Source organism: Thioclava pacifica DSM 10166, assembly GCF_000714535.1.
Classification (GTDB): domain Bacteria; phylum Pseudomonadota; class Alphaproteobacteria; order Rhodobacterales; family Rhodobacteraceae; genus Thioclava; species Thioclava pacifica.
The window spans coordinates 505,497-620,839 of sequence record NZ_AUND01000001.1; the positions used below are offsets into that span (position 1 = coordinate 505,497).

The window sequence follows — 115,343 nt, forward strand, 5'->3', positions numbered from 1 at the left end:
GGGCAGGGCGATCGCGGCCTCGGGGGAAAAGCCCAGCTCGGTCAGGCTGGCCGGGTCGCGGCGCTGCCCGTCATTGGGAAGCTGTGCGGCCATCGGCGTGCCGTCGCTGGCCTTCATGTGCAGCGTGACGAAGGCACCTTCGAGGTCGCGCCGGTCGAAGCTGACCGCGAGCCGGTTATCATTGGGCAGCGGGTCGAGCCGCATCGCCTCGGGGCGCACGAAGAGATAGGTCGCATCGCCCACCTTCAGCCCGCGCGGGTTGCGCGCGGTGAAGGTGCCAAGCGCGCTTTCGACCAGCGCCATGTCGGGGATCACGGATTTGATCGTGCCGGGGATCATGTTCACCTCGCCCACGAAAGAGGCCGCAAAGGCGGTGAGCGGGTCGGAATAGACCTCGTCGCAGCTGCCGACCTGTTCGATCTTGCCCTTGTTCATCACCGCGATCCGGTCCGACATGGCGAGCGCCTCGGACTGGTCATGGGTGATGTAGAGGAAGGTCACGCCGGTCTTCTTCTGGATCGCGCGCAGTTCCGCACGCATGTGCTGGCGCAGTTTCAGATCGAGCGCGGAGAGCGGCTCGTCAAGGAGCAGCACGGCAGGCTCCACGGCGAGCGCGCGCGCGATCGCCACGCGCTGACGCTGGCCGCCCGAGAGCTCGGTCGGTTTCTTCTCGGCCTGATCGCCAAGCGCCACGAGTTCGAGCAATTCCTGCGCCCGGGCGCGGCGCTCGCGCTTCGACACGCCCCGCGCCTCCAGCCCGAACGCCACGTTGTCGCGCACGCTCATCAGCGGGAACAGCGCGAGGTTCTGGAAGATCAGGGCGGTCGGGCGCTGGTCGGGGGCACGGCCCGCCATATCCTCGCCGCCAATCAGAACGCGACCCTCGGAGGGCTCCACGAAGCCCGAGATCGTGCGCAGGATCGTCGTCTTGCCGCAGCCCGAGGGGCCGAGGATGGAGAAGAACTCGCCCGCGCGGATCTCCAGATCGGTCGGTTCGACCGCGCGAAAGCCATTGGGGTAGGTGATGCCGACAGCCTCGAGGCGGATGTCCTTGCCATGCATGCGAGACGCTCCTGAAAGTCATAGCAGAAGCGGCGCGCCGGAGCGCACCGCGAAGGGGCAGGGCGCGTGGCCCCGCCCGCGAACCTGAGCGGATCAGGCGTTGGTGATGATCTCGGTATACTTGTTGCGCACCGAGGCGAAGTAGGGCGTATCGGCCTGCCACCACCACATGTTGCCAAGCACTTCCGGGGTGTAGACCTCGTTGAACTGCTTCTTGAACTCCTCGTTGGCGTGGTCGGCCGCGCCCTGAACAGCAGAGTTGTAGCCGGTGTTGTTGGCCACCATGCCGCCGACTTCGGGCTGGAGCATGAAGTTCATGAAAGCGATCGCCTGCTCTTTGTTCTCCGATTCGCGCATCATGCCGAAGCTGTCGAGCCAGGTGATGATGCCCTCTTTCGGTGCGCGATAGACGTAATCGCCGTTCTCGCGGTTCAGCAGCAGGCCGGTGGTGTCCCAGGTCTGGCCGACAACGCAGCCCGCATCCTTGAACGCGCCGGTCGCTTCGGTGCCGTTGTTCCAGAACGCGCCGAAGTTTTCCTTGTGCTTGAGGATCCATTCGGTGACGGCCGACCAGACACGGTTGGCGTCTTCTTCCGACTTGTAGACATCGAGCATGCGGTTCGAGGGCACCTCGCCGGTGGCGTCGAGATAGAGGCCCGTGCCCATCAGCACCGACTTCTGACGGAACGCGGCAGCGCCCTTCGCTTCGGGCAGCCAGAGCGAGCCATAGGAGATATCGGCATCCGCGATGTTGAGCTTCGAGCGGTTGAGGGTCACGCCCTCGGTGCCCCAGTCGAAAGGCAGCACGACCTGGTTGCCATCCTGAACGCCGCCCAGCGTGGCCGAGTCGCGCAGGAAGGACGGGATGATCGCACCGGAGTTCACTTCGGCCGGGATCGGCGCGAAATAGGTCTTGCCGTCGGGGTCCTGATAGTTGCCGGCATTGGTGATCGACGGGAACACCACGTCGAAGCCTTTGCCGCCATTGGCCTTGATCGTCGATTCGGCTTCATCGTTCGAGCCGAAGGTGGTCAGCTCCAGTTTGATGCCGGTGTCCTTCTCGAACTTCTCGGCGATATTGGGCTGAATGTAATCCTGCCAGGCGAAAACCTTCACGGTGCCCGACGAGGCAAGCGCATCTGACGCGCGCAGAATCATCGGCGCAGCCAGCGCGGCGGAGCCGAGTTTGAGTGCATTACGACGCGAAATGGACATGGTGTCTCCCTGAGTTGAGGGGCCTTTTTAAGGCCGGCCCCTGCGCTGTTAATGCGCGAATGTTACAGATTTTTGACCGAACGGGTAAATGAAATTTTCGTTTCATGTTCGCGTTTGCGCGTTCGCGCCCAAGCCTGCGCGATTGGCCTGTCTCACGCCGCCCAAAAAACGCGCATCTGCGCGGATCGGTGGCGTTCCTGACCGGTTTTTGACGAATTGCGGGTTTCGCCCGCCGAATGGCAGCGTAATCTGGGGGGGTACGGAGCAGACGCGGGAGCCGAGCATATGGCAATTCATGCCAGCATTTATCACCTGACCCATTACACCTATGACCGGCCGGTGACGCTCGGCCCGCAGATCATCCGGCTGCGGCCCGCGCCTCATTCGCGCACCCGCGTGATTTCGCATTCGCTCAAGGTTTCGCCCGGCGGGCATTTCGTGAATCACCAGCAGGACCCTTACGGCAACTGGCTGGCGCGTTTCGTCTTTCCCGAGCCGGTGACCGAGCTGAAGATCGAAGTGGATCTGACGGCGGACATGACCGTCTATAACCCGTTCGACTTCTTCACCGAGGAATATGCCGAAAAATGGCCGTTCGAGTATCCCGAGGAGCTGCGCGAGGATCTCTCGATCTACCGCACGCCCGAGCCCGAGGGCCCGTTGCTCGCGCAGTTCATCGGCAATATCGATTACTCGATCAAGGGCTCGGTCGATTTCCTCGTCTCGCTCAATGCGAAAATCTCGAATGTTGTGGATTACACGATCCGCATGGACCCCGGCGTGCAAACGCCCGAGGAGACGCTGGGCAAGAAATCGGGTTCGTGCCGGGACAGCTCGTGGCTGCTGGTGCAGGTGCTGCGCCATCTGGGCTTCGCGGCGCGGTTCGTGTCGGGTTACCTGATCCAGCTGAAACCCGATCTCGAGGCGCTGGATGGTCCTTCGGGCACAGATCACGACTTCACCGACCTGCACGCCTGGTGCGAAGTGTTCATTCCCGGCGCGGGTTGGATCGGGCTCGATCCGACCTCGGGGCTGCTGACCGGCGAAAGCCATATCCCGCTCGCCGCGACGCCCCATTTCCGCAATGCCGCGCCGATTTCGGGGGGCTTCTCCTCGGTCGGCAATCCGGAGGTGAATTTCGCCTTCGACATGACGGTGGATCGCGTTGCCGAGCATCCGCGCATCACCAAGCCGTTTTCCGACGAGGCATGGCAACGGCTCAACGCGCTGGGGCACAAGGTCGATGAAAGCCTCAAGGCGGGCGATGTGCGCCTGACGATGGGGGGCGAGCCGACCTTCGTCTCGATCGACGATTTCGAAAGCGACGAATGGAACACTGCCGCTGTCGGCCCGCAAAAGCGTGCGCTGGCCGATGAGCTGATCCGCCGTCTGCGCGACCGTTTCGCGCCGGGGGGCTTCCTGCATTACGGGCAGGGCAAGTGGTATCCGGGCGAGAGCCTGCCGCGCTGGACCTTCTCGCTTTACTGGCGGCGCGACGGCAAGCCGATCTGGCGCGACGAGGCGCTGATCGCCAAGGAGGGCGCGAAGACCGGGGCAGGGCCGGAGGAGGCGGGCAAGCTCGCCGAAGGGATCGCCCAGCATCTTGGCCTCGGTTCGGGTTTTGCCCAGCCGGTCTTCGAGGATCCGGCCGAATGGATGATGAAAGAGGGCAACCTGCCGCCCAATGTCACGCCCGAGGACAGCAAACTGAAGAACCCCGAGGATCGCGCGCGCTTCGCCCGTGTCTTCTCGCGCGGGCTCGACAAGCCCACGGGTTATGTGCTGCCGATCCAGCGTTGGCAGTCCAAGGCGCAGCCCGGCCATCGCTGGCGCTCGGAGAAGTGGAAGACCCGCCGTGGCAAGCTGTTCCTGATCCCGGGCGACAGCCCCGCGGGCTTCCGCCTGCCGCTCGGTGCGCTGCCTTACGTGCCGCCCGCGCAATATCCCTATCACTACGTCACCGACACCTCGCTGCCGAAAGAGGAGCTGCCGGACTTTCACGAGCTGCTCAAGGCGCTGGAAGACGAAGGACTGATCGCGAAGCCCACGAAGGAGCACACGCAGCCCGTCTCCGAGGCGCAATCGGCCGAGCCGGGCCAGACCATCGTCGAGCAGGAGCTTGATACGGTGGGGGGCGTCGTGCGCACCGCGCTCTCGATCGAGCCGCGCGACGGGCGGCTGTGCATCTTCATGCCGCCGACCGAGGCGCTGGAGGATTATCTCGAACTGATCGCGGCGGCCGAGCAAAGCGCCAAGGCGCTCGGGATGCCGATCCATATCGAGGGCTACGCGCCGCCCCATGACCCGCGCCTCAACGTGATCCGGGTCGCGCCCGATCCGGGCGTGATCGAGGTCAACATCCACCCCGCCCATAGCTGGGACGAATGCGTGGCCACGACCGAGGCGATCTATGAAGAGGCCCGCCAGTCGCGACTGGGCGCCGACAAGTTCATGATCGACGGGCGCCATACCGGCACGGGCGGCGGCAACCATGTCGTCGTGGGCGGCGAGACATTGCTCGACAGCCCCTTCCTGCGCCGCCCCGACCTGTTGAAATCGCTGATCCTGATCTGGCAGCGCCACCCCAGCCTCAGCTACCTGTTCTCGGGCCTCTTCATCGGTCCGACCAGCCAGGCCCCGCGCATTGACGAGGCCCGCCACGACACGCTCTACGAGCTCGAAATCGCGCTAAGCCAGATCAACCCGCCCGAGGCCGGCAACGTCCCGCCGCCGTGGCTGGTCGATCGTCTGCTGCGCAACATGCTGACGGATGTGACCGGCAACACCCACCGGGCCGAGATCTGCATCGACAAGATGTTCTCGCCCGATGGCCCGACCGGCCGGCTTGGTCTGGTCGAGTTCCGCGGCTTCGAGATGCCGCCGGACCCGCGCATGTCGCTGGCCCAGCAGCTCCTGCTGCGCGCCATCATCGCGCGCTGCTGGAACAGCCCCGTCGAGGGCCGCCCCGTCCGCTGGGGCACGGTGCTGCACGACCGTTTCATGCTGCCGCATTACCTCTGGGAGGATTTCACCGATCTTCTCGCCGATCTGCGCCGCCACGGTTTCGATCTCGATCCGCAATGGTTCGAGGCGCAATCCGAATTCCGCTTCCCCTTCTGCGGCCAGATCGAGGCCGAGGGCGTGCATCTCGAGGTCCGTCAGGCGCTCGAGCCCTGGCATGTGCTGGGCGAGACCGGCGCGATCGGGGGCACGGTGCGCTACACCGACAGCTCGGTCGAACGGCTGCAGGTGAAGATGACCACGCTGCATCAGGACCGTTACAAGGTGATGTGCAACCGCCGCCCCGTGCCGCTGGCGCGCACGCAAACCTCCGGCGTCTCGGTCGCGGGCGTGCGTTACAAGGCGTGGCAGCCCGCCGAGGCGCTGCACCCGACGCTTCCGGTCAATGCGCCGCTGACCTTCGACATCTATGACGACTGGACGGGCAGGGCGATCGCGGGCTGTGTCTATCACGTCGCCCATCCGGGCGGGCGCAATTACGACACCTTCCCGGTCAACGGAAACGAGGCCGAGGCGCGGCGTCTGGCAAGGTTCGAAGGTCACGGCTACACGCCGGGATCCTATCGCCCGGAACCCGAGCGCACGCATCCTGAGTTTCCGCTCACGCTTGACCTGCGCCGTCCAGTAGGGCTGAGTTGATCCGAGCCTGATCTCCGGAGACCCGATGCAAAGCCCTGTTAGCCCACTTGAGCAGCACCCGCTTCTGGCGGGTTACGCGCCTTCGCCGGGCGTGGCCGATGAGCTGTTTGACGGCAACGGGGTGATGCGCCCGGTCTGGCGGCCTTTCGTCGAGAAATTCCTCAGGCTCGATCCGGCCGAGATTCCACAGCGGTTCGAGCGTGGCGACCAGTATCTGCGCGATGCGGGCGTCTATTATCGCCAATATACCAATGATGTTCTCGCCGAGCGCGAATGGCCGCTCAGCCATATCCCGGTGATCTTGCACGAGAACGAATGGGCTGGCATCTGCGCGGGGTTGAGCCAGCGCGCGGATCTGCTCGAGGCGGTGATGGCCGATCTCTACGGGCCGGGGCGGCTCGTCTCGGACGGGCATCTGCCGCCCGAGCTGATCGCGGGCAACCGCCATTGGCTGCGCCCGATGGTAGGCGTCGCACCCCGGGGCGGGCATTACCTGCACCTGCTCGCCTTCGAGATAGGACGCTCGCCGGACGGGTCGTGGTTCGTTCTGGGCGACCGCACGCAGGCGCCCTCCGGGGCGGGGTTTGCGCTGGAAAACCGGATGGCGACGGGGCGGATTTTCCCCGAGAGCTTCCCGCGCGATCACATCCACAAGCTCGCGGTGTTCTTCAACGAGTTCCGACGCGCGCTCGAAAATCTTGCCGGCCGCACGATGGAGGGCGCGCGCCGCGCTGCGATCCTGACGCCGGGGCCGGCCAATGACGGCTATTACGAACACACCTATATCGCGCGCTATCTGGGCCTGTCGCTGCTCGAAGGCGAAGATCTGCTGGTGCAGAACGGCGAGGCGATGGTGCGCACGATCGAGGGGCCGCAGCCTCTCGGGGCGCTGTGGCGGCGGATGGATGCGGGCTTTGTCGATCCGCTGGAACTCGATCCGGCGAGCCAGATCGGCACCCCGGGGCTGATGGAAGCGGTGCGGCTGGGCAATCTCGCGATGGTCAACGCGCTGGGCGCGGGCGTTCTGGAGACGCGGGCGCTGATGGCTTTCCTGCCGCAGATCTCGAAAGTGCTGACCGGCGCGCCGCTTGCGATGCCAAATATCGCGACCTGGTGGTGTGGCGGTGCGGCCGAGCGCGCCCATGTGCGCGCCAATGCCGAGCAGATGATGATCGGCCCCGCAATGGCGGTGAACCTGCCTTTCGATATCGACGCCGCCACCGCATTGGGCGGGCAGTTCCGCTCGGGCGCGCAGGCCTCGATCTCGGACTGGCTGGAGTCCGAGGGTGGGGCGCTTGTCGGGCAGGAGGCTGTAACGCTTTCGACCACGCCCGCCTGGCGCGCCGATGGCGAGGCCGGTGGCTCGGTGCGGCCCTGTCCGATGACGGTGCGGGTCTTCGCCTTGCGCACGGCGCAGGGCTGGCGCTTCATGAAGGGCGGTTACGCGCGGATCGGCCAGGAGGGCGACGCGACCGCGCTGGCGATGCAGCGAGGCGGCGCGGTGGCCGATGTCTGGATCGTCTCGGACAAGCCGGTGCCACCCGCAAGCCTCGCACCGCGCCCCGATGGCGGCTTCCGGCGGACCATTCCCGGCACCTTGCCCGCGCGGGCCGCCGACAACCTCTACTGGCTGGGCCGCTATGTCGAGCGTTGCGAAGACGCGATCCGGTTGATCCGTGCCTATCACCTGCGCCTTGCCGCGACGGGAACGCCCGAAGATGAACGTCTCGAACGGCTGGCGGCCTTCCTCGAGGCGAATGGCGTCGATATTGACCAACCCGTTCCCGATGCGCTGCTTGCACGGCTCGATGCGGCACGGGCCTGCGCCTCGAAAGTGCGCGACCGGTTCTCGACCGATGGCTGGCTGGCGCTGAAGGATCTGGCCAAGACCGCCCATCAGATGACCGCGACCGCGCGTTCGGGCGATGATGCGGCGCGTGCGATGGGGGTGCTGTTGCGCAAGATCACTGGCTTCTCGGGGCTGGTGCACGAGAACATGTACCGCTTCGAGGGCTGGCGTTTCCTGTCGGTCGGCCGCGCGCTGGAGCGCGCCGATGCATTGGCCGCGCTCTTGATCAAGTTCACCGACGAGGCGGCGCCCGAGGGCTCGCTTGATATCGCGGTAGAAGTGGCCGACAGCGTGATAACCCATCAGCGGCGCTACCGGGTGCAGACCAATCGCGACACGGTGCTCGACCTGCTTGTGCTCGATGCCGACAACCCGCGCGCGGTCCTGTTCCTGCTCAACAGTCTCAAGCACCTGCTCGAGGCGCTGCCGCGCGCCGAGGTCGCGGGCCGTCCGGGCGAGATCCTGCGCGCACTTCTGCCTTTGCGCACGAAGCTCTCGGTGATCGACCCCGAAGCGGTGACGCCCGAGCTGCTGCGCGAGATCCGGTCCGATCTCTATGCGCTGTCCGATCTCATCTCGCAGCATTATCTGAGGTAAACCGATGCGTTACGAGGTGAAGCTGAAGCTGACCTACAGCTACGATGCGCCCACCGATCACGCGCGCAACCTGCTGCGCGTGCTGCCTTCGGATATTCTCGGCGTGCAACGGGTCACCTCGCGGCTGCTGAATTTCGATCCGCCCCCGAGCGAGCGGCGCGATGCGGTGGACTTCTTCGGCAATGCGATGACCTCGGTGGTCTGGCACGAACCGCTGGCCGAGATCGGGCTCGAGCTGGTGGCGCAGGTCGATCGCACCAGTGCGCAGCCGGGACTGGACCTGTCCTCGCCGCTGGGCGAACTGCCCGCCGAGATCGCGCAGATGCGCAGCCTCGGGCCCGACGCGCCCCATCACTATCTCGCTGCCTCGCGCCGGGCGGGGCCGACGCCCGAAATGACCGCCTTCGCGCAAGCCGTGTTGCAGCCGGGCGTGACCGCGCGCGCCGCGATCGAGGCCGTCGGTCGCGCCTTGCATCGCGAGATGAAATTCGACGCCGAGGCGACCGATGTGGATACGCCCGCCGCCGAGGCCTTCGCCAATCGCCACGGGGTGTGTCAGGATTTCAGTCATATCATGATCTCCTGCCTGCGCGGGGTGGGGATTCCGGCGGCCTATGTCTCGGGCTTCCTGCGTACTTACCCGCCACCCGGTCAGCCGCGGCTCGAAGGGGCCGATGCGATGCATGCCTGGGTGCGCGCCTGGGCGGGCGCCGAGACCGGCTGGGTCGAGTTCGACCCGACCAATGACCAGTTCGCGGGCGATGACTATATCACCGTCGGCTATGGGCGCGATTATGACGACGTGCCCCCGCTGCGGGGCGCGATGCGCGGGGCCGGCGGGCAGGAGAGCGCTCAGGCGGTGGATGTGATCCCGCTGGACTGAGGCGGGCCGAGCGAGCCGGATTGCCTGAGCCGGATTGCGCCGACCCTTTCCGGCCTCGTCTCGTCTCTGCGCACGACGGTCACACCCGCGCAGGTTTCAAGATCCCTCCCGCCTTCGTGACCCGCGACGTCGCGGCATTCATTGACCATCCGATCAATTGCGTTTTTACTCCCTCACCAGTTTGTGTCCGAACCCGATCCCGCCAAGGGCATCATTTCACGTCCAGAGGGCCGGGCGGCACAATCGCCGACCAACCAACAGGAAGGAAAGACCATGACCATTCGCTCGATGCTTCTGGCGGGGGCTGCCGCGGTTCTGATGACCGCAGGCGGTGCCGGCGCCAAGACGCTCGTCTATTGCTCGGAAGCCTCGCCCGAGGGGTTCGACCCGGCGCCCTACACGTCGGGCACCACCTTCGACGCCTCGTCGCATCCGGTCTATGATCAGCTCGTGGAATTCAAGCCGGGCACGACCGAGATCGAGCCGGGCCTCGCCGAGAGCTGGGATGTTTCCGAAGATGGCCTGAGCTACACGTTCCACCTGCGTAAGGGCGTGAAGTTCCATTCGGTCGACGGTTTCACGCCGACGCGTGATTTCAATGCCGATGACGTGGTCTTCTCGTTCGATCGTCAGGGCAACAAGGACAACCCCTATTACGAATACGCGCCGGGTGTGTCCTATGAATACTATGCCGGCATGGATATGCCGACGATCATCAAGTCGATCGACAAGATCGACGATTACACGGTGAAGTTCACCCTCTCCGAGCCCAACGCCCCGTTCCTCGCGGATATGGCGATGGATTTCGCTTCGATCATCTCGAAGGAATATGCCGACAAGCTCGCGGCCGAAGATCGCAAGGCCGATATCAACAACGTGCCCGTCGGCACCGGCCCCTTCGAGTTCGTCGCCTATCAGAAAGACGCGGTGATCCGCTACAAGGCGAACCCGGATTACTTCAAGGGCAAGGCGCCGATCGACGACCTGATCTTCGCGATCACCCCCGATCCGGCGGTGCGCATGCAGAAGCTGCAAGCGGGCGAATGCCAGATCATGCCCTATCCGGCCCCGGCGGATCTCGATGCGCTGAAATCGGACCCGAATATCAAGGTGGACGAGCAGCCCGGTCTGAACGTCGCCTATCTCGCCTACAACACAACGCAAAAGCCCTTCGACGATCCCAAGGTTCGCAAGGCGCTCAACATGTCGATCAACAAGCAGGCGATCATCGACGCGGTGTTCCAGGGTGCGGGCCAGGTTGCCAAGAACCCGATCCCGCCGACCATGTGGTCCTATAACAACGCGATCCAGGACGATGCCTACGATCCGGAAGCGGCGAAGAAGATGCTCGACGAAGCGGGCGTCAAGGATCTCGAGATGAACATCTGGGCGATGCCCGTGCAGCGGCCCTACATGCCCAACGCACGCCGCACCGCCGAGCTGATGCAGTCCGACCTCGCGAAAGTGGGCGTGAAGGCGAACATCGTCTCCTATGAATGGGGCGAGTATCTCTCGAAGTCGAAAGACCCGAACCGCGACGGCGCGGTCATTCTGGGCTGGACCGGCGACAATGGTGATCCGGACAACTTCCTCGCCGTTCTGCTGGGCTGCTCGGCGGCGGAAAGCGGTGCGAACCGTGCCTTCTGGTGCAACAAGGATTTCGACGATCTGATCACCAAGGCCCGCCAGACCAACGACATGGCCGAGCGCACCAAGCTCTACGAGCAGGCGCAGGTCGTGTTCAAGGAACAGGCTCCCTGGGACACCATCGCCCATTCGACCGTCTTCATGCCGATGTCGAACAAGGTGACCGGCTACGTCATGAGCCCGCTGGGCGGGCATGACTTCTACGGGGTGGACATCTCCGAGTGATCGGGTAACCCCTAACGCAATTGGGGCGTCCGGGCGACCGGGCGCCCCGGCTTTAAAGGCGGGCTGACATGATCCGATTTTTCCTGGGCAAGATCCTCTGGCTCATCCCGACCCTGATCGGGATCACAATCGTTGCGTTCGGCTTCGTCCGGGTGCTTCCCGGCGACCCGGTGCTGCTGATGGCGGGTGAACGCGGGCTGACCCCCGAGCGCCATGCCGAGCTGACCCATCAGCTGGGCTTCGACCGCCCGATCTGGGTGCAGTATTCCGATTTCCTCTGGAAGGTCCTGCATGGGGATCTCGGGGATTCACTCGTCACGCACAAACCGGTGCTGCACGAGTTCCTGACGCTCTTCCCCGCGACGGTGGAGCTTGGGCTGTTCGCAATGGTTCTGGCCGTGGTGATCGGCGTGCCGGTGGGTGTCCTGGCCGCGATCAAGCGCGGCTCCTGGTTCGATCAGATCTCGATGGGCACCGCGCTGGTGGGCTATTCGATGCCGATCTTCTGGTGGGGGCTTTTGCTGATCATCCTGTTCTCGGGCATCCTGAAATGGACGCCCGTCTCGGGGCGGATCTCACTGATCTATTACTTTCCGAACGGCACTGGCTTCATGCTCTGGGACGCGCTGATGTCGGGGCAGAAGGGCGCGCTGACCTCGGCGCTGAGCCACCTGATCCTGCCCTCGATCGTGCTGGCGACGATCCCGCTCGCGGTGATCGCGCGCCAGACCCGCTCGGCCATGCTCGAAGTTCTGGGCGAGGATTACGTGCGCACCGCCCGCGCCAAGGGGATGCCGCCGCGCCGGGTCGTGGGGGTGCACGCGCTGCGCAATGCGATGATCCCGGTGATCACCACGATCGGCCTTCAGGTCGGCATGCTGATGGCGGGCGCCATCCTGACCGAGACGATCTTTTCCTGGCCGGGCATCGGCAAGTGGATGGTCGATTCGATCTCGCGCCGCGACTACCCGTCAGTGCAGGGCGGCCTTCTGATGATCGCGGTGATCGTCATGGTCGTGAACCTGATCGTGGACCTGCTCTACGGTCTGATCAATCCGCGTATCCGGCATAGGTGAGTGACATGTCCGAAGTGACCGAAACCGATATCCCCGCCGGGACCCGCCGCGCGCAATTTGCCGAGTTCTGGTTCTACTACAAGGAAAACCGCGGCGCGGTGATCGCCTTGGTGGTCTTCGCGCTGATCCTTCTGGCGGCGATCTTCGCGCCGCTTCTGTCGTCGCATGGCCCGGACACCCAGTTCCGCGATGCGCTGCTGGCGCCGCCGCTGAGCGCGGGCGCGGATGGGCATTTCTGGCTCGGAACCGATGCGGTGGGCCGCGACATCCTCGCGCGGCTCCTGTTCGGGGCACGCTATTCGCTGTTCGTGGGCGTGGTCGTCGTGCTGCTGGCGCTGTCGGTGGGCGTCATTCTCGGCCTTTTCGCGGGCTGGTTCGGCGGCTGGGTCGATACCGTGATCATGCGGGTGATGGATATCATCCTTGCCTTCCCGTCGCTGCTGCTGGCGCTTGTCTTCGTGGCGGTGCTGGGGCCGGGGCTGGTCAATGCGATGATCGCCATCGCCATCGTGTATCAGCCGCATTTCGCGCGCCTGACCCGTGCCGCGGTCCTGTCCGAGAAGAACCGCGATTACGTCATGGCCGCGCAGGTCGCGGGCGCGGGCAACATGCGGCTGATGTTCCGCACCGTGCTGCCCAATTGCCTCGCGCCGCTGATCGTTCAGGCGACGCTGAGCTTCTCGAACGCGATCCTCGACGTGGCAGCGCTTGGCTTCCTCGGGATGGGGGCGCAACCGCCGACCCCGGAATGGGGCACGATGCTGTCGGAGGCGCGCGAATTCATCCTGCGCGCCTGGTGGGTCGTGACCTTCCCCGGCCTCGCGATCCTGATCACGGTGCTCGCGATCAACCTGATGGGCGATGGTCTGCGCGACGCGCTCGATCCGAAACTGAAGCGGAGCTGATGCCATGAGCTTGCTGAAAATCCGCAACCTGACCGTCGAGTTCGACACCGCTCAGGGGCCATTCCGCGCGGTGGACGGGATCGATGTCGAGGTGTCCGAGCGCGAGGTTCTGGCCATCGTGGGCGAGAGCGGCTCGGGCAAATCGGTCTCGATGCTCGCGGTGATGGGGCTCTTGCCGCCCACCGCGAAGATCACCGCCGATGAGATCACCTATGCCGGGCGCGACATGCTCAAGATGAGCGGGGCCGAGCGGCGCAAGATCATCGGCAAGGAAATCTCGATGATCTTCCAGGAGCCGATTTCCTCGCTCAACCCCTCCTTCACCTGCGGCTTCCAGATCGAGGAAGTTCTTCATCGCCACCTTGGCCTGAAGGGCCGCGCCGCGAAGGCGCGGGCGCTGGAGCTGTTCGAGGCGGTCGGCATCCCCGACCCCGAGCGGCGGCTGAAAAGCTATCCGCACCAGCTCTCGGGCGGGCAGTGCCAGCGCGTGATGATCGCGATGGCGATCGCCTGCAAGCCACGCCTGCTGATCGCGGACGAGCCGACGACAGCGCTCGACGTGACGATCCAGAAACAGATCCTCGACCTGCTGATGGGGTTGCAGGAGGAATACGGGATGGGGCTGATCATGATCACCCATGACATGGGCGTGGTGGCCGAGACCGCCGACCGCGTCTCGGTGCAGTTCAAGGGCCGGAAGATGGAGGAGGCTGATGTGCTCTCGCTCTTCGAGGCCCCGCAGCACCCCTATACGCGCGCGCTCCTGGCCGCGTTGCCCGAGAACGCGACCGGGGACCGCCTGCTGACGGTCGCCGACGGCTGGGAGGGCGTGCAATGAGCGTGATCCTCGAAGGGCGCGACATCACGCGCGACTACATCGTCTCGGGCGGCTTCATGCGCGGCGCAAAGACCGTGCGGGCGCTGCATGGCATCTCGTTCTCGCTCGAACAGGGCAAGACGCTCGCGATCGTGGGCGAGTCCGGTTGTGGCAAGTCCACACTGGCGCGGATCCTGACCCTGATCGACCCGGCCAATTCGGGCGATCTGATCATCGAAGGCGAGAAGATCGACATCGCCACGCGCAAGGTCACGTCCGATCTGCGCGCCAAGGTGCAGATCGTGTTCCAGAACCCTTACAGTTCGCTCAATCCGCGCCAGAAGGTTGGCGAGGTTCTGACCGAGCCCCTGATCATCAACACTGACGTGCCCGCAGCCGAGCGTCGCAAGCGCGCCGAGGAGATGCTGGTGAAGGTCGGCCTCGAGCGGCAACACTACAACCGCTACCCGCATATGTTCTCGGGCGGCCAGCGCCAGCGGATCGCGATTGCGCGCGCGCTGATGCTCAACCCGCAGATCCTCGTGCTCGACGAGCCGGTCTCGGCGCTCGATCTGTCGGTGCAGGCACAGGTTCTGAACCTGCTCAAGGATCTTCAGGACGAGTTCAATCTTACCTATGTCTTCATCTCGCATGACCTTTCGGTGGTGCGCTACTTCGCCGATGAGGTGATGGTGATGAATTCGGGTGAGGTGGTGGAATACGCCTCGCGCGACGAGATCTTCACCAATCCGCAGCACGACTATACCAAGACGCTGCTGGCAGCGACGCCAGTGGCAGATGTCGACAAGATCCGCGAGCGCGTGGCCCGTCGCAAGGCTCTGTTCGAAGGCGCGTGAGGGCAGGGGCCTCGGCCCTCTCCCTTGTCTCAGAACTGGCGCGGGGCGCTCCAGGCCCCGCGCGTCACTGGTCTCCCGGTGCTATTTTGCCGACCATTCCGGCGCGCGTTTCTCAAGAAACGCCTTCGCGCCCTCAGCCGCATCCGCGCTCTCCATGATCGCCTTGAGGGTGCGCGCGTTCTCCGACCAGAGCGGATCGACCGCGCGGCGCTCGATCTCGCGCGACAGGCGCAGGGTTTCGCGCAAGGCGAGCGGTGCGTTCCTGGCGATCTCCTCGGCCAGGGCCAGCGCGGCCTCGGTCGCCTGACCGGCTTCCGCGCGGCGTGCGATCAGCCCCAGCTCCCAGGCCTCGGCGGTATCGAAGAGCCGCCCGGTCAGCAGGATCTCGCGGGCGCGGGCGGGCGGGATCAGCGAGGCCAGCCGCAGCGCGCCGCCGGCCCCCGCCACCAGCCCGCGCAGCACTTCGGGCAGGCCGAAACGGCAGCCTTCCTCGGCCACGATCATGTCGCAACCGAGCGCCAACTCGAACCCGCCCGCAAGCGCCGCCCCATGACAGGCGGCGATGATCGGCTTTGTCCGGTGCGATTCCGTCAGCCCGCCGAAGCCGCCCTCGGAGAACAGCAGTTCCTCGACCTTGCCCTCGGAAAAGGCGGCGAGGTCCATGCCCGCGCAGAACACCGCGCCTTCGCCGCGCAGGATGCCGATCTGCAGCGCGTCATCCGCCTCCAGCCGCGCGATCGCCTCGGCCAGCGCGTGGCCCGCTTCGGCATTGATCGCGTTGCGCCGCTCGGGGCGGTAGAGGGTGATGATCGCGACCTTGCCGCGGGTTTCAAAAAGAACGGGGCTCATCAAACGGTCTCCTCGGGCAGGCGGGCGCGCAGCGCGTTGCGGATGATCTTGCCGGTGGTGGTCACGGGCATGTCGTCGATCACGTAGATCGCGCGGGGGTATTCGTATTTCGCGAGCCGCGCACGGACGTGCTGGGCGAGGTCTTCACGAAGCGTCGCGGTCTCGGAATAGCCCGGGCAGAGCGTGACGAAGGCGGCGACGATCTCGCCGCGCAGCGGGTCGGGCTGACCCACTACGCCCGCCATCTGCACCGCCGGGTGCGAGATCAGGCAATCCTCGATCTCCGCCGGGCCGACCCGGTAGCCGCCGGTCGAGATGATGTCGTCGTCGCGCCCCTTGAAGCGTAGCCGCCCGCCCGAGCCGCTCACGCCGCGGTCGCCGGTCAGCAGCCAGCGCCCCTCGGGGCCGGTGACGAATTTGGTCTCGGTCGCCTCTGGCAGGTTCCAATAGCCCAGAAACATCACCGGATCGGGCGCGCGCACCGCGATCGCACCTTCCGCGCCCTCGGGCAGTCGCTCGCCGGTCAGGCTGTCCACGATCGCGACCTCATGGCCCGGCACCGGCCAGCCCATCGCGCCCGGCTCCGGGGCGTCGAGGCTGGAGGCCGAGGACACGACCATGTTGCATTCGGTCTGGCCGTAAAATTCGTTGATGGTCACGCCAAGCGCCTTTCGGCCCCAATCGAGAAGCTGCGCGCCCAAGGGCTCGCCCCCCGAGGCGACCGAGCGCATCTGCAGCTCCCATGACAGGCTTTCGGGATCGGCCTTCATCATTTTCAGCGCGGTCGGCGGCAGGAAGGCGTTGCGCACCTTTAGCCGCCGGATCAGATCGGCCGCGGCCTGGGCCGAGAACTTGCGGAAGCGGCAGGCCACGACCGGCACGCCGTGATGGAGCGCGGGCAACAGCACATCGAGGAGCCCCCCGATCCAGGCCCAGTCGGCGGGCGTCCAGATCCGGTCGCCCTCCTGCGGCAGGAAATCATGGCTCATCTCGACGCCGGGCAGATGGCCCAGAAGCACCCGATGCGCATGAAGCGCGCCCTTTGGGTTGCCCGTGGTGCCCGAGGTGTAGATCAGCACGCCGGGCGTCTCGGCGCGGGTCGCGACCGGGGTGAACTCGGGCGCGGCACCGGCGAGCGCCGCGTCGAAATCCTCCGCCCCGTCCACGCCGCCATCGGTGACGAAGATGGTCTGCAAATCGGGCAGATCGGCGCGCAGCCCCGCGATCACCTCGTAGCTCGCCGGGTCCGTGACCAGCACCCGCGCGCCGCTGTCGCGCAGCCGGTGCAACAGCGCCTCGGGGCCGAAGAGCGTGAAGAGCGGCAGCGAGACACAGCCCGCCTTGAACGCCGCGATATGGGCGATGGCGGTCTCGCGCCGTTGCGGCAGCAGGATCGCGACCCGGTCGCCCGCGTCTTTCCCGTTGCCGCCCACGCCCATCGCGGTCAGCACATTGGCGAAACGGTTCGAGGCCGCGCGCAGTTCGGTGAAGGAGGTCTCGCGGATCGCGCCGTAGCCGTCCTCGTCGACCTCGATCAGGGCGAGGCGTTCAGGCTCGGCTGCGGCCCATTTGTCGCACACATCGACGCCGATATTGTAAGCCTCGGGTATGTCCCAGCGAAACGCCGCGCGCGTGCCGGCGTAATCCTTGCCGCGTGATAGCACCGGCTCTCCTCCCTTTTGCGAACGACCCTCGGGCCGTTCCTCCTCCGCGCGCAAGAAAAGCGCGGGAGCAGGGGAATGTCCATCGCCACTCACGCGCTCGTGAGCGAAGGCTCCGGGCTCAGACGACCGGCCATCAACGCGCTGAGGCCCACCATGACCGTCGCGGTAAGCATCATCGCCGCCAATCCGCCCAGCTGATAGCTCAGCCCCGACAGCAGCGTGCCCAGAAGCCGCCCGCCCGCATTGGCCATATAGTAGAAGCCCACATCCATCGTGACCCGCTCGGAGCGGGTGAAGGCGAGGATGAGATAGGAATGGAGCGAGGAGTTCACCGCGAAGATCGCCCCGAAGATCAGAAGCCCCGCGACGAGGGTGAGGGTCAGCCAGAGCGACGGCGCCTCGGAGATCAGCGTGGCGATGGAGAGGATCGCGGGCACGATCAGCAGCGCCACGGCCCAGTGGCGGGCGGCGTGGATCAGCTCGCCTTCGGGGCGGGTCTGCGCCTTGAGGATGCGCGGGGCCGCGGCCTGCACCGCTCCGTAAAGGATGATCCAGAGGGCCATGAACGTGCCGATCAGGAAGAAGGCGGCGCGGTCGCCCTCGGGGCTGCCATCCGAGAAGACCGCGTAGAAATAGATCGGGATGCCGACGACGAACCACACGTCGCGCGCGCCGAACAGGAAGACGCGGGCCGCCGAGAGCCAGTTCACATTGGCCGATTTCGAGAAGACCTCCGAGAATTTCGCCCCCTTGCGTCCGCGCGGCAGGCCCGGCGGCATGGCGACGACGATGGCAGCGAGGATCAGCGCCAGCACGGTGGCCATCGCGATCACCGCCCAGTCGAAACCCAGCCCCGCCAGCAGCGCCGCGCCCAGCAGGAAGCCCACGCCCTTCACCGCGTTCTTCGAGCCCGTCAGCACCGCGACCCAGCGGAACAGCCCGCCATTGCCCTCGGGCGCGAGCAGCTTCACCGCCGATTTTGAGGACATCTTGGCAAGGTCCTTCGCGACCCCGCTCAGCCCCTGCACGACCATCACATAGGCCACCGAAGCGCCAATCGCCCAGTTCGGATCCAGCTGCCCCAGCGCCAAGAGCGCCACGACCTGCAGCCCGAGCCCCGCATAAAGCGTCGAGACCAGCCCGAACCGCGCGGCGATCCAGCCAGCCGAGAGGTTCGTGACCATCCCGGCGACCTCGTAGAGGATGAACAGGTAAGCCAGCTGCACCGGAGAAAACCCCAGCGTATGGAAATGCAGCAGCACCAGCATCCGCAGCGCGCCATCGGTGAGCATGAAGGCCCAATAGGCCGCCGTCACCGCGATATAGGCGGAGAGTCCCTCGGGCCGGTGAGGGGTGTTCGGGGCAGGGGCCTCGCTCACAGGCTCGCCCCCACCATCAGCGCGACATCGACGAGCCGGTGCGCATAGCCCATCTCGTTGTCATACCAGGCGTAGATCTTCACCTGCGTGCCGTTGACGACCATCGTGGAGGGCGCATCGACGATCGAGGAACGAATGTCATTGGTGTAATCGGCCGAGACGAGCGGGCGGGTCTCGTAGCCGAGGATGCCCTTCAGCGCCCCTTCCGAGGCGGCTTTGAACAGGGCGTTGACCTCTTCGGGCGTCGTTTCGCGCTCCACCTCGAAGACGCAATCGGTCAGCGAAGCATTGAGCAGCGGCACCCGAACCGCATGGCCGTTCAGCCGGCCTTTCAGCTCGGGGTAAATCAGCGTGATCGCGGTGGCCGAGCCGGTCGTGGTCGGGATCAGCGAGCTCAGCGCCGAGCGTGCGCGGCGCAGGTCCTTCGCGGGGCGGTCCACGATGGTCTGGGTGTTGGTCACGTCATGGATCGTGGTGATCGAGCCATGTTTGATCCCGAGGTTTTCGTGGATCACCTTCACCACCGGGGCAAGGCAGTTCGTGGTGCAACTGGCCGCGGTGACGATCTGGTGCACCGCGGGGTCGTAGCTGTCATTGTTCACGCCATAGACAATATTCGCGGTCGGCCCGTCCTTCACCGGGGCCGAGACGACCACCTTCTTTACCCCCGCCGCGAAATAGGGGGCAAGCTTGGCCTCGGATTTGAAGACCCCGGTGCAGTCGATCACCACATCGACGCCGTCGAGCGGCAGCTCCTCGATCTTCCTCGTGCCGATGAAGGGCAGGCGGGTGCCGTCGATGGTGACGCTGTCGGCGTCATGCGAAAACGCCGCTTCCCAGCGGCCATGCACGCTATCGAACTCCAGCAGATGCGCCTGCATCTCCGGATCGCCCACCGCGTCATTGATCCAGGCGATTTTCGCGCCGCTCTCCAGAAGCGGTTTCAGCGCGAGTTTCCCCATCCGGCCGAGGCCATTGAGTGCGTAGGTCGTCATGGTCAGTCCTCAGTTGCGGCCGATATCGTCGACGGCGGATTGCAGGGAGATACGGTCGAGCGATGCGATAGGCAGCGCCGTGAACGCCTCGATCCGGCGGCGCAGCGCGCCATAGGTCTGTTGGAAGGCCAGCGCGCGCTCGGCCTCGGTGCCTTGCGCCTTCACCGGGTCGGGCATGCCCCAATGGCCGCTGATCGGCTGTCCCGGCCAGGGCGGGCAGTCCTCATTGGCGGCAAGGTCGCAAACGGTGAAGACAAAATCGAGATGCGGCGCGTCCTCGCCCTGAAACTCGTCAATGTTCTTCGCGCGCAGCGGTGCGATGTCATGCTCCTTGTCGCGCAGCACCTGCAACGCGACGGGGTTGAGCACGGAATAGGGCTTCGTTCCGGCCGAATAGGCGATGAACCTGTCGCCCGCGAGATCACGCAGGATCGTCTCGGCGAGGATCGAGCGGGCCGAATTGCCGGTGCAGATGAAGAGCACGGTGAATTTGCGGTCGGTCATGCCGGTGTCTCCGTTCGGGGAAGGGGCGGCGGTGCAGATATCGGGCCGTCCGCGACAGCAATCGTTGAAGAGCACGTCGAAGGTCTCGCGCACCTCTTCCATCGCGACCGTGTAGAGCAGCGAAGTGCCCGCGCGGGTGTGGGTGATCAGCCCGACTTGGGAGAGCGCCGAGAGATAGGCCGAGAGCGTCGAGGGTTTGAGCCCCAACACCGCGCCGATCTCGCCCGCGGGCAAGCGGTCGGGATAGCGGCGCATCAGCAATCGAAACAGCGCAAGGCGTTGCGGGTGGCCGAGCATGGATAGCCTATGGGGAATCGCGTCATTCATATTTCGAGATTTCGCGAAATAATATCGAATCGCCAAGTGAAACTTTGATGACAACCTTAGGAAAGTTCGCCTCAAGAATGCCCAGAAATGGTCAGGGAATGATCAATCCTGTGAAATGGTCGTGGCATGTTACGATTCTCAACAAAATTGTGATTTAGCGATTTGCAATAAATATCGCGTATCGAAAAATACAAAATTGTTAACAAAACAAAGGAATTGCGGAGTTAAGTTGCAAATGTACTGAAAGAGCGCACAACCAAAAGTGGCAAAATGTGCCAACCTTTCGCCTCAATTCTGTCACAGATGCGGATGAACCGTAAATATACAAAAGTTCTAGTTGACAGGTTATGGCCAATGTCCACCGACATCTCCGATCTGAAAAATATCTCGGGATTTATCGGCGCGTGTCTCGTAGATTCCGAGACCGGTCTGATGCTCGCGAGCGAAAACGGCACCGGTAAATTCGACCTTGAGGCGGCCGGCGCGGTGAACACGGAGGTCGTGCGCGCAGAGAGAGCTGCCCTCGAGGCACTCGGTCTTGATGACACCGTGGAAGACATCCTGATCACCCTAGGCGAGCAGATTCATCTGATCCGCCCGCTCGGAGCCAATCCCGGCGTCTTCGTCTATGTCGCGCTTAACAAGAAAGCGTCCAACCTCGGCATGGCCCGTCTGGTGGTCAAGAAGGTCGAGGGGCAGCTTCGGATCTGATCTGCGTAATTCGGCGGTGCCCGGAGCGATCCGGGCCCGTCAGTCTCGAAGTCCCGACCGGTATTTGGGCGTACCATGTCCATCCCCAACCGTCGTCTAACCAGCGGCAAGGAGACCTCCCGTGTACGAAGCGAATTCGATCTTCCAATGGCATCGCGAAGGATACGAGGACCTCAACGCCTATTGGGACACGCTCGACCAGCTCGAAACGGCGGTGCGTGACTTCTCCGATGCCGGTCTCGGCTTCGTGGAAGATCAACTCGACGACGTGCTCGCGAAGATCGACGCCTTTGAGCCTACGGTGAGTGTGATCGGCCAGGTGAAGGCCGGAAAAAGTACGCTTCTCAATGCTTTGATCGGGCAGAGCGACCTTCTGCCCTCCGATGTGAACCCCTGGACCTCGGTGATTACCGCGCTCCACATGAATTCGCGCCATCGTCCGCATGACACCCGTGCGCTGTTTCGCTTTTTCGACCGCGAGGAATGGGACCGTCTGGTCGCGACCGGCGGGCGTCTGGGCGAGATGGCAAACCGCGCGGGCTTCGAGAGCGAGGCCGAAGAGGTGCGCACGCAGGTTACCGCGATGCGTGCCGCGACCGAAGCGCGTCTGGGCGACGAGTTCGACCAGCTCCTTGGCGGCAGCCGCGCATATCCCGCGCTCGAGAAATCCATCATCGACCGCTACATCTGCTATGGCGATCCCGACGAGATGGCCGAGGGCTCGGACGAGGGCGTCTATGCCGACCTGACGAAATCGGCCGATCTCTATATCGACCTGCCGCATTTGCCGCGCGGGCTTTGCCTGCGGGACACGCCCGGCGTCAACGACACCTTCATGATGCGCGAGCAGATCACGCTCAACGCGATCGGCGACAGCCGCGCCTGTATCGTCGTGCTCTCGGCCCATCAGGCGCTGACCACGATGGATCTGGCGCTCCTGCGTATCATCTGCGCGATCGACGCGCGCGAAGTTCTGATCTTCGTCAACCGCATCGACGAGCTCGAAGATCCGGTCGGGGCCCAGACCGCAATCGGCGCGTCGATCCGCAAGACGTTGGGCCGGATGGGGCTTGGCGAGGAAATCGAGATCCTCTTCGGCTCGGGCTACTGGGCGCAATGTGCTCTGGGCGATGTGACCCGCATGGCCCCGGCGAGCCGCAAGGCACTGGCCAAGCTCAATGGCGGTAAGGATGCCAATGATCTCAATGAGTTGCGTCAGCGCGCGATGGCGGCTTCCGGGCTGCAACCGCTGCTGAAGGCGGTGGTGAAACGCATCGTCGAGGGGCCGGGTCAGGCCATGCTCAACGATGTTCATGCCGAGCTGAACACGATCATCTCGATGGCCGAGACGGTCGAGACCGTGGCGCGCGCTTCCGATAGCGGCCCCGTTCTGAGCGAGGGTGAGCTGCGCCTGCGGCTGGCCGAGCTTGAGGAAGACGTGCTCAAGGGCTTTGACAGCCGAGCCGCCGAGCAGCGCGCCGAGCTGCGCGCCCGGCTCGAACGCGCGCAGGGCAGTTTCGTCGCCTCGGCGCTCGAGGCACTGCAATCGCATATCGACACCTTCGGTGAGATCGGTGCCTGGACGCATGACCCGACCGCGTTGCGCATGGCGATGAAGACTGCCTTCACCTCCGCGACCACGAAATTGCGCCGGCATGGCGAGACCGCCTTTGACGAGATGGCCGAAGGGATCGATGCGCTGCTGGCTGCCGAGTTCGGCGTTGCGCGCGAACCCGGTACCGTCGCCTTTCCCGAACAGCCCGTGCACCGCGCCCCCACTGTGCTCGCACGGATGATCTCGCTCGACATGCAGGGCGCGTGGTGGCGCAAATACTGGCGTTTCAATCGCAAGAAAGCGGCCGAGACGCGCTATCGCGAGGTGATCATGGCCGAGACGACCCCGCTCATCGACGACTTGATCATCGGCTTCTTCGATCCCGCGATCGCGCGCAGCCGCGAGATCATCGAGGGCTTCGCGCTCGATCAGGGCAAGTTCTGCGACGCGGTACGCGCGCGTTGCCTGCGCGGCTCCGATGAGGCGCATGAAGAAAGGCTTTCGGCATGAGTACGCTGCGAAAACATCAACGTCCGGCGCGCGCGCAGGCTGCGGATCCGGCCGCCGCCCCGCGCAGTTCCAACCAGCCCGAAGCCCCCGCACGCAAGTTGCGTGTTCTGGTCGCAGGCGAGTTCAGCGCCGGTAAGACGCGCCTGATCAATGGCTTGCTGGGCGAAGCTGTTTTGCCCTCGAATGTGACCGCCACCGCGCTGCCGCCGATCTGGCTGGTGAGTGGGGCCGAACACAGCTTGCGCGGGGTCGATCATGAGGACGTGCCCCATCCGATCGAGTCGCTCGACAAGGTCGAACTCGCGAAGACCCGTTATTGCGTGATCAGCCATCCCGCGCCGATTCTCGATACGATCGAGATCATCGACACGCCCGGTTCGTCCGATCCCAATATGCCCGCCGAGACCTGGCGGCAGATGATCGACTATGCCGATCTCGTGATCTGGTGCACCAATGCGACCCAGGCCTGGCGACAGAGCGAGAAATCCATCTGGGCGGAGATGCCCGAGGAATTGCGCGCCCATGCGCTGCTGGTGATCACTCATGGCGACCGGCTGACCGACGAACGCTCCGCGATGCGGGTGATGCGCCGGGTCAAGCGCGAAGCGGGCAGCTATTTCAATGCGATCATGCTCGCCTCGATGGTCAACCCCGCCGATATCACGCGGGTCTCGAACCGGATCGCGCAGATCCTGCCCGAGATCACCGAGCCGCCTGGCGCACCCAACGCGATCGTAGAGAGCTTCGTGCGCGAGCGCAGCGTCATCGCCTTCCCGAAACCTCGGGCCGAGATACGTCCGCGCCGCGTGCTGCATGCGCGACTGGTGAAGGCGGCCACCGAGGCGGAGATCACGCCGTCCGAAGAGGTAAGCGATCCCGAGGTGCACGAGAGCGACAGCCTGACGCTCTGGGAACCGGTCGTGGCGCCTGAGCCCGACGAGGTTTCGGAGCCTGTTGAGCTGTCCGACATGGCTACGTCCGACATATCGGATGATGTCTCTGACATCGAGGACATCTCGGCACCCGAAGAGTTTGTGGAGCCCGAGGCCGATCTTGTCTTCGACCCGCTCCTGCTGAGCAATCCCGAGCCTACGTCTGATGCGGCCTTCGGTCCTGAAGACGCCAGCGACGATGATGCCAGCGACGACGATGGCGCGCTGCTTGCAACGCTCGCGGCGCTGGAAAACGACGACACCGCGCCTGAGACGCCGCGCGCCCTCTGGGCCGCGCTCAGCGCCGAGATCGACCTGAGTTCGGCCCCTGCCGTGCTCGATTGCGTCGAGCGCCTCCTCGAGACGCTCGAAACCCGGGGCGATGCCCGCCCGACCCGAACTGACGGCCCGTCCGCGCCGGAAAGGAGACTGCCGTGAAAATCGCCCCCATGCTCCGAGCGGAGCTCGACTTCATCGAAGAAATGCTCGACCGGGCCGAGGCCTCCGTCGAACGATCCAGCCGCGGCAATTTCCGGGATCTGCGGGCACGTCTGCATAATTGGGCGGCGCGCATTGCGGTCATCGGGCAGGTGAAAGCGGGCAAGTCGACCTTCCTCAACGCCTTCCTGCATCAGCACGATTTTCTGCCCTCGGATGTGAATCCCTGGACCTCGGTCGTCACCAATATGCGTATCAACCTGCCCGAAGATCCGATCACCGGCGCGAAATTCGAGTTCTTCTCGGAAGGCGACTGGGACGAGATCGTCAATGGCGGTTCGCGCATCCGCGACCTGACCGAGCAGCTCCTGCCGGGCTTCGATACCGATCTGCTGCGCCAGCAATCCGAGCAGATGCGCAGCCGCGCCCAGAAGCGCCTCGGCAAGCATTATCACGCGCTGCTCGGCAGCAGCCACGAATACGACTTCCTCGCGCCCGACCTGCTCAAGCGTTATGTCTGCGCGGGACCGGGCTCGGATGATGGGCTCGAACGCGAGGCGCTGGGCCGCTATGCCGCGCTGACCAAAAGCGCCGACATTTACATGCGCCTGCCCGAATTCCAGGTGCCCACGATCATCACCGACACTCCGGGCGTGAATGACCCGTTCCTGGTGCGGGACGAATTCACCTGTCGTTCGCTGGATCGGTCTGACGTGTTCGTCATGGTGCTGTCGGCGCACCAGCCGCTGACCGATGTCGATATCGCGCTGATCCGTATTCTCGCGCGTCAGGACAACAAGGATGTGCTGATCTTCCTCAACCGGATCGACGAGCTCGACGATTACGCGACCGAGGTGCCGCGGGTGATGGCCGATGTGACGCGCCGTCTGCGTCAGGCGATCCCCGATATCGACTTCCGCATCGTTGCGGGCAGCGCCTACCTCGCCGATCTCACCCAGCGCGGTGATGCCGAGGCCGCGCAGGCACGCGCCGAACTCGACAGTGCCGAGCTGGCGCAATATCTGCGCGCGCGCTTCAGTCATGTCCCCGAGGATCCGATCGACCGGCTTCTGCTGGCCTCGGGGCTCGAAGAGGTCAAGCATGTGCTCTCGGAAGTGATCGACGGGGGCGTCGGCCGCCAGCAGCTCGCCCGCATCCGCGGCGATCTGCGCGCCGAGATCTCGGGCGTGCAATTCATCACCCGCCGCGAGCGCGACTCTCTCCAGATGCAGATCGAGAGCATCCGCTCGGATGTGGCCGAAGCCGCAGTCGAAGAGATGAGCGCCGAGATCAAGGCGACCTCCGCGTTGCGCACCTCCCTCGAGAAGCTCGTCGAGAGCGCAGATGGCAAGATCGAAACGGTGCTCAACAAGTCCTGGGCGAGCCTCGAGACACGGCTCAACGGCTGCATCGAGGAATTTGTCGAGAGCCAGAAGGCGGCCTTTGCCGAGTTCCTGCGCAATTCGAAGATCCGCTCGGGCACGGTGCCGCGCAGTTTCGAGACCGATACCACGATGCTTCAGGCCGCGCTCGAACGCGAGGTGACCAAGGGGTATGACAAATCCCGCGCCGCGATCGACGTGCTGCTCGACAATTGCATCCATGCCTGCCGCAGCACGATCCAGGACCGGTTTGACGATCCGAGCTCCGAAATCACGCTGGCCGACATGCCGCATGAAACCTTCACCTCGACGCTGACGCTTGCCAAGCGCGCGCTGCGCATCGATTTCGTGATGGAGCGGGGCTGGGCCTTCTGGCGCACGCCCGAGGTCAATGTCGAAAAGACCATCGAGGCGCTGCGCATTCTCGCCGCCGAGGAGTTGCGCCCCGCCGTCGACAAGATCCTCAAAGCCTATGGTGAGACCCAGGTCGAGCGCGCCTCGGCGGGTATCTCGCGGGTGCGGGTTATGGTGCGAATGATGGAGATGACAGTGCGCGAACGCACGGTGCAGCTCAAGCAGGAGAGGGCCGAACTGGAACGGATCGCGCGCGACCCGGCCCAGCAGAGCCGGATGGCGAACCGCATCCAGAGCAAGATGGAAGTGCTTGAACGCCGTCTGCTGAACCTCGCCGCGCTCGAAAGCGCGCTGAGCGGGCTCACTTCGGCCAAGCCGAAGACGCAGGCTGCGTGAGGGAGCGGGGGCAGGTAAGATAATGCATAAGGTAAAAGGTGAGCCCACCGCTGTTCAGCCCGAGCGCAAGCCGGTCCGCGTGGTGATCTGCGGCGAGGTAAGTTCGGGAAAGTCGACCGTGCTCAACGCGCTTCTGCGCGAACGGCTGGTCGAGGATAATCTGGGTCGCGATCAGCGTCCCGTCGTCTATGCGAACTGGCGCGCGACGCCGGGTCGGGAACTGCGCGACGCCGATGGGCAGGCGGTGGCCGATGCCGATCCCGAGAAATGCGCCGAGGCGACCGAGCTGCATCTGTGGTCGTCCGCACTGCATCTGCGCGGGCTCGAGCTGATCGAGGTGCCGCTGACGCGGGCCGAGGATATCACTGACGAACAGATCGCGTTGATCGGCTCGGCCGACCTGATGATCTGGGTAACCATCGCGTCGCAGGCGTGGCGGCTGACCGAGAAATCTCTGATCGAGGCTCTGGGCTCGGCGCGGCCCGAGAATGCCATCCTCGCGATCTCTCGCGCCGACAAGCTGCGCTCGGATGCCGATCGCACGCGCCTGATGGCGCGGGTCGAGCGTGAGAGCGCGGATTGGTTCGATCGCTGTCTATTCGTGAGCGGGGCGCGCGCGCGTCTCGGTCAGGCGCTGGGATCCGATGAGGCTTTCGCGCGGACCGGGGGGGCGGCGCTGCTCGAGGCGCTGCGTGAATTGGGACAGGTTTCCGACCCGGCAGCCGAGAATGCAGCCGACCCGGACGCGCCCGAGGCGTCCGTTGCGCCCCGGCCCACGCCCGCTCAGCCGGGTCCCGGCGGCGAGGTCTTGCGCTTTCCCGGGGGCGAGCGGGCGCGTGACGTGCCGCCGCTCGCCTTCGACCCCGAGACCGATCCCGAACCCGAGATAACCGATGCGCCCGGGCAGGGGCTCGGCCTGCCCAGCGATTGCACCGCGCCATTGGCCCATGACGGGCTCGATGCAGGTGTGCTGGCCGCGGGCCGGATTGCCTTCCAGGCGCAACAGATCGACCCGCTGCACGGCGCGCCCGAGCAGATCCTGCGCGTCGGGCTCGCCAGCGCCGATCTGATCGCTGCGCTGCGCCATACCTACGGCACGCGGTTCGGCGATGACGCCCTGTCGGCGTTGAACTTCACGATGGGAAAGGGACGGCTTCTGGCGCGCGTCCTGCCGCAGGGCGATCTGATCTTCGCGCTGTGCGATCCCAAGCGGCTGAGCGAGGGGGCGGCGATGCAAGTGATGGGCCGGTTGTCCAAGGGCGTAGCCTGAGCCACGCCTCTGCGCCCGCGCATTCACTGTTTCCGCCCCGGCACCACTTTGTCCCCGCGCCATTGGTTGATCGTCGCGCTGCGCGGTCTCTATCCTTTACCCTTGGGGCTGTTGCAACGATCTGGGGGAAAGAGATGCCGGCACAATCAACCAAGAAGGGTGGCGAAGACTGGGGACCTTGGGTCCGCCATAACGGCAAGGGCTGCCCGGTGCGCGTGGGCACCATCGTCGAGGTCGTCTGCGAGGATCGTTTCGGTTTCACCATGCGCCAGGTCGCCTGCGTCGAGGGGGGAAGCTATTCGAGCTGGGACTGGACCCATTTCCCCGAGCTCAAGAAGATCATCCGCTACCGCGAGAAAAAGCCGAAAGGTCTGAGTATTCTTGAAGCGCGCATGAACGAGCTTGACCTGCCCGCGCGAAACGACCTCATCAAGACGCTCTGATCGCCGCCACCGATCACGGGCGTCTTCGCGCTTGCCGCTTTTGGCGGCGCTCGGCCCTGCGCACGCGCTTGTTAACGCAAGGGAGCCTCAGAAGAGGTTTGCGCCACCTTCCGAGATGGCTAATCATGGCCCCGCGGCCCGCGTCGCGCCATTTCGTCTGCGCGGGTGGAAGAATTCATAACCAATCGCAGGGAGACAGAAATGTCCGATTTCAAGCGCCGTCTCACCGCCCTGATGCTGGGGGCCGCGACGACCGGCCTCATCGCCAGCGCGCCGGTGCAGGCCGAGACCGTGAAGCTCACCATTCTCGGTGTCGGCGATATCTATAATTTCGACGGAGACGGCGAGCGCGGCGGTTTCGCGCGGCTCAACGCGGTGGCCAAGGCCGAGCGCGCCAACAATCCCAACACGCTTTATGTCTTCGATGGCGACATGCTTTCGCCCTCGCTGCTCTCGGGCATCGACGAAGGCCAAAACACGATCGACCTGACGAATCTCGTGCCTTTCGACATCGCCGTGCCGGGCAACCACGAATTCGATTTCGGCCCGGAGAACTTCGAGCAGAAGATGGCGGAGTCCAAGTATCCCTGGGCTGCGATCAACATCACGCAAGCGGACGGCTCGCCCATCCAGGGGCTTGGCGGCGTGATGATGAAAGAGATCGGCGGGCTCAAGGTCGCGCTGATCCCGGTCGCGCAGGACACCACCCCCGAAGTCGCGAATTCGGGCGATCTGAAATTCCAGCCCACCGTCGAGACCGCCATCGCCGCGGCCAAACAGGCGCGCGAGGATGGGGCGGATCTGGTGATCGGCGTCGTGCAGACCGATATGTCGAACGACCGCGAACTGATCGCGAGCCATGATTTCGACGTCATCATGTCGGGTGACGACCACCTCAACGCGATGTTTTACGATGGCATCACCGCTTACGTGGAGACCTCGATCGACGCGCGCTACCTGCAGCCGCTCGATCTGACGGTCGACATCTCCGAGAAGGACGGCAAGCGCAAGATCAGCTGGGAGCCGAATTTCCGCTGGATCGACACCGCGACCGTCACCCCCGACCCGGAATCGATGGAGCTGGTGAACGGCTTCAAGAAGCAGCTCGACGACAATCTTGGACAGGTCATCGGCACTTCCGAGACCGCGCTCGACTCGCGCCGCAACGTGGTGCGCTCGGAAGAAAGCACGATGGGCGACCTGATCGCCGATGCGCTGCGCGAGGCGACCAAGGCTGATGTGACGCTGATCAATGGCGGCGGTATCCGCGGCGACACCACCTATGATGCGGGCCACAAGCTGACCCGCAAGGACGTTCTGACCGAGCTGCCCTTCGGCAACAAGACCGTCGTGACCGAGCTGCCCGGCTCGCAGCTTCTGGCGGCGCTGGAGAACGGTTTCAGCCAGGTCGAGAAGGGCGCGGGCCGCTTCCCGCAGATCTCGGGCATGGATGTGGTCTATGACGCCTCGGCGCCGGCCGGTTCGCGCGTGGTCTCGGTCACCGTGGGTGGCGCGCCGCTCGACATCAACAAGGTCTACAAGGTCGCGACCAACGATTACATGCTCTCGGGTGGCGACGGCTACACCGCGCTTGGCGGCGGCAAGGTCATCGTGAACGCGGGCAACGGCAACCTGATGGCCAATGACGTGATCACCTATATCGAGGCGAAGGGCACGGTTGCGCCCAAGCTCGATGGCCGGATCAAGAAACAGGGCGAGTGATCGCACCTTGATCGGAGTGAGGGGCGGCGGGGAGACCCGCCGCCTTTTTTCTTTGGCGGGGCTGGTCGCCCGTGCCAAGGCGGCCGTTTGGAAATCTCCGGAGCCATGCCCGGATCAGCCGCGCAGCGGCCCGGGCAGCGCCCGACCGCCCCCTCGGGCGGGCGCTTGGGTGACGCAGGCGCGCGGATCGAGGTCGCCCGGATCTGGCTGGGATAAAGCGCGGACCACGAGAGGAAGGACGCCCACCCGGCGATCGGGCGCGGCCCTCTGGCTCACTCCAGCGGCGGGGCGCTCGCCTCCACCACCGCTTCCATCGCGACATAGCTCGAGGAGGAATGCACATGGGGCAGGGTGGAGAGTTCTTCGGCCATGATGCGCCGGTAATCGGCCATGTCGCGGGCGCGGATCTTCACGAGGTAATCGAAGCCCCCCGCGATCATGTAGCATTCCTCGACCTCGGGGATCGCCCGCACCGCCGCGTTAAAGGCCTTGAGCGCGCTCTCGCGCGTGTCGCTCAGCCGCAGCTCGATATAGGTGACATGGCTCAGCCCCAGTTTCATCGGAGAGATCATCGCGCGGTAGCCTTTGATCAGCCCGCTCTCTTCCATCTGCTTGATCCGGGCGGCGACGGGCGTCTTCGACAGCCCCACGCGGCGGGCGAGTTCGGCCACGGGGAGACGTGCATCGGCGACCAGCTCATTGAGGATTCGCCTGTCTATCGCATCGAGATCTTGGCTCATCGGCTTTCAAATCCAAAATAATAGTTCTTATCGCCTGCACTGTATAAGATATTTGTGCAAAACGCCTATTCGAAATCCCGTATTCTCGGACAATCAACCTGTCAGGGAGGTTTTGAGATGCGCGTTTCCTTCGATCAGTTCACCCACGAGGCCAAGTTTGCCGATGAGGCAGAGCTTCTGAGCCGCCTTCAGGCGCAGGCTGACCTTTCGGCTGCCACCCGCGCTCAGATCTCGGCTCGCGCCGCGACCCTCGTGCGCCGCATCCGCACCGAGGCCAAACCGACGCTGATGGAGCATTTTCTTGCCGAATATGGCCTCTCCACGCAGGAGGGCGTGGCGCTGATGTGTCTGGCCGAAGCGATGCTGCGCGTACCCGATGCGGAGACGATCGACGCGCTGATCGAGGACAAGATCGCGCCCTCGGACTGGGGCAAGCATATGGGCACGGCCTCGTCCTCGATGGTCAACGCCTCGACCTGGGCGCTGATGCTGACGGGGCGCGTGCTGGAGGACGAAAAGCCCGGCATGGAGGGCGTGCTGCGCGGCGCGATCCGCCGCTTGGGCGAACCGGTGATCCGTGCCGCTGTCAGCCGCGCGATGAAGGAGATGGGCCGTCAGTTCGTCCTCGGCGAGACCATCGAGAATGCGCTGTCCCGCGCGAAAAAGCTCGAGGACCGCGGCTATACCTACAGCTACGACATGCTGGGCGAGGCGGCGCGCACGGCCGCAGACGCCAAGCGCTACGCCAAGGATTACGCCAATGCCATCGCGGCGATCGCGAAGGTCTGCAAGGACCGCCCCGTGGCCGAAAACCCCGGCATCTCGGTGAAGCTCTCGGCGCTGCATCCGCGCTACGAGGTCGCCAAGGAAGCCCGCGTGATGGCCGAGATCGTGCCGGTGATGCGCGATCTCGCCCGCGCCGCGAAGGCGGGCAACATGGGCCTCAATATCGACGCTGAAGAGCAGGATCGTCTGGTCCTTTCGCTCAAGATCATCGAGGAAGTGCTGTCGGACCCGGAACTGGCCGGCTGGGACGGGTTCGGCGTCGTCGTGCAGGCCTATGGCAAGCGCGCGAGCCTCGTGATCGACTGGCTGGGCGCGCTGGCGGAAAAGCTCGACCGCAAGATCATGGTGCGTCTGGTGAAGGGCGCCTATTGGGACACCGAGATGAAGCTCGCGCAGGTCGAGGGCCTGCCGGACTTCCCGCTGTTTACCACCAAAGCGGCGACGGATGTCAGCTATCTCGCGAATGCGCGCAAGCTCTTCAGCTATACCGACCGCATCTATCCGCAATTCGCCACCCATAACGCCCATTCGGTCGCGGCGATCCTCGAGATGGCCGAGGGCCGTCCGTTCGAATTCCAGCGCCTGCACGGGATGGGCGAGCGTCTGCACGAGATTGTCCACCGCGAAGAGGGCACCCGCTGTCGCATCTACGCCCCCGTCGGCGCCCATCGCGACCTGCTGGCCTATCTGGTGCGCCGCCTGCTGGAAAACGGCGCGAATTCCTCCTTCGTTCACCAGATCGTCGACGAGGACGTGGCGCCCGAGACGATCGCGGAAGACCCGTTCGTGCAGCTGGCGAAGGCGGAACGCTCGGTGATGCTGCACCACCCGTCGCGGATTTTCGGCGCGGGGCGCATCAACTCGGCCGGGTTCGACCTGACCGATGAAGAGACGCTCGCCCGGATCGAGGCCGCGCGCGACGTGGCAATCCCGGATGCCGGGCCGCTGGTCGCGGGCGAAGCGTCGGGTCAGACGGTCGCGGTGCGCAACCCGGCAACGGGTGAAGACCTGGCGAAGGTCACCGAGGCCGACGCGGCCTGCGTGGCCTCCGCCATTGATGCCGCCCGCGCCTGGCAGGCGCCGGTCTCGGAGCGCGCGGCGATCCTGCGCCGGGTGGCCGATCTCTATGAAGAGAATTTCGGGCCGTTCTTTGCCGTGCTGGCCAAGGAAGCGGGCAAGAGTCAGCTCGATGCCGTGGGTGAGCTGCGCGAAGCCGTTGATTTCCTGCGCTATTACGCGGCGCAGGCCGAGGAACAAGACCCCATCCCGCGCGGTATCTTCGCCGCGATCAGCCCGTGGAACTTCCCGCTGGCGATCTTCACCGGGCAGATCTCGGCGGCGCTGGCCGCGGGCAATGGCGTGATCGCGAAACCGGCCGAGCAGACCCCGCTCGTGGCCGCCATCGCCGTGCGTCTGATGCATGAGGCGGGCGTGCCGCGCGACGTGCTGCAGCTTCTGCCGGGGCAGGGCGAGACGGTCGGCGCGGCGCTGACCTCCAACCCGAAAATTGCGGGCGTGGCCTTCACCGGCTCGACCGAGACCGCGAAAATGATCCGCCGCGCGATGGCCGAAAACCTCGACCCGCACGCGCCGCTGATCGCGGAAACCGGCGGGTTGAACGCGATGATCGTGGACTCGACCGCGCTGCCCGAACAGGCGACGCGCGACATCATCGCCTCGGCTTTCCAATCTGCGGGTCAGCGCTGTTCGGCGCTGCGCTGTCTTTACGTGCAGGAGGACGTGGCGGACGGGCTGATCGCGATGATCAAGGGCGCGATGGACGAGCTGTCGCTTGGCGATCCGTGGGTCCTCTCGACCGATGTGGGCCCGGTGATCGACGCCGAGGCGCAGGCCGATATCGCGGAGTATATCGCGAAGGCCGAGGCGGAGGGCCGCGTGCTGCACAAGCTCGACGCCCCCGCGCAGGGCCATTTCATCGCGCCGACGCTGATAAAGGTTTCGGGCATCGCCGATCTGGAGCGCGAAGTGTTCGGCCCGGTCCTGCATGTCGCGACCTATCGCGCCGAGGATATCGAGAAGGTCTACGCCGCGATCAACGCGACCGGCTACGGGCTGACCGCAGGCCTTCACAGCCGGATCGACAGTCGCGTGCAGGAGGTGTCCGACGCGCTGCATGTCGGCAATCTCTACGTCAACCGCAACCAGATCGGCGCGGTCGTGGGCTCGCAACCTTTCGGTGGCGAGGGGCTCTCTGGCACCGGTCCGAAAGCGGGCGGGCCGCTCTATCTGACGCGCTTTGCTCGGGCGCCGGACGCGCCCTCGAAGGAGGGCGAATGGGGTCACAAGGCCGACCTCGACACGCTGCGCAAACGCCTTGCGAAAGCGGCGGCGAAGGCCGAGGCTGCGGGGCCGCTCGATACGCTGGAACTGCCCGGCCCGACGGGCGAGGCCAACACGCTGCGCCGCTTTGCGCGCGGGCCGATCCTGTGCCTTGGGCCGGGCGAAGCCGCGCAGGTCGCGCAGATCAAGGCGGTCGAGAAACTGGGCGGGATTGCGGTTGGCTCCGATGGTAAGATCGCCCCGGAAGTGATTGAAACGCTTGGGGATATCGCGGGCGTGATCTGGTGGGGCGGCGAGCCGCGTGCCTATGTCCAGGCGCTGGCAAAACGCGACGGTCCGATCCTGTCGCTCATCACGGGCGCGGTGCAGAAGACCGATGTCGTGCACGAGCGGCATCTCTGCGTCGACACCACGGCGGCGGGCGGCAATGCGGCGCTGCTGGCGGGTTAACCGACATCCTCCGAGGCCACCGACATCGCCTTGATGATCGCGTGGCAGGCCATTCCCTCGGTCAGGCCGAGGGCCGCGACCGAGCGGGTGGTGAGCCGCGCGAGCAGGTGGTCGTCGCCGAGCGCGAGCCGCAGGTAGACGCTCGGGCCCTCGGCGGGGCGGATCTGCTCGATCACCACGGGCAGGATGTTGAGCGCGGAGAGCCCCTCGGGGCGGTCCACGGCGAGGGTCACGTCGCCCGCATGGATGCGTAGGCGCAAGGGCTGGCCCGGCTGGCCCGAGGGGTAGGGCAGCAGCACCGCGCCGCCCGCCGTCTCGATCCGGGCGAGTCCGTCGGCTTCCTGCGCCACCACACGGCCCGAGATCACCGCGCCCGCCTCGCGCATTCCCAGCGCCGGGGCGAGGCTCGGGTCCGACAGGATTTCGCGCGCGGGGCCGATGCCGCGCAACTGGCCGCCCTCGATCAGTGCGACCGTGGTGGCGAGGCGTGCGACCTCGGCCGGGGCGTGGCTGACATAGAGGATCGGCAGTTTAACTTCGTCGCGTAACCGTTCGAAATACGGAAGGATTTCGGATTTTCGTGCGGCATCCAGGGCGGCCAGCGGTTCATCCATCAGCAGCATGCGCGGGTTGGACAGGATCGCGCGCCCGAGCGCCACGCGGCTCTTCTCGCCGCCCGAAAGCGAGGCGGGGCGACGGTCTAGTAGCGCGCCGAGGCCGAGCATCTCGACGATGCGGGTCACGTCCTGATCCGAGCCGGATTTCGAGAAGCGCCGCCCGTAAAGCAGGTTCGATTTCACGCTCAGATGCGGGAACAGCCGCGCGTCCTGAAAGACATAGCCGACGCGGCGCTTGTGCGGCGGCAGGAAGATCCCGGCCTCGGTGTCGAGCAGCACCTCGCCATTCACGGCGATCCGGCCGCGCTCGGGGCGCAGCAGGCCCGCAACCGCGTTCACCACGGTCGTCTTGCCCGCGCCCGAGGGGCCGAAAAGCGCCGTGACCCCGGCCGGCGCCTTGAGGTCGATATCGAGCGTGAAGCCCGTGTGGCGATGGTGCAGGGCGATTTCCAGCATCAGCCGCGCCCTCCCGCGATGCGTGCCGCGATGCGCCGCGCGAGCCATTCCGAGACCAGAAGGGCCCCGAGCGCCAGCGTCACCGAGACCGCCGCCAGCCGCGCCGCGCTCGCCTCGCCACCGGGCACCTGAAGCTGCGAGTAGATCGCGAGCGGCAGGGTCTGGGTCTGGCCGGGGATGTTGGACACAAACGTAATCGTCGCGCCAAACTCACCCATCGCCTTGGCAAACGCGGTGATCGCGCCGGCAAGGATGCCGGGCACGATCAGGGGTAGGGTGATGGTGCCGAAGACCCACAGCCGCGAGGCGCCAAGCGTGGAGGCTGCCTGTTCCAGTTTCGGATCGACCGCCTCGATCGCGAGCCGGATCGCGCGCACCATCAGCGGGAAGGCCATGACGGCCGCCGCCAGCGCCGCACCGCGCCAGGTGAAGGCCAGCGTGATCCCGAGCTTTGCCAGCGCCGCCCCGATCACCCCGTTCGGCGCGAAGCCGATCAGCAGCAGGTAGCCGGTGACGACGGGCGGCAGGATCAGCGGCAGATGCACCAGCCCGTTGACGACCGCGCGGCCCGGAAACTGCCAGCGCGCGAGCGCATAGGCGATGAACACCCCCGGTGGCAGCGACAGCGCCGTGGCCCAGCCCGCGACTTTCAGCGAGAGCAGAACGGCCTGCCAGTCGGAGGGGGAGAGCCAGCTCATTTCAATACGTCGAACCCTTGCGCGGTAAAGATGTCCTTGGCCTCGGGCGTGCTTAGCGCGGCATAGAAGCTGCGCGCCTCGGCACTGTCGGAGAGCCGCGCCGCGGGATAGCGGATCGGCGGGTGGCTGTCATCGGGAAACTGGGCGACGACATGCACGCGCGGCTCGGCCACCGCGTCGCTTGCATAGGTGATCCCGTAGGGGGCCGCACCAAGCGCCACCATGGCGAGCGTGGCGCGCACATTGTCGCCCTGCGCGACCTCCGGTTCGATGCCAGCCCAGAGCCCGTAATGCTCCAAAGCCGCTTTGCCGTATTGTCCCGCAGGCACCGCGTTCACCAGCGCCATCGCGAGCTTGCCGCCTCCCAGCAGCCCCTTGAGATCGAGACCGGGACCGATCTCGACCGGTTTCGCCTCCGGGTCATGTGCGATCAGCACAAGATGATTGGCCAGAAGATCTTCGCGCTCGGCAATGCGCCCGGTCTCGGCCACCGCGTCCATCCATTCGGAATTGGCCGAGATGAAGAGATCCGCCGGCGCGCCCGCCGCGATCTGGCGGGCCAGCGCGCCCGAACCCGCAAAGGAGATATGGGCCGTATTGCCGGTCGCTTGCTGCCAGTCCTGTGCGATCTGATCGAGCGCGGTCTTCATCGAGGCGGCCGCGAAGATCGTCACCTCGCCTGCGCGGGCGGGCAGCGCAAGGCTGGTCAGCGTCAGGGCGGCGGCGATCAGGCGGGGCAGGGACATGGGGTCTCCTTTCGATATGTTTGATGAAACATATTGCAGGGAGGGCGACGGGAGGCAAGCAGGGAATTAAGCAGAGGACTGAACGCCTGGCGGGGCTCTGCCTGCAAACCGCGCAAGGAAAAACCGGCGCATCGCTGCGCCGGTTCGGGTGTCACACGAGAGGGGAGCCGCTCAGCCGCCCGAGCTGTCGCCAGCCGCAGCCGGCGCCGCGGCCTGATTTTCCGCCGGGAAGCCGGTACCCAGAAGCACCCCGTCGATGGTCTGGCCATAGAACCCATCATGGCTGTGGTGCCATTTCTTCAACGCATCCTCGACAGTGATACCGCCCACCTGACGCGGATCGTTCGGGCGCGGGTGGCTATCGATGAAGGCCGCCACGTCCCAGGCTTCCTGCGTGCTCAGCTTGCCCGGCTGCGAGAGCGGCATGTTGTGCTGGATGAAGGCGGCGGCGGCATCGACCTTGTGCATGCCCGCGCCCCAGTTGTAGCTGTGCGGCCCCCAGAGCGGCGGGAAGACCTGCTTGCCGTTGCGATCCTTCTGGCCCAGCCCGTCCGCGCCGTGACAGACCGCGCAATTGGCCGCGAAGACCTCCTTGCCGCGCTCGCGCGAGGGCTCTTGAGCGGGCTTGTCGATCTTGCCGAACCCCGCACCCTCTTGCTTCTTGCCGATGGGCAGGCCCTGCGACATCCAGAAGAAATAGGCCTGCAGGTCGCGATAGACATCCGAGCCATAGGGCGGCGGCCCACCCGACGGCGAACCCTGAGCGTTCATCGAATAGGTGAAGCAGCCCTTGATCCGGTCCTCCATCGTATTCACCATTTTGTTCTTGGAGCGATATTTCGGATAGACCGGATAGGCGGCCCACATCGGCGCGGAATAGGCCTGACGGCCCGCGTCGAGGTGGCAGTTCGAACAGCTCAGGTCGTTGCCCACGAAATCATGCGCATTGGTGCCGGTATCGTTGAAGATCGCCATGCCGCGCCGCACCGACTGGCCGAATTGGTCATCGGGGATGGTGCTTTCGTCGGGTGGCGTGAAAAGGCCCGACCCATCCTCGGCGGCGGCTGTCGCGACGGGTTTCTGTCCGGTCAGCCAGCTCGGCGCGAGCCCGTAATCCACCGCGAGCGAGCCCAGCACTACGAGGGTCAGACCACCGCCCACGGCGAGGATCGCGCGGATCGTCGTCTGCCCGCGTGAGGGCTTGGGCGTATGCGACGGTGGCAGGTCGGTCGGATGTTTACTGGTCATTGGAACTCTCCTTTGCGGCGGACGCGGAGGTCGTCATCGCCACCATGTCGGCGGGTTTCGATCCGGGCACGGGCGGCAGCGAGGCGAGATAATCGGCCACCGAGCGGCGATCCGCATCGCTCAACGCCTTGCTGATCCCGGCCATCAGGCCCAGCGGCGAGTTATGCCGTGCACCGCCGGCCCACATCGCGAGCTGATGCGCCACATAGCTGGGCTGCTGTGCGGCGATGCCGGGGAATTCCGGCGCCACGCCGATGCCCGAAGGCCCGTGACAGGTGAAACAGGCCGGAACGCCGATCGACCAGTCGCCTTCCTTGGCAAGCTGCGCGCCGCGCTTGAGATCGCCCTGAAGCGAGGGCGTGGCCCCCGAGGGGCTGCTCATGCCCGCGTAGTAATTGGCCAGATCGATGATCTCGCGATCGCTCAGCCCCTTGGCGACATAGGCCATCGAGTCGTTGAAGCGCGCGCCTTTCTGGAAGTCGTGCAGCTGCTTGACCAGATAGGCCGCCGGCAGCCCGGCCAGACGCGGCACGGTTTCCAGCCCCTCGCCTTTCTCGCCGTGACAGCTCGCGCAGGACCAGACCGTATCGGTGCCCTCGTTGACGAGCTGCGCGACCAGCTTCGCGTCAGGCCCTTTCGCGGCGGGGGTCTTGGCGTCGGGCTGCGCGGGCAGGCCGTTGATCAGACCCGCCAGCTCGGCGCCGCCATTCCACGGATCCATATCGCCGCTGACCTTGCGGATATCGGCAACCTCGGAGGCGCTGATGGTCTTGGTGCCGTCATTGAGCCCGGTCGCAACGTAGGAGGCGATCTCGGAGATCTCCTTGTCGCTCAGAACCGAACCGAAGGCGGGCATCTCGCCGTCATAGCTCTCGCCATTGACGTTGAGCGGGCCACCGATGCCGCGCATCACGATCTCGGTCACCGCCTGCGCACCGCCCAGTTTCACCACATCCGAGCCATGCAGCGGAGGGAAGGCACCGGCCACGCCCTCGCCCGCATCGCCGTGACAGGTCGCGCAATTGTCGGAAAACAGCGCCTTTCCAGCCGCTGGATCGGGCGCGCTGACCTGCGCGGTCTTGGTTTGCTCCTGCTTGTCGAGCTGGGCTCGCGCCTTGTCGGCGACCTGCGTGGAATGGCTCGTCTCGACCAGCATGAACACGCCCCAGATCGCCAGCGCGATCGCGATCCAGTAGACCGGCAGGGGGATGCGCCGGGTTTCCTCGAACGGCTCGAAGGTCTCGTCGGGAAGCCGGGGGTCTTTCTTCATCTTGTCACTCATCATCCTCTCCCTCGGCTCAATTCGACGCCTTGGCGGCATCGGTTTGCTTTTGCTGCTCGGCGGCGATCAGCGCATAGCCGTCGTCGCGCAGACCATCGGCGGGCGGGGCGTATTGGCGCTTCATGCCTTGCAGGTAGGTCACCAGATCCAGCGCATCCTGCTTGGCCACGATCACGCCGGTCTTGGGCGCATAGGCGGGCGGCAGTTTCACCACCACGTCGCCCGGATCGGCCTTGTCCTTGTGCTCGAACAGGTACGGATAGGCGGGCATGATCGACCAGCTCGAGATCGCGCGCGGCTGGTAGAGGTGGGTGAGCTGCCAGCCCTGCGAGGGCAGGCGATCGCCGATATCCATCAGGTCCGGCCCGGTGCGCATCGTGCCGAGCTGATGCGGGTTGTCATAGGCATAATCGCCCGCCACCGAGGCCCGGCCCCAGCCACGCTCGGCATCGGGCGCCTGCGCGATCGAGCGCGGCTGCTGGCTGTGGCAGTACAGGCAGCCCATCGAGACATAGACGTCACGCCCGCGCGCCTCTGCCTCGGTGTAGGGGTTGAGCCCCGGGGAGGGCCCTTGCGCGCCGATCTGCATACCCGGTGCGATCACGAGAAACAGGGTGGCCATCGCGAGGATCGCGAGCGCGGTGATTGCGAGAGGAAGATAGCGGTTCATTCTGCGGCCACCATGTTGTCGGTTTCGGTCTCACGGGTCTTCTTGGCGAAGCCGAGCGCGATGAGGTTGATCGCCAGCAGCACATGGCCGAGCGTCATCAGCCCGCCGCCCAGCGAGCGGCCCTCGAGATAGGGTTTGAGCAGGATCACGCTGTCGGCGAACGGCTTGGTCGCATCGAGCTGTGCAAGTCCTTGCAGCACGCCGCCGATGGTCAGCGACAGGAAATAGACCGCAAAGCCGATCACGTTGAGCCAGAAATGCCAGGCGATGAGACGCGGGAAGGGGAAGTATTTCCCGGTCGCGCGCGGCACGATCTGGTAGATCGCGCCCATCAGCACCAGCGACACGAAGGCATAGGCGCCAAGGTGGGCGTGGCCCACCGTGTAATGGGTGAAGTGCGTGATCGTATTGACCGAGCGAAGCGCCTCGATCGAGCCTTGGAAAGAGGCTGCGGTATAGCTCAGCGCGCCGAACCAGATGAAACGCAGCGGCATCGATTCCTTCAGCGCCCAGAGGTTGCGCGCCACCGTCACATGCTGGTTGATCGCCACCGCGATGACCGGAACGAACATCATCACCGAATGCACGACCGACAGCGTCACGAGCCAGGTCGGGACCGGGCCGCCGATCAGGTGGTGGATGCCGACTTGCGAATAAAACAGCGCGAGCGCCCAGAAACCCACCAGCGAGACCGCGTAGGAATAGATCGGTTTGCCGATGATTTTCGGGATGAAGTAATAGGCGGTGCCCACGCCGAGCGGCGTCAGCCACAGGCCCAGCACGTTATGCGCATACCACCAGTTCATCGTGGCCTGCTCGACCCCGTGATGGACGCCGGGAATGTTGGCGATGATGAACAGGACCGGGAACCACAGAACAGCGGCGAGGAAATACCAACCCGAGACGTAGATGTGATGCACTTCGCGATGCTTGGTGGTCGAGATCAGCGGCGCCACGAAACAGGCCGCGCCAAGCGCCAGAACGATGTCGATCTGCCACGGGATCTCCAGCCATTCGAGCCCGTCCGTCCAGCCATTCGCAATCGCCATGACGCCTGCGGCCACACCGATATTCCACAGCACGATCCCGAGCTTGACCATCCCGACCATGCGCAGCTTGGTGTGGAAGATGCGCGGGATGATCCAGAATACCGCAGCAAGCCCTGCCTGCGAGGCCCAGCCATAGGCGACCGAATTCAGGTGCACCGTGCGCATCCGTCCGAAGGTCATTTGCGCCGCGCCCGACATCAGGTCGGGCAGGTGCAGCTCCAGCGAGGCCGCAAGCCCGTGGAGCGAGCCGTAGATCAGCCAGAACACCGCCGCCGCGATCAGCCACATCACGGGGCTGGCCGAGACCTGGTCGATCCCGCTCCGCTCGGTGTCGAAATGGTGGGGTTTGTCCGGCGTGTCGATCTCCGCGCCCTCGCCGGGGGTGAAGATCGAGCGCGCGTCATCGGCGTCGGGAGTGTGAACCTGCTTGTTCGCAATCGCCCAGATCAGGATCGTCAGCGCCAGAAGCGAGATGATGAAGCTCAGGGCGAGCAACAGGCCAAGCGTTTCGGTGATTTGCATGGGCTGGCTCCGGTTTCAGACGAAACCCGGGCGCGGCCGGTTTTGAACGATCGAACTCGTCACGGTCCCTTTTCTCCCTTGCCCGGTTCTACGGTTTCTTTTCACGAGCAACGAACGGTGGCGTGAACTGTTCCGACATATTCATATTTTTGCAGATTTCGGGGGCTTCCCCTCCTGCACAGCCGGTCGATCACGCCACCGCGGCATCGCTGCGCGGCTCTGGCCAATAAGGGTGGCGCAGTCACGCGCCTGCGACCACTCCACCTCACGCGAACATGACCATGGGTGAGCGTCGGCGTGACGCCCGTCTGTGCGCCAACGGGGTAAGTTCTGTGCGGGCCCAGTCTTTTCTGGCGCAGCGCGCTCCTCACCGCTTGTCAAAAGACATGACAAAGGTTTCACTCGCCCCACGAGCGCGTGAGGAGGCGCTCACAATTGATGTGAAAACACTTAAAAGCGTAGGTGCGCTCGCCTTGCAGGCGCGCCCTGCGGAGCGCGCGTCGCGGGTACGAGGGATGCGGGAGGGCAATTTTGCGCTGGTCCGCGAGGCTGATTCTAAGCCGTGGCGGTGCGCCTGAGCGGTGCGACGGGGGGAGCGAGCAGAGCTGCGGTTTCCTCGCTCTCGATCACCATCGCAGGAGCGCGGGCGCGCAGATATTGTAACCACCGCGGCGAACCCCCATCGATGAGGGGTGCGCGGATCGCGGCACATGTATTTGACGAGGAGGCCCGGATGCCGCGCGTATCCGGGGGCGAGTGACGAGATGACCAAGACGCAAGAGCCCCGTCCGGGCAAGCCTGCCGAGGCCGCGCAATCCCCGACTGAGACCTCGCCTGCGCCGCCTGACAGCCTCGGCGCGCGGCTCCACCGCTGGGCCGAGCACCCGGCGGTGAAGCTTGGCCTGCCGCTTCTGGTGCTGGCGATCGCGGTGCTGGTCCTGCACAAGCTTGCCGGTGATGTGAGCCCCGCGAAGGTCGTTGCCGATATCGGTGGGGCCAGTCCGGCGGCGCTTCTTCTGGCACTTGCGGCGACCACGGCCAGCTATCTCGCCATCGCCTTCTACGACGTGATTTCACTGGCCGCGGTGGCGCCCGGGATCGTGCGCGCGCGCACCGCCTACCTGATCGGAGGGGCGGGCTATGCCATTTCAAACCTTCTCGGGGTCTCTTACCTGACAGGCGGCGCGGTGCGGTTGCGTACCTATGTCGCCGCGGGCGTACCCTTCCACCGCGCGGCGCTCGCCCTCGGCACCTCGTGGAGCGGCTTCTGGACGGGGCTTGCCGCGCTGCTCGGCCTGCTGATGCTGTTTCACCCGCAAGGGCTTTCGGGCGTGTTGCCGATCGCGCCGGGGCTCGAAAGCCTGACCGGGATCGCGTTGCTGGTTGCGCTGGGTGTTCTGATGGCCGTGCTCGGGCGCAAGGGCCGCCACCTGAGCTGGCGCGGGATCGAGGCCGATCTGCCGCGCGCCACCACCGCAAGCCTCCTGATGCTCGCGGGCATGGCCGATCTGCTTTTCGCCTCGCTCACGCTCTGGGTGCTGCTGCCCCCCGATCTGGGCGGCAATTTCGCCTATTTCTTCGTGATCTTCATGGCCGCGATCGGGCTGGGCATCGCGAGCCATTCGCCGGGTGGGCTGGGCGTCTTCGAGGCAACCGTGATCGCGGGGCTCGGCGCGGGCGCGCGCTCGGATCTGCTCGCGGCGCTGGTGCTTTATCGCGTGGTCTACACGCTCTACCCGTTTCTCGTCGCGACGCTGGGGCTGGCGGTGGGGTGGCTCTGGGCGCAGCGCCATCGGTTTGACGGGGCGGCCGATCTCGCGCTTGCGGTGATGGGGCCACTGATCCCGCCGCTCGCCGCGGGCGTGTCGCTTGTTGCGGGCGTGGTGCTGCTGCTGTCGGGCTCGGTTCCGGCGGAAGGCTCCCGGCTGGATCTGCTGCGCGACGTGCTGCCGCTGCCGCTGGTGGAGTTCTCGCACCTGACCGCCTCGGTCACCGGCGTCTTGCTGATCGTGCTCGCCCGGGGCCTTTTCCAACGCCTCACCCGCGCCTGGATCATGGCGCTGATCCTGCTTGCGATCGGGATCGTGACATCGCTGGTGAAGGGGCTCGAATGGGAGCAGGCGGCGACGATGGTGATCGCGGGCGCGCTGCTGATCCTGTTCCGGCAGGCCTTCTACCGGGTGCAGGACGCGTCGATCTTCCGGCTCGACCTGCGCTGGTTCGTCTCTGTCACCGCGCTGGTCGTGGCGATCACCTGGATCGGCTTCTTCGCCTATAAGCACGTCGAATATCGCGATGCGCTCTGGTGGCAATTCGCCTGGAAGGGCGATGCCTCGCGTTTCCTGCGCGGCACGGTCGGGGCGTCGGTGGCGCTCGCGATCATCGCGCTCGGCTCGATCCTTGGCAGCCGCAAGCGCCTGCGCCCGCGTCAGGAAATCCCGCAGGCGGTGCGCGACATCCTCGCGGGATCCGACGATGCCGAGGCGCAGCTGACCTTGATGGGCGACAAGGAGGTGCTGCTCGACCCCGAAGGCCGTGCCTTCATCGCTTATGCCGATACCGGCCGCGCCCTGATCGCGCGTGCCGATCCCGTGGGCGAGGAGGAGGCCGCGATCGATCTGATCTGGGCCCTGCGCGAGAAAGCCGACCGGATGGGGCGGCTATGTGCCTTCTACGGCGTCTCGCCGCGCTACCTGCCGGTCTTTCTCGATATGGGCCTGTCGATCGTGAAGATCGGCGAGACCGCCCGGATCGACCTGACGACCTTCACCCTCGACGGACCGAAGAAGAAGAATTTCCGCTACGCCCTCTCCAAGGGGCAGCGCGACGGCTACCGCTTCGAGATTCTGCCCGCGGCCGAGGTGCCCGCCCATCTGCCCGAGCTGCGCGCGATCTCCGATGCCTGGCTCGCGCAGAAACAGGGCGAGGAGAAAAGCTTCGCGCTCGGCGCCTTCACCGAGGATTACATCGTCAATTTCGACATCGCCGTGCTGCGTGACCCCGACGGCGCGATCATCGCCTTCGCGAACCTTCTGAACGGCGCGGGGGTCGAGATTTGCATCGATCTGATGCGCTATGACGGCCGCTGTCCGGGCTGGGGAATGAGCCAGCTCTTCACCGAGATGATCCTCTGGGCGCAGGCACAGGGGTTCCGCTGGTTCCGGCTCGGCAATGCGCCCTTCTCGGGGATCGAGCGCCACCGCCTCGCGTCGATCTGGCACCGGCTGGGCGGGTTTCTCTATGAACACGGTGAGCGGATCTACAGCTTCGAGGGGCTCCGCAGTTTCAAGGAGAAATGGGATCCGGTCTGGTCGCCCCATTACCTCGCCTCGCCGGGCGGGCTTGGCGTTCCGCGGGTGCTCTACGAGGTGAACGTTCTGATCTCGGGGGGCGTGCGCGGGCTGGTGCGCCGCGACAGCAAGGAACGCAGCGGATGATCCCCAACTTCAAGGACCATGCCGCCAATGAGCGCACCTTCCTTGCCTGGCTGCGCACCGCCATCGCCATCGTCGGCGTCGGGCTGACGGCGGCGAAGCTGACGGGCGCGCATATGCCGGTCTGGTCGGATGTGGCGATGATCGGATCGGGGGGCGTGGTCGTGCTGCTGGCCTTCATCCGCATGCAGCTCCTGCGCAAGCGCATCGACGCCGAAGTCTCGCTCGACGCCTCGGGTACGAACTGGCCCGATGTGGTCCTGGCCGCGCTGGTGATCGCGCTGATCGTGCTCACGGGGATATTCATCCTGCATGTCACCTGATCCCCTTGCATCTGCCCGCCGGGCCTGACTTGATGCGGCCCAAATGCAGGAGGGAGAGGCGATGAAGCTGTTTCGTCACGGGCTCATGGGAGCCGAGAAACCGGGGATGCTCGACGATCAGGGCGTGATGCGCGACCTGTCGGGGAAGGTGAGCGATATCGGTGGTGCGGTGCTGGGCGAGGCCGGTCTGGCCGAGCTGGCCGCGATCGATCCTGCGAGCCTGCCAGTCGTGCCCGAGGGCAGCCGCCTGGGCGCGCCGGTCGCGGGCATCGGCAAGATGATCTGCATCGGGCTCAACTACGCTGACCACGCCGCCGAATCCGGTGCCGAGGTGCCGCCCGAGCCGCTGATCTTCATGAAGGCCACGTCCGCGATCCAGGGGCCGAACGACCCGATCGTGATCCCGCGAGGATCGGAAAAGACCGATTGGGAGATCGAGCTGGGCATCGTCATCGGCACGCCCGCGAAATATGTCTCGGAAGAGGACGCGCTCGATTACGTTGCGGGCTATGTTCTGGCCAATGATGTCTCCGAGCGCAGCTTCCAGACCGAGCGCACGGGTCAATGGACGAAGGGCAAGAGCTGCGACAGCTTCGGCCCGCTCGGACCCTATCTCGTGACGCGCGACGCGGTGGCCGATCCGCAGAACCTCGCGATGACGCTCAGCGTCAATGGCGAGGTGATGCAGAACGGTTCGACCGCGACGATGGTCTTCGGCGTCGCGAAGCTCGTGAGCTACCTGTCGCAATTCATGACGCTGCATCCGGGCGACGTGATCTCGACCGGCACGCCGCCGGGCGTCGCGATGGGGATGGAAACCCCGCGCTACCTGCGTCCGGGCGATGTGGTCGAACTGGAGATCGAAGGCCTCGGTCGCCAGCGCGCCGAGCTTGTCGCCGATACCTGAAAAGAGGGCAGGGCGCGCGGGTCTCGCGCGCCCGTTTCCTTACAGCCGGATCGGCTCGTCCTTCGCAATCCGGTCGAACTCCATCAGCACCTGCACCAGCTTCGGCATTTCCTTGAGCGGGATCATGTTCGGCCCATCCGAGGGGGCGTTATCGGGCGCCTCATGGGTTTCGATGAACACGCCCGCGATCCCCAGAGAAACTGCCGCGCGCGCCATCACCGGCGCGAATTCGCGCTGACCGCCCGAGGAGCCGCCCTGACCGCCGGGCTGTTGCACCGAATGGGTCGCGTCCATGATCACCGGGTAGCCGGTCTTCATCATCTCGGGCAGCCCGCGCATATCCGCGACCAGCGTGTTGTAGCCAAAGGAGGTGCCGCGCTCGGTCAGCAGGATCTTCTCGTTGCCGGTCGAGGCGACCTTCTCGGCCACGTTGGGCATGTCCCAGGGCGCGAGGAACTGGCCCTTCTTGATATTGACCACGCAGCCGGTCTCGCCCGCGGCCAGCAGCAGATCGGTCTGGCGGCACAGGAAGGCGGGGATCTGAATCACGTCGACCACCTCGGCGGCGATCTTCGCCTGCTCGGCATCATGGATATCGGTCAGCACGGGGCAGCCCAGCTCGGCGCGCACATCGTCGAGGATCTTCAGCCCCGCTTCGATCCCGAGCCCGCGCTTACCCTTGAGACTGGTACGGTTGGCCTTGTCATAGCTGGCCTTGAAGATGAATTGCGCGCCCGCCTGATCGCAGGCTTTCGCCATCTCGCTCGCGATCATCAGCGCATGGTCGCGGCTTTCCAGCTGGCAGGGGCCCGCGATCACCGTCAGGGGGCGGTCGTTCGAGACGGTCAGCCCGCCGATTTTCACGTCTTTCATGTCTTTCTCCGCAGCGATGTGCCGCGTCGCCGGGATCAGCTCGAGACCTGCTCGCGCAGGATCGAAGCGGTCAGCGACAGCATCAGATAGATGCCCGAGAAGATCAGGAAAGCCAACAGCGTGTTCTCGAAAGCGCGCGGATAGGTCGGCTCGTCGGGCGCCACCGGGCGCACGCCCATCTCGAGATAACGCACCTGTTTGTTGGCTTCGATCCGCGCCGTCTCCATCTGCTGGGCGGCGGCGGAGAGCAGCATCTGGCGGGTCTGCAACTCGCCCTGCGCGATCTGGAGCTGGCCGGTCACGGCGGCAAGCGACTCGGTATTGCCCTTGTCGGTCGTGAGCTGGCTGCGCAGCTTTGCGATCGCTTCCTCAAGCCGTTTGATATCGCCCTGAACGCCCGCGACCCGCGCCTGGTTGGGTCGCTCGTTGTCGAGCAACTGACCCAGTTCGAGCCGCTTTTGTTGAAGCTGCGTCTCGAACCCCGAGATCTGCCCCATCACCAGCGAGTTCTCCGAGATCGGGTCGAGAATCCCGACCTTCTCCTGCAATTGCTGCACCTTGGCCTGCGCGGCGAAGACCTTGTTCTCGGCGTCCTGATAGCTCTCGAGCGCGCCCTTCATCTGGTCGCCCCGCAGACGCGCGGTCAACTGGTCCACCTGCTCTTCGGCATAGGAGATCAGCGCTTGCGAAAATTCCTGCGATTCCTTGGGATTGGGCGCGATCACCTCCATCTTCACGATCCCTTCCGAGGGGTCGTAGCCGATCTGCACCATCTTCTGATAGAGCCGGTAGGCCTGTTCGTCGGTGGCATTTTCCGGCAGGCGCTGGAGCGGGTCGATCGTCGGGTCCTCGAACACCGTCTTGAAGCCTTTGTCACGGTCGAGCCGGAGCATCGCGTCGCGCGATTGCAGGTAGGATTGCACCGTCACCGAATCCTGGTTCGTCGCAAGCTGCGTTCCCGAGAAGAGCGAACCAAGGCCCGAATTGCCCATCCCGTCGGCCTTCTGGATCACGAAGGCGGATTTCGTGGCATACATCGGCGTCGCCATCGCGAAATAGTAATAGGCGGCAATCAGCGTCGGCAGGAAGACGAAGAAGGACAGCCGCGCGGCCAGCAGCGCCAGTTTGCGGCGGCGGCGACGCGCGATGTCGCGCTGGATCTTCAGGATCTCGGCGGCGCGTCGATCCTCGTTCATCACCTCGGTCGCGGGAAGCTGGCCCGGCTTGATCGTCTGGGGCAGCTGCACACGGGTGTCGGCACCCGGCCCGTCGGTGCGCGCCAGCGCCCGCGAGGTGGCGTCATCGGCCCCCGAGTTCTTCACCAGCGCCACGATGTTCGAGCGGTCGAACGGGTCCACGCCCTTGCGGCGCAGCAAAAGCACGGCCTCGAAATCCGAACTTGCCTCGATCCCGTGTTTCTGCGCCATGCGCCGCGCGAGCCGCAACTGGCGCCCGGTCAGCCCCTCGGAGCGGATTGCGGCGATTTCTTCCTCGGGCGTTTTCTGGCCCGCGGCCAACACCTCGGTGCCGCCTGCGGTCGGGAATTTCTGATCGCCGAACCCGTCATCTTGCGGCTCGAACAGCGTCGCGGGATCGGTTTGCGCGTTTTCCACCGCCGGGGTGTTGCGAGCCGGGGCGGCGGCAGCGGGTGCGGCCGGTTGCGCGGTGCCATCCGAGAGGACTGGCCCGTCGCGGCGGATGCGGTATTTCGAAACCTTAGGATTGGTAGTCATACATCCGCTTCGCTTCTTCCAGAGTGTCGAACTGATACAGTTGCCCGTCACGCAGCACCGCCGCCGAGCGGCAGAATTTTTCGATCGTCGCGGGCTGGTGCGAGACCACGACCACGGTGGAATCGCGCAGCCGGTCGCGCAGGATCGAGCCCGCCTTGCGATTGAACTCGACATCGGTGGTCGAGGGCATGCCCTCGTCGATCAGGTAGATGTCAAACTCCAGCGCGAGCAGCAAGGAGAAGGTGAACCGCGCCCGCATCCCCGAGCTGTAGGTGCCGACGGGCTGGTCGAAATATTCCTCGATCCCGGTGAGCCAGCGGCAGAAGGCCTCCACGTAATCGGGATCGAGCCCGTAGAGCCGTGCAATGAAGCGCGCGTTCTCCCGTGCCGAGTGCTTGGAGACGACCCCGCCCATGAAGCCCAGCGGGAACGAGACCCGACAGCCCCGGCGCACCTCACCCTCGTCGGGTTTTTCCAGCCCCGCCATCATGTTGATGATCGTCGTCTTGCCGGTGCCGTTGGGCGCGAGAATGCCCAGGCTGTTGCCCAGTTCCACGCGGAAATTGGCGCGATCAAGGATCACCTTGCGCTGCTTGCCCGTCCAGAAGGACTTGGAGACATTTTCGAATTCGATCATCGTGATCCGGTTTGCCGCCCCTGCCACTAGAAGACCATGCGCGGGGCTTGTTAATAAAGTCACCTATGCGTCGATTTGGGCATCATTATGTCGAATTCCGAGAGGGTTATGCAATGGAGAACGCGTTGTTGCGCGGATCGGAACGATGACGGGCGAGGTGCAGGCGGAAATCGCGGCTTGCCGGCTCTGCGCGGCGCGGTTCGCCGCGACCGCGACCGCCCACATGCCGCGGCCCGTGGTCTGGTTCGGCGCGGGCGCGCGGATCCTGATCGTGGGGCAGGCGCCGGGGATCCGGGTGCATGAGACCGGGCTGCCTTTCAACGACCGTTCGGGCGATCGGCTGCGCGATTGGATGGGGGTCGACCGCGAAACCTTCTACGACCGCACGCGCATCGCGATCGCGCCGATGGCGTTTTGCTTTCCCGGCTATGATGCGAAAGGCGCGGATCTGCCGCCGCCGCCGCTCTGCGCGGTGACATGGCGCGAGAAGGTCATGGCTGAAATCGGTCCCGTCGATCTGACGCTGCTGGTGGGCGGGGCGGCGCAGCGCTGGCATCTCGGGCCGGGCCCCGTCACCCAGACCGTCGCGGGCTGGCGAGACCACGCGCCGCGGCTCTTCCCCTTGCCTCATCCGTCCTGGCGCAATACGGGATGGCTGAAGAAAAACCCGTGGTTCGAGACCGACCTGCTGCCGGTTCTGCGTGCCCGGGTGAAGGAGCTGACATGACCCCTTACGACCGCGCCCATGCCGCGATGGAAGCCGAGCCCGAGAACGAGGCCAAGCGCCTTGCCGTCTACGATCGGCTGGCCGATGCCGAGCTGTTCCTGCTTCTCGAGAAAGAGCCCGAGGACGAGAATATCCGCCCGCAGGTGTTCTCGACCGAAGAGGGCGATTTCGTTCTGGTCTTCGATACCGAGGAGCGTCTGGGTGAATTCTCCGACGAACCGCATCCCTATGCGGCGCTGCCGGGGCGCGTGATCGCGCAGCATCTGGTGGGCGAGAATATCGGGCTGGGGATCAATCTCGGCGTGGCGGAGTCGGCGATGCTTCTGCCGCCCGAGGCGCTCGACTGGCTGACCGAGACGCTGTCCCATTCGCCCTCCGAGGCGCAGGGCCGTCCGGTCGCGTTCACCGCGCCGGGGCTGTCTCCCGCGATGCTGGGGCTGTTGCTGCCCGCGTTCGAGGCGAAGCTGGATCAGCTTGCCGGGATCGCACAGGCCGCAGTGCTGGGCGGCGTGACCTATGAGGACGGCCATCGCGGCCATGTGCTCGCGGTGATCGGCGCACATGAGCATTTCATGCCCGGCATCGCAAAGGCGATGGGCGAGGCGCTGACCTTCTCCGGTCTCGATGCGGGCGAGCTTGACGTGACCTTCCTTGCGGCCGAGGACCCGGCGGCACAGTTGCTGCTCGAAAAGGGTTTGGTGCTGCATGTGCCCGAGCCGGTCGAGGAGGAGGTGCAGGAGATCGTTCCCGGCGCCGCCCCCGGCATGGACCCGACCAAACCGCCGAAACTGCGCTAAGATAAGGCCAGCTTATGCCGCGCGGTTGCGGATAAGTTTTGCTTATCTGACAAATCCCGATTTGATCGTGGGCTTGGTCAGGGGCAATCGGCCCCGGGTCGCAGCCGTCTTCGCCCCTGTCAAACCTCGCTGGCATAAACCTTGTCGATCATCGCCTGCGTGCCGCGCGCATCTTCGAGCGTCCAGGGATAATCCGCGCCTTCGGTGACGTGGCGCACAAAGTTCTCCACCTGCAAGACATATTGGGTCACGCCCGGAAAACGCTGGACCTGATCGGGCTCGCCCTTGCGGCAAAGCGTGACTTCGGCCTGATCGAAGACATTGGCGTTGAACGGGCAGGTGAGCCGGATCAGCCCCTCCGACCCCTGAAACACGACCTGCTGACGCGGATGCAGGCGGGTCGATGTCATCGCGGCATAGCTGAAGCGTCCCTGCGCGCCGATCATCTCGCCGGTGACCTGAGCGAACACATCGACGCCGTTCTCGCGCTCGATCACGGCGCGCAGATCTCCCGGCTCGGCGCGGGCCGCGTAACGCACGGAAGAATAGGCATAAACGCCGATATCCGGGATCGAACCGCCGCCGGTTTCAGGCTTGTTGCGGATGTTGCCGGGATCGGGGTTGTTAAAGCTGAAGGCGACATCGGCATGGCGCAGCTCGCCGATCTGGCCCTCGTCGAGCCAGCGCCGCGTGAGCTGCCATTGCGGGTGGTGAACGATCATGTAAGCTTCGGTGGCGAACTTGCCCGCAGCGTCGCGTGCAGCAATCAGCCCGTCGATCTCTGACGCGGCCATCGCAATCGGTTTTTCCGTCAGCACATGCTTGCCTGCCGCGAGCGCCTTCTTTGTCCACTCGACATGAAGCACGTTGGGCAGCGGGATATAGACCACGTCGATCGCGGGATCGGCGAGCAGCGCTTCATAGCTGTCATGTCGCTTGAGATCAGGGGCAAACGCCTTAAAAGGTTGGGCTTTTTCCTCGCTTGAGGTCGCGAGGGCGGCAAGGCGCGCACCTCTCGCCGCATGGATCGCCGGGCCCATATGTTCGCGGGCGAATTTCGCCGCGCCGAGAATGCCCCAGTTCAGGACCGCCATGCTGTTACCTCCTGTCACCTCACGATTTCGGGGCGATGGTAGCGCAAACAGGGCTGGGCGCAATCCGATAGGGCGCAGCGGCTTGCGGCCTTTGACGCGGAGCCGCAACCGGTTAGGTTCGAATGAGCAAATCGGGGCTTTTCACCCTAGGGACCACCAACTTGAGGCATTTCGCAACTTTTCTGTGGCTCGGGCTGACGGTCCTGTTCGGCTCTGCCTATTACGCCCAGTATTTCCGATGGCGGGACTGTTTCAACGAATTGGGCCGCTGCTACGATGCCCGCGACGGCGTTGTTTACCTTGAGCAATCCGGTGGTATATGGCTGACGCTCACGGCGATCGCCCTCGGCCTCTTTCTCTTTCGGCTCTGGCGGATGCGCGCGAAGCGGTGATCGCGCGATATCGTGCCCGCGCGAAAGAAAAAAGCCGCCCCCCAAAGGGGACGGCGCGTACTCGTTACTCAAAAAAAGCCTCAGGCCTGGATCTGCATGCCCTTTTCGCGGGCCAGTTCCGTCATGCGCTTTTGCAGTTTTTCGAAGGCGCGCACCTCGATCTGGCGGATGCGCTCGCGGCTGACCTCGTATTGGCCCGAAAGCTCCTCGAGGGTGACCGGATCATCGCGCAGACGGCGCTGCATCAGGATGTCCTTCTCGCGATCGTTGAGCACGTCCATCGCCTGCATCAGCATCTCGCGACGGGCTTCGAGCTCCTCGCTTTCGGCATAGGCTTCGGCCTGATCGGCATCTTCGTCCTCAAGCCAGTCCTGCCATTGCGCGGTGCCTTCATCGCCCGCGCCGACCTGCGCGTTGAGCGAGGCGTCCGAGCCCGACAGGCGCCGGTTCATCGAGATCACCTCTTCCTCGGTGACGTTCAGATCCTTCGCGATCTGGGCCACGTTCTCGGGGCGCATGTCGCCGTCCTCATAGGCGCCAATCTTCGATTTCGCCTTGCGCAGATTGAAGAAAAGCTTCTTTTGCGCCGAGGTCGTGCCGAGTTTCACCAGGCTCCACGAGCGCAGGATATATTCCTGAATCGCGGCACGGATCCACCACATCGCATAGGTCGCGAGGCGGAAGCCTTTCTCCGGGTCGAAGCGCTTCACGGCCTGCATCAGGCCGACATTCGCCTCCGAGATCACCTCGGCCTGCGGCAGACCATAACCGCGATAGCCCATCGCGATCTTGGCCGCGAGGCGCAGGTGGCTGGTCACGAGCTGGTGGGCGGCGTCGGTATCCTGATCTTCTGCCCAACGCTTGGCCAGCATGTACTCCTGTTCGGGTTCCAGAAGGGGGAACTTCCGGATCTCTTGCAGGTAACGGTTGAGCCCCTGTTCAGGACTCGGGGCCGGAAGGTTGGTATAGCTCGTCATTGTCTCCCATGTCTCCCTATGGCGGCTGCTCGATATGGGTCTCGGGCCGTTGTTCTTCAAGATAACGCATAAAGCGCGTTCCCGGTTCACCTCAACGGCCTGCGCCCAGGTGTCGCATGGTAAGCTTAACGTGCGGTGAGCGGATTTCCGTCGCGAAAAGGATGACGGTTGCGTGATTGATGCGCCGTTTTCACAGCACCGGCGCGAGGATCGACATCAGGTTGTTGGTGATTTTCCACCGCAGCGGCCAGCCTTCGATCTGCGCGTGGGTCAGCTGGCGCGCGCCCGCGATCCATTGCGCTTGCCGCTCGGCAAGGCGTTGGCCCAGATCGGTATCTTCGACGAGCAGGCAGTTCTCGTAATTGAGCTCGAAGCTGCGCCGGTCGAGATTGGCCGAGCCGATGATCGCGACGCGCCGATCGGCCAGAAGCGTCTTGGCATGCAGCAGGCCCGGGGCATGTTCGTGGATCTCGACGCCCGCCTCGATCAGCGCGGGGAAGAAACTGCGTGCGGCATGGGCGACAAAGCGCGAGTCGTTGCGTCGGGGCACGATCACCTGCACGCGCACCCCGCGCCGGACCGCGGCGCGCAGGGCGGAGGCGATCTCTTCGCCGGGTACGAAATAGGGGGTGGAGAGGGTGAGACTTTCCTGCGCCGCCCCGATCACCGAGAGAAACACGTCGGGCACGCCGCGAATATCGAGCATCGGTCCCGTGGCGAAGGCGACGGCGGTGCTGGTGCCGGGGCGGGGGGCGCCGGCCTCCGAGGGCACGAGCGCCGCGATATCCTCGCGGGTATGGGTGATCCAGTCGGTCGCGAAGATATGCTGGTGCTGGGCGGCCAGCGGCCCTTCGAGGCGCAGGAGCACATCGACCCAGGGTGCGAAGCGCGCCTTGATGCGAAATTCCGGGTCGGCCACGTTGCGCGATCCGGTATAGGCCACGCGCCCGTCGATCACCGCGAGCTTGCGGTGATTGCGCAGGTCGATGCGCATCGTGGCGAGCTTGAACAGCGGCCAGTGGAAGGAAAAGGCGATGCCCGTCTTGACGCCTGCCTGTTTCATCTCGCGCCAATGCGGGGATTTGATGAAACCGCGCGCGCCGAGGCCATCGACCAGCACACGCACGGTCACGCCGCGTTCGGCGGCGCGCGTCAACGCCTCCGCCAGCGCGATCCCGGTGCCGTCAGCAAGCCAGATATAGGTGGTCAGATGAACGGTTTCGCGCGCGGTCTCGATATCGGAGAGCAGGGTGGCGATCTGGTCCTCGGCCTCGGGCAGGAAGCGGATCGCATCGCCGCTGCTGGGGGCAAACCCGTTGACCGCGGCGGCGCGTGCGAAGGCGGGGCGGTAGCCGGGGGTGATCGAGGAAAGCGAGGGTGCGCCTGCGGGTTTGGGCGCGGGAAGAGCGGCAACGGTCGCGCGCTGGCGCTTGGCGATACGCTGGTTCAGGCGGGTCTCGCCGATCAGCAGGTAAAGAAGCACGCCGACAAAGGGCACCGAGAGGATCAGGATCGTCCAGCTGGCGCGTACGGCGGGCGGTTTGTCAGGGCGCGTGAGCACCCGCAGCACCGCCAGGGTCTGGCCGCCAAAGTGGACCAGTAGCGTGACAAGCTCCCACCACCAGACCGTCACGGCGCCCCGCGCAGCTCGGCAAGCAGCGCTTCCATGTCATCGGGCAGGGGGGCGGTGAAGGACAGCTCCTCTCCCGTTACCGGATGGATGAAGCCGAGCGTCGCGGCATGAAGCGCCTGACGCGGGAAATCGCGCACCGCTTGCGCGACCTGCGCCCCCACCGCTTTTTCCGAGATCTTGCGCTTGCCGCCATAGGTCGGATCGCCGATCAGCCCGTGGCCAGCATAGGCCATGTGCACGCGGATCTGGTGCGTGCGCCCGGTCTCGAGCCAGCAATCGATGAGCGCGGCGGTGCCCTTGAACTCTTCGACCACGCGGGCGCGGGTCACGGCATGGCGCCCGCCATGGGCGACCACGGCCTGTTTCTGCCGGTCGGTCTTGTGGCGTGCGAGCTGGGTGACGATCTTCAGCACGCCCCCGGTTTCGAAGCTGACCCCGCTGAGCCCGCGCAGGCGCGGGTCGGCCTGATCGGGGACGCCATGGCAGATCGCGAGGTAGTGGCGGTGCACCGAGTGTTTCTCGAACTGCGCGGCAAGCCCGTGATGGGCGCGGTCGGATTTCGCCACGACCAGAAGGCCCGAGGTTTCCTTGTCGATCCGGTGCACGATGCCCGGGCGCGCCTCGCCGCCGATGCCGGAGAGATTGCCGCCGAAATGGTGCAACAGCGCATTGACCAGCGTTCCCTCGGGCGAACCCGGCGCGGGATGGGTAACCATGCCCGCGGGCTTGTTCACGACGATCAGGTCGTCATCCTCCCAGAGCACTTCCAGCGGAATGTCCTGCGCCACGGTCTCGACCGGTTTCGGCGGCTCGAGCGCGATCTGGTAGATTTCGCCCTCGGTCACTTTCGCCTTCTGGTCGGTCACCGGCGCGCCGTCGAGCGTCACGGAGCCTTCCGCGATCAGCTTGGCCAGACGCGAGCGTGAGAGGGACGCTTCCTCTGGCACAGCCGCCGCCAAGGCCTTATCAAGGCGGGGACCCATGCCGGGTCCGATCTCGACGCTGAGGATATCCTTGTCCATGTCCGACCTGCCTGAAGACGAGCTGCCTGCCACGCTGCCACCCGATCTGCGCTTTCTCAAGCTATTGGTGACGGTTCTGGCCGGCGTGATGATTGCGGGGCTTGTAGCGATTGTGGCGCTGCTTGTCATCCGCCTGAAAACGCCGAGCCCGCTGCCCGAGCTTCCCGCGGCGATCACGCTGCCCCAAGGCGCGCAGGCCGAGGCTGTGACATTCGCGCGCAGCTATGTCGTCGTGGTGACCGATCAGGGCGCGGTTCTGGTCTTTGACAAGGCAGGCAAACAACTCGCCGATGTGCCGATCGGGGCCGCCGATGGAAATTGAGATCGAGATCGAGGATCCCCGCTGGGAGGCGCTCGGACTTGCCGCTCTGGCCGAGCGCGCGGCCCGGCTGGTGCTTGAGGATCGCGGGATCGATCCGGATTTGTGCCGGATCTCGGTTCTGGCCTGCGATGATGCGCGCATTGCCGATCTTAATGCCGAATATCGTGAAAAATCCAAACCCACCAACGTCTTGAGCTGGCCTGCCGAGGAGCGCGGGGCAGAGGAAGAGGGCGCCGATCCGGAGCCGCCCGCGCCCGATGTCTTCGGCGAGATCGAATTGGGCGACCTCGCGATTGCCTACGAGACGTGCGCGCGCGAGGCGGAGGAACAGGGCAAGGCGCTGGCCGATCATGTGCTGCATCTGCTGATCCATGCCACGCTGCATCTGCTCGGCTATGACCATATTCGCGACAAAGATGCCGAAGCGATGGAACAAATCGAAATCCGACTGCTTGAAAGCGTAGGAATTCGTAACCCATATATGTAATGATGGGTGTCCAGACACCGCTTTTGGAAAGGAACGATGGGACAGGTTGCCGACGGAGTGTCCTCCGCCAATGCCGAGAGTTCGGATAACGCCGAACCCGGACAGTCTTCGGAACCCGCTTCGCGCGGGTTGCTCAGCCGCTTTTTCGGAGGGCGCAGCGCGCCGGACGAGGAAGAGCGCATTGAATTGCCCCCCGCACCGGCCCCGGTGCCGCTCGGGCTCGGAAACCTGCGCCGGATGCGCGTGGGCGATGTGGCCATTCCCAAGGTCGAGATCGAGGCCGTGCCTGTCACGATCTCGCGCGACGAGCTGGTGGAGAAATTCCGCGAGCATGGATATTCGCGCCTGCCGGTCTTCAAGGAAACGCTCGACACGCCGCTGGGGCTTGTCCACCTGAAGGATCTCGCGCTCGAATACGGGTTCGGCTCGGGCTCGGGGCGGTTCTCGCTGCGCAAGCTGATCCGTCCGCTCCTTTACGTGCCGCCCTCGATGCCGATCGGCGTGCTGTTGCAGAAGATGCAGGTCCAGCGCATCCACATGGCGCTGGTGATCGACGAATATGGCGGCGTCGACGGGTTGCTCACGCTTGAAGACCTGATCGAACAGGTGATCGGCGAGATCGAGGATGAGCATGACGAGGCCGACGACGCCTATTGGCGCGAGGAAAAGCCCGGTCAGTGGATCGTCCAGGCGCGCGCGCCGGTGCATGAATTCGAGGGCGAGATCGGGATGCGGCTGGCCGATGAGGAGGCCGAGGACGAGATCGACTCGATGGGCGGCCTTGTCTTCATGCAGCTTGGCCGCGTGCCCGCGCGCGGCGAAGTGGTCGTGGCCGAGAACGGTGTCGAATACGAGGTCGTCGATGCCGATCCGCGCCGGATCAAACGTCTGCGCGTACGTCTGCCGGGTGTGGCGCCGGCCGAATGAGCGGGCTATGACGCCCCCATGATCGAGGTGATCCGAGAGGGATTTCGTGCGCCGCTGCGCCCGCGCTGGCAGGTCTTGCTGCTGGCGACGGTGCTTGGCGCGCTTTTTGCCGCCGGTCAGGCCCCGCTGGGGCTGTGGTGGCTGGCGCTGCCCGCGCTGGCCGGGGCGATCTGGATCGCGACCTCGGAACGCTGGCGCGCCTCGATGATCTGGATCGGGTTTGCGACAGGCTTCGGCTATGCGCTGGCCGCGATGTTCTGGATCGTCGAGCCCTTCATGGTCGAGGCTGATATCTACGGCTGGATGGCGCCCTTCGCTTTGGTGCTGATGGCCGCGGGGATGGGGGTGTTCTGGGCGATCGGTTTCGGGCTTGGCGCTTATGCGGGGCAGGGCCCGCGCAGCCGTGCGCTTGGTATCGCCTTGGGCATGGCAGCCTCGGATGCGCTGCGGTCTTATGTTTTTACCGGCTTTCCCTGGGTTCTGGTGGGTCATGTCTGGATCGGCACGCCGGTCGCGCAGGCGGCGGCCTTCATCGGCCCGCTCGGGCTGAGCCTGATCACGATGCTGATCGCGGCCGCGCCCGCGATGACGCGGGGGATGCGGATGGGGCCGGCGCTGGGGCTGGTGGGGGTGGCGTTGGCGGCATTGGTCGGGCTCTGGCTCGGGGGTGTCGCGCGGCTCAATGCGCCGGTCAGCCCGCGTGCCGAGCCGATCACGCTGCGCCTCGTGCAGCCCAACGCGCCGCAGGATCTCAAGTGGTTGCCGCAATACCGGATGGAGTTCTTCCAGAGGCTTCTCGATCTGACGAAGGCGCCGACTGCACCCGGCGCGCCCAAGCCCGACCTGATCGTCTGGCCCGAGACCGCCGTGCCCTTCCTGCTCGAGCGTCCGCAAGGTGGGCTTGAGATGTCGGCAGAGGCGGCGGGCGGTGTGCCGCTCGCGATGGGGATCCAGCGCGCGCAGGGCAGCCGCTATTACAATTCCCTCGCGCTGATCGGCCCGCAGGCGCAGGTCGAGGCGCTTTATGACAAGTCGCATCTGGTGCCATTTGGCGAGTACATGCCCTTCGGCGATGCGCTGGCGCAGATCGGGATCACTGCTTTCGCGGCACAGGTCGGCAATGGTTATTCGGCGGGGCCGGGGGAGAAGCTTCTGAACCTCGGCAAGCTCGGTCATGTCGCGCCGCTCATCTGCTACGAGGCGATCTTCCCGCAGGATCTGCGTGGCTTCCCGCAGCGTCCCGACTGGATCTTGCAGGTCACCAATGATGCCTGGTTCGGCACGCTGTCGGGCCCCTATCAGCACCTTGCCCAGGCCCGGCTGCGCGCGATCGAGCAGGGCCTGCCGCTCGCGCGCGACGCCAATACCGGGGTCAGCGCGATGATCGACGCGAAGGGGCGGATCACGGCGCATCTGGGGATGGATGTGATGGGCAAGCTCGATGTGGCGTTGCCACCGAGCCTGCCGCCGACGCTCTATTCCAGGTTTGGCGATGCCCCGATCATCGGACTTATCGTCGCGCTTTTGGGGCTTCTTTCAATCTTTGCGCGTATTGCCGTTGACCGGCGCCCCGCGCGACCCTAGCTATGGCGCGAACCGCCCCAACGGCTTCCTGACGGGGTGGGGATATCAACAATGGAGCACTCCCCATGGCGCGCGCGAATTACGTTTTCACCTCCGAATCCGTTTCGGAGGGGCATCCCGACAAGGTCTGTGACCGGATTTCTGATGCCGTCCTCGATGCTTTCCTGGCCGAAGAGCCGAATGCGCGCGTCGCGTGCGAGACTTTTGCCACCACCAATCAGGTCGTCGTCGGCGGCGAGGTGGGGCTGTCGGACAAGACCAAGCTCGCCGAATATCTCGAAGGCATCGACAAGATCGTGCGCGATTGCGTCAAGGATATCGGCTATGAGCAGGACGAGTTCCACTGGGCCACGCTGAAGGTCGCGAATTTCCTGCACCCGCAATCGGCCCATATCAGCCAGGGCGTGGACAAGGACGGGGCCGGCGATCAGGGGATCATGTTCGGTTATGCGACCGACGAGACGCCCGAGCTGATGCCCGCGCCGATCCACTATGCCCATGCGATCCTGCGCCGTCTGGCCGAGGCGCGCAAATCCGGCGCCGAGCCCGACCTGCGCCCCGATGCGAAATCGCAGCTTTCCGTGCGCTATGAGAATGGCCGTCCGGTGGGCGTGACGCAGATCGTGCTGTCCACGCAGCACGCCCATGAGCATCAGACCTCCGACGATATCCGCGCCATCGTCGAGCCCTATATCCGCGAGACCCTGCCCGAGGGCTGGATCACGCCGGAGACCGAATGGTGGGTGAACCCGACCGGGACCTTCGTGATCGGCGGGCCCGATGGCGATGCGGGCCTGACGGGGCGCAAGATCATCGTGGACACTTACGGCGGCGCAGCCCCGCATGGCGGCGGTGCCTTCTCGGGCAAGGACCCGACCAAGGTGGACCGCTCGGCCGCTTACGCCGCGCGTTATCTGGCGAAGAACGTGGTGGCCGCGGGTCTGGCGAAGAAATGCGTGATCCAGGTGTCTTACGCGATCGGCGTGGCCAAGCCGCTCTCTATCTATGCCGACACGTTCGGCACGGGCGAGGTGCCCGACGAGCTGATCGAGAAGGCCGTGGGCGAGGTGATGGACCTCACGCCCAAGGGCATCCGCGACACGCTCGATCTGTGCAAGCCGATCTATGCGCGCACTGCGGCCTATGGCCATTTCGGCCGCGCGCCCGAGGCCGATGGTGGCTTTTCCTGGGAGAAGACCGACCTGACCGAGGCGCTGAAGAGGGCCGTGTCGTGAGCACCGATACCTCGGGTCTGACCCAGCTGGGTCAGGCGACCGAGCTGCCGCAATCGCCCGAGGAGGCGGTGCTGGAGCGCGTGCCCCAGCCGCGCGCGGGCGAGCGATATCTCGTACGGTTCACCGCGCCCGAGTTCACCTCGCTCTGCCCGCTGACCGGCCAGCCGGATTTCGCGCATATCATGATCGACTATGTGCCGCGCGACTGGCTGGTGGAGAGCAAATCGCTCAAGCTGTTCCTCGGTTCGTTCCGCAATCACGGGGCGTTCCACGAGGATTGCTCGGTGATGATCGGCCAGCGGCTGCGCGATCTGCTCGATCCCGAATGGCTGCGCATCGGCGCCTATTGGTATCCGCGCGGCGGCATTCCGATCGACGTGTTCTGGCAGTCCGGCCCGCAGCCCACGGATCTGTGGATCCCCGATCAGGGCGTGCCGCCCTATCGCGGGCGGGGCTGAGAGGCGGAAAGGTCGAGGGGGCGCTGCCCCCGCTCGCGCTGCGAGCCCCCCGAGATATTTCGATCAAGAAGAAGCGGCCCGAGGCAAGAGGGCTTGAGACGGCGGGACTTCCGCGCCACTCTCCGCTGCAAACCGAAGGATAGACCCATGCCCGACGCCTTGCGCTACGCCGCTATCATGCTTGCCGCCGGGATCGGCATTCCCCTTCTGGCCGCTCTGAATGCTCAGCTTGGCAGCCGTATCGGGGCGCCGGCCGTGGCGGCGGTGGTGCTGTTTTGCGTGGCGCTTGGCGGTGCTGTGGCGGCGATGATGGTCACCTCGGGCCCCTCGGCCATCGCGCGCCTGCCGAGCCAGCCCTGGTATCTGTTCCTCGCGGGGCTTCTCGTCGCCTTCTACGTCATCTCGATCACCTTCGTCGCGCCGAAATTCGGGGTCGGAAACGCGGTGTTCTTCGTGCTGCTCGGTCAGATGATCTCGGCAGCGATGATTGACCAGTTCGGCCTCTTCGGCGCGATCGTGCGCCCGATCACCCTGATGCGCGGCGCGGGGATCGGGTTCATGTGCCTCGGCCTCTTCCTGATCCAGAAGGCCTGAGCCGAAAGGCTTGAGTTTTCCGCCGCGCACGGCTAGAGGCCCGGCCCATGAACGAGCATGACGACAATCCCGAGCAGCCCTGGCGCAACTTCTATGGTCGCCGTCACGGCAAGACCCTGAACAAGGCGCAGAAAGACTATCTGCGCGAGGATCTGCCGCGCCTGCGCCCCGGCGCGGTGGGGTGGAAGGAAAATCCCGACCGCCTGCCGCTCGACATGGAGGCGCGCTTTCACGGCAAGCCGGTCTGGCTGGAAGTCGGCTTCGGCGGCGGCGAGCATCTGGCGCATATGGCGCAGACCTACCCCGAGGTGGAGATCATCGGCTGCGAGCCTTTCGTGAACGGCGTCGCGATGCTGCTGGGCAAGCTGCGCCGCGAGGGGATCACGAATGTCGCGGTCCATCCGGGCGATGCGCGCGACCTGATGGACGTGCTGCCCGAGGGCTCGATCTCGAAGGCGTTTCTCCTTTATCCCGACCCCTGGCCGAAATCGAAGCACCACCGCAGGCGGTTCGTCACGCCAGAGCATCTCGAACCGCTGCACCGCGCGCTGAAACCCGGCTCCGAGTTCCGCGTCGCGACCGATATTCCCGATTACGTCCGCCAGACCGTCGAGGAAGTGCCCAAAGCCGGGTTCGAACCGCTTTTCGAGGTGCCCGCCGCGTTCGATTTCGACGACCCGCAGAATGTCTCGGGCGATTGGGACACGCCCTGGGGTGACTGGCTCTCGACGCGCTACGAGCAAAAGGCGCTGCGCGAGGGCCGCAAACCGCATTACCTGACCTATCGGCGGATCTGAGCCCTTCCGCCGCCCGTGAGATCGCGCTAACAGGGGCGCGATGAAATGAGGGAGGCGACATGTCCGGCCACGGCACCCCGATCAAGATGACCTCGCGCAAATGCGGCCCTCTCATGGGCACGGCCGAGGTTCCCGGCGACAAGTCGATCAGCCACCGCGCGCTGATCCTCGGCGCGCTCTCGGTGGGCGAGACGAAGATCACCGGCCTGCTGGAAGGCGAGGACGTGTTGGATACGGCCAAGGCCATGCGCGCTTTCGGGGCCGAGGTCACGCAGCACGGGCCGGGCAGCTGGTCGGTCCATGGCGTGGGCGTGGGGGGCTTTGCCGAGCCCGAAAACATCATCGATTGCGGCAATTCCGGCACGGGTGTGCGTCTGATCATGGGGGCGATGGCAACCGCGCCGATCACCGCGACCTTCACCGGGGACGGGTCTTTGCGCAAACGCCCGATGGGGCGGGTGACCGATCCGATTTCGCTCTTCGGCGCGCAGGCTTACGGGCGCCATGGCGGGCGGCTGCCGATGACCATCGTGGGTGCCAAGACCCCGGCGCCGGTGCGCTACACGACGCCGATGGCCTCGGCGCAGGTGAAATCCGCGGTGCTTCTGGCGGGGCTGAACGCGCCGGGCCAGACCGTCGTGATCGAGAAGACTGCGACGCGTGACCATACCGAGCGGATGCTGCGTGGCTTCGGTGCCGAGATCACCACCGAGGTGACCGATGAAGGCCATGTCATCACCCTGCAGGGCCAACCGGAACTGGTTGCGCAAGAGGTCGCCGTGCCGCGCGATCCGAGTTCTGCCGCCTTCCCGGTCTGCGCGGCGCTGATCGTGCCGGGCTCGGAAATCGTGGTGCCGGGCGTCAGCCAGAACCCGACCCGCAACGGGCTTTTCATCACGCTCAAGGAAATGGGCGCCGACATCAGTTTCGAGAATGAGCGCGAAGAGGGCGGCGAGCCGGTTGCCGATCTGCGCGTGCGCTACTCGAAACTGCACGGGATTGATGTTCCGGCAGAGCGCGCCTCGGCACAGATCGACGAATATCCCGTCCTTGCGGTCGTCGCGGCCTTCGCAGACGGCGTGACCCGGATGCCCGGCGTGCATGAGCTGCGCGTGAAGGAAAGCGACCGGATCGACGCAATGGCGCGCGGGCTCGAAGCCAATGGCGTAAAGATCGAAGAAGACGACGACACGCTGATCGTACATGGCTGCGGCCCCGAGGGCGTGCCCGGCGGCGGCACCGCGGCCACCCATCTCGACCACCGCATCGCGATGAGCTTCATGGTGCTTGGGATGGCTGCGCAAAAGCCCGTCTCGGTCGATGACGGCTCGCCCATCGCGACCTCTTTCCCGATCTTCGAGGATCTGATGGCCGGGCTTGGCGCCGAGATCGCTCGGGCCGACTGATGCGCCGGGCGCAGGTCGCCTTTGTCCTGCTCGCGGCCCTGACGGGGGCGGTCTATCTGGCGATGACGCTCGTCACCTTGCCGCATCTTCGGGAGGCTGCGGGCGGTCTGGCGCCGTTCGATCTGCGTCCGGGGGGCTACAGTGCTGCGCAGGCCCGCGCGTTTCTCGATGCGCTCGATGCTCCGGCGCGACAGTATTATCTCTCGGTCCAGCAGCGGCTCGATCTTGTCTTTCCCGCTCTGGAGGCGGTGACGCTGATCTTCGCGTTCCGCGCCCTTGCGACGGGGTGGCTTGCCGTGGGTTTGTCGGTCATGGCGGGTCTTGGCGCCGTGTTCGACTATCTCGAAAATCATGCCGTTGCCGCATTGCTGCGGGCCGACACCGTCACGGATGACATGATCGTTCGTGCGAGCGGATGGACGGTTCTGAAAAGCGTCGCGGTCACTTTAAGCCTGACGGCCTTGGCGCTATTGACCCTGCGAGCAGTTTATTTTCGGATGAGACGATGAAATTCACGGTAGCCATCGACGGGCCGGCCGCCGCCGGCAAGGGCACGATCAGCAGGGCTGTGGCTGCTCGTTTCGGCTTTGCCCATCTCGATACTGGCGCGCTTTATCGCGCCGTGGGGGTGAAGGCGCAGGCCGGGGGGCTCGATCCGGTCGCGGCGGCGCGGGGGCTGTGCCCCGAGGATCTTGCGCGGGACGATCTGCGCACGCTGGAGGCGGGGCAGGCGGCCTCGATCGTCGCCGCGATCCCGGAGGTGCGCGCGGCTCTCGTCGATTTCCAGCGCGAGTTTGCGCGGCGTGAGGGCGGCGCGGTGCTCGACGGGCGCGATATCGGCACGGTGATTTGCCCTGAGGCGGAGGTGAAGCTGTTCGTCACTGCCTCGGCCGAGGTGAGGGCGCATCGCCGCTGGCTGGAGGTTGGCGGCGACGAGGCGGAGGTTCTGGCGCAGGTGCGCGAGCGTGACGCGCGCGACATGAACCGCGCTGATGCGCCTTTGCGTCCGGCCGAAGACGCGCTGGTGCTCGACACCTCCGATCTGAGCATCGAGGATGCGGTGGCGCGCGCTTGCGAGGCGGTTTCGCAAAAGCTCGGCTGACTGGTCACGGCCTGCGCGGCTTCCTATATTCGGGCGATGATCCGCCTTGTCTTGATCTTTTTGTTGCTAGCCGCGCCTCTGCGAGCCGAGACCCGACCCGAGGGGCTTCTTTGGTCGGTGAGCGAGCTGCCGCGTACCATGCCCTTGCAGATCAAGACCGCGCCGGGGCTCGATTACTACCTCGTGTTGCGTGAGGCCGCGACGGGCCGGGATGTGATCGGCGCCTACGCGCGCGGCGGCGAGTTCTTTCGTCTGCTCGTGCCGCCGGGGCAGTTCGAGCTGCAATTCGCGATTGGCGCGCCTCAGGATTGGCAGGGTCCGGGAGATCTTTTCGGGCCGGATACGCAGCGGCTTCGCCTCGATCCACCGCTTGGCTTCGGGGTGACGGGCTATGCGCGCAAAGGCGGGCATCTGCTGGATCTGCGCAATCTCGACCAGATCGCGGAGCGCTCGCTTGGAATTTGCCAGCGTCTCGCGCTCGATCCCGAAAGCGTGAGCGTGACGCCGGACGCTCCGATGCCCGGCGTAACCCCCCGTGATCCCAACGAGATTCCTGAAGCAAAAGTGCCGCAGTATCGCAAGATCAGCCGGATCTGTGATTGAATAAACGGTGCATATGAAATACATCTTCACAAAAGGGTGAACCAAATCGCCTGTTTTGCGTTAAGCAGTCAGGAACAACTTGAGGATGATTTCGATGGCCGCCCGCTTTGTTGCAGCACTTCTGACCTTCGTGATGTTCGCTTTGCCGCTGCGTGCCGACATGCCCGCGCCGGGAGATCTGCAATTCGATCTTGTCGAGGGAGAGCAGGTGAGCCTTGCCGATTACCGGGGCAAGGTGGTGCTGGTGGTGAACACGGCGTCGAAGTGCGGCTATGCCCCTCAATTCTCCGAGCTTCAGACGCTGGCCGATCGCTACGGGTCGCAAGGGCTGGTGATCCTCACCGTGCCCTCGAATGATTTCAGACAGGAATTGTCGAGCGGGGAAGAGGCCAAACGCTACTGCGCGATGACCTTCGGGGCGGATCTGCCGATGGCGCAGATCACTTCGGTAAAGGGGAAGGGGGCGCACCCGTTCTATAGCTGGCTGCGCGAGGCAAAGGGCTTCGAGCCGAGTTGGAACTTCAACAAGGTGTTGCTCGGTCGTGACGGGCAGGTGATCGAGACCTATCCGGCCTCGGCCAAGCCGCTGTCGGACTGGATGGTTGGCGATCTCGAGAGGGCGCTGGCGGGACCGGTTCAAGGCTGAGCCTGCGCGCGCACCCGCCCGAGGCAGATGCGAAACCTTCTGAATAAGGCAATAAACGCTTGCTGTATTGGGAAATCGCGCCTATATCGGCGCGGTCCGAGAGGGTCGGGATTTCCCGGCACTCGCATTTTTGCATTTCGGGCTGCTCAACGAAAGACCGGCGGAGACAACCGCATGGCCAGAAAACCAATGCTGTAAAGGAAACTGTAAACGCATGTCGCATACTGCAAGCATGGAAGAATTCGAAGCTCTTCTGAACGAGAGCCTCGAGATCGACACCCCCCAAGAGGGTTCGGTTGTCAAAGGCAAGGTCATCGCCATCGAGGCGGGCCAGGCCATCATCGATGTCGGCTACAAGATGGAAGGCCGCGTCGAACTCAAAGAATTCGCCAACCCGGGCGAGGCTCCGCAGATCGCCGTGGGCGATGAGGTGGAAGTCTATCTCGACCGCGTTGAAAACGCTCGTGGCGAGGCCGTGATCTCGCGCGAGAAGGCGCGTCGTGAAGAGGCCTGGGATCGCCTCGAAGCCGCTTACGCAAAGGAAGAGCGCGTCGAAGGCGCGATCTTCGGTCGCGTCAAGGGTGGCTTCACCGTCGATCTCGGCGGCGCTGTCGCGTTCCTTCCCGGCTCGCAGGTTGACGTGCGCCCCGTGCGCGACGCCGGCCCGCTCATGGGTCTCAAGCAGCCGTTCCAGATCCTCAAGATGGACCGTCGTCGCGGCAACATCGTTGTCTCGCGCCGCGCGATCCTCGAAGAGAGCCGCGCCGAACAGCGCGCCGAAGTCATCGCCAACCTCTCCGAAGGTCAGGTTGTCGAGGGCGTCGTCAAGAACATCACCGAATACGGTGCGTTCGTTGACCTCGGCGGTGTTGACGGCCTGCTGCACGTCACCGACATGGCGTGGCGCCGCGTGAACCACCCGTCCGAGATCCTCTCGATCGGCGAGACCGTGAAGGTCCAGGTCGTGAAGATCAACAAGGACACCCACCGCATCTCGCTGGGCATGAAGCAGCTCCAGTCGGATCCGTGGGATTCGGTGGAATCGAAGTTCCCGCTGGGTTCGGTCCACACCGGCCGCGTGACCAACATCACCGACTACGGCGCGTTCGTCGAGCTGGAGCCGGGTGTCGAAGGTCTCGTCCACGTCTCGGAAATGTCCTGGACCAAGAAGAACGTGCACCCCGGCAAGATCGTCTCGACCTCGCAGGAAGTGGACGTCATGGTCCTCGAGATCGATCCGGCCAAGCGCCGCGTGTCGCTGGGTCTCAAGCAGACCATGCGCAACCCGTGGGAAGTCTTCGCGGAAACCCACCCGGTCGGCACCGTCATCGAAGGCGAAGTCAAGAACATCACCGAATTCGGTCTGTTCATCGGCCTCGACAACGACATCGACGGCATGGTGCACCTGTCGGATCTCAGCTGGGATCAGCGCGGTGAGGATGCCATCCAGTCGTACCGCAAGGGCGACATGGTCAAGGCGGCCGTCACCGAGGTCGACACCGACAAGGAGCGTATCTCGCTCTCGATCAAGGCGCTTGACGCCGACACCTTCTCGGATGCCGTTGACGGCGTGAAGCGTGGCTCGGTCGTCACCGTGACCGTCACCGCGATCGAGGATGGCGGGATCGAAGTGGAATACAACGGCATGAAGTCGTTCATCCGCCGCTCGGATCTGGCCCGTGATCGCGCCGACCAGCGCCCCGAGCGCTTCCAGGTTGGTGACCACGTCGATGTGCGCGTGACCAATGTCGACAGCAAGACCCGCAAGCTCGGCGTGTCGATCAAGGCGCGCGAGATCGCCGAAGAGAAGGAAGCCGTGGAGCAGTACGGCTCGTCCGACTCGGGCGCCTCGCTCGGCGACATCCTGGGCGCTGCGCTCAAGGGCGACAACTAAGAGATCGGGCCGCAAGGCACGTAGAAAGGCCCCGCCAGACCGGCGGGGCCTTTTGCTTTACCCGATTCGCAACTTGCGCGCCGGATCGGTGCTGCGCCGCATTTTCTGCAAATGCGAAGGCGCAAAATTTAGCCGAGAGGGCGCTAGAGGCACGTTTTCACATGGATTTTCCGGGTCTTTCCTGTTCCGCCATCGCGGGAATGCTCCTATAGTCGTAAAAAGTCACGCGTAAGAATCCGGGAAGAACCCGGTAATTGGCCCGTGGGGGGAACACAGATGATCCGCTCTGAGTTGATCGCCAAGATTTCCGAGGAAAACCCGCATCTGTTTCAGCGGGATGTCGAAAAGATCGTGAATACGATCTTCGACGAGATCACCGAAGCGCTCGCCAGTGGCGACCGCGTCGAGTTGCGCGGCTTCGGAGCCTTCTCGGTGAAGAAGCGCGACGCGCGCACGGGCCGCAACCCGCGCACCGGCGATGCGGTCGAGGTCGAGGAAAAACACGTCCCCTTCTTCAAGACCGGCAAGCTGCTGCGCGACCGGCTGAACGGGAATGAGGAATAAGAGCACATGATACGCGCCCTGCGGCTGCTGTTTCTTGGCCTTCTGGCCGTGATCCTGATCGGGTTGGCGCTGGCCAATCGCGACATCGTCACCCTGCGCGTCCTGCCTCTTGAGGCGGGTCAGTTTCTTGGCATGAGCTGGGCAGTGCAGGTACCGCTCTTTCTCGTGATCCTCGCGGGCGTGATCCTGGGGTTGCTGATCGGCTTCGTCTGGGAATGGCTGCGCGAGGCCAAGCTGCGCCGTACGGCGGTACGCGCGACGCGCAAGGCCTCGATGCTTGAAGCCGAGGTCAAGACCCTGCGCCACGAGACCAAGGGTCCGCAGGACGAGGTTCTCGCCCTGATCGAGCAACCCTCGCGCTGAGATGACCACCGTCGCCATCGACAGAGGCGCACCGGGAGCGGTGCGCGTGAAAATCTGCGGGCTACGTACCGCCGAGGATGTCGCCGCCGCGGTCGAGGCCGGGGCGCGCTATCTCGGCTTCGTCTTCTTCCCGAAATCGCCGCGCCATCTCGAGATCGCCACGGCACGTGATCTCGCGATCGAGGTGCCGCCGGGCGTGGCCAAGGTGGCGCTGACGGTCAATGCGAGCGACACGGAACTGGCTGCGATCTGCGATGCGGTGCCGCTCGACATGTTGCAGCTCCATGGCTCCGAGAGCCCCGAGCGCGTGGCCGAGATCCGCCGTCGCTTCGGGCTGCCGGTAATGAAGGCGGTCGGGGTAGCCGAGGCTGCCGATCTGCCGAAGATCGCGGAATACGAGGCCGTCGCCGATCAGATCCTGCTCGATGCGAAAGCACCCAAGGGCGCGGCGCTTCCGGGCGGCAATGGGCTTGCTTTCGACTGGCGACTGATCGCGGGGCGAACCTGGGAGAAACCCTGGATGCTCGCAGGCGGGCTCACGCCCGAGAATGTGGGGGAAGCGATCCGCCTGACCGGGGCGCGGCAGGTCGATGTCTCCTCGGGCGTGGAGAGCGCGCCGGGCGTGAAGGATCCGGACCGGATCCGCGCCTTCTTCGCGGCCGTAAAGAGCTGAGAGGGGGGCAGGGGCTCTGCCCCTCGGTCCTGCGGCCCTCACCCCGAGATATTTAGATCAAGAAGAAGGCCAATAGTGGGGCCGCGCCCAGTTTCGAGTGCCCGGAACATCCGGGGGGGCTCGCCGCGTGCGAGGGGGCGGCGCCGTCTTTACGCGCGGTTGTCAGTGATCCGTGTCGGGTAGGCCTTCACGCGATAGCAGCACCGCAAGTGGACGCAGTCGCGGGCTTTGCGCGCAGATGATCATCAGCGCCACCATGATCGGGACGGCGAGAAACATCCCCGGCAACCCCCAGACCGCTCCCCAAAAGGCCAGCGAGATGATGATCCCGAAGCTCGAGAGGCGCAGCGCATGGCCCATCAGCATCGGGTCGATCACATTGCCGATAACGAATTGCAAAAAGCCGATCGCGACCAGCACCGAGCCCGCCGAATAAGGGTTCTGGGTGAGCACATAGACCGCAAGCGCGGCAATGATCGTCGCGATGATCGACCCGATCGAAGGGATGAAGTTGAGCGCGAAGGTGATGATCGCGACGGGCACGGCAAGGTCGAACCCGCCATAGGTGAAGACGCCGTAGACGGCGACGGCGGTCACGGCGCTCACGATGGCTTTCACAAGCAGGTAGTGGTTCACCCGGCGCATGATCGAGCCCACCATGCGCGAGATCTTCTCGGCGCGGTCGGGATCGCCCATCAGGCTGAGCAGTTTCGCGTCGAACCAGATCCGCTCGGCGAAGAGAAAGCCCACGAAGAGGATGATCAGGATCGTTGCAGAGAGCAGGTTCGAGGCTTGCCCGGCGAGCGTCGTGAGATAGCCCGCGACCTGAATCTTCTGCATCGAGGCGAGCACCGATTGCTCGACCTCGGGGCCCATCCAGCCGAAGAGCTGCGCAATGGCTTTCTGCGCGGGCCCGGCATAGTTGAGGATCATCGTGACCACGGTGTTGACCTGGCTGATCAGCACGGCGGTGAGGGTCAGCAGCCCCCCCGCGATCAGCGCCAGAGCTACCAGCGAGGCCACCCGTGGCGGGATCCGCAGCGGGCCGATCCGCAGCCGCCCGACCGCGTTGATCGCCTCGGAGGTCAGCGAGAACAGGATGATCGCGATGGCGAGCGAGATCAGGATGAACTTCGCCTGCACCATCAGGAAGAGAACAAGCGCGAAGGCGATGATTCCCAGCAGCACATTGGTCAGCTGGCGCGGCTCGTGGCGGCGCGTTTCGATCAGGGCGGGAGTGCCCTCATCGGGTTGGTCCTTCATCTTCATCTCGTCCCGAGCCATTCCCCAGCGCCGCCTTGGTTCGACGGCGTTTTCAGGCCCCATGCTAGGGGGGCACTGCCGGGGGCGCAAGCGGTGGAGGGGTACGAAACGGGGTGGCGTGTGCTTCGTGACCATTTATCGGGATCGGCTCTTGCATCCTGCCCGGATTTGCGGCTAAACCCGCCGGCGGAGAGGTGGCCGAGTGGTCGAAGGCGCACGCCTGGAAAGTGTGTAGGCGGGGAACCGTCTCGAGGGTTCGAATCCCTTCCTCTCCGCCATTATTATCAGAAAATTCGGATTTGAACGTGGTCCGCGGTGTGGTGGAGCGCGGTCAGCGCTTGCATGCGGTTTCGGTTGATCTCTGCGAGATTGCTCGAAGATCGATGTGATGATCCGCTGGGGAAGATGCGCCATCCTGCGCATGAGGCAGGGCCATCCCTTGGCGCTTCTCGACGCGCGGTTCGTGAAATCTGGTGATGGCGGAGACGAAGGGATTCGAACCCTCGAGACGGTTTCCCGCCTACTCCCTTAGCAGGGGAGCGCCTTCGACCACTCGGCCACGTCTCCGTCGACCCGTATAGGGATGGTGCCGGGGGGAGACAAGCGGTTTTTCGGGCGATTTTCGGAGCTTTGCGATTTCGCGTTCAGCGCGGGTGCGGGTGTTGAGAGGGCGCGTAGGGATGACGTAACGGACGATGACAAACGCGCGCGAGAACCTCGCGCGCGTTCGTGTTGCAAACCTTGGTTCGAAAGCGTCAGCGGGCGGTTTCGCCGCGCCGGCGCACGACCACATCCACCGTGATCGAGGCCAGAAGCACCGCCGCCGTCGCCATCAGCTGCACCGCCGCCGGAAGGCCCAGAAGCGCCATGCCGTTGACGATGGCCGCGATGACCACGCCGCCGAGGATCGCGTGCAGCGGATGGCCGCGCCCGCCGAAGAGCGACGTGCCCCCGATCACCGCCGTGGCGACGACATAGAGCACGATCGTGCCGCCGTCGAAGCTCGTCGAGATCGAGCGCAGGCGCGAGGCGTAGAGGATCCCCCCAAGCCCCGCCGTCGTGGCCGCCAGCGTGAAGGCAGCGGTGCGGATCAGGCGCAGGTTGATGCCCGCGCGGCGTGCAGCCTCGGCATTGCCGCCGATGGCGAGCACGTAGCGGCCGAACTTCAGCTTGCCGAGCAGGAAGGACCAGGCCAGCAGCACCGCGAAGACGATCGGGATCACCCAGGGCATGCCCGAGAGCGGGAAGCGCGCCACGCCCCGGTTCATGTTCGAGATCACCACCAGAACCACGCCCGCCAGCACCGCAGCCCCGATCTTCATCAGCGTCAGCCCGACCGGCGGAGCGACCAGCCCATGCGCCCGGCGCTTGGCATCCTTGCGGAAGGTCATGAGCGCATAGATCGCGACCACGATCCCGGTCATCGCCCAGCCCATCGGCACGCTCAGCGTGCCATTGGCAAAGTTGTTGATCGTCTCATTGGCGATCGGGATCGTGCCGCCCGCGCCCAGAAGCTGGATCATCAGCCCGTTGAAGCCCAGAAGGCCCGCCAGCGTCACCACGAAGGAGGGCAGCTTCAGCCGGGTAATCAGCGTGCCCTGGAAGATGCCCAGCACCGCCGTCACGCCAAGCCCCGCCGCGACCGCCGCCCACCAGGGCCAATCGGTGCCCGGCGCCACCAGCAGCGTCGCCACCGTCGCGCCGATCCCGGCCACGAAGCCAAGCGACAGGTCGATCTCGCCCAAGAGCAGCACGAAGACCTGCCCCATCCCGATCATCATGAAGACCGAACCCTGCACCAGCAGGTTCACGATATTGCCCGGCGAGAGGAATTTCGGGTTCTGGAGCTGGAAGATCAGCGAGATCAGCACGAAGCCGAGCACGACCGGCAGCACGCCGCTCTCGCCCGCCTTGATCTTCGACCATGTGCGCGACATGTAGGCGGCGAAACTCTCGTCATTGCCGTTCGCGACCACCGCCGCCGGGCCGCTCTCGCCGGAAGCCTCGCGTTGGGCGGCGACCTCCTTGGCGTTCTCGGCTGCGATCGAGGCGGCGGCGCGCATCGCGCCGGGCTCGACGACATGATCGGATTTGCCCGTGGTCATCAGCTCGACCACGCGCTGGGTGTCGTAATCCTCGATCGGGCCCTGGCTGACCATCTCGCCCAGCCGCAGGATCGCGATATTGTCCGAGACCGCGAAGACATCGTTGAGGTTGTGCGAGATCATCACCACCGCGAGGCCCTGATCGGCCAGACGGCGCACAAGCTGCAGAACCTGCCCGGTCTGCGCCACGCCAAGCGCGGCCGTGGGCTCGTCGAGGATCACCAGCTTGGAATTCCACATCACGGCCTTGGCGACCGCGATCGACTGGCGCTGCCCGCCCGAAAGCGCCGAGACCGGCGCGCGGATCGAGCGCAGGGTGGTCACGCGCAGCCCTTGCAGGGTCTCGGCGGCGGCGCGCTCCATCGCGTCCTCGTCGAGCATCCCGTTGGTCAGGATCTCGCGCCCGAGAAACATGTTCTGCACCACGTCGAGATTGTCGCACAGCGCGAGGTCCTGATAGACGACCTCGATGCCCAGCTCGGCACTGTCGCGCGGCGAGCGGACACGCACCACCTCGCCATCCCATTCGATCTCGCCGCCATCGGCTTCATGGATGCCGGCGATGGTTTTCGTCAGCACGGATTTGCCCGCGCCATTGTCACCGACCAGTGCGGTCACCTCGCCGGGGCGGACCTCGAAGTCCACCCCGCTCAGCGCCTGCACCGCGCCGAAACGCTTCTCCAGGCCCCGGATGCGAAGGATCGCATCGCGGGACCCGGTCCCGTTACCCGTGTCGCGCATGTCTTACGACTGCCCGATGCCGGCGGCTTTACACGCGCCCGCCGCATCGCCGGTGCAGAGCTTCGCGCTATCCACGAAGTTGTCCTTCACCACGGTCGCGGCCATGTTCTTCGGCGTGACCCAGATCGGCACCATCAGGATCGAGGGCACCTCGGCCTTCTGTGCGCTGTCCATCGTCTGGCCGTTCACCAGACCCTCGGGGGGCGTGTCACTCGCGCGAAGATAGAGCGCAAGGGCTGCTGCCGCCTGAGCCTCGAGATAGATCGGCTTGTAGACCGTGCCGCACTGATAGCCGGTCAGGATGTTCTGCAGACCCGTCAGCGTGGCGTCCTGACCGGTGGTCGGGAAGGCCTTGGCAGGCACATGCAGGGTCTTGAGGTAAGAGATGACGGCGTTCGCGTTGTCATCGTTGGGCGTCACGACGGCATTGATGTTCTCATGCGCGGTGAATTGCTGTTCGAAAGTGGTGCGCGCCACCGACGGGTCCCAGCTGCCCGCGGGCTCGCCGGCGTTCTTGTATGTGCCGTCTTTGAACATCGGCGACAGCACATCCATGTAGCCCTGCTTGAAGAGCGTGGCGTTGTTGTCGTCGGGCGAGCCGGCCATCACGAGGATATCGGGCTTGTCGATCTTCCAGTCGGCGAGACACTCTTCCATGCCCTTGCCGATCAGCTTGCCGACGGCGACATTGTCGAAGCTGACATAATAGTCGCGCGAGCCGCCCACGGTCAGGCGGTCATAGTCGATGACCTTCACACCATGTTCGGCGGCGTATTTCTCGACCGCAGCACCGCCGCCCGAGGAGATCGGGTCGAGCAAGAGCACCGTCGCGCCCTGCGAAATATCGGTCTGCGCCTGGGTCAGCTGGTCGGCCTCGGAGCCCTGTGCGTTGGTGATGATAAGGTCATCCGCCGACAGGCCCGCCGCCGCGAAGGCTTTCTTCAGATAGGGCGCATCGAACGAGGTGTAGCGCGCCGAGCTGGCCGTGTCGGGCAGCAGAACCCCGACCTTGCCCGTGCCCTTGGCCGTCACGTCCTTGAGCTGCGCCATCGCGGCGAAATCCGCGCCGAAGTCGGATGCTTTCACGGAACCGGCCTGTGCGGCCCCGGCGATCAGCCCGAGCGCGAGAAGGCTCGTGCCCGCAAGGCCCGCGGTCTTGGAAAGTCGCGCGCGACGATTGGTCTGTGTCATGGTTTCCTCCTGGGGCCGGGCGTCTCCTCCATTTGCGGCGGGATCTCCCGGTCCGCCTCCCTGCGCGGCCTTTCAAGCGCGCGGCAGGGCAGGATGCGCCGCCCGGTGCGCGTCCTGTTAGCGTTATCATGGCGCGGTGGACGGCGGCGAACAGGGGGCGCGGGATCAACTCTGATCGCGCGGGGCTTACGAAGGGGTGAGGGCGGCGTGAGGCCTCAGTCGGTCTCGCGCCAGATCGGGTTCGACCAGGCCCGCTTGCCCGCGGCGTCGATCACCGAAACCCGAATCCAGGGCGAGCCGTTGAAGCGCGACAGCGGCACCTCGGTTTTCGTGAGCGAATTGCCATGCTTGGCGACTGCGGCGATGCCGTGGCCCTGCACGATGACCGAGGAGACGGCCGAGCTTTCGACCGTGATCGTCTTGCCATCCCAAAAGATCTGGCGCAGCTCCGGTCCCTGGCTCGAATAGTAATGGCCCGATTTGAGCGCCGCGAGCAGCGCTTCGGGAGTGTTCGTCTCGGCGCCCACCATCACCCAGCCGCCGAAATGGTCCGGCTCGGTGAAATGCGCGTCATCGGTGGCGATCAGGTTCAGCCGCTTGCCCTCGGACAGCAGCAGATCGAGCGTGTGGAACCCGTCCGCCCGGTCGCAGCCCATCGCGCAGCCGTGGTTATAGGTTTCCACCGCGTGAGCCGCTTCGATCGAGCGTGCGTCGTTCATCGTCATGCCCGACCATTGCGGATGGGCGATGGCGACGAAGGCGCCGGCTTCGACCGCGCGGGCGGCGATCTCGGGGCCGCTCTCCATCCCCTCGACGGGGTTGAAATGGGGCGCATGGCCGGGGGCGAAATCGGCAGGCAGGCCGACGGCGAGGATATGCCACAGCTCGCCGTTCTCCATCGGGCCGGAATGCAGCTCGGCCCCGAGGATCGTCGTGAAATCGTCATCGCGGAAGGGCAGGGTATCCGCGATCGGGTAGTTGAAGAGGCCGATGAAATGATCGGTGAGCGCGAGGAAGTCATAGCCCTCCGCCTTGTAGCGACGGCAGACCTCGGCCGGTTCCAGACAGCCATCCGAGAGCGTCGAATGGGTGTGCAGGTTGCCGCGCCAGAAGGGCAGGGCGGTGTCGAACATCTTTTGCATCGGGGCCTCCGGTCGTTTTTCGCGCCCGCTTTGGCAGCGGCACGCGACAGGCTTGTGACAATCCGCTCGCATCCGCAACGATTCTCGGGGATGGTGCGGGCATGAGCGGATTGGCGAAACTCGGGCATCTGATTGCCGCGCAGGATTGGGCGGGGGCCGAGGCGGTCCTGCGCCGCGAAGCCGCGCGCAAGGACGCGCCCGCGCAGATCTTCTACAATCTCGCCAAGGTGTTGGAGGCCGCAGGGCGCCCCGAACAGATGGGCCACTGGCTGACCCGCGCGGTGAAACGCGACCCCGGCTATGCGATCGCGTGGTTTGAGCTCGGCCGTGTGAAGCTTGCCGGGGATCAGCTGGAAGAGGCTCGCGCGGCTTTCGCCAGGGCGCTCGCGCTCGACCACCAAGACGCGGATGCCGCGCGCAATCTGATGCGGCTCGCGCTGCGGCTGGGGCACTGGGAAGAGGCCGCCAATGCCGCGCATCGTCTGGGCGCGGATCCGGAGGCGCTCGCGACCCGCTACCGCGCTGCGAGCGAGCTGGGACATGTGGACGAGGCCGATCATCTGCGCAACGCGCTGCTGCACGATCCGGCCAATCGCGCTGTGGCGCTCAAGGCGCTGACGCGGGTGGCGAAGGGACAATTGCCGATGCGCCTGCCGGGCTTGGGTGAAGACCGGGGCGATAACGGTGCCAAGGACGGTTGACACCCCCATCGCAGCCTGTATAAGCCCGCCATCCCGGTAACGCGAGTTGCCGGGGTTATTCATTGGTGTTGGTGGACCTCGCAAGAGGAAACCTGTCGCCCGAAGCCCGCAAGGGTGGACGGAGGAGGACAACGCCCTTCGAACTTTAAAGAAGGAGATCAGAGATGACGAAACGCACCTCTGCCAAGTACAAGATCGACCGCCGTCTGGGCGAAAACATCTGGGGCCGCGCCAAGTCGCCGGTCAACCGCCGCGAATACGGCCCCGGCCAGCACGGCCAGCGCCGCAAGGGCAAAATGTCGGATTTCGGCACCCAGCTGCGCGCCAAGCAGAAGCTCAAGGGCTACTATGGCGACCTCACCGAGAAGCAGTTCCGCCGCATCTACGCCGAAGCCGAGCGTGTGAAGGGCGACACCGGTGAAAACCTGATCGGTCTGCTCGAGCGCCGCCTCGACGCGCTGGTCTACCGCGCCAAATTCGTGCCGACCGTTTTCGCGGCGCGTCAATTCGTGAACCACGGCCACGTGCTGGTGAACGGCAAGAAAGTGAACATCCCGTCGTACCGCCTGAAAGAAGGCGACGTGGTCGAAGTTCGCGAGAAGTCGAAGCAGATGGCTCTCTTTCTCGAAGCCGTTCAGTCGGCCGAGCGTGACGTGCCCGACTACCTCGAAGTCGACCACAACAAAATGATCGCGAAATTCGTGCGCACCCCGGCCCTGTCGGACGTGCCCTACGCGGTGATGATGGAACCGAACCTCGTCGTCGAATTCTACGCGAAGAACTGATCTCTCAGTCTTCGCCGATTATTCGGGAAAGGCCGTGCCGCAGGGCGCGGCCTTTTTCTTTTGGCGAGAAGGGAGAAATTCCTTTGCCCGGATCAGCCGCGAAGCGGCCCGGGCAGCGCCCGACCGCCCCCTCGGGCGGGCGCTTTGGCAACGCAAGCGCGCAGATCGAGGTCGCCCGGATTTGTCGGGAATTAAAGTGAGGGCCTCGAAAGCCGGGCACCCGCCCGGCGGTCGGGCGCCGCCCTGCGCAGCCATTCCCGCACCCACCCGTTGCACCCTTGCCGCGACCTCGCAAGGGGGTGATCTTCTGACTAGCCCTGAGCGGACTGTGAGGATAGAACTCGGGCACGATTCAGGAGTGCCCAATGACGACGCATATTCGCCCCCAGCCCGGTATTATGGACATCGAGCTCTATCAGGGCGGCGCTTCCCATGTGGCCGGGCGCACCGATGCGGTGAAGCTCAGCTCGAACGAGAACCCTTTCGGCCCGTCCGACAAGGCTAAGGACGCGTTCGCGAAATGCGCGCATTCGATGCACCGCTACCCCTCGACCGATCACGCCCGGCTGCGCCAGGCGATCGGTGAGGTGCACGGGCTCGACCCTGACCGCATCATCTGCGGCGTGGGCTCGGACGAGATCATCCACTTCCTGTGTCAGGCCTATGTCGGCGCGCGCGACGAGGTCGTGTTCACCGAGCACGGCTTCCTGATGTATCGCATCTCGACCAAGGCCGCGGGCGGTACGCCGATCGAAGTGCCCGAGCGTGAGCGCACCACCGATGTCGATGCGATCCTCGCGGCCTGCACGAAGAAAACGAAGCTCGTCTTCCTCGCCAACCCGAACAACCCGACCGGCACGATGATCGGGCTGGCCGAGCTGGAACGGCTCGCGACCGGCCTGCCGAAAGGCGCGCTTCTGGTCATCGACAGCGCCTATGCGGAATATGTCGAGGGCTATGACGGGGGCGCGGAGCTGGCGACGCGCCTGCCCAACGTGTTCATGACCCGGACCTTCTCGAAGATCTACGGGCTCGGCGGTTTGCGCGTCGGCTGGGGCTATGGCGATCGCGAGGTGATCGACGTGCTCAATCGCATTCGCGGGCCGTTCAACCTTTCGACTGCGCAGCTCGACACTGCCGAGGCGGCCGTGCGCGATCAGGACTGGGTCAACAAATGCCGCGACGACAACACGCGCCTGCGCGCATGGCTGGCCGAAGCTTTGGCTGAAAAGGGTGTTCCATCAGATACTTCCACGGCGAACTTCATCCTTGCGCGGTTTGCGTCCGAGGATGAGGCGGCCGCCTGTGACGAGTATCTGAAATCCGAAGGGATCATCGTGCGGCGCGTGGCGGGCTACAACCTGCCGAACTGCCTGCGCATCACCGTGGGCGACGAGCCCTCCTGCCGCCGCGTGGCGCATCTGATCGGTGTGTTCAAGGCGGGCGGTGCGATCGCATGAGCCAGATTTATGAGAAGGTCGCGCTGATCGGACTGGGGCTGATCGCCTCGTCGATGGCGCGAGCGATACGCGCGAAAGGCCTGGCGGGCGAGATCGTGGGCCATGCGCGCTCGGCCGAGACGCGCGCGACCGCGCTGGAGATCGGGCTGGTCGATGCGGTCTATGAGCGGGCTGCCGAGGCGGTGCAGGGCGCCGATCTGGTGGTGCTTTGCGTGCCCGTCGGCGTGATGGGCAAAATCACCGAAGAGATCGCGCCGCATCTGGCACCTGGCGCGACCGTGACCGATGTCGGCTCGGTTAAGCGCGCGGTGATCGACGCGGTCGGCCCGCATATGCCTGAAGCTGTGCATTTCATCCCCGGTCACCCCTTGGCCGGGACCGAGCAATCGGGCCCGCGCGCGGGTTTCGCGACGCTCTTCGTGAACCGCTGGTGGCTTTTCACGCCGCTTGAGGGCACCGATCCGGCGGCTCTGACACGGGTGAAATCGCTGGTTGAGGCGATGGGCGCGAATACCGACGAGATGGCGCCCGATCATCATGATCTTGTGCTCGCGGTCGTGTCGCATACGCCCCACCTGATTGCCTATACAATGGTGGGCGTGGCAGATCACCTTCGTCGTGTAACCCACGAAGAAGTCATAAAATATTCTGCTACGGGTTTTCGCGACTTTACCCGGATCGCGGCCTCGGACCCGGTGATGTGGCGCGATGTGTTCCTGACCAACAAGGAAGCGACGCTCGATATTCTGGGCCGCTTCACCGAGGAACTCTTCATGCTGCAACGCGCGATCCGCATGGGCGATGGCGAGATGCTGCACGACTATTTCACCCGCACCCGCGCGATCCGTCGCGGAATCATCGAGGCGGGTCAGGATACGGACGCTCCGGATTTCGGTCGCGCCGTGCCGAAGAAGGACGAATGAGGGCCGCGCCTCTCATCGGTCTTGCGGCGCTGATGGCGCTAGGCTCCTGCGGGCGAGGTGGGGAAGAGCGGCTCAATGCGCGCTATTCCTCATCGGGCAAGCTGTGCGGGATCTCGGGTCTCGAAGGTCAGGAAATCGCACCGATCGACGGCCCCGGTGGCTGCGGGATCGACGCTCCGGTTCAGATCACCGCTGTCTCGGGCATTCGTCTGACGAGCCCCGCGCGGGTCAACTGCACCACCGCCAAGGCGTTCAAGCGCTGGGTCGATCGCGGCATCAAGCCAGCCGTGGGCAAGCGGGGCGGCGGGATCGAGTCGATCCGGATCGCTGCTTCCTATGCCTGCCGGAGCCGCAATTCGCAGCGTGGCGCGAAGCTATCGGAACATGCCAAGGGCAATGCGATTGATGTTTCGGGCGTGATCTTGCGCGATGGGTCCGTGCTGACGGTGCTCGGCGACTGGCGCAAGGGGCCGGTGATCAAACGGATGCACAAATCGGCCTGCGGGCCCTTCGGCACCGTGCTTGGCCCGAAATCGGATCGCTTCCATCAGGACCACATCCATGTAGATGTGGCCAGCTATCGCTCCGGCCCTTACTGTCGCTGAGCGGGGAATTGCGGCGCCGCCCCCAGAGGGATCGGACCGAGACTCATCAACCCGTTATGGAAGACCATCGGCACTTCGAGCGCGTTGCCGGGATCCTTCGCGGCCATCATCGTGCCGACCGAGCGCAGAACCTTCACCTCGTCCTTGCCGATCATGCCGAGCCCGCGTGCGATGTCGATCCAGTTCTTCCAGGAGGCCGACCGGATCATGATCGTCCCTTCGGGATAGCCGCTCGGGTCGATGGTCAGATTGCCCTTGGCCGAGAGGTCATTGCCGCCCCAGCTCAGGGACAGGTCGCTGAGCGAGAGCGTCATCAGCCCCGGCAGACCGTCCTGCGCCGTTGTCTGCGTGATCGGGGCGCGCAGTCCGGCGATCGCGTCGAGGTGTAGCCGCGCCACGGTTGCGGGCAGGCCTGCTTTCGGGGCCAGCTCCTTCGCGAGATCGGGCGGCAGTGTGAGATTCACCGCCTCCGCGCCAAGTCGGTAGGCCGCGGCCGGCATGATCAGCCCGCTCGCTTCGGCAGCCCCTTTCAGCGCGCCCTGCGCCTTGTCCTCGCGCGAGATCGCCAGCCGGACCTGATCGGCGGCAAGCGTCGGGGCGCTGCCCGTATCGGGTTTCAGCACCGGATTGCTCAGCACCGCGATCGCCTCTTCAAGCGGTAGAGCGGTCGAATAGCCCACCGTCATCGAGGCGCGCATATCTGCGAGATCGAGCGTATAACTCTGATCGCCGACGGAGATCGTCTGGCCCGAGGGCAGATAGGCGATCACCTCATTGGGCGCATATCCCAGTGCAAAGATCTGGGCGAAGGGGGCTGTCCAGCTCCAGGCGCCGTTCTGGTCACGCAGTTCTGGCTTGTCGAAGGTCAGATCGAAACGCGAGGGAAAGCCCGCGAGGGATACCGATTGCGCATCGCCCCAGCCCTCGGAACGCGCCTGAACGATCATCGCCTGCGCGCCGTCTTCGATCTTGCGCGCACCAAGGAACCAGTAGCCCGCATAGGCGAGCGTCGCGATCACCACCAGCCAGATCAGTTTGCGCATCGCCTGCGGCCTCTTTGCAAATTCCTCGCCCTCCATGTAAGGGCTGATCGCATGCAGGACCAGTCACATGACGATACGATCTGGATCTTCGGCTATGGCTCGCTGATCTGGGATCCGGGGTTTGATCCGGCCGAACGGGTTCTCGCCCGCGCGCCGGGGTGGGAACGCAGCTTCTGCCTGCGCTCTCTTGTCCATCGCGGTACGCCCGAGGCACCGGGTCTGGTGCTGGCGCTCGACGCGGGGCAGGGCGCTTGCGCGGGGCTCGCCTTTTCGGTGCGTACCGGGCAGGAGGTCGAGGTGATGGCCTATCTGCGCAAGCGTGAGCTGGTCACCTCGGCCTATCTGGAGACCCGCGTGGCGCTGGAACTGGCCGACGGGCGACAGGTCGAGGCGGTGACCTACGTGATCGACCGCCACCATGACCAGTATTGCGGCGGGCTGACCCATGAGGAGCAGGCCGCGATCATCGCCGAGGCACATGGCGGCCGCGGGCCCAACTGCGAGTACCTGTTCAATACGGCCGCCCATCTGCACGAACTGGGCATTCCCGATCCGCATCTTGATGCGCTTGCGGCACGGGTTCGTGAACTGTCGCGATAGGTCTTGGCGAAATGCGACGCCCCCGCTAGGCTCGGGCCAAACAGGCAAGAGGGGCAATGATGCAGGAGCCGATCCGGCTGGAGCCGCAATTCTCGCAACCCGTGCGGCAGGTGCTGCTGATGCTGCTGGTGCTCGGGCTCGTGGGGGCGGGAGGCTATTTCGCCTATTCGCGCATCTTCCCGATTTTTCTCGCAAATCCCTGGCTGAACGGGGTGATCGCCGCCGTCTTCGTCTTCGGTATCCTTGCCTGTTTCTGGCAGGTGGTACAGCTCGTGCAGGCGGTGAACTGGATCGAGAGCTTCGCCGCTGACCGTCCCGGCCGCCCGCAGGTGCGCGCGCCTTCGGTTCTGGCCCCGCTCGCCGCCCTGCTGGGATCACGCGAGGCACGCCGCGCGGTGTCCTCCTCCTCGGGCCGCTCGATCCTCGAATCCGTGGCGACCCGGATCGACGAGGCGCGCGACATCACCCGCTATATCGCGGGGCTTCTGATCTTCCTTGGCTTGCTCGGCACCTTCTACGGTCTTGCGACCACGGTGCCCGCAGTGGTCGAGACGATCCGCGCCCTTGCCCCGAAAGAGGGCGACAGCGCGATGGGGGTCTTCGACAACCTGATGACCGGGCTCGAGGCGCAGCTTGGCGGCATGGGCACGGCCTTCTCCTCCTCGCTTCTGGGGCTCGCGGGCTCGCTGGTGGTGGGGCTTCTGGAGCTGTTCGTCAGCCACGGTCAGAACCGGTTCTACCGCGAGCTCGAGGAATGGATTTCCTCGATCACGCGGCTGTCCTTCACTGCGCTCGAAGGGGGCGATGGCGAGGGCTCGATGGTCGCGGGGGTGCTCGATCACATGGCCGAGCAGATGGAGCAGATCCAGACGCTTTTCGTGCGCTCGGATGCGGGGCGGGTGCAGACCGAGGCGCGCATCGCCCATCTGTCGAACGCGATCCATGATCTGTCCGAGCGGCTCAGCGCCGAGATGGATGCCCGTGCGCGCCAGCAAAACGCGTTGCAGATAATGGCGGACGGGCAGGAGCGGCTGATCACCTCTCTCGACCGGCTGGCCGCGCGTACCGAAGAGGGCGCGCCCGAGGCCGAGGCGCTGATGGAGACACGGATGCGGTTGCGCTCGATCGACCAGCAGATGATGCGGATGCTCGAGGAAATCTCGGCGGGCCGGCAGGAAAGCATGGCCGATCTGCGCCACGATTTCGCAGCCCTCACCCGCGCCCTTCTCGGCTACAAGCCGCGCAGCGAGGAGTGATCCATGGCGCTCGCCCGCCGCAACTCCGGCCGTTTCTCCACCAATATCTGGCCCGGCTTCGTCGATGCGATGACGGCGCTCCTGCTGGTGCTGATGTTCGTGCTGTCGATCTTCATGATCGTGCAATCGGTGCTGCGCGACACGCTGACCACGAAGGAAGGCGAGCTGACCGCGCTCAATGAGCAGGTCGCGAACCTCGCTCGGGCGCTGTCGCTCGAGCAGACGCGGAGCCAGACGCTGACGGGCCAGCTTGAAGATGCAAAGGACAAGGCCGATCAGCAGCAGACCCTGATCGCCACGCTCACCTCGCAGCTCGAAACGCGGCAGGCGGCGCTCGATACGGCCACTCAGAAGATCACCGAGTTCGAGGCCCGCGTCACCCAGCTGATCGGGCAGCGCGATGCGGCACTGGCCGATGCGAGCGCCAAGGCCGACGAGATCCGGCTGAGCAAGGAAACCATCGCCGATCTGCGCGACAAGCTGACGAAATCGGGTGACGAGGTCGCGGCGATGACGCTCCAGCTCGAAGAGGCGCGCAAGCAGGCCGAAGACACGCTGACCCTTCTGGCCGCTGCCCAAGCTGCGAAGAAGGATCTGCAAGCCCAGCTCGACCAGCAGCTTTCCGAGGCCGAGAAACAGGCGGCGCTGAAGCTCACCGCGCAGCAGGCGCTGGAGAAACAGACGCAGATCTCGGACGATGCGGCGAAGAAGGTGGCGCTTTTGAACCAGCAGGTCGCCGCGCTGCGCAGCCAGCTCGCGCAGCTGCAAAACGTGCTCGACGAGGCGCAGCAGAAGGATGCCGAGGCCAAGGTCCAGATCGACAATCTGGGCCAGCAGCTCAACGCGGCGCTGGCCCGTGCCGCCGCCGAGGAAAAGAAACGCGCCGATCTCGAAGAGGCCGCGCGCAAGAAGGCCGAGGCCGAGGCGAAGGATCTGCAGAATTACCGCTCGGAGTTCTTCGGCCGCCTGTCGCAACTTCTGCGCGGCAAGGAAGGCGTGAAGGTCGAGGGCGACCGTTTCGTCTTCTCCTCCGAGGTGCTCTTCGCGCCCGCCTCCGCCACGCTCTCGGATGCGGGCAAGCTACAGATCAAGCAGGTGACGGGGCTGCTCGATCAGCTCAGCGGCGAGATCCCGAAGGATATTCCCTGGATCATCCGCGTCGACGGTCACACCGACGATACGCCACTTTCGGGTCAGGGCCAGTTCAAGGACAACTGGGAACTCAGCCAGGCTCGCGCGCTTTCGGTGGTGAAATACATGGTCGAGGATCTGGGCTTCCCGCCCGATCGGCTCGCCGCCGCAGGCTTTGCCGAGTTCGATCCGGTCAACACTGCCGACACGCCCGAGGCGCGCGCGCAGAACCGCCGTATCGAGCTGAAACTGACCGAACGCTGAGGGCGTTGCGCCGCGTCGTGATGCCGACGCATCGGCCGATCTGCCCGGTTTTGGACGTTGTCCGCCTTTTCGGCGCCGCCTATCCTTTTGGTGCATTTGGAAATGAACAAAACCGGGCGCGGCGTGACCTGTCGCGATCTCGGATCGCCCTCGGATAGCCGCGAAATAACGGGCGGCGAGGGATAGCAGGCGAGGATTGCAGGCTGAAGACTTCAGAGGAATTTTCCCGCGCCCTGGCGGTCGGGATGGTCATCGGGCTCGGGCCTGTCTGCCTTTCCATGCCGGTTCAGGCCGAAAATCTTCCCGTGGGCGGGCAAGTGGTTACCGGGTCGGCCACGATCACGGCACCCGGCGCCGATGCTCTGATCATCCGACAAGACAGTGACAAGGCGATCGTCAACTGGTCGCAGTTCAATATCGGAGCCGCCCAGAGTGTCGATTTCCAGAATGGCAGCGGGGCGACGCTCAACCGGGTTACAGGCGGTGATGTCTCGACGCTCTCGGGGCAGCTCAGCGCGACGGGCAGCGTCTATCTGATCAACCCCGCGGGCGTGATCATCGGGCCGGACGGGGTCGTGACGACCGGTGGCGATTTCGTGGTCTCGACGCAGGGGCTCAGTGATGGCGCTTTCCTGGGCGGGGGCGATCTGACCTTCGCGGGTTCGTCCAAGGCACAGGTGCTCAATCTCGGCACGATCACCGCGCAGCAGGGTGATGTGGCGCTGATCGCGCGGCAGGTCGAGAATGACGGCACGATCTCGGCGCCCAATGGCACGGCGGCGCTGGCGGCGGGCTATCAGGTGGTGCTGCGCGGGGCCGATCTTGGCGATGGCAAGATCGAGGTGCAGCTGGGCGGTGACGACACCGGCGTGATCAATCGCGGCACGATCGAAGCGGCCAGCGCCGAGCTGCGCGCCAATGGCGGTAATGTCTACGCGCTGGCGGGCAACCGCGGTGGCGAGATCAACGCGACCGGCGTGGCTCGGCAGGGCGGGCGGGTTTTCCTGACGGCCGGGGCCACGGGCCATGTGGCGGTGAGCCAGAAGATCACGTCGCGCGCCGCCCCAGCGACCAGCCCGCGCCCGCCCGAGCGGCCCGTGGGTCGCGTCACGATTTCCGGCCAGACGGTCGATCTGTCCGGCACGATCGACGCGCGCGGCCCTGAGGGCGGGGCGGTCAAGGTCACGGGCGCGACGATTACCCAAAGCGGCACCATCGACGCCTCGGCCGAGGCGGCGGGCGCTGCGGGCGGTTCGATCGAATTGCTGGCCAGCGGGGCGCTGAGCAGCTCTGGCGATCTGATCGCGCGCGGTGGCGCGGGCGGGCAGGGCGGCTTTGTCGAGACCTCCGGTCACACGGTCGATTTCACCGGGCTGTCCGTCGATACAAGGGCCGAGGGCGGTCCGGCGGGGCTCTGGCTCGTCGATCCCGAGGATATCACCGTCGATGCGGCGGCGGCCTCGGTGATTTCGGCGAACCTCGCGACCAGTTCGGTCATGCTGCAAACCACCGCCAGCACGGCGAGCGGGACCGGCACGATCACCCCCGGCGCGGGCGATATCAGCATCGACGCGCCGATCGCCTGGGCGAGTGACACGACCCTGACGCTCGACGCCTATCACGCGATCACGATCAACGCGGCGATCTCGCCGCAAGGTGGCGGCAGCGTGGCGCTGAATTACGACGCCTCTGACCTTGGCAATCTCAGCTTCGGGCTGACCAGCGCCGGGTTCAAGGGGCGCATCGACTACGGCGCCACCGATCTCGGCAGCGCCCTGAGCATCAACGGCACGCCTTATACGCTGCTCTATTCGCTCGGTCAGCTTGACGCGGCAGATGGGGTCGACGCGATGACGGGGGCGGGCATGCCCGACGATCCGACCGGCAATTATGCGCTGGCGACCAGCCTCGACGCACAGGGGGCGACCTATTCCCAGGCTCTGGTCAACACGAGCGGTATCTCGAGCAGTATTTTCGACGGGCTCGGCAATACCGTCTCGAACCTCTCTGTTCATGGTGACAGCACGGTCGGGCTCTTTGGTGTGATGGGCGGGACGCTGCGCGATATCGGGGTCGACGGCGGCACGATGAGCGGCGTGGGCGGTGTCGGCGGGCTGGTGGGGTTCCTTTCCACCACTGCCACCGTGTTCGATGCGTTCAGCACGGCGGCGGTCGAGGGCCGCTACGACCCGAACGGGTTCGGCGGCAGCTATGGCGGTCTGGTCGGCTCCAGTCTCGGAACGATCCGCAACAGCTTTTCGACCGGGACGGTGCGCGCCGAAAACAGCACTCTCGGCGGGCTTGTCGGCGCCAATGCCGGCACGATCCGCGAGAGTTTCTCGACCGCCTCGGTGACCTTCCTGCCGCAAGATGCCAGCTTCGATGGTTCCAGCTACTCCGGCGGGCTCGTCGGCTACAATTCCACGGGCGGCAAGATCCGCGACAGTTTCGCGATGGGGGCCGTCAGCGGCTGGAAGGCTTCCGGCGGGCTGGTGGGCTACAACAGAGGCGCGATCGAGACCTCCTTCGCCACCGGGGCGATCCTGAACCAGCCCCTGCAGACGACGAACACCTACGGCACCGGCACGGGCGCCTATGATCCGCCGCTCTTCGGCGGGCTGGTGGGCTACAGCACCGGCACGATCACGAACAGCTATTTCGACCGCGATACGGCAGGCACGCCGGTCAATTATTACGGTGGCACCGCGCTGGTCACCAGCGAGCTTCAAAACGCGCTGCCCACGGGCTTCGATCCGTCGGTCTGGGCAACGGGGGCGGACCTTTACCCCTATCTCAAGAGCACCGCGCCCGATGGGCTCGCGGCGGTGTCGGGCACGGCCTATCTCGAGGCGGGCCAGTATCGCAGTGTGTATGTCTCGCAGACCTCGGCACTGGCGGAGCGGTCGGCGGATAATCGTGCGGTGCCGGAGGGGCTGGGCCTGCAAAACAGCATCCTCACCGAGGGGGGGGCTGCGGCGCGCGTGGCGCTCGATAGCGAGGGCGCGCGACTGCTGGCCGGTTCGGTCGGCGCCAATGGCACATACTACCTCTTCGCCCCGGCAGATCGGCTGACGGCGGGCAGCGATCTCGTGGTCTCCGCACCGGGTGATACGGTCTCGGGCATGACCGCCGGGGCGCGGGTGCTGCCCGCAACCACCGGCACGCTTGCGCCCGTGACGACGGCGGATCTCTATGCGGGCTTCCTGACCGGCCCGACCGATGCGGCGACGCTTGCCAGCCTGCCCGGCCTTGCGAGCCTCAAGACGCGCGCCGCGGCCGCGAGCGGCGCGCAGACGCAATCGCTGATCGCGGGGCTGGAGCTTCCGGGCTACCAGACCTCCGCCGCCCGCTTCGATATCGACGCGGCCTATAGCGGGTCCGGTTTCCTCGTGCTGAGCGACCGCGATGCGCCGATCACCGTCAGCGCCCCGCTCACGATCACCGATGGGAGCGCGCTGGCGCTTCTGTCGGGGGGCGCGCTTAACATCCTCTCGAAAGTCAGCCTGCAGGGCGGCTCGCATGTGGCGCTTGGCTATGACACGTCGGATCTGGGCAATCTCAGCTTCGGCCTGACGCCCGATGGCTTTGTCGGCTCGCTCGATTACGGCGCGACCGATCAGGGCGGCACGCTGGTGATCAATCGCCAGCCCTATGTACTGGTCTATTCTGCCGATGCGTTCGCATCGCGGCCCTCGATCGCGAGCGACGCGGTCAACCTCGCGCTTGCCCATGAGATCGACGCGAGCAGCATCAACCAGTCGGACGCGCTGATCCCCTGGACCTATTACGGCAGGTTCAACGGCCTCGGCCATGTGATCCGGGGCGGGCAGTTCGGAGGGCTCTTCGGCGATGCGGGGATCGGAGGCCTCCTGGAGCCTGACCTGCGCGAGGTGCGGGATCTGGGCTTCGAAGGGGGCCAGGTGACGAATTCGGTTCTCGCCTCTGGCGGCGGCGTCGGTGGCACGATCATGAATGTCTATTCCACCAATGACGTGACGGGTGGGAATTATGTCGGCGGGCTCGTGAACGGGGTTTCGAACGGGGGTGGCACGGGCTTGCTGATCCGCAATTCCTTCGTGACCGGGTCGGTCAGCGGCGGCGACTATGTTGGCGGGCTTGTCGGCTGGGCCGTGGGGCCGGCGACGATCCTGAATTCCTATGCGACGGGGGATGTCACGGGAGCGTCGCAGGTCGGCGGGCTGATTGGCGGGACCAATGGCAACGCCTCTATCCGCCGCAGTTTCGCGAGCGCGGCCGTGACCGGGACGGGCAACGATATCGGCGGGTTGATCGGTCTGTCCGCCGATGGGGACTACAAGGACGTCTATGCCTCCGGCGATGTCACCGCCACCGGCCCGGTGCCCGCTGGTAGCAATGTGGGCGGGCTGATCGGGCGCAGCTCGGGCGATGTGATTGCCGCCTCCTATGCTTCGGGTGCGGTCTCCGGTCTCGGCGCCACGGGCGGGCTGGTCGGCGCGGCGAACGGGTCGTCGTCCACCCTGGCTTTCTATGACAGCACGACCACGGGGCAGCTGAGCGATGCCGTGGGGGCGACCCCGCTCACCACGGCGCAATTCATGGATACGGCCGGGTTCATGGCAGGCGCAACCGGCTGGGATTTCGCCAATGTCTGGTCGCCGCCCGGGGATGGCTATGACCCGCAGCTCTACGCGCTGAGCCCCGTGATCTGGGTCAGCCAGACCGATGCGACCGCGCAATATGGCGACAGCAGCGCCAGTATCACGTCCGTGTCGGGCCTGAATGGCGGGCCTCAGGCCTATGCATTCGGCCCTGCGGGGGATAGCCTCGATCTGACCGGGGCGAGCTTCGCGACCGACCCCACGCAGGATGCGGGGCTCTATGCAACCGCGCTGCCAACCCAGAACACCCTTGCCCAAAGCGCGCTTGGGATCGGGTATCGCGTCTTCTATTTCGGTGATCAGAGCCTGACGATCAGCCCGCGCCCGATCACCGTGACGGCTGCGAGCCAGACCCGTCTCTATGGTGACGCAAACGCGGCCCTGAGCTGGACCATCAGCGGGGCGGGATTCGTGAACGGGGACAGCCTGAGCGGCGCGCTCGCGACGCAGGCGGATGTGACGAGCGGGGTCGGGTCTTACGACATCACGCAAGGCACGCTCTCCGCGTCGCCCAATTACGCGCTGAGCTTCGTGCCCGGCACGCTGACCGTCACGCCGCGCGCGCTGAGCATCACCGCCGAGGATCGGACCAAGACCTATGGCGATGCGCTGGTGCTCGACCCGCAGGGCTACACCGTGGCGGGGCTGGTCAATAGCGATACGGTCGATGGTGTGACGCTGAGCGCCGATGGGCTCGATGCGCTCGATCTGCCGGGGCTTTACCCGATCACGCCGAGCGATGCGCGGGGGCGGGGTCTGGGCAATTACGATCTGAGCTATTTGAATGGGCGGCTCAGTGTGAGCCTGCCGCAAGGCTTCGTGCCGATGCCGCCGATTGGCCCGCGTCCGGGGCCGGGACGGGAACCGGGGCAGGGTCGGGCGACGGGCAGCCCCTCGGCAGGGCACAGCCTCGGTCAGGGCGTCTCCCCCGTCGGCTGCGGCGCGGGCGAGGGTCGGATGCCCTGCGCGGCGCTGCCCTATGCGACGAACTGGCAGCCGGGTCCGAGGATCCGCTTCGAGGCGAATTGAGACAGGGGCGGGACAAGGTGAGAGCAATCGCGCAGAGCCGGGCCAAAGCAGCGCGCGCGTTGGGCGCGGCGCTTCTGCTGTTGCCGGTGGCGGCCTTCGCCGCACCGATCGAGCGCAACCCGGCCCCGACCGGCACGACAAGCGCCCCGGTGCAGCTGACCGCGCCGCCCAATGTCACGCCCGAGACCGCCGATCCCACGCCGATCGCGGGGGCGCTGCGGGCGGTCCGGTTCCTTGGCCCCGAGACGGCGGTGCGCGCACCCGGAAAGATAAGTGCCGGTGTCGATACCGGCGCGCTGGCGACCCTCGACGATCCGGCGTTTCGCGCGCGGATCGCGCCTTACCTTGGCCAGCCGATCTCGATGCGGCTGATCGGGCGGATCGAGGCGGCGGTGGCGGGCTGGTATGCCGAGCGCGGTCTACCCTTCGTTTCAGTCACCACGCCGCCGCAGGAGGTCACGGGCGGCGTCCTGCAATTCCGCGTCACCGAGTTCCGGCTGGGCACGCGTCGCGCGCAGACCACGGGCCAGATGACGCAGGCCGAGGCGCTCACGGGCATCCGCGCGCAGCCGGGACAGGCGATCAACACCGATCAGTTGGCCGAGGATCTCGACTGGCTGAGCCGTTCGCCCTTCCGCGATGTCGACGCGCGCTTCGCGCCCGGGGCGGAAACCGGGCAGACCGATCTGACGCTAAGCGTCACCGAAACGAAGCCCTGGCAGCTGAGCGCGCAAGTTGACAATTCCGGCGCGCGGTCGACCGGGACGAACCGGGTGCAGCTTGGCGCGATGGTCGGGGATTTCTGGCGTCCGGGCGCGGTGCTGTCTTACGCTTTCACCGCCAGTCCCGATGCGTTCCAGAAAGGCGCGATGCCCTTCGGCGGCCATCCCGATTACGCGAGCCACGCGCTGTCCCTGCACCTGCCGACCGTGCCGCGACAGGCGATCGAGGCGCGTTTCGATGTGGTCGAATCCAACAGCTACAGCTTTCCTTTCGACACCCGTTCGCGCGTGCTCGAAGGTCAGATCGGCTATCGCTTCGCGGCTTCCGCGCTTGGCCTGAAGCCCGGATCCGGCGATCTTTATGGCGGGATCGAGATGCGTCATGCGCTCGCCCAGACCCGGTTCGGCGGTACCAAGGTCAGCGATCTGACCGCTGATGTGGCGCAGCTTTATCTCGGTTGGTCGCGTGAGCGGATCGCCGATGGGGCCAAGACCTCGGCGCGCGTCGAAATGCGGCTTTCGCCGGGCGGCATGGGGGGTGACAATAGCGATGCGGATTTCGCCGCCTATTCCGGCGGGCGGGTGACAACATCGCGCTACGCCTATGCGGCGGTGTCGCTCTCGCGCAGCATGCCCATTGGCAAAACCGCACGACTCACCAGTGGGGTGAGCATGCAGCTCGCAAGCGCCGCGCTCCTTGATACCGAGCAATTCACGCTGGGCGGCGCCGGGGCCGTGCGCGGCTATATCCCCGATGACGGGGCCTTCGACAGCGCCGCGATCTGGCGCAACACCTTGAGCGGCGCGACGATGCCCGTGGGAAAGAGCATTGCGCTGACGCCGTATCTGTCGGCAGATCTGGGCTATGGGCGCGACCGCGGCACGGGCAGCGGGCAGGGCATGGCTTCGGTCGGGGCGGGCGCCTGGATCGCGCTGCCCCACAACGTCAACGCCTCGCTCGGCGCCGCTGTCGCCTTGCGCGATGCGGACATCACCCAGGCCGGAGATCTGCGGGTGGAGTTCAAGCTGAGCGCGGGGTTCTGACGCCGCGCTCCGCCGATCAGAATCCTTCGGCGCCGTCGCCCTGCCAGGGTTTCGCCAAATCGGAGAAGCGGGTGAACTGGCTCTCGAAGGCCAATTCCACCGTGCCGATCGGCCCGTGACGCTGCTTGCCGAGGATCACCTCGGCCTTGCCATGCACGCGCTCGGCCTTCTGCATCCATTCGGCGAATTTAGGGTCGTCTTCCGGCGGCTTGAGGCGCTCGTGATAATATTCGTCGCGATAGACGAACATCACCACGTCGGCATCCTGTTCGATCGAGCCGGATTCGCGCAGGTCCGACAGCTGCGGGCGCTTATCTTCGCGGCTTTCGACCGTCCGTGACAGCTGCGAGAGCGCGACCACGGGGATGTTGAGTTCCTTCGCGATGGCCTTCAGGCCCATCGAGATCTCGCCGATCTCCTGCACCCGGTTGTCGCCCCGGCCCGAGCCGCGCAGCAGCTGCAGGTAGTCGACGATCACCACGTCGAGCCCGTGGGTGCGTTTCAACCGGCGACAGCGCGCCGCGACCTGACCGATCGGCAGGGCGGGGGTGTCGTCGATATAGAGCGGGCAGGTTTCCAACGCTTTGGCCGCCTCAACGAAGCGGCGGAACTCGCTTTCGGTCATGTCGCCGCGGCGGATGCGTTCGGAAGGCACTTCGGAGGCTTCCGACAGGATCCGCGCGGCCAGCTGCTCGGCACTCATTTCCAGCGAGAAGAACCCGACCACGCCGCCTTCCACTGCGCCCTCGGTGCCATCGTGACGCCGCCCGCGTTTGTAGGCCTTGGCGATGTTGAAGGCGATGTTGGTCGCAAGCGAGGTCTTGCCCATCGAGGGACGCCCCGCGAGGATCAGCAGATCGGAGGGGTGGAACCCGCCGAGCTTCTTGTCGAGATCGGTGAGCCCGGTCGAGACGCCCGCCAGCCCGCCATCGCGCTGATAGGCGGCATTGGCCGACTGCACGGCCTCGGTCACTGCCGAGAGGAACGAGGTCCAGCCCTTCTGCGCCTGACCCTCTTCGGCGAGGTTGTAAAGTCGCTGCTCGGCCGCCGCGATCTGCTCTTTCGGATCGTCGTCGATCTGCGGCTTGCCCGCGCGCGACGAGATGTCCTGCCCCAGCTCGATCAGCCCGCGCCGCACCGCCATCTCGTAGATCATCAGCGCATAGTCGCGCGCCGCATAGGCCGAGATCGCGGCCCCTGCGAGACGTGCCAGATAGGCCGGTCCGCCCAGCTCCTGCAGGCCCGCGTCATCCTCGAGATAGGCCTTCAGCGTCACCGGAGAGGCCAGCGCGTTCTTCTGGATCTTGGCCGAGGCGACCTCATAGATGCGCTGGTGGACCGGCTCGTAGAAATGCTCCGGTTTGATGACGGCGGCGATCCGGTCATAGATGTCGTTATTGGTCAGGATCGCGCCAAGAAGCTGCTGTTCAGCTTCGATATTATGGGGCAGCGCGGTGCCCTCGGCGGGCAAATTTCCGGGCTGCCCCTCTTCGGGCCGTTGTGCCTGATCGTTCATGTCCCTGCCTCGAAGTCCCCGCCCCGTTCGAGGCTCTTCTAAGCCCTCGGAGGCGGAATGGGAATCTGGATAAGTCGGGGGAAAACCCCACTGTTTCAATGCGACTTACGGCATTTCTTGTAGGCTGCGAGGGGTAACCCTACCACATCTGCCCAATTTTCGCGAGGGGCGAGATTCGCGCCGCAAATGCTCCACAGAGCATCCACAGCGCTATCCACAGAAATCCGCGTGAGCGCGGTTCAGCCCTTGCGGGCCTCCTGCCAGGGGCGCGGATCGCTCAGGAAAGCCTCGACCTCATCGAGCGTTTCCTTCGTGAAATGCCCCTGCGCACGGGCCTCGGCCAGAACGTCCCACCAGGTGCACAGGTGATGCAGCTCGACGCCGTGCTCACGCAGGTTCGGCACGGTCTCGGGGAAGATGCCGTAATAGAAGATCACCGCCGTATGCCCGCAGGTTGCGCCGGTGTCGCGGATCGCATCGACGAAGCTCAGCTTCGAGCCGCCATCGGTGGTCAGATCCTCGACGAGCAGCACGCGCTGGCCCTCGGTCATCGCGCCCTCGATGCGCGCGTTGCGCCCGTAACCTTTGGGCTTCTTGCGCACATAGGTCATCGGAAGCGCCAGACGCTCGGCCACCATCGCGGCGAAGGGAATGCCCGCCGTCTCGCCGCCCGCGATATTGTCAAACGCCTCGAAGCCCGCCTCGCGCATCACCGTCACGGCGAGAAAATCCATCAGCGTCGAGCGGATGCGGGGATAGGAGATCAGCTTGCGGCAGTCGATATAGGTCGGCGAGGGCAGGCCGGAGGCGAGCGTGAAGGGCTCGTCGGCGTTGAAATGCACGGCCTCGATTTCCAGAAGCATCCGCGCGGTCAGGCGGGCGATTTCGTCTTTGCTGGGGAAGGAGCTGGGGATCATCGGTTCGTCCTTATCGTGTCTGGCTTCCAACTGCTTCAAATATCCCCCGCGGAGCGTCCATCGGATGGGCCGGGAGCCTCCGGCGGGGATATTTCGGGCAGTTGGAAATCAGCGTTTTACATGCCAATGGACCGGGAAGCCCGGATCGAAGAGGGTGACGGGGCCGGCGCCGGTGTCGATCTTGGCGGGCCAGATATTGGGCTGCTCGGTCTTCTCGAGCGTCAGCGTGGTCTCGTTCACCGGCAGCCGGTAGAAGGCGGGGCCGTTGCGCGAGGCGAAGGCCTCGAGCTGGTCGAGCGCGCCCTCGGCTTCGAAGACATGGGCCAGCAGCGGCATCGTATGGGTCGCGGTGAAACAGCCCGCGCAGCCGCAGGCGCTTTCCTTTGCCGGATCGGCGTGCGGCGCGCTGTCGGTGCCAAGGAAGAAATGCGGGTTGCCCGAAGTCGCGGCCTTGACCAGCGCCTGACGATGGATCTCGCGCTTGGCGACCGGCAGGCAGTAGTAATGCGGTTTGATCCCGCCCACGAGGATATGGTTGCGGTTGATGATCAGGTGATGCGTGGTGATCGTGCCGCCCATGTCATCGCCTTGCGAAGAGACATAGTCCACGCCGTCGCTGGTGGTGATATGTTCCATCACCACGCGCAGACCCGGGGTCTTGCGGCGGATCGGGTCGAGCACGGTCTCGATGAACACGGCCTCGCGGTCGAAAATGTCGATCTCGGGGCTCGTCACCTCGCCATGCACACAAAGTGGCAGGCCGATCTCGGCCATCTTTTCCAGCACGCCGCGCACCTTGTCGAAGTCGCGCACGCCCGAATCCGAGTTCGTCGTGGCGCCCGCCGGATAGAGCTTCACCGCCTTCACCAGACCGGAAGCTGCGGCCTCAGCCACGTCCTGCGGGTCGGTCTTCTCGGTCAGGTAGAGCGTCATCAGCGGTTCGAAATCGCTTCCCTCCGGCAAGGCCTTCAAGATGCGCTCGCGATAGGCGGCGGCATCGGACCCGCGCACAACGGGCGGCACGAGGTTCGGCATGATGATCGCGCGGGCGAAATCGCGGGCGGTCTCGGGGGCGACACCTTCCAGCATCGCGCCATCGCGCAAATGCAGGTGCCAATCGTCGGGGCGGGGAAGGGTGATGGTGCTCATGGGATTTCCTTAGCGTGAGGCAGGGCGCGAATCCAGAGGCTCCGCGCATGCTGCGCTGCGGCAAATGCATGGCGGGGATGCGCAGATGGCGGTGGTATGGGCAGTGAGGCTGACCTAAATTGGGATGCAAGGGAGGAAACGACCTGAACCCAAACCCTCAGGAGGTTTCCAAATGGCTTTCATCACCACCGCCGGCCAATCCGGCCAATCCGTCTTCGCCCGTGCTGTCCACGGGATCGCCGAAGGGCTCGTGACCTATATGGAACGCCAGTCGCGTCAGAGCCAGATCCAGCGGCTCGAGGCGAAATCCGATGCCGAGCTGGCCGCGATGGGCCTCTCGCGTGACCGGATTGTCGCGCATGTCTTCCGCGACCGGTTCTATTTCTGACACGATTATCGTGACGTGATGCAAGGGCAGGCCCGGTCGGGCTTGCCCTTTGCCTTTCGGCTTTGCGATACTCTCGTCATCTCAGGTCGCACGGGGGGCGAGATGTCGAGCATCAATCAGAAAACCACTCTCATCGAGCTTCGCGGCGATCTTGTGCGTGCGGCGCTTTGCATCGGCCGGTTTCATGCCCCGTGCCAAGTTGAGCCCGACCGCCTCCTGGTCATGGCAGATCCGGCGCTGAGCGCGGCGCTGTCGGATCTGGGCCTCACGCTCACCCCTGTCGACGAAGCCTTCACCCAAGTCGAGATGCCTGCGTCCTGCATGCCCGCGCGCCGCGTGATCACGCATGGATCGCATGCGCATGAAACGGATGAGGATGACGAGGCCGACCTGCCCGCGGGCCCGGCCTCCAACGCCTGACTTCTTGAAGAATCGGGGCAAGGGGCGCGCTTAGGCCGCGCCCATCTCCTGGCGCGAGCCCGGAAGCGTGATGCCCTGTTCCGCGAGATCGGCTTCGAGCTTCTGATACCGCGCCCGGAAACGCGGCCCGTTGAGCCGCTCGGCCACGTTGCGGCAGACCAGCGCCTCGAGATAGGGGCGCTCCGCGTCTTGCAGGCTCGCAAGGATATTGCGCATGTAGCGCGGCAGGTTGCGCCGGGCGCGATAGAGGGTCCAGAACCGCGCTGCGTCGAACTGGTCGCGACAGGCCTCGGTCAGAATGTCGTCGAGGATCGACATGTCGCGCAGCATCCCCTCGGGTGTCTGGCCGAGATGGGGGCAAGGCAGGAGCGTCACGCAGGGGCGCGCGAAGAGCGCCGCATGCATCGCGTCGAGCCGCTCGCGCGGATCATAGATGACGAAGGCCTGCCCCACACCGTCCAGCATCTCGGGCGCGAAACCGTAGCGATCGGTGAAGGAGGTCCGGCGCATCTCGGGGAAACGATCGTCCCACCCGGCAAGACGCGGATCAAGCGTGGCCTGCGGGGCGAGCGCGAGCACCGTGGCGCCAGGCGCCGCAACCGAGAAGGCCGCCGCCGCATAGCCGCAGGCGCCCGCGCCATAGAACACGACCCGGTCGAAATCCTCGAAAAAGGCCTCGTCCACGAGCCGGTCGAAATAGGCAAAGACATGGGGGTCACGAAACCAGCTCTCGTCCGAGCAGATCAGCGCCAGCGAAGACCAGCCGTTTTCCTGCGCGAGCCGCAACCCGCGCGGCAGCGCAGTCTCGTCCTCGGCGGTGATCACCGCACGGCGCTCGAAGCTGACCAGAAGAACCGGGCCGTCATCGTGGAAGACGGCATCATGCGAGGGGCCGAGCGGCTCGAAATAGCCGCTTTCCTCCACGACCTCTTCCAGCCGGGTCTGCCAATCGCTGTCGTCTTGCTTCGCCATTCGCGTCTCGATTGCTGGCTCGTCTCATGCGCCGCCCGCGCGGGGTCTGAACCGATACTCAAAGAATATGGTCTTTGTATCAACCGATGAAAGCGGCACAAATGAGGGAGGACTGCGGAAAACTTCCGCCCCTGCGGTGTCCCGGAAACGACAAGTCCTTGGCCTCAATATTGTTTCCCAAAGCGCGACAGTATGAGCGAATTTCAGCCTTGTCTCGCGCGCAGCCCCATCGCCACGATCTGAGCGGCGGCTTCGCGCGGCAACGGGCGGCTTGGGGGACACAGGAGCAGGCGACCAAAGAGCGCGCGATAGGGCTCGTCTTGCATCAGCGCATCGAAGCGTGCGCGCCGCCATGCCACCGACTGGTCATGCAAGCGCGCAAGCTCCACATCCGCCATCAGCTCGGACCGGATCTCACCGGCCGGCGCGTCATAGCGTCGGATTGCCGTTTCCTCGTCGGTGCAGAAATTGCGCTCCACCCAGTAGGACATGTCAAAGGGCTCGGCCTGCCGGTTCGAGCGGCCGCGATCGCATTTCACCACATAGCTCTGCATCGCGCCGAGCGGATAGTGGTTGAGCTGCACCAGCTCGTAGGGGGCGCTGCCCGGAGGCGTGAAGAGCTTCTGGCGTTGGTAAAGCGCGGGCAGCTTGCGTCCCGATCCATCCACCCAGAGCGTGCCCGCGAGCTTGTCGTCTTGTGGAGCGCGCGGACGATGGACGCCGAGCTTGCCATAGGCTCCGTCATTGGCAAAAAGCGTCTTGAATATAGAGGCGCGCCAGGGCCAGAGCATGTCAGGCGGCGCGCAGCGGGTAAACTGCGCGGTGACGGGACGGTCCTCGAACCCGACCACGCCGCAATTGCCGAAAAGCCGCCAGGTCAGAGCGAAGGCCGTCGCCTGCGGCGCCGCCTCGAAGAGCGCCGAAAGCGTCCCATCCCCCGTCTTGATCGTGACGAACTCGTCGACATCGAGCACGGCGACCCAATCGGCCGCTTTCTTCAGTGGATGGTGATCCGCCTGCTTGAGCGCGGCCCATTGCGGGCCTTCCTCCCAAGGCCCCGGATTGGGGACATGGGTCAGCCAACCCAAGGTCTCCAGCCGGTCGAGCATCGCATCGGTACCATCCGAGCAGTCATTTGAAAAAACGAGGAAATCCGTAAACCCGACGGCGCGGTGATGGGCCAGCCATTCGAGCAGGAAAGCCCCTTCGTTCTTCACGGTCGTGATCGCCAGCGCGCGCATGGGCCGACTTTGCCAAGGGGCGTGTGATCAGGCAAGCGCGAAAGCGGGGATCGGGACGCCCGTGATGCCCGGGGCCGCTCCGCGGGGGATATTTGAAGCAGTTGGGGGAAAGGGATCGTCCAGTTCCAACTGCTTCAAATATCCCCGCCGGAGGCATCCTCCATGTGCCACGGGCGCAGGCGGGACTTCAGTGCTCGGCCTCGCCCACATGGCGCACGGTGAAGAAGAAATCAGGCGGCAGGTCGCGTTCATGCAGATCTTCGGGGATCACGTCGGGGCCGGCGTTGAAAACCGCCGAGCCGAAATGATGCAACATCCGCGAGAGCTTTTCGAAGCGCGGCGAGGTCAGGGTCTCGTAGAAGGCGCGCTGGTCGGGCCGCGCCATCAGCTCCTCGATCTTGGCGCGGTGGCAGGCGACGGAATGGGCATGCGCCGCGGCGATCTCGGGATCGGCCATGAGCCGGTCGAACTCGGCCCGTGCCGCGGGCAGCATGCGCTGGATCGAGAGGTCTTCCTCGGCATTGTGGTTCATCCGGAACCAGTAATTGAGCCCCTGGTCGCGATCGACATGGTTCACCCGGCCGCGGTCGCGTTTCACCAGGAAGCTCTCGGCCGAGCGCACCGCGTAATGGTTGAGCTGCACCCAGTCATAGCCAAAGGTCTCGAGCGTCGACCGCCAGCCGTTGCGGAACATCTCGCGCGGCATTGGACGCCCCGAGCCGTTCAGCCAGCGCACCTGATCCCAGAGGTCGGGCACCAGTCCCTTTGGGCGGTGCACGCCGAGCTTCTTGTAGAGGTCGATATTGCGAAACAGCGTCTTGAAGCCCCAGGCCTGATGCGGCTTGCGCACGATCTCGGGGGCGCAGCGAGTGAACTGCCCGGTAATGAAGCTGTCTTCGTAAGGATGCACGTCTCCATTTCCGAAGAGCCGCCAGGTGAGCGAGATCATGTTCGCCTCGCCCATCGCCGCATAGAGCGCATCGAGCGTGCCGTCGCCGATCTTGATATTGATGAACTCGTCGACATCCATGCAGATCGACCAACCCGCATTCTGGATCACCGGTTCATTTTCGGCCGCGGCCAGTGCGCCGTGCTGCGGTTTCATATCGACCATGGTGCGAAACGGGTTGTCGCGGTGCTCGACGATTCCTTTGCGCTGCAACAGCTCCAGCATCGTGTCGGTGCCATCGGTGCAGTCATTGGTGTAGACGAGAAAATCATCCACCCCGATCGCGCGGTGATAGGCGATCCATTCGAGGATGAAGGGGCCTTCGTTCTTCATCGTTGTGACGATGCAGGTGCGGCCCGCCTTGATCGCCTGTTTCGGCGCCTGTTTCACTTTAGAGACCGGCGGGCGGATCGGCTTGAAGCCCCAAACATCGCGGGCGAGATGCAGCAGGCGCTCATCCTCGATCAGCGAGGTCTTGGGGGCGAGTTCTGCCGCCGAATAGCCCGGAACCCGCAGCGCCATCGCGCGCCAGAAGCCGAAGACCTGACCGGGATCGGGTTTGGCATAGCTCACCCGCATCATCCGCCAGGTGTTGTCCAACCCCGCCTTTTCAGGTGCGCAGCCCCAGCGGGCGATGCCGCGTCTTGCGTCGAACTGGCGGCAGATATGGTCGGGGAAACGCTCGGGCTGGCCGTTGCGCACCCGCCAGGGATAGCTGCGCCGACCGACGAGCAAAATCACACCGTTCTTCGCCTCCTGCACGGCGGCGAAGGCGCTGGGCGCATCGGGTTCGCGCTCCATCAGCAGGTCGGTCACGTCGAGCAGCAAAACGGCGGCGGCGCGCGCGAAGAAGCGCCATTTGACGATCTCGAAGATCAGACCCGCACCCAGCGGCGCGCGCCAGGGATCGGGAGCGGGGGGCTCCATCCGGTCCTTGCCCGGCGCGTCGGGGGCGAGAAAAACATGGGATTCGGGGCCAAGGCCGGGCTTGCCCAGCGGCACCGGGCTTTCGAGCACAACCACCGCCATGTCCAGCTCGCGCAGCGCGAGGCCCTCGTCGAGCGCGGCGATAAAATCCGCGCGGGTGCCGGAGGGGCTGTCTTCGGGTGCTCGGTTCAGGATCACGGCGCCGGTCGCCCCGTGGTGGTCGTGATGCCAGCTCAGCCAGTCGAGTACGGTCTCGGGCGTTTCCTCGAGGCGCTGGCCGAAGAGACAGTTGCGGCCCGCGAAGAGAGCCCAATCGGGCGCATCGGCCCTGATCTCGCGCAGCTCGGGCGCACCGTTGGGCGCGCAGGTCGCGATGCGGGTCGGGCCGGTCGGGTCGATCTCATAGAGCCCCATCGTGGCGCCGGCCACGTCGCGCGCCTCGATCAGCCGGGCGGCCCCGTCCACCGGGTCGGGGCATAGCTGATATGTCTCGGAGGGATTGGCGAAGAAAGCGCGCAGGCGCTGGCGCGGACCCTCGGGGCGCTCGTCGGGGATCACGATGGCGTCGAGCAGCGCGGGATCGCCCGCCTGCGCCCGCAATTCCCGCCGGATCACCCGTTCTTCGTCCATCTCGTTCCTCGCCTGCCTGTCGCGACGTGGTAGCACGCCGGCGCGGGCGCGTGAAAGACTGCGCGCGCACAGGTCTCTGATTTCCATTGGAAAAGGGCAAGCTCTCGGGCAGGATGCGGCAAAACCAAGGAAAAGCCGCAAGCGGGCAGAGCCGCGCGGCGAGAGGCGAAGGGCAGCGCATGGCACGGGAACGCGAGGTTGGCACGCTTTGGATCGGCGGCGCGCTGAGCTGGATGGAGCAGCTTTGCCTGAAAAGCTTCGTCGACGCGGGTCAGAAGATCACGCTCTTTTCCTACGAAGACATCCCCAACGTGCCCGAGGGGGTGATCCGGCGCGACGGGCGCGAGGTGCTCGATACTGACGATTTCATCAAGTACGAGAAGAAGGACAGTTTCGCGCTCTTTGCGGATTACTTCCGGATTCACATGATTGCGCAGAATCCGGGGCTGATCTGGATCGACACGGATGTCTATTGCTGGCGCCCGATGGAGTACGAGAGCGACTATGTGATGGGCTATGAGCTGCCCAACTCGAAACGTGTCAACAATGCCGTTCTAGGTCTGCCTGCCGAGAGTGAAATCCTGAAGGATATCATTGGCTTCATGGAGGATCGTTATGCGATCCCGCCATTCCTGAAACCGGCGATGCGAGAAGACTATGCCGCCGCGGCGCGGGCGGGCGAGCCGGTCCATGTGACCCAGCAGCCCTGGGGCGTCTGGGGGCCTATGATGATCTCGCATTTCGTGGAAAAACACGGGTTGCATGATCAGGTGCAGCCGCTCGAGGCTTTCTACCCGGTCACCTTCCGCGAGCGCACGATGATGATCCGCGAGGCCGCGAAGGTCGAGGAGAAGCTGACCGACGAGACGACGGCGCTGCATCTGTGGGCATCGAACAAGCGCGAGCTGGGCCTGCGTTTCAACGGCATTCCGCGTGCCGGGAGTTTCTTCGACAAGCTTCTGAAGAAACACGATATTCGCCCGGAATTTGCACCCATCAAAGGGCGCGCGAAACTGGTCTTCGAGCAAAAGGGCGCGGATCTGGGACTGATCGAGGCGGCAGGGATGTCCGAGCTCTCGTCCATTGCGGATCTGGGGGGCACCTCGCCGGGGCTGGTGCTCGCAGCCCATGACCGCTGGGATTGCGATATCACCCTGATCGACCTGAAACCGAACGGGAAATGGCCCGAGAGCGAGAGCGATTGGGTGGCAGGCTATCGCGCCTATCTGGCCGAGAACGGGGTCGATCCTGAGCGTATCCGCTATGTCGGAAAGGCCGCCGATCTGCGCCCCGTCGATCTGCTGCTGAACCTCTCTGGCTTTGGAGATGTGAACAAGGTCAAGCATTTGAAGCCCGTTCTTGAGGCGGCGCTACATGCTGATAGCAAGATGCTGATGGATGTCCGCAAAGGCTCGGGCAGCTTTCCCTTCCTGCGCGATCACGGCACGAGCGAGATCCTCGAGGAATTCAGCGATGGCGGCGGCGGCAAGCAGATGCGGATCGCCTTTGCCCCGAACCCGCCTGCCGAGCAGGTGAGCGATCCGGGCTGGGCCGAGATCGCGACGCAGCTCGCGGGCAAGGACGGGTTTTATACCGATAACGGGTCGCACAGCTTTCTCTACATCCCGCGTTCGCAGGACACGCTGGTCGTGACCTTCGACAATCTCGACATCGCGATGAACAAGCGCGATACGCGCAGGCCCTGGGGGTTTGAGTTCATCGAGAAGCAGGGCTGGTCGATGCTCGGCGCGATGGCGGGCGGCTGGACCTGGTATCGCGACCCTTGGGTCGGCGACGAGTTCGACCGGCTCGCGGGCGAAGGCTTCTTCGCGCAGTTCAAGCGGGTGGTGTTCTACGGCGCCTCGATGGGCGGCTACGCGGCCTGCGCCTTCTCGGCGGCCTGTCCGGGAGCGGATGTGGTGGCGATCTCGCCGCAATCGACACTCGACAAGTCCGTCGTGCCCTGGGAGACGCGTTACAAGGTGGCTTGGGACAGGGATTTTACCGGCAAATATGGCGATGCGGCGGAGGCGAGCCTCGCAGCGCGTAAGGTGACGATTCTCTACGATCCCTATGAGCCGCTCGATGCGGGCCATGTGGACCGCTTCACCGGGGCAAATGTGATGAAGCTGCGGACGCCGCTTATGGGGCACCGTCTGGGGTCGTCGCTGCATCAGATGGGGTTGCTCAGTCCGATCCTGCTGGCCGCCCTCGATGGCAGTCTCAGCGAGGCGGATTTCCACCGTCGCCTGCGCGCGCGCCGAGACTTCCCGCGCTACCAGCGCGAACTGTTCCAGCGGGCTGTTGCGAAGGGCCACAAGGTGCTTGCCCGGCGCCTTGCCGAGTCGGTTCTCAAGCGCAACGACAACCGGGCGATCCGGCTCGGCCTGCGCGATCTGTGACGGACCTGCGGCGGGTTGTCGCAGATGGGCGGAAAGAACCTGAAACGTCTCGGGCCGATCGTTGAAAAAGGCCTTATTTTCACGGGTTCATCACCGATCTCTGGCTAAAACGTGACCCGGTGTACAACATGTCGCAGTTTAACCGGCTCTCGTTTTGACCTAAGTCAAGTTCAGCACGCAGATACTCCCATATCTACATGTGCATCGGGTTCTTGATCTCCCTGACGCGGCACTGCCGCCGGAACCCGAACAGAGGATCAGACGTTCTCCCTCGTCTTATCCCTAAAATGCGCCGCGGGTCTCCCTCCCGCGGCGCTTTAATTTTCCGGGGTCTGAATTTGGTGGTGAGGGCTGCGCTTGTGCCGCCCCGGGTGGGTCGTGTGCCGCGCTCCTCCTTGGACGGCGCGTTTGCCTAGGCGCGTCGTCGGCGCCGTTGCTGGCGTTCTTGCGGGATAGAGCGATGACCTTGGCCGGGAACAACCCCGCCCGGGGGGCGGGCGCCGGGCTCAGGTCAGAACCGCCATCTCTTGCGGCCTTCTGAACCCGTCGCTCCAAAGACAAAAGCCCTCCCGCAAGGGGAGGGCTTCGAAATCGTCCTGATGGATCGCCTTACTTGGTCGGGCCGATCATCATCACCATCTGGCGGCCTTCGAGCTTGGGCATGCTCTCGACCTTGCCGGCATCGCCGACATCATCGCGCACGCGGTTGAGCAGCTCGAGCCCGAGATTCTGGTGCGCCATCTCGCGACCACGGAAGCGCAGGGTGACCTTCACCTTGTCGCCATTCTCGAGGAACTTCATGACGTTCTTCATCTTGACTTCGTAGTCGTGAACATCCGTACCGGGACGGAATTTCACTTCCTTGATCTCGATGATCTTCTGCTTCTTGCGGGCCTCGGCCTCGCGCTTCTGCTGTTCGTATTTAAACTTGCCGAAATCCATGATCTTGCAGACCGGCGGATTTGCGTTCGGCGAGATTTCCACGAGATCAAGCCCGGCCTCCTCGGCCATGGCCATGGCATCGCGCGGAGAGACGACCCCGACATTCTCGCCATCCGCCCCGATCAGGCGAATTTCAGGGGCGCGGATCCGTCCGTTCACTCGAGGTCCGGTGTCACGGGTCGGCGGGGCGTTATGAGGTCTGCGGGCTATGGTGGAAATCCTTCTGTAGCCATGAGTAATTCAGGCGCGCAAGATAGTCCCGTGCGGGGGCGCTTTCAACCTCAAAGCGCAGGGAACCGGGGGCTTTGCGGGCGCGTTGGGTTTCGCTTGCCTCACAAGCGGGCGCGCGCGAAACCGTGGCGAGAGGTTTCACTCCCGTGCTGACCCGCCGATAACGACGGCACAGTATTTAGGTTCCTGAGAGAGGGTATTTACAATGAACAAGTTTGCCGGACTGGCCGTGGTGGTGGTGGCGATCGCCGCCGGTGTGATTTTCGTGACGACCTCGCAAGAGCCTCAACCCGTCGACCCCGAACCTGCACCGCAAAGCGCGGCCCAGAAGGCGGGCGACGCGCTGCAAAAGGCCGGTGAGTCGGTCAAGGATGCCGCGAGCCAAGCCACGGAGGCTGCCTCGCAGGCCGCCGATGCGGTGAAAGAAAAGGCCGCGGAGATGGTCGATGGCACCAAGAAAGCGGCCTCTGAAGCCGCTGAGGACGCCAAACAAGCGGCACAGGAAAACATGGACGCGGCGAAGGAGGGCGTGACGCAGGCCGTCGATGCCGCCAATGAGGCGGCGCAAAATGCGGGCGATGCTGCGCAGGCCTCGGTCGAGGCGGCGAAGGCCGCCGCCGAGAAGGCGGGCTCGGCTGCGGCAGATGCAGCGCAGGCTGCGACCGACGCGGCGAAGGCCACGATGGATTCGGCCACGCAATCGGCGACCGATGCCGCCAGCGAAGCTGCCGATGCGGCAACCCAGGCCGCCGAAGCGGCGACCGAGGCCGCGAATGCCGCCTCCGACGCCGCCGCTCAGGCGGAGGTCAACGCGAGCGATACCACGACCGAAGGGGCGGCCTCGGCCGCGCAATCGGCCGCCGAAGCCGCCAGCAAGGCCGCCGATGCTGCCTCTGACGCCGCCGCCGCCGCGACGAATGCCGCCGAGACCGCAAGCCAGACCGCCGATACCACCGCCGCCAATGCCCAGACACAGGCCGATGTGACCGGGCAGGGCGCCGTGCCCGGGTTGATGGATGCGGCCAAAGCGCTGACCGTGGACGGTTTCGACGCCGATACGGTCGAGAAGGTGATCGACACTTCGGCTTTGCCCGACGCAACCAAAGCCACGCTCAAGACCGCGGTCGAGAGCGCGCGCGCCAATCCTGAACTGGTCGAGGGCGTCGTCGATCAAGTGCGTGCGGCGCTCGGTCTGTAATCCGCGAAACGCAGTCCGCCAAATGGAGGCCGCGCGGTGTGACCTGCGCGGCCTCTCTCATTGCGCGCTCACCGGAACGTGTTCCCCGCTTGCCGCGTTCGTCCAGCAAAAGAGAGGAGATGACATGAGCACCCGACTGACGCTGACATCCATCGAACCGGTCACCCGCGACACCTATCACCTGAGTTTCCCGCGTCCCGAGGGGTTTGAGTTCGCGCCGGGCCAGGCGGTCGATCTGACCCTCACCCGCGAGGGCTGGACGGACGAGCCGCGCCCGTTCACCTTCACCAACCCCGCTGACGGCGACACGCTCGAATTCGTGATCAAGTCCTATCCCGATCATCAGGGCGTCACCGCGCAAATCGCGACCCTCAAGCCCGGCGAGGTGGTCGAGATTTCGGACCCATGGGGCGCGATCGAGGACAAGGGGCCCGGCACTTTCATTGCAGGCGGGGCAGGGGTCACACCCTTCATCGCCATCCTGCGCGCGCGTCTGGCCCGAGAGGGCAAGCTGGAGGGGTGCCGGCTGATTTTCTCGAACAAGACCGAGGCCGACATCATCCTGCGCAAGGAATTCGAGGCGATGGAGGGGCTCGAGACCGTCTGGACCGTCACCGATCAGAAGGATCCCGACGCGGGTGTCTGTACGGCGATGATCGACCGCGCCTTTCTCGCGCCCTACGCGGAAAAGGAAAGCGGCAAGTTCTATATCTGCGGGCCCGATGCGATGGTCGAGGAGATTGAAGCGACGCTTGAAGCGCTTGGCGTCGAAAAGGACCGTATCATCCGCGAAGACTTTTCCTGAGCGCGCCCGGCATCGCCAGACGATCCACGCGCCACGCCGCCCCCTTGCCCCCGGTGAGGGGGCGGCCTAGTTTGCCTTGCGCTAAATAGCCAAGAACAGGCGCAGACAAAAAGCCGGGGGCCCGCACGCATGAGCCAGAAACGCAGCATCTTCGAAGAGGTCGGAACGCAGGGCGCCACGACACGAGCCGAACCCGCAGGTGGCATGATCGACGCCAAGCCGCGCGGTGCCCGCAAGGCGATCCGGCTGTGGCTCTTCGTCCTGTTCACGTTGGTCGTTGCGATGATCGCGGTGGGGGGCGCCACGCGGCTCACCGATAGCGGTCTGTCGATCACCGAATGGAAGCCGATCTCGGGGGCGATCCCGCCGATGAGCGATGCGGATTGGCAGGCCGAATTCACCAATTACAAGGCCAGCCCCCAGTTCAAATACATGAACCCCGACATGACCGTGTCCGAGTTCAAGGGCATTTTCTGGTGGGAATGGGGGCATCGTCAGCTTGGCCGCTTCGTTGGGATCGTCTGGTTCCTTGGCTTCCTCGGCTTCTGGCTGACGAAGAAGATCCCGCCGGGCTGGACGGGCCGGCTGTTCTCGCTCGGGGTCCTGGGGGGGCTGCAAGGCGCGATCGGCTGGTGGATGGTCTCCTCCGGTCTCGTGGGCCGGATGACTTCGGTCGCGTCCTACCGGCTTGCGACCCATCTGGGGCTCGCCTTCATCATTCTGGGGCTGATCGCTTGGTTCGCCGTGCAGCTCTCGCGTCCGCAATCGGAACTGCTGCAAGCGCGGCGTCTGGCCGAGCCGAAACTCGGCCGGATCGGGGCGGTGTTGATCGGTCTGGTCTTCGTGCAGATCATCCTCGGCGCGCTGACGGCGGGGATCGACGCGGGGCTCGCCTTCCCGACATGGCCCTCGATGAACGGTCAGTTCCTGCCCTCGGAAAGCTTCGACTACACGCCGCTTTGGCGCAATTTCTTCGAGAACCCGGCACTGGTGCAGTTCAATCACCGGATTGTCGGGTACCTGGTTTTCCTTCTCGGCCTCTACGCCGCCTGGCGCGCGCGCAGCTCTGCCCATCAGAGCACGCGCGAGGCCTATGCGCTGGCCGCCGCGATGATCTTCTTCCAGATGATTCTGGGCATCACCACCGCGCTTGAGCTGGTCCACTACTGGTGGCTTGGTCTGATCCACCAGTTCGGCGCTGTCATCACCTGGGTCCTCGTGATCCGCGCGCGTCACACGGCGCGCTATCCTGTCATTCGTTCCATCCGGGAGGGCCGCGCATGAGCGCCTATCAGGAATTGATCGCGCATCAGCGCGAAACCGAGGCGCTGAACAATATCGCGGGGCTCCTGAGCTGGGATCAGGAAGTGATGATGCCGCGCGGGGCTGCCGATCAGCGCGCCGAGGAGATGGCCGCGATCGAGAGCGTTCTGCACGCCCGCCGCACCGATCCGAAGATCGAGGACTGGCTGGCCCGCGCCGAAGCGAATGATGAGGTCAGCGCCCGCATGCTCGACCTGATCGGGCGCAGCTATAACCGCGCGACCCGCATTCCCGCGCGACTGGCCACGGAACTGGCGCGGATCACCTCGCTCAGCCAGGGGATCTGGGCCGAGGCGCGCGCGAATGAAGATGCCTCCGCCTTCCTGCCGACGCTTGAAGAAGTGGTGCGGCTCAAGCGCGAGGAGGCGGAATGCCTCTCCGAGGGCGATCTCTACGATGCGCTGCTCGACGATTACGAACCGGGTGCCACCGCGAAGGAAATCGCCGCGATCTTCGACAAGATGCGCGGCCCGCTGGTGGAGTTGCGCGATCGCGTGCTGGGCTCCGAGGTCGAACCGCAACCGCTCGACAAGGTCTTCCCGGAAAACGCGCAGCTGCGGCTGGCCAGGATCTGCGCCACCGCCTTCGGCTATGACTGGACGCGCGGGCGGCTGGATATGTCGGTGCACCCGTTCTCTTCGGGCGGCGGCGACGATGCGCGCATCACCACCCGGATCTCGGAATCCGACCCGTTCGGCAATATCTACTCGACCATCCACGAGGTCGGCCACGCCACCTACGAACAGGCGATCGACCCGGCCTACCGCTTCACCCCGCTGGGCCACGGCGTCTCGATGGGCGTGCATGAAAGCCAGAGCCGGATCTGCGAGAACCAGCTCGGCCGCTCGGCTCCCTTTACCGGCTGGCTGCACCATCGCATGAGCGACGCTTTCGGCGATCTCGGGATCGACGCGCAGGCCTTCCATGCGTTGGTGAACCGCGTCGAAATGGGCTTCATCCGCACGGAATCGGACGAGCTGAACTACAACCTCCACATCATGCTGCGCTTCGATCTGGAGCGCGACCTGATCGCGGGCAAGCTCGAGGTGGCCGATCTCGAAGAGGCGTGGAACACGCGTTTCAAGGACGATTTCGGCGTGACCGTCACCAAGCCCTCGCAGGGTTTCCTGCAGGATGTGCATTGGTCGGTGGGCCTCTTCGGCTATTTCCCGACCTATGCTCTGGGCAATGTCTATGCGGGCTGCCTCAATCAGGCGATGCGCGCGGCCGTCCCTGAGATCGACGCGCGTCTGGCCGAGGGCGATGCAAGCCCCGCGAAAGCCTGGCTCGACCAGAACCTGCGCGTCTTCGGCGGCCTGCGCCCCCCGCGCGACACGATCCGCCATGCCTGCGGGTTCGAGCCCAACGAGGGCCCGCTACTGGCCTATCTGACCGAGAAGTTCGAAGGCATCTACAACCTCTGAGCGCGTCCCGCGCTCCCCCGGAAAGGACACCTGATGGCCCGTATCTTTGACGATAATTCGCTCAGCATCGGGAATACGCCGCTGGTGCGCCTCAACCGGATCACGGAGGGGGCGGGGGCGACGATCCTCGCCAAGATCGAGGCACGCAACCCGGCCTGGTCGGTGAAATGCCGGGTCGGCGCGAACATGATCTGGGATGCGGAGGAGCGCGGCATCCTCGGCCCCGGGAAAGAGATCGTCGAGCCCACCTCGGGCAATACCGGCATCGCGCTTGCCTTCGTCGCGGCCTCGCGCGGCATCCCGATCACGCTGACCATGCCCGACACAATGAGCGTCGAGCGGCGCAAGCTGCTGCTCGCTTACGGCGCGAAACTGGTGCTGACCGAGGGCGCGAAGGGCATGGCCGGCGCGATCGCCAAGGCCGAGGAGATCACCGCCTCCGATCCTGACCGTTATGTGCTGCTGCAGCAGTTCAAGAACCCCGCGAACCCGGATATCCACGCCAAGACCACCGGCCCCGAGATTTTCGAGGATACCGGTGGGGTGGTCGATATTTTCGTGGCGGGCGTCGGGACAGGCGGCACGATCACCGGCGTCTCGCGCTATCTCAAGCATGAGAAGGGCCTGCCGGTGATCTCCGTCGCGGTCGAGCCCGAGGCGAGCCCCGTGCTCAGCCAGGCCCGCGCGGGCGTGGCGCTGAAACCCGGCCCGCATAAGATCCAGGGCATCGGGGCGGGGTTCGTTCCGGAAGTGCTCGACATGGATCTGGTCGACCGGATCGAGACGGTCAGCAATGACGCGGCGATCGAGACCGCCCGGCGGCTGGCCCGCGAAGAGGGCATTTTGGCGGGCATCTCCTGCGGCGCGGCCACGGCGGCGGCGTTGCGGCTGGCGCATGAGCCTGAAAACGCGGGCAAAACCATCGTCGTTCTGCTGCCCGATTCCGGCGAGCGCTACCTGTCTTCGCCTCTGTTCGAGGGCATGTTCGACGAGGCCTGAGCGAACGGGCCGGGCTCAGCCCTGTTCGGCCGCCTCGAGCTTTTCCAAAGCCGCCATCCACAGCGCTTCGGCCCGCTCCATCGCCTGCGTGGCCTCGGCATGCTTGGCCTGCCAGACCGCGAGGTCAGACGCCTTGCCCGCCTCGTAAAGCGCCGGGTCCGCCAGTTTCGCGTCGAGCTTTTCCAGCATTTCGGTCAGCTTCTCGACCCGCGCCTCGCAATCGCGCAGCTCGCGCTTGAGCGCGCTCATCGCATCGCGTGAGGGTTTGGCGGGCTTGGGCGCCGCCGCTTTCGCCGCGCGTTCCTCGGGGGCAGGGGCCAGCAGCTCCGCCCGGTAGCTCTCCAGATCGCCCTGATAGGGCGCAACCGCGCCGCCTTTCACCAACCACAGCCGGTCCGCGACCAGCCCCAGCAGGTGCATGTCGTGGCTGACCAGAACCACCGCGCCGGAATATTCGGTCAGCGCCGTCACCAGCGCCTCGCGGCTCTCGATATCGAGGTGGTTCGTGGGCTCGTCGAGGATCAGCAGATGGGGCGCGTCCAGCGTGGCCAGCAGTAGCGACAGCCGCGCTTTCTGCCCGCCCGAGAGCTTGCCCACCGCCGTCTCCGCCTGATCGGCCCCGAGGCCAAACCCCGCCAGCCGCGCACGCAGCTTGGACGGATGCTCTTCGGGGCGCTCGCGCTGCAAGTGGGTCAGGGGCGTCTCGCCCAGATCCAGCTCGTCCACCTGATGCTGCGCGAAATAGCCGATCCGCAGCTTGGACGAGCGCGTGATCTTGCCCTCCATCACCTCAAGTTTGTCCGCCAAGAGCTTGGAAAGCGTTGATTTTCCCTCGCCATTGCGTCCCAGAAGCGCGATCCGGTCATCTTGGTCGATCCGCAGGTTCAACCGCTTGAGGATCGCGGGCCCGCCATAGCCCACGGCGGCCCCTTCCATCGCGATGATCGGGGGTGAGAGCTGTTCGGGCTCGGGGAAGGTGAAGACCTGCTTCGCGGCCTCCTCGGGCGCGGTGATCGGCTCCATCTTCTCGAGCATCTTGACCCGCGCCTGCGCCTGCTTGGCCTTGGTGGCCTTGGCGCGGAAGCGATCGACGAAACTCTGAAGATGGGCGCGACGCGCCTCCTGCTTCTTGGCCTGCGCCGCCTGCGCCTCGCGCCGCAGCCTGCGCGTGCGCGCGAATGTGTCGTAGCCGCCCTGATAAAGCGTCAGCTGCTTGTCCTCGAGATGCAGGATCGCGCCCACGGCCCGGTTCAGCAGGTCTCGGTCGTGGCTGATGACGATCACGGTGTGCGGATAGCGCGCCAGATATTGCTCGAGCCAGAGCGCCCCTTCGAGATCGAGATAGTTCGTCGGTTCGTCCAGCAGCAGTAGGTCAGGCTGGGCGAACAGAACGCCCGCCAAGGCAACGCGCATCCGCCAGCCGCCGGAGAAATCCGAACAGGGGCGCTGCTGCGCCTCCGTATCGAACCCCAGCCCGCGCAGAATAGAGGAGGCCCGCGCCTCGCCCGACCAGGCGTCGATATCGGTCAGTCGCGCATGCACCTCAGCGATGCGATGCGGATCGGTCGCGCTCTCGGCCTCGGTAAGCAGGCTTGCGCGCTCCTCATCGGCGGCCAGCACCGTATCCAGAAGCGAGGTCGAGGAGGACGGCACTTCCTGCGCGACACCGCCCACCTTGGCGCGCGAGGGCAGGGAGATCTCGCCCCCGTCCAGCGTCAGCTCGCCCCGGATCAGCCGGAACAGCGTGGTTTTGCCCGTGCCATTGGGGCCAACAAGACCGACCTTGTGGCCCTCGGGGATCGTGGCGGAGGCGCCTGCGAACAGCGGGCGGCCCTCGATCGAGAAGGAGATATCGGAGATGCGCAACATGAGGCCTGACTTGGCGCAGGGCTGGCGCACAGTCAATCGCCCCCCTTCTTCTTGATAAAAATATCTCCGCCGGAGGCATCCCTCGCGTGCCACGCGCACCGGGCTGCGATTTGCATGCCCGTTGACCAGATGGTCACATTTTCACGCCAATCTCCCCGTGATCGCCTTTTAGAGGGCTTTTCAACTCACGCCCCTCGTGATAGCAGGCGCGGGATATTTCGGACCGGATTTCCGGCCGCGAACACTAGGAAAGGGTCAAACATGGCCATCGAACGCACGCTGAGCATCATCAAACCCGACGCGACCAAGCGCAACCTCACCGGCAAGATCAATGCCAAGTTCGAGGAAGCTGGCCTGCGCATCGTCGCGCAAAAGCGCATCAAGCTGTCCATGGAGCAGGCCGGCAAGTTCTATGAAGTCCACAAGGAACGCCCCTTCTACGGCGAGCTGTGCGAATTCATGGCATCCGAGCCGGTCGTCGTGCAGGTGCTCGAGGGTGAAGGCGCGATCGCGAAGAACCGCGAAGTGATGGGCGCGACCAACCCGGCCGATGCGGCCGATGGCACGATCCGCAAGGAATTCGCTCTCTCGGTCGGCGAGAACTCGGTGCACGGCTCCGACGCTCCGGAAACCGCCGCGAAAGAGATCTCCTTCTTCTTCTCGGGTCTCGAGATCGTCGGCTGATCCGGCCTAGCGCTTTTCGCGCAGACCAATCTCATCGAGGGCCGCGTCCAGCCGGGCGCGGCCTTTCTCTTTGCTTGGTGCGGTGTTGGCGCCCTGCGCCGCGACGCGTGCCTTGAGTGCGTCGAACTTCACACGGAACGCTTCTTTCTCGGCGCCTCGGCAATCGTTCCAGGGGCGGCCCTGAAGGGCCATGTGCAGCGCATAGTAGCCGATGAAATGGGGTGGGTTGCCGCTCGCGAGCCAGACCTCGTAAGCGGCCTCGGCACCGATCGCGCGCAGCTCCTCGGCCGAGGTGATGCCTGCGCGCGCAAAGCCTTCGGCAATCGCCGGGCCAATGCCTTTGATCGAGGTAAGGGGGCTCGCCATCGGATCATGCGCTCACTGTGAGGGGATGACCAGTCTGGGGCCGGTTTCCGCGCCGCGCAAGGGGCGGCGCAGAGGCATGTTCGGGGCTCGTGTGCGCTGAAGCGGTGTCCGCTGCAGGCCGATCTCACATCGGCGTGGTCGCGTCACGAGAGGTAGGGGTCAGATCGACGCCCAGTCGTTGAAGACGGTGCCGCCTTGCTGGTTCGACGTGCTACCCTGTCCCTGCTGCTGGCTGGGACGCGGAGCGCCGCCTTGCTGTTGTTGGCCCGATTGGCTGCCCGATTGCTGTTGCATGACCTTATGCCTCATTGTGAGTCGCGTTGACGGGAGGTCCCGCTTCTGATGCGACAAGTAGACACAGGCTCTCGTGAGGAAAAGGGGCGGTCAAGCGAAACTGAATTCTGTTCGCGTTCGCGTGATCGGGTGTCATGCAACTGTGACAAAGCCGCCACGAAATCATGGCTAAACCCAATGAAACAGGGGCGTTTCGAACGAAGCAGTCCGAAATCAGAGCGTCTTGGGGGCGCTCTCTTTCGTGCCGCAGATCGAGATTTGCATCGCGCCGGGCAGGCTGAGCATCGACTCGAGCGCGGTATTGTCCTCGACCAGATCGGCCAGGGTCTTGCGATCGAGCGCTTCGTAGAAGGCTTCGAGCGCCTCGGACAGCGCCTCGCGGAACAGGCAGGCATTGCGCAGCGGGCACGTGTTCGCGTCGGGGTCGAAACATTCGGCGAAAGGCAGACCCGCCTCAAAGGCGCGCAGCACGTCGCCAACGCCGATCTCGGTGTCGGGGCGCGCCAGTTGCATCCCGCCCGAGCGGCCGCGCTGGGTTTCGATAAACCCTTTCTGCGCCAAGGTATTGATTACTTGGGCCAGATGGTTCTCGGAGGCGTTGCAGGCCTCGGCGATATCGTGTTTGCGCACGATCTTTCCAGGGTTGACCGCGCAGAACATCAAAACGCGCATCGCGAGGTTGGTACGTGTGGTCAGGCGCATGGATTCTCCTCCGAGGTCACGCCGCCGTGATATAGGTCAATCCGGGATGTGGATTTGATTTATGTCAGGTCCGCGGAAAAAAGATGCATCGCGGATGCGTCCTTTTGTCAGGCTCACGCCTCTCGGAAAATTGAATACATGCGCATACCGGAATATGTCCGAGGGAGAAAATCGGTATGGTTAAAGACGTTTTCAGCCCGTCGCGGCGGGGTTTTCTGGGTCTGGCTGGCGGAGCTGCGGCACTGAGCGCGATGGGCGCGGCCAAACCCGCGACCGCTGCGGTCCAGACCAACGCGCGCATCGTGATCGTGGGCTCTGGGGCCGCGGGCACGGGGCTCGTGAACCGGCTCGTGCAGC

At 65.1% G+C, this 115,343-nt stretch carries 97 protein-coding genes, 2 tRNA genes and 1 riboswitch (2 of these 100 cut by a window edge); of the genes, 60 read left to right on the forward strand and 39 right to left on the reverse strand.

The window, feature by feature from the left end; all coding sequences use genetic code 11:
- On the reverse strand, positions 1-1,062 hold the 5' portion of the coding sequence (locus TP2_RS02270) for an ABC transporter ATP-binding protein (protein WP_038072853.1). The gene continues 48 nt to the left of window position 1, outside the view; the window shows 1,062 of its 1,110 coding nt (coding positions 1-1,062); it begins with the start codon at positions 1,060-1,062; its stop codon lies off the left edge, out of view.
- Between the two features lie 93 nt (positions 1,063-1,155).
- The gene (locus TP2_RS02275; protein ID WP_038072854.1) at positions 1,156-2,277 is read right to left on the reverse strand and encodes an extracellular solute-binding protein; all 1,122 of its coding nucleotides are present in this window, start codon (positions 2,275-2,277) and stop codon (positions 1,156-1,158) included.
- Between the two features lie 285 nt (positions 2,278-2,562).
- Between TP2_RS02275 and TP2_RS02280 the strand changes: the two genes are divergently transcribed.
- The 8 genes from TP2_RS02280 to TP2_RS02315 all read left to right on the forward strand — a co-directional run bounded on the left by TP2_RS02280 (position 2,563) and on the right by TP2_RS02315 (position 14,793).
- Positions 2,563-5,937 carry a transglutaminase family protein gene (locus tag TP2_RS02280; RefSeq protein WP_038072855.1) on the forward strand — a complete coding sequence of 1,125 codons (3,375 nt, stop codon included), beginning with the start codon at positions 2,563-2,565 and terminating at the stop codon, positions 5,935-5,937.
- Positions 5,938-5,962: 25 nt separating this feature from the next.
- Positions 5,963-8,383, forward strand: coding sequence for a circularly permuted type 2 ATP-grasp protein (locus tag TP2_RS02285; protein WP_038072856.1), 2,421 nt, complete (start codon positions 5,963-5,965; stop codon positions 8,381-8,383).
- Positions 8,384-8,387: 4 nt separating this feature from the next.
- Complete coding sequence (locus TP2_RS02290; RefSeq protein ID WP_038072857.1) at positions 8,388-9,266, forward strand: transglutaminase family protein; 879 nt, start codon at positions 8,388-8,390, stop codon at positions 9,264-9,266.
- Between the two features lie 273 nt (positions 9,267-9,539).
- A complete protein-coding gene (locus tag TP2_RS02295) occupies positions 9,540-11,138 on the forward strand; it encodes an ABC transporter substrate-binding protein (protein WP_038072858.1) in 1,599 nt (532 codons plus the stop codon).
- A 68-nt stretch (positions 11,139-11,206) separates the two neighbouring features.
- Positions 11,207-12,214, forward strand: coding sequence for an ABC transporter permease subunit (locus TP2_RS02300; protein ID WP_038072859.1), 1,008 nt, complete (start codon positions 11,207-11,209; stop codon positions 12,212-12,214).
- 5 nt (positions 12,215-12,219) lie between these two features.
- Positions 12,220-13,119 (forward strand): ABC transporter permease subunit, encoded by a 900-nt coding sequence (locus tag TP2_RS02305; RefSeq protein ID WP_038072861.1) that lies wholly within the window; start codon positions 12,220-12,222, stop codon positions 13,117-13,119.
- A 4-nt stretch (positions 13,120-13,123) separates the two neighbouring features.
- Positions 13,124-13,957, forward strand: a complete 834-nt coding sequence (locus TP2_RS02310; protein ID WP_084713781.1) for an ABC transporter ATP-binding protein — start codon at positions 13,124-13,126, stop codon at positions 13,955-13,957.
- Complete coding sequence (locus TP2_RS02315) at positions 13,954-14,793, forward strand: dipeptide ABC transporter ATP-binding protein (RefSeq protein ID WP_038072863.1); 840 nt, start codon at positions 13,954-13,956, stop codon at positions 14,791-14,793. The genes TP2_RS02310 and TP2_RS02315 overlap by 4 nt, the downstream gene beginning before the upstream one ends.
- Positions 14,794-14,874: 81 nt before the next feature.
- Here the strand turns inward: TP2_RS02315 and TP2_RS02320 are convergent, their stop codons facing one another.
- The 5 genes from TP2_RS02320 to TP2_RS02340 form a co-directional block, all read right to left on the reverse strand.
- Positions 14,875-15,642, reverse strand: coding sequence for an enoyl-CoA hydratase-related protein (locus TP2_RS02320; RefSeq protein WP_038072869.1), 768 nt, complete (start codon positions 15,640-15,642; stop codon positions 14,875-14,877).
- Positions 15,642-17,306, reverse strand: coding sequence for an AMP-binding protein (locus TP2_RS02325; RefSeq protein WP_038072871.1), 1,665 nt, complete (start codon positions 17,304-17,306; stop codon positions 15,642-15,644). Before TP2_RS02325 ends, TP2_RS02320 begins: the two co-directional genes overlap by 1 nt.
- 89 nt (positions 17,307-17,395) lie before the next feature.
- On the reverse strand, positions 17,396-18,685 hold the full coding sequence (arsJ, locus tag TP2_RS02330) for an organoarsenical effux MFS transporter ArsJ (RefSeq protein ID WP_038072874.1): 1,290 nt from the start codon (positions 18,683-18,685) through the stop codon (positions 17,396-17,398).
- Complete coding sequence (locus TP2_RS02335; RefSeq protein ID WP_038072875.1) at positions 18,682-19,680, reverse strand: ArsJ-associated glyceraldehyde-3-phosphate dehydrogenase; 999 nt, start codon at positions 19,678-19,680, stop codon at positions 18,682-18,684. Before TP2_RS02335 ends, arsJ begins: the two co-directional genes overlap by 4 nt.
- A 9-nt stretch (positions 19,681-19,689) precedes the next feature.
- Positions 19,690-20,511 (reverse strand): arsenate reductase/protein-tyrosine-phosphatase family protein, encoded by an 822-nt coding sequence (locus TP2_RS02340; RefSeq protein WP_038072879.1) that lies wholly within the window; start codon positions 20,509-20,511, stop codon positions 19,690-19,692.
- Between the two features lie 354 nt (positions 20,512-20,865).
- Here TP2_RS02340 and TP2_RS02345 point away from each other — a divergent pair, with 354 nt between their 5' ends.
- The 7 genes from TP2_RS02345 (at position 20,866) to TP2_RS02375 (ending at position 30,224) form a co-directional block, all read left to right on the forward strand.
- A complete protein-coding gene (locus TP2_RS02345) occupies positions 20,866-21,222 on the forward strand; it encodes a roadblock/LC7 domain-containing protein (RefSeq protein ID WP_038072880.1) in 357 nt (118 codons plus the stop codon).
- A 121-nt stretch (positions 21,223-21,343) separates the two neighbouring features.
- Positions 21,344-23,287: a dynamin family protein gene (locus TP2_RS02350; RefSeq protein ID WP_051692122.1), complete on the forward strand. Its 1,944-nt coding sequence runs from the start codon at positions 21,344-21,346 to the stop codon at positions 23,285-23,287.
- Entirely contained in the window at positions 23,284-24,657 is a 1,374-nt protein-coding gene (locus TP2_RS17825) for a dynamin family protein (protein WP_051692123.1), read from the forward strand. Before TP2_RS02350 ends, TP2_RS17825 begins: the two co-directional genes overlap by 4 nt.
- Positions 24,654-26,789 (forward strand): dynamin family protein, encoded by a 2,136-nt coding sequence (locus TP2_RS02360; RefSeq protein WP_038072881.1) that lies wholly within the window; start codon positions 24,654-24,656, stop codon positions 26,787-26,789. Before TP2_RS17825 ends, TP2_RS02360 begins: the two co-directional genes overlap by 4 nt.
- Before the next feature lie 22 nt (positions 26,790-26,811).
- Positions 26,812-28,059 (forward strand): P-loop NTPase family protein, encoded by a 1,248-nt coding sequence (locus tag TP2_RS02365; RefSeq protein WP_038072882.1) that lies wholly within the window; start codon positions 26,812-26,814, stop codon positions 28,057-28,059.
- Between the two features lie 134 nt (positions 28,060-28,193).
- Positions 28,194-28,502 carry a hypothetical protein gene (locus tag TP2_RS02370; protein WP_038072883.1) on the forward strand — a complete coding sequence of 103 codons (309 nt, stop codon included), beginning with the start codon at positions 28,194-28,196 and terminating at the stop codon, positions 28,500-28,502.
- 201 nt (positions 28,503-28,703) lie between these two features.
- The gene (locus tag TP2_RS02375) at positions 28,704-30,224 is read left to right on the forward strand and encodes a bifunctional metallophosphatase/5'-nucleotidase (protein ID WP_038072884.1); all 1,521 of its coding nucleotides are present in this window, start codon (positions 28,704-28,706) and stop codon (positions 30,222-30,224) included.
- A 272-nt stretch (positions 30,225-30,496) separates the two neighbouring features.
- On the opposite strand, the gene TP2_RS02380 is transcribed toward TP2_RS02375, so the two are convergent.
- Positions 30,497-30,964: an Lrp/AsnC family transcriptional regulator gene (locus TP2_RS02380; RefSeq protein ID WP_038072886.1), complete on the reverse strand. Its 468-nt coding sequence runs from the start codon at positions 30,962-30,964 to the stop codon at positions 30,497-30,499.
- Between the two features lie 117 nt (positions 30,965-31,081).
- Between TP2_RS02380 and putA the strand changes: the two genes are divergently transcribed.
- The gene (putA, locus tag TP2_RS02385; RefSeq protein WP_038072887.1) at positions 31,082-34,501 is read left to right on the forward strand and encodes a bifunctional proline dehydrogenase/L-glutamate gamma-semialdehyde dehydrogenase PutA; all 3,420 of its coding nucleotides are present in this window, start codon (positions 31,082-31,084) and stop codon (positions 34,499-34,501) included.
- Here putA and modC read toward each other — a convergent pair.
- The 7 genes from modC to TP2_RS02420 all read right to left on the reverse strand — a co-directional run bounded on the left by modC (position 34,498) and on the right by TP2_RS02420 (position 41,789).
- Complete coding sequence (gene modC, locus TP2_RS02390) at positions 34,498-35,577, reverse strand: molybdenum ABC transporter ATP-binding protein (RefSeq protein ID WP_038073384.1); 1,080 nt, start codon at positions 35,575-35,577, stop codon at positions 34,498-34,500. The two genes, putA and modC, sit on opposite strands and share 4 nt — an antisense overlap.
- A complete protein-coding gene (gene modB, locus TP2_RS02395) occupies positions 35,574-36,272 on the reverse strand; it encodes a molybdate ABC transporter permease subunit (RefSeq protein ID WP_038072888.1) in 699 nt (232 codons plus the stop codon). The genes modC and modB overlap by 4 nt, the downstream gene beginning before the upstream one ends.
- The gene (gene modA / locus TP2_RS02400) at positions 36,269-37,018 is read right to left on the reverse strand and encodes a molybdate ABC transporter substrate-binding protein (protein WP_038072889.1); all 750 of its coding nucleotides are present in this window, start codon (positions 37,016-37,018) and stop codon (positions 36,269-36,271) included. Before modA ends, modB begins: the two co-directional genes overlap by 4 nt.
- A gap of 171 nt (positions 37,019-37,189) precedes the next feature.
- Positions 37,190-38,266 carry a c-type cytochrome gene (locus TP2_RS02405; RefSeq protein WP_084713784.1) on the reverse strand — a complete coding sequence of 359 codons (1,077 nt, stop codon included), beginning with the start codon at positions 38,264-38,266 and terminating at the stop codon, positions 37,190-37,192.
- Positions 38,256-39,548, reverse strand: a complete 1,293-nt coding sequence (locus TP2_RS17830; protein WP_169739496.1) for a c-type cytochrome — start codon at positions 39,546-39,548, stop codon at positions 38,256-38,258. The genes TP2_RS02405 and TP2_RS17830 overlap by 11 nt, the downstream gene beginning before the upstream one ends.
- Before the next feature lie 16 nt (positions 39,549-39,564).
- Positions 39,565-40,218: a cbb3-type cytochrome c oxidase subunit II gene (locus tag TP2_RS02415; protein WP_051692125.1), complete on the reverse strand. Its 654-nt coding sequence runs from the start codon at positions 40,216-40,218 to the stop codon at positions 39,565-39,567.
- Positions 40,215-41,789: a cbb3-type cytochrome c oxidase subunit I gene (locus tag TP2_RS02420; RefSeq protein ID WP_240473688.1), complete on the reverse strand. Its 1,575-nt coding sequence runs from the start codon at positions 41,787-41,789 to the stop codon at positions 40,215-40,217. The genes TP2_RS02415 and TP2_RS02420 overlap by 4 nt, the downstream gene beginning before the upstream one ends.
- Before the next feature lie 764 nt (positions 41,790-42,553).
- Between TP2_RS02420 and mprF the strand changes: the two genes are divergently transcribed.
- The 3 genes from mprF to TP2_RS02435 all read left to right on the forward strand — a co-directional run bounded on the left by mprF (position 42,554) and on the right by TP2_RS02435 (position 46,453).
- Entirely contained in the window at positions 42,554-45,226 is a 2,673-nt protein-coding gene (gene mprF / locus TP2_RS02425; RefSeq protein ID WP_084713790.1) for a bifunctional lysylphosphatidylglycerol flippase/synthetase MprF, read from the forward strand.
- A complete protein-coding gene (locus tag TP2_RS02430; protein ID WP_038072890.1) occupies positions 45,223-45,546 on the forward strand; it encodes a YidH family protein in 324 nt (107 codons plus the stop codon). The genes mprF and TP2_RS02430 overlap by 4 nt, the downstream gene beginning before the upstream one ends.
- A gap of 61 nt (positions 45,547-45,607) precedes the next feature.
- Positions 45,608-46,453, forward strand: a complete 846-nt coding sequence (locus TP2_RS02435; RefSeq protein ID WP_038072891.1) for a fumarylacetoacetate hydrolase family protein — start codon at positions 45,608-45,610, stop codon at positions 46,451-46,453.
- Positions 46,454-46,492: 39 nt separating this feature from the next.
- On the opposite strand, the gene kdsA is transcribed toward TP2_RS02435, so the two are convergent.
- Genes kdsA through TP2_RS02450 form a run of 3 tightly spaced genes read right to left on the reverse strand, consistent with a single transcriptional unit; the run spans position 46,493 to position 49,696 of the window.
- Entirely contained in the window at positions 46,493-47,326 is an 834-nt protein-coding gene (gene kdsA / locus TP2_RS02440; RefSeq protein WP_038072892.1) for a 3-deoxy-8-phosphooctulonate synthase, read from the reverse strand.
- A gap of 35 nt (positions 47,327-47,361) precedes the next feature.
- Entirely contained in the window at positions 47,362-49,059 is a 1,698-nt protein-coding gene (locus tag TP2_RS02445) for a KpsE/RkpR family capsule polysaccharide export protein (RefSeq protein ID WP_038072896.1), read from the reverse strand.
- Positions 49,043-49,696, reverse strand: a complete 654-nt coding sequence (locus TP2_RS02450; protein WP_038072898.1) for an ABC transporter ATP-binding protein — start codon at positions 49,694-49,696, stop codon at positions 49,043-49,045. The genes TP2_RS02445 and TP2_RS02450 overlap by 17 nt, the downstream gene beginning before the upstream one ends.
- Positions 49,697-49,841: 145 nt before the next feature.
- Between TP2_RS02450 and TP2_RS02455 the strand changes: the two genes are divergently transcribed.
- Positions 49,842-50,423: a uracil-DNA glycosylase family protein gene (locus TP2_RS02455; protein WP_038072901.1), complete on the forward strand. Its 582-nt coding sequence runs from the start codon at positions 49,842-49,844 to the stop codon at positions 50,421-50,423.
- Entirely contained in the window at positions 50,420-51,220 is an 801-nt protein-coding gene (locus tag TP2_RS02460; protein ID WP_038072903.1) for an SseB family protein, read from the forward strand. Before TP2_RS02455 ends, TP2_RS02460 begins: the two co-directional genes overlap by 4 nt.
- A gap of 119 nt (positions 51,221-51,339) precedes the next feature.
- On the opposite strand, the gene TP2_RS02465 is transcribed toward TP2_RS02460, so the two are convergent.
- On the reverse strand, positions 51,340-52,314 hold the full coding sequence (locus TP2_RS02465) for a Gfo/Idh/MocA family protein (protein ID WP_038072905.1): 975 nt from the start codon (positions 52,312-52,314) through the stop codon (positions 51,340-51,342).
- Positions 52,315-52,475: 161 nt separating this feature from the next.
- On the opposite strand from TP2_RS02465, the gene TP2_RS02470 reads away from it, so the two are divergent.
- A complete protein-coding gene (locus tag TP2_RS02470) occupies positions 52,476-52,706 on the forward strand; it encodes a hypothetical protein (RefSeq protein ID WP_157617016.1) in 231 nt (76 codons plus the stop codon).
- An 80-nt stretch (positions 52,707-52,786) separates the two neighbouring features.
- On the opposite strand, the gene rpoH is transcribed toward TP2_RS02470, so the two are convergent.
- From rpoH to TP2_RS02485, 3 genes are all read right to left on the reverse strand, one after another.
- Positions 52,787-53,683, reverse strand: a complete 897-nt coding sequence (rpoH, locus tag TP2_RS02475; RefSeq protein ID WP_038072909.1) for an RNA polymerase sigma factor RpoH — start codon at positions 53,681-53,683, stop codon at positions 52,787-52,789.
- A 190-nt stretch (positions 53,684-53,873) separates the two neighbouring features.
- Positions 53,874-55,316 carry a cardiolipin synthase gene (gene cls, locus TP2_RS02480; protein WP_038072911.1) on the reverse strand — a complete coding sequence of 481 codons (1,443 nt, stop codon included), beginning with the start codon at positions 55,314-55,316 and terminating at the stop codon, positions 53,874-53,876.
- Positions 55,313-56,338 (reverse strand): RluA family pseudouridine synthase, encoded by a 1,026-nt coding sequence (locus TP2_RS02485; RefSeq protein WP_038072913.1) that lies wholly within the window; start codon positions 56,336-56,338, stop codon positions 55,313-55,315. The genes cls and TP2_RS02485 overlap by 4 nt, the downstream gene beginning before the upstream one ends.
- Here TP2_RS02485 and TP2_RS02490 point away from each other — a divergent pair.
- The 17 genes from TP2_RS02490 to TP2_RS02570 all read left to right on the forward strand — a co-directional run bounded on the left by TP2_RS02490 (position 56,337) and on the right by TP2_RS02570 (position 69,993).
- Complete coding sequence (locus TP2_RS02490; RefSeq protein ID WP_038072915.1) at positions 56,337-56,660, forward strand: DUF6476 family protein; 324 nt, start codon at positions 56,337-56,339, stop codon at positions 56,658-56,660. The two genes, TP2_RS02485 and TP2_RS02490, sit on opposite strands and share 2 nt — an antisense overlap.
- Positions 56,650-57,147 carry an rRNA maturation RNase YbeY gene (gene ybeY, locus TP2_RS02495; RefSeq protein ID WP_038072916.1) on the forward strand — a complete coding sequence of 166 codons (498 nt, stop codon included), beginning with the start codon at positions 56,650-56,652 and terminating at the stop codon, positions 57,145-57,147. Before TP2_RS02490 ends, ybeY begins: the two co-directional genes overlap by 11 nt.
- Positions 57,148-57,183: 36 nt before the next feature.
- Positions 57,184-58,074 (forward strand): hemolysin family protein, encoded by an 891-nt coding sequence (locus TP2_RS02500; RefSeq protein WP_038072917.1) that lies wholly within the window; start codon positions 57,184-57,186, stop codon positions 58,072-58,074.
- A gap of 18 nt (positions 58,075-58,092) precedes the next feature.
- Positions 58,093-59,658 carry an apolipoprotein N-acyltransferase gene (gene lnt / locus TP2_RS02505; protein ID WP_038072921.1) on the forward strand — a complete coding sequence of 522 codons (1,566 nt, stop codon included), beginning with the start codon at positions 58,093-58,095 and terminating at the stop codon, positions 59,656-59,658.
- A 9-nt stretch (positions 59,659-59,667) separates the two neighbouring features.
- A riboswitch (SAM-SAH riboswitch) is annotated at positions 59,668-59,717 on the forward strand.
- A gap of 6 nt (positions 59,718-59,723) precedes the next feature.
- Positions 59,724-60,893 carry a methionine adenosyltransferase gene (gene metK, locus TP2_RS02510; RefSeq protein WP_038072922.1) on the forward strand — a complete coding sequence of 390 codons (1,170 nt, stop codon included), beginning with the start codon at positions 59,724-59,726 and terminating at the stop codon, positions 60,891-60,893.
- Positions 60,890-61,351, forward strand: coding sequence for a preQ(1) synthase (queF, locus tag TP2_RS02515; RefSeq protein ID WP_038072923.1), 462 nt, complete (start codon positions 60,890-60,892; stop codon positions 61,349-61,351). Before metK ends, queF begins: the two co-directional genes overlap by 4 nt.
- Before the next feature lie 147 nt (positions 61,352-61,498).
- Complete coding sequence (locus TP2_RS02520; protein ID WP_038072926.1) at positions 61,499-61,945, forward strand: DMT family transporter; 447 nt, start codon at positions 61,499-61,501, stop codon at positions 61,943-61,945.
- Positions 61,946-61,992: 47 nt separating this feature from the next.
- Entirely contained in the window at positions 61,993-62,742 is a 750-nt protein-coding gene (gene trmB / locus TP2_RS02525; protein ID WP_038072927.1) for a tRNA (guanine(46)-N(7))-methyltransferase TrmB, read from the forward strand.
- Between the two features lie 59 nt (positions 62,743-62,801).
- Positions 62,802-64,148 carry a 3-phosphoshikimate 1-carboxyvinyltransferase gene (aroA, locus tag TP2_RS02530; protein WP_038072928.1) on the forward strand — a complete coding sequence of 449 codons (1,347 nt, stop codon included), beginning with the start codon at positions 62,802-62,804 and terminating at the stop codon, positions 64,146-64,148.
- Positions 64,148-64,657 (forward strand): hypothetical protein, encoded by a 510-nt coding sequence (locus TP2_RS02535; protein ID WP_038072929.1) that lies wholly within the window; start codon positions 64,148-64,150, stop codon positions 64,655-64,657. The genes aroA and TP2_RS02535 overlap by 1 nt, the downstream gene beginning before the upstream one ends.
- Positions 64,654-65,250 (forward strand): (d)CMP kinase, encoded by a 597-nt coding sequence (locus TP2_RS02540; protein WP_038072932.1) that lies wholly within the window; start codon positions 64,654-64,656, stop codon positions 65,248-65,250. Before TP2_RS02535 ends, TP2_RS02540 begins: the two co-directional genes overlap by 4 nt.
- A gap of 117 nt (positions 65,251-65,367) precedes the next feature.
- Positions 65,368-65,853 carry a hypothetical protein gene (locus TP2_RS02545; RefSeq protein ID WP_157617017.1) on the forward strand — a complete coding sequence of 162 codons (486 nt, stop codon included), beginning with the start codon at positions 65,368-65,370 and terminating at the stop codon, positions 65,851-65,853.
- Positions 65,854-65,947: 94 nt separating this feature from the next.
- A complete protein-coding gene (locus TP2_RS02550; protein WP_084713883.1) occupies positions 65,948-66,499 on the forward strand; it encodes a glutathione peroxidase in 552 nt (183 codons plus the stop codon).
- Between the two features lie 214 nt (positions 66,500-66,713).
- On the forward strand, positions 66,714-68,393 hold the full coding sequence (gene rpsA / locus TP2_RS02555; RefSeq protein ID WP_038072935.1) for a 30S ribosomal protein S1: 1,680 nt from the start codon (positions 66,714-66,716) through the stop codon (positions 68,391-68,393).
- Positions 68,394-68,669: 276 nt separating this feature from the next.
- Positions 68,670-68,957 (forward strand): integration host factor subunit beta, encoded by a 288-nt coding sequence (ihfB, locus tag TP2_RS02560; protein ID WP_038072940.1) that lies wholly within the window; start codon positions 68,670-68,672, stop codon positions 68,955-68,957.
- Between the two features lie 6 nt (positions 68,958-68,963).
- The gene (locus TP2_RS02565) at positions 68,964-69,320 is read left to right on the forward strand and encodes a lipopolysaccharide assembly protein LapA domain-containing protein (protein ID WP_240473689.1); all 357 of its coding nucleotides are present in this window, start codon (positions 68,964-68,966) and stop codon (positions 69,318-69,320) included.
- A gap of 1 nt (position 69,321) precedes the next feature.
- On the forward strand, positions 69,322-69,993 hold the full coding sequence (locus TP2_RS02570; RefSeq protein ID WP_051692127.1) for a phosphoribosylanthranilate isomerase: 672 nt from the start codon (positions 69,322-69,324) through the stop codon (positions 69,991-69,993).
- A 162-nt stretch (positions 69,994-70,155) separates the two neighbouring features.
- On the opposite strand, the gene TP2_RS02575 is transcribed toward TP2_RS02570, so the two are convergent.
- The gene (locus TP2_RS02575; RefSeq protein WP_240473690.1) at positions 70,156-71,256 is read right to left on the reverse strand and encodes an AI-2E family transporter; all 1,101 of its coding nucleotides are present in this window, start codon (positions 71,254-71,256) and stop codon (positions 70,156-70,158) included.
- Positions 71,257-71,444: 188 nt separating this feature from the next.
- On the opposite strand from TP2_RS02575, the gene TP2_RS02580 reads away from it, so the two are divergent.
- Positions 71,445-71,534, forward strand: a tRNA-Ser gene (locus tag TP2_RS02580).
- Between the two features lie 199 nt (positions 71,535-71,733).
- Here the strand turns inward: TP2_RS02580 and TP2_RS02585 are convergent.
- The 4 genes from TP2_RS02585 to TP2_RS02605 form a co-directional block, all read right to left on the reverse strand.
- Positions 71,734-71,823 (reverse strand) — tRNA-Ser (locus TP2_RS02585).
- 188 nt (positions 71,824-72,011) lie between these two features.
- Positions 72,012-74,102, reverse strand: coding sequence for an ATP-binding cassette domain-containing protein (locus TP2_RS18165; protein ID WP_084713796.1), 2,091 nt, complete (start codon positions 74,100-74,102; stop codon positions 72,012-72,014).
- A 3-nt stretch (positions 74,103-74,105) separates the two neighbouring features.
- Positions 74,106-75,293 carry a sugar ABC transporter substrate-binding protein gene (locus TP2_RS02600; RefSeq protein WP_038072942.1) on the reverse strand — a complete coding sequence of 396 codons (1,188 nt, stop codon included), beginning with the start codon at positions 75,291-75,293 and terminating at the stop codon, positions 74,106-74,108.
- A gap of 215 nt (positions 75,294-75,508) precedes the next feature.
- Positions 75,509-76,435 carry a PHP domain-containing protein gene (locus tag TP2_RS02605; RefSeq protein WP_420804581.1) on the reverse strand — a complete coding sequence of 309 codons (927 nt, stop codon included), beginning with the start codon at positions 76,433-76,435 and terminating at the stop codon, positions 75,509-75,511.
- 101 nt (positions 76,436-76,536) lie between these two features.
- Here TP2_RS02605 and TP2_RS02610 point away from each other — a divergent pair, with 101 nt between their 5' ends.
- The 5 genes from TP2_RS02610 (at position 76,537) to TP2_RS02630 (ending at position 80,909) form a co-directional block, all read left to right on the forward strand.
- On the forward strand, positions 76,537-77,136 hold the full coding sequence (locus TP2_RS02610) for a tetratricopeptide repeat protein (protein WP_038072946.1): 600 nt from the start codon (positions 76,537-76,539) through the stop codon (positions 77,134-77,136).
- 164 nt (positions 77,137-77,300) lie between these two features.
- Positions 77,301-77,921, forward strand: coding sequence for a 30S ribosomal protein S4 (gene rpsD / locus TP2_RS02615; protein ID WP_038072948.1), 621 nt, complete (start codon positions 77,301-77,303; stop codon positions 77,919-77,921).
- Positions 77,922-78,286: 365 nt separating this feature from the next.
- Complete coding sequence (gene hisC, locus TP2_RS02620) at positions 78,287-79,381, forward strand: histidinol-phosphate transaminase (protein ID WP_038072956.1); 1,095 nt, start codon at positions 78,287-78,289, stop codon at positions 79,379-79,381.
- On the forward strand, positions 79,378-80,304 hold the full coding sequence (locus TP2_RS02625) for a prephenate/arogenate dehydrogenase family protein (RefSeq protein WP_038072957.1): 927 nt from the start codon (positions 79,378-79,380) through the stop codon (positions 80,302-80,304). The genes hisC and TP2_RS02625 overlap by 4 nt, the downstream gene beginning before the upstream one ends.
- Positions 80,301-80,909: an extensin-like domain-containing protein gene (locus TP2_RS02630; protein WP_084713799.1), complete on the forward strand. Its 609-nt coding sequence runs from the start codon at positions 80,301-80,303 to the stop codon at positions 80,907-80,909. The genes TP2_RS02625 and TP2_RS02630 overlap by 4 nt, the downstream gene beginning before the upstream one ends.
- Here TP2_RS02630 and TP2_RS02635 read toward each other — a convergent pair.
- A complete protein-coding gene (locus TP2_RS02635; protein WP_169739497.1) occupies positions 80,897-81,952 on the reverse strand; it encodes a DUF2125 domain-containing protein in 1,056 nt (351 codons plus the stop codon). The two genes, TP2_RS02630 and TP2_RS02635, sit on opposite strands and share 13 nt — an antisense overlap.
- Positions 81,953-82,003: 51 nt before the next feature.
- Between TP2_RS02635 and TP2_RS02640 the strand changes: the two genes are divergently transcribed.
- From TP2_RS02640 to TP2_RS02660, 5 genes are all read left to right on the forward strand, one after another.
- Positions 82,004-82,552, forward strand: a complete 549-nt coding sequence (locus tag TP2_RS02640) for a gamma-glutamylcyclotransferase (RefSeq protein ID WP_038072959.1) — start codon at positions 82,004-82,006, stop codon at positions 82,550-82,552.
- 56 nt (positions 82,553-82,608) lie between these two features.
- Entirely contained in the window at positions 82,609-83,808 is a 1,200-nt protein-coding gene (locus TP2_RS02645) for an SPX domain-containing protein (protein WP_038072960.1), read from the forward strand.
- Positions 83,809-83,811: 3 nt separating this feature from the next.
- On the forward strand, positions 83,812-85,203 hold the full coding sequence (locus tag TP2_RS02650; protein ID WP_038072961.1) for a peptidoglycan -binding protein: 1,392 nt from the start codon (positions 83,812-83,814) through the stop codon (positions 85,201-85,203).
- Positions 85,204-85,448: 245 nt separating this feature from the next.
- The gene (locus tag TP2_RS02655; protein WP_038072963.1) at positions 85,449-90,872 is read left to right on the forward strand and encodes an MBG domain-containing protein; all 5,424 of its coding nucleotides are present in this window, start codon (positions 85,449-85,451) and stop codon (positions 90,870-90,872) included.
- Between the two features lie 17 nt (positions 90,873-90,889).
- Complete coding sequence (locus TP2_RS02660; RefSeq protein WP_169739498.1) at positions 90,890-92,638, forward strand: ShlB/FhaC/HecB family hemolysin secretion/activation protein; 1,749 nt, start codon at positions 90,890-90,892, stop codon at positions 92,636-92,638.
- A gap of 16 nt (positions 92,639-92,654) precedes the next feature.
- On the opposite strand, the gene TP2_RS02665 is transcribed toward TP2_RS02660, so the two are convergent.
- The 3 genes from TP2_RS02665 to pyrC form a co-directional block, all read right to left on the reverse strand.
- Complete coding sequence (locus TP2_RS02665) at positions 92,655-94,154, reverse strand: replicative DNA helicase (protein WP_084713805.1); 1,500 nt, start codon at positions 94,152-94,154, stop codon at positions 92,655-92,657.
- A 239-nt stretch (positions 94,155-94,393) separates the two neighbouring features.
- Positions 94,394-95,071 (reverse strand): orotate phosphoribosyltransferase, encoded by a 678-nt coding sequence (locus tag TP2_RS02670; RefSeq protein WP_038072965.1) that lies wholly within the window; start codon positions 95,069-95,071, stop codon positions 94,394-94,396.
- Between the two features lie 108 nt (positions 95,072-95,179).
- Positions 95,180-96,220 (reverse strand): dihydroorotase, encoded by a 1,041-nt coding sequence (gene pyrC, locus TP2_RS02675; RefSeq protein WP_038072966.1) that lies wholly within the window; start codon positions 96,218-96,220, stop codon positions 95,180-95,182.
- A gap of 172 nt (positions 96,221-96,392) precedes the next feature.
- Between pyrC and TP2_RS02680 the strand changes: the two genes are divergently transcribed.
- Positions 96,393-96,608 carry a hypothetical protein gene (locus tag TP2_RS02680; protein WP_038072971.1) on the forward strand — a complete coding sequence of 72 codons (216 nt, stop codon included), beginning with the start codon at positions 96,393-96,395 and terminating at the stop codon, positions 96,606-96,608.
- Between the two features lie 102 nt (positions 96,609-96,710).
- The gene (locus tag TP2_RS17835; protein ID WP_051692128.1) at positions 96,711-97,028 is read left to right on the forward strand and encodes an urease accessory protein UreE C-terminal domain-containing protein; all 318 of its coding nucleotides are present in this window, start codon (positions 96,711-96,713) and stop codon (positions 97,026-97,028) included.
- A gap of 30 nt (positions 97,029-97,058) precedes the next feature.
- Here TP2_RS17835 and TP2_RS02690 read toward each other — a convergent pair whose 3' ends face one another.
- The 3 genes from TP2_RS02690 to TP2_RS18170 form a co-directional block, all read right to left on the reverse strand.
- Entirely contained in the window at positions 97,059-98,000 is a 942-nt protein-coding gene (locus tag TP2_RS02690) for a hypothetical protein (RefSeq protein WP_051692129.1), read from the reverse strand.
- Positions 98,001-98,203: 203 nt separating this feature from the next.
- A complete protein-coding gene (locus TP2_RS02695) occupies positions 98,204-99,241 on the reverse strand; it encodes a glycosyltransferase family 2 protein (RefSeq protein WP_038072972.1) in 1,038 nt (345 codons plus the stop codon).
- Between the two features lie 187 nt (positions 99,242-99,428).
- Complete coding sequence (locus tag TP2_RS18170; RefSeq protein ID WP_084713811.1) at positions 99,429-101,747, reverse strand: glycosyltransferase family 2 protein; 2,319 nt, start codon at positions 101,745-101,747, stop codon at positions 99,429-99,431.
- A 179-nt stretch (positions 101,748-101,926) separates the two neighbouring features.
- Here TP2_RS18170 and TP2_RS02705 point away from each other — a divergent pair, with 179 nt between their 5' ends.
- Positions 101,927-104,149 (forward strand): hypothetical protein, encoded by a 2,223-nt coding sequence (locus tag TP2_RS02705; RefSeq protein WP_038072973.1) that lies wholly within the window; start codon positions 101,927-101,929, stop codon positions 104,147-104,149.
- Between the two features lie 609 nt (positions 104,150-104,758).
- Here TP2_RS02705 and infC read toward each other — a convergent pair.
- A complete protein-coding gene (infC, locus tag TP2_RS02710; RefSeq protein WP_240473691.1) occupies positions 104,759-105,250 on the reverse strand; it encodes a translation initiation factor IF-3 in 492 nt (163 codons plus the stop codon).
- Positions 105,251-105,527: 277 nt separating this feature from the next.
- Between infC and TP2_RS02715 the strand changes: the two genes are divergently transcribed.
- From TP2_RS02715 to cysK, 5 genes are all read left to right on the forward strand, one after another.
- Positions 105,528-106,520, forward strand: a complete 993-nt coding sequence (locus tag TP2_RS02715) for a hypothetical protein (protein ID WP_051692130.1) — start codon at positions 105,528-105,530, stop codon at positions 106,518-106,520.
- A 124-nt stretch (positions 106,521-106,644) separates the two neighbouring features.
- Positions 106,645-107,325 (forward strand): FAD-binding oxidoreductase, encoded by a 681-nt coding sequence (locus tag TP2_RS02720; RefSeq protein WP_038072975.1) that lies wholly within the window; start codon positions 106,645-106,647, stop codon positions 107,323-107,325.
- A 129-nt stretch (positions 107,326-107,454) separates the two neighbouring features.
- Positions 107,455-108,609: a heme A synthase gene (ctaA, locus tag TP2_RS02725; RefSeq protein ID WP_038072976.1), complete on the forward strand. Its 1,155-nt coding sequence runs from the start codon at positions 107,455-107,457 to the stop codon at positions 108,607-108,609.
- Positions 108,606-110,072, forward strand: coding sequence for a carboxypeptidase M32 (locus TP2_RS02730; RefSeq protein WP_038072977.1), 1,467 nt, complete (start codon positions 108,606-108,608; stop codon positions 110,070-110,072). Before ctaA ends, TP2_RS02730 begins: the two co-directional genes overlap by 4 nt.
- Positions 110,073-110,105: 33 nt before the next feature.
- Positions 110,106-111,071, forward strand: a complete 966-nt coding sequence (gene cysK / locus TP2_RS02735; RefSeq protein WP_038072978.1) for a cysteine synthase A — start codon at positions 110,106-110,108, stop codon at positions 111,069-111,071.
- Between the two features lie 15 nt (positions 111,072-111,086).
- Here the strand turns inward: cysK and TP2_RS02740 are convergent, their stop codons facing one another.
- A complete protein-coding gene (locus TP2_RS02740; protein ID WP_038072982.1) occupies positions 111,087-112,940 on the reverse strand; it encodes an ABC-F family ATP-binding cassette domain-containing protein in 1,854 nt (617 codons plus the stop codon).
- Positions 112,941-113,201: 261 nt separating this feature from the next.
- Here TP2_RS02740 and ndk point away from each other — a divergent pair, with 261 nt between their 5' ends.
- The gene (gene ndk, locus TP2_RS02745) at positions 113,202-113,624 is read left to right on the forward strand and encodes a nucleoside-diphosphate kinase (RefSeq protein WP_038072983.1); all 423 of its coding nucleotides are present in this window, start codon (positions 113,202-113,204) and stop codon (positions 113,622-113,624) included.
- Positions 113,625-113,630: 6 nt separating this feature from the next.
- Here ndk and TP2_RS02750 read toward each other — a convergent pair whose 3' ends face one another.
- From TP2_RS02750 to TP2_RS02755, 3 genes are all read right to left on the reverse strand, one after another.
- Complete coding sequence (locus TP2_RS02750; RefSeq protein WP_038072985.1) at positions 113,631-113,990, reverse strand: TfoX/Sxy family DNA transformation protein; 360 nt, start codon at positions 113,988-113,990, stop codon at positions 113,631-113,633.
- Between the two features lie 159 nt (positions 113,991-114,149).
- Positions 114,150-114,284 (reverse strand): hypothetical protein, encoded by a 135-nt coding sequence (locus TP2_RS18955; RefSeq protein ID WP_276202120.1) that lies wholly within the window; start codon positions 114,282-114,284, stop codon positions 114,150-114,152.
- Between the two features lie 213 nt (positions 114,285-114,497).
- Positions 114,498-114,986, reverse strand: coding sequence for an RrF2 family transcriptional regulator (locus TP2_RS02755; protein ID WP_038072986.1), 489 nt, complete (start codon positions 114,984-114,986; stop codon positions 114,498-114,500).
- 176 nt (positions 114,987-115,162) lie between these two features.
- Here TP2_RS02755 and TP2_RS02760 point away from each other — a divergent pair, with 176 nt between their 5' ends.
- Positions 115,163-115,343, forward strand: the beginning of a protein-coding gene (locus TP2_RS02760; RefSeq protein WP_038072987.1) for an NAD(P)/FAD-dependent oxidoreductase. The gene runs 1,181 nt beyond the window's last position; 181 of the gene's 1,362 nt are visible here — the first part of the coding sequence; its start codon is at positions 115,163-115,165; its stop codon lies beyond the right edge, outside the window.

Coding starts and splice junctions, on each gene's coding strand:
- cysK (WP_038072978.1), top strand. CDS start 110,106: ATGGCCCGTATCTTTGACGATAATTCGCTCAGCATCGGGAATACGCCG.
- TP2_RS17830 (WP_169739496.1), bottom strand. CDS start 39,548: ATGAGTGACAAGATGAAGAAAGACCCCCGGCTTCCCGACGAGACCTTC.
- TP2_RS02755 (WP_038072986.1), bottom strand. CDS start 114,986: ATGCGCCTGACCACACGTACCAACCTCGCGATGCGCGTTTTGATGTTC.
- TP2_RS02335 (WP_038072875.1), bottom strand. CDS start 19,680: ATGACGACCTACGCACTCAATGGCCTCGGCCGGATGGGGAAACTCGCG.
- TP2_RS18170 (WP_084713811.1), bottom strand. CDS start 101,747: ATGGACGAAGAACGGGTGATCCGGCGGGAATTGCGGGCGCAGGCGGGC.
- TP2_RS02575 (WP_240473690.1), bottom strand. CDS start 71,256: ATGAAGGACCAACCCGATGAGGGCACTCCCGCCCTGATCGAAACGCGC.
- TP2_RS17825 (WP_051692123.1), top strand. CDS start 23,284: ATGAGTACGCTGCGAAAACATCAACGTCCGGCGCGCGCGCAGGCTGCG.
- TP2_RS02295 (WP_038072858.1), top strand. CDS start 9,540: ATGACCATTCGCTCGATGCTTCTGGCGGGGGCTGCCGCGGTTCTGATG.
- TP2_RS02300 (WP_038072859.1), top strand. CDS start 11,207: ATGATCCGATTTTTCCTGGGCAAGATCCTCTGGCTCATCCCGACCCTG.
- TP2_RS18165 (WP_084713796.1), bottom strand. CDS start 74,102: ATGCGCGACACGGGTAACGGGACCGGGTCCCGCGATGCGATCCTTCGC.
- TP2_RS02345 (WP_038072880.1), top strand. CDS start 20,866: ATGTCCACCGACATCTCCGATCTGAAAAATATCTCGGGATTTATCGGC.
- putA (WP_038072887.1), top strand. CDS start 31,082: ATGCGCGTTTCCTTCGATCAGTTCACCCACGAGGCCAAGTTTGCCGAT.
- TP2_RS02415 (WP_051692125.1), bottom strand. CDS start 40,218: ATGAACCGCTATCTTCCTCTCGCAATCACCGCGCTCGCGATCCTCGCG.
- TP2_RS02570 (WP_051692127.1), top strand. CDS start 69,322: ATGACCACCGTCGCCATCGACAGAGGCGCACCGGGAGCGGTGCGCGTG.
- modA (WP_038072889.1), bottom strand. CDS start 37,018: ATGTCCCTGCCCCGCCTGATCGCCGCCGCCCTGACGCTGACCAGCCTT.
- pyrC (WP_038072966.1), bottom strand. CDS start 96,220: ATGAGCACCATCACCCTTCCCCGCCCCGACGATTGGCACCTGCATTTG.
- modB (WP_038072888.1), bottom strand. CDS start 36,272: ATGAGCTGGCTCTCCCCCTCCGACTGGCAGGCCGTTCTGCTCTCGCTG.
- TP2_RS02290 (WP_038072857.1), top strand. CDS start 8,388: ATGCGTTACGAGGTGAAGCTGAAGCTGACCTACAGCTACGATGCGCCC.
- TP2_RS02605 (WP_420804581.1), bottom strand. CDS start 76,435: ATGCAAAAGATGTTCGACACCGCCCTGCCCTTCTGGCGCGGCAACCTG.
- ctaA (WP_038072976.1), top strand. CDS start 107,455: ATGAGCCAGAAACGCAGCATCTTCGAAGAGGTCGGAACGCAGGGCGCC.
- TP2_RS02625 (WP_038072957.1), top strand. CDS start 79,378: ATGAGCCAGATTTATGAGAAGGTCGCGCTGATCGGACTGGGGCTGATC.
- TP2_RS02460 (WP_038072903.1), top strand. CDS start 50,420: ATGACCCCTTACGACCGCGCCCATGCCGCGATGGAAGCCGAGCCCGAG.
- kdsA (WP_038072892.1), bottom strand. CDS start 47,326: ATGAAAGACGTGAAAATCGGCGGGCTGACCGTCTCGAACGACCGCCCC.
- TP2_RS02275 (WP_038072854.1), bottom strand. CDS start 2,277: ATGTCCATTTCGCGTCGTAATGCACTCAAACTCGGCTCCGCCGCGCTG.
- TP2_RS02565 (WP_240473689.1), top strand. CDS start 68,964: ATGATACGCGCCCTGCGGCTGCTGTTTCTTGGCCTTCTGGCCGTGATC.
- TP2_RS02705 (WP_038072973.1), top strand. CDS start 101,927: ATGGCACGGGAACGCGAGGTTGGCACGCTTTGGATCGGCGGCGCGCTG.
- ybeY (WP_038072916.1), top strand. CDS start 56,650: ATGGAAATTGAGATCGAGATCGAGGATCCCCGCTGGGAGGCGCTCGGA.
- TP2_RS02600 (WP_038072942.1), bottom strand. CDS start 75,293: ATGACACAGACCAATCGTCGCGCGCGACTTTCCAAGACCGCGGGCCTT.
- TP2_RS02750 (WP_038072985.1), bottom strand. CDS start 113,990: ATGGCGAGCCCCCTTACCTCGATCAAAGGCATTGGCCCGGCGATTGCC.
- metK (WP_038072922.1), top strand. CDS start 59,724: ATGGCGCGCGCGAATTACGTTTTCACCTCCGAATCCGTTTCGGAGGGG.
- TP2_RS02285 (WP_038072856.1), top strand. CDS start 5,963: ATGCAAAGCCCTGTTAGCCCACTTGAGCAGCACCCGCTTCTGGCGGGT.
- TP2_RS02650 (WP_038072961.1), top strand. CDS start 83,812: ATGGCGCTCGCCCGCCGCAACTCCGGCCGTTTCTCCACCAATATCTGG.
- TP2_RS02640 (WP_038072959.1), top strand. CDS start 82,004: ATGCAGGACCAGTCACATGACGATACGATCTGGATCTTCGGCTATGGC.
- TP2_RS02340 (WP_038072879.1), bottom strand. CDS start 20,511: ATGAATGACGCGATTCCCCATAGGCTATCCATGCTCGGCCACCCGCAA.
- TP2_RS02670 (WP_038072965.1), bottom strand. CDS start 95,071: ATGATCCCCAGCTCCTTCCCCAGCAAAGACGAAATCGCCCGCCTGACC.
- TP2_RS02380 (WP_038072886.1), bottom strand. CDS start 30,964: ATGAGCCAAGATCTCGATGCGATAGACAGGCGAATCCTCAATGAGCTG.
- TP2_RS02645 (WP_038072960.1), top strand. CDS start 82,609: ATGATGCAGGAGCCGATCCGGCTGGAGCCGCAATTCTCGCAACCCGTG.
- TP2_RS02690 (WP_051692129.1), bottom strand. CDS start 98,000: ATGGCGAAGCAAGACGACAGCGATTGGCAGACCCGGCTGGAAGAGGTC.
- TP2_RS02535 (WP_038072929.1), top strand. CDS start 64,148: ATGCGCCGGGCGCAGGTCGCCTTTGTCCTGCTCGCGGCCCTGACGGGG.
- TP2_RS02500 (WP_038072917.1), top strand. CDS start 57,184: ATGGGACAGGTTGCCGACGGAGTGTCCTCCGCCAATGCCGAGAGTTCG.
- hisC (WP_038072956.1), top strand. CDS start 78,287: ATGACGACGCATATTCGCCCCCAGCCCGGTATTATGGACATCGAGCTC.
- lnt (WP_038072921.1), top strand. CDS start 58,093: ATGATCGAGGTGATCCGAGAGGGATTTCGTGCGCCGCTGCGCCCGCGC.
- TP2_RS02720 (WP_038072975.1), top strand. CDS start 106,645: ATGAGCACCCGACTGACGCTGACATCCATCGAACCGGTCACCCGCGAC.
- TP2_RS02465 (WP_038072905.1), bottom strand. CDS start 52,314: ATGGCGGTCCTGAACTGGGGCATTCTCGGCGCGGCGAAATTCGCCCGC.
- TP2_RS02520 (WP_038072926.1), top strand. CDS start 61,499: ATGCCCGACGCCTTGCGCTACGCCGCTATCATGCTTGCCGCCGGGATC.
- TP2_RS02665 (WP_084713805.1), bottom strand. CDS start 94,154: ATGAACGATCAGGCACAACGGCCCGAAGAGGGGCAGCCCGGAAATTTG.
- TP2_RS02730 (WP_038072977.1), top strand. CDS start 108,606: ATGAGCGCCTATCAGGAATTGATCGCGCATCAGCGCGAAACCGAGGCG.
- TP2_RS02715 (WP_051692130.1), top strand. CDS start 105,528: ATGAACAAGTTTGCCGGACTGGCCGTGGTGGTGGTGGCGATCGCCGCC.
- TP2_RS02630 (WP_084713799.1), top strand. CDS start 80,301: ATGAGGGCCGCGCCTCTCATCGGTCTTGCGGCGCTGATGGCGCTAGGC.
- TP2_RS02655 (WP_038072963.1), top strand. CDS start 85,449: ATGGTCATCGGGCTCGGGCCTGTCTGCCTTTCCATGCCGGTTCAGGCC.
- TP2_RS02405 (WP_084713784.1), bottom strand. CDS start 38,266: ATGACCAGTAAACATCCGACCGACCTGCCACCGTCGCATACGCCCAAG.
- TP2_RS02490 (WP_038072915.1), top strand. CDS start 56,337: ATGTCCGACCTGCCTGAAGACGAGCTGCCTGCCACGCTGCCACCCGAT.
- TP2_RS02445 (WP_038072896.1), bottom strand. CDS start 49,059: ATGACTACCAATCCTAAGGTTTCGAAATACCGCATCCGCCGCGACGGG.
- rpoH (WP_038072909.1), bottom strand. CDS start 53,683: ATGACGAGCTATACCAACCTTCCGGCCCCGAGTCCTGAACAGGGGCTC.
- TP2_RS02430 (WP_038072890.1), top strand. CDS start 45,223: ATGATCCCCAACTTCAAGGACCATGCCGCCAATGAGCGCACCTTCCTT.
- trmB (WP_038072927.1), top strand. CDS start 61,993: ATGAACGAGCATGACGACAATCCCGAGCAGCCCTGGCGCAACTTCTAT.
- TP2_RS02365 (WP_038072882.1), top strand. CDS start 26,812: ATGCATAAGGTAAAAGGTGAGCCCACCGCTGTTCAGCCCGAGCGCAAG.
- TP2_RS02540 (WP_038072932.1), top strand. CDS start 64,654: ATGAAATTCACGGTAGCCATCGACGGGCCGGCCGCCGCCGGCAAGGGC.
- rpsD (WP_038072948.1), top strand. CDS start 77,301: ATGACGAAACGCACCTCTGCCAAGTACAAGATCGACCGCCGTCTGGGC.
- TP2_RS18955 (WP_276202120.1), bottom strand. CDS start 114,284: ATGCAACAGCAATCGGGCAGCCAATCGGGCCAACAACAGCAAGGCGGC.
- TP2_RS02435 (WP_038072891.1), top strand. CDS start 45,608: ATGAAGCTGTTTCGTCACGGGCTCATGGGAGCCGAGAAACCGGGGATG.
- TP2_RS02680 (WP_038072971.1), top strand. CDS start 96,393: ATGGCTTTCATCACCACCGCCGGCCAATCCGGCCAATCCGTCTTCGCC.
- rpsA (WP_038072935.1), top strand. CDS start 66,714: ATGTCGCATACTGCAAGCATGGAAGAATTCGAAGCTCTTCTGAACGAG.
- ndk (WP_038072983.1), top strand. CDS start 113,202: ATGGCCATCGAACGCACGCTGAGCATCATCAAACCCGACGCGACCAAG.
- TP2_RS02305 (WP_038072861.1), top strand. CDS start 12,220: ATGTCCGAAGTGACCGAAACCGATATCCCCGCCGGGACCCGCCGCGCG.
- TP2_RS02320 (WP_038072869.1), bottom strand. CDS start 15,642: ATGAGCCCCGTTCTTTTTGAAACCCGCGGCAAGGTCGCGATCATCACC.
- ihfB (WP_038072940.1), top strand. CDS start 68,670: ATGATCCGCTCTGAGTTGATCGCCAAGATTTCCGAGGAAAACCCGCAT.
- TP2_RS02450 (WP_038072898.1), bottom strand. CDS start 49,696: ATGATCGAATTCGAAAATGTCTCCAAGTCCTTCTGGACGGGCAAGCAG.
- TP2_RS02740 (WP_038072982.1), bottom strand. CDS start 112,940: ATGTTGCGCATCTCCGATATCTCCTTCTCGATCGAGGGCCGCCCGCTG.
- TP2_RS17835 (WP_051692128.1), top strand. CDS start 96,711: ATGTCGAGCATCAATCAGAAAACCACTCTCATCGAGCTTCGCGGCGAT.
- TP2_RS02485 (WP_038072913.1), bottom strand. CDS start 56,338: ATGGACAAGGATATCCTCAGCGTCGAGATCGGACCCGGCATGGGTCCC.
- mprF (WP_084713790.1), top strand. CDS start 42,554: ATGACCAAGACGCAAGAGCCCCGTCCGGGCAAGCCTGCCGAGGCCGCG.
- TP2_RS02695 (WP_038072972.1), bottom strand. CDS start 99,241: ATGCGCGCGCTGGCGATCACGACCGTGAAGAACGAAGGGGCTTTCCTG.
- TP2_RS02375 (WP_038072884.1), top strand. CDS start 28,704: ATGTCCGATTTCAAGCGCCGTCTCACCGCCCTGATGCTGGGGGCCGCG.
- TP2_RS02550 (WP_084713883.1), top strand. CDS start 65,948: ATGGCCGCCCGCTTTGTTGCAGCACTTCTGACCTTCGTGATGTTCGCT.
- TP2_RS02455 (WP_038072901.1), top strand. CDS start 49,842: ATGACGGGCGAGGTGCAGGCGGAAATCGCGGCTTGCCGGCTCTGCGCG.
- TP2_RS02280 (WP_038072855.1), top strand. CDS start 2,563: ATGGCAATTCATGCCAGCATTTATCACCTGACCCATTACACCTATGAC.
- TP2_RS02370 (WP_038072883.1), top strand. CDS start 28,194: ATGCCGGCACAATCAACCAAGAAGGGTGGCGAAGACTGGGGACCTTGG.
- TP2_RS02420 (WP_240473688.1), bottom strand. CDS start 41,789: ATGCAAATCACCGAAACGCTTGGCCTGTTGCTCGCCCTGAGCTTCATC.
- TP2_RS02635 (WP_169739497.1), bottom strand. CDS start 81,952: ATGCGCAAACTGATCTGGCTGGTGGTGATCGCGACGCTCGCCTATGCG.
- TP2_RS02315 (WP_038072863.1), top strand. CDS start 13,954: ATGAGCGTGATCCTCGAAGGGCGCGACATCACGCGCGACTACATCGTC.
- TP2_RS02310 (WP_084713781.1), top strand. CDS start 13,124: ATGAGCTTGCTGAAAATCCGCAACCTGACCGTCGAGTTCGACACCGCT.
- TP2_RS02610 (WP_038072946.1), top strand. CDS start 76,537: ATGAGCGGATTGGCGAAACTCGGGCATCTGATTGCCGCGCAGGATTGG.
- aroA (WP_038072928.1), top strand. CDS start 62,802: ATGTCCGGCCACGGCACCCCGATCAAGATGACCTCGCGCAAATGCGGC.